Origin of the sequence: Pseudomonas sp. Eqa60, assembly GCF_018326405.1 — a bacterium.
Taxonomy (GTDB): Bacteria; Pseudomonadota; Gammaproteobacteria; order Pseudomonadales; family Pseudomonadaceae; genus Aquipseudomonas; species Aquipseudomonas protegens.
In genome coordinates this window covers 6,537,866-6,650,505 of sequence record NZ_AP024342.1, presented here as the reverse complement: position 1 = coordinate 6,650,505, position 112,640 = coordinate 6,537,866, and the positions used below count along the sequence as shown (strand labels likewise).

General features: G+C 63.4%; 103 protein-coding genes and 1 pseudogene (2 of these 104 running past the window's edge). 63 read left to right on the top strand and 41 right to left on the bottom strand.

Going from position 1 to position 112,640, the window contains the following annotated elements:
* From KI242_RS30230 to gcvH, 3 genes are all read left to right on the top strand, one after another.
* A protein-coding gene (locus KI242_RS30230; protein ID WP_019095408.1) for an iron ABC transporter permease crosses the window boundary here: on the top strand, positions 1–1,584 show its 3' portion. Its footprint begins 33 nt before the window's first position; only the last 1,584 of its 1,617 coding nucleotides appear in the window; its start codon lies off the left edge, out of view; its stop codon occupies positions 1,582–1,584.
* Between the two features lie 154 nt (positions 1,585–1,738).
* Positions 1,739–2,821, top strand: a complete 1,083-nt coding sequence (gene gcvT, locus KI242_RS30225) for a glycine cleavage system aminomethyltransferase GcvT (RefSeq protein ID WP_011064136.1) — start codon at positions 1,739–1,741, stop codon at positions 2,819–2,821.
* A 52-nt stretch (positions 2,822–2,873) separates the two neighbouring features.
* Positions 2,874–3,257 carry a glycine cleavage system protein GcvH gene (gcvH, locus tag KI242_RS30220; protein WP_011064135.1) on the top strand — a complete coding sequence of 128 codons (384 nt, stop codon included), beginning with the start codon at positions 2,874–2,876 and terminating at the stop codon, positions 3,255–3,257.
* 59 nt (positions 3,258–3,316) lie between these two features.
* Here the strand turns inward: gcvH and KI242_RS30215 are convergent, their stop codons facing one another.
* Positions 3,317–4,456 carry a DegT/DnrJ/EryC1/StrS aminotransferase family protein gene (locus KI242_RS30215; protein ID WP_212805781.1) on the bottom strand — a complete coding sequence of 380 codons (1,140 nt, stop codon included), beginning with the start codon at positions 4,454–4,456 and terminating at the stop codon, positions 3,317–3,319.
* A 191-nt stretch (positions 4,457–4,647) separates the two neighbouring features.
* Between KI242_RS30215 and gcvP the strand changes: the two genes are divergently transcribed.
* Positions 4,648–7,521 (top strand): aminomethyl-transferring glycine dehydrogenase, encoded by a 2,874-nt coding sequence (gcvP, locus tag KI242_RS30210; RefSeq protein ID WP_212805780.1) that lies wholly within the window; start codon positions 4,648–4,650, stop codon positions 7,519–7,521.
* A gap of 7 nt (positions 7,522–7,528) precedes the next feature.
* On the opposite strand, the gene KI242_RS30205 is transcribed toward gcvP, so the two are convergent.
* From KI242_RS30205 to KI242_RS30180, 6 genes are all read right to left on the bottom strand, one after another.
* The gene (locus KI242_RS30205; RefSeq protein ID WP_015637424.1) at positions 7,529–8,461 is read right to left on the bottom strand and encodes a PhlI; all 933 of its coding nucleotides are present in this window, start codon (positions 8,459–8,461) and stop codon (positions 7,529–7,531) included.
* 6 nt (positions 8,462–8,467) lie between these two features.
* Positions 8,468–9,733 carry an MFS transporter gene (locus KI242_RS30200; protein ID WP_053154437.1) on the bottom strand — a complete coding sequence of 422 codons (1,266 nt, stop codon included), beginning with the start codon at positions 9,731–9,733 and terminating at the stop codon, positions 8,468–8,470.
* Positions 9,734–9,842: 109 nt separating this feature from the next.
* Positions 9,843–10,892 (bottom strand): type III polyketide synthase, encoded by a 1,050-nt coding sequence (locus tag KI242_RS30195; RefSeq protein ID WP_011064130.1) that lies wholly within the window; start codon positions 10,890–10,892, stop codon positions 9,843–9,845.
* A 208-nt stretch (positions 10,893–11,100) separates the two neighbouring features.
* On the bottom strand, positions 11,101–11,541 hold the full coding sequence (locus KI242_RS30190) for an OB-fold domain-containing protein (RefSeq protein ID WP_011064129.1): 441 nt from the start codon (positions 11,539–11,541) through the stop codon (positions 11,101–11,103).
* A 12-nt stretch (positions 11,542–11,553) separates the two neighbouring features.
* Positions 11,554–12,750 (bottom strand): thiolase family protein, encoded by a 1,197-nt coding sequence (locus KI242_RS30185; RefSeq protein WP_047338090.1) that lies wholly within the window; start codon positions 12,748–12,750, stop codon positions 11,554–11,556.
* 29 nt (positions 12,751–12,779) lie between these two features.
* Positions 12,780–13,868: a hydroxymethylglutaryl-CoA synthase gene (locus KI242_RS30180; RefSeq protein WP_015637422.1), complete on the bottom strand. Its 1,089-nt coding sequence runs from the start codon at positions 13,866–13,868 to the stop codon at positions 12,780–12,782.
* Between the two features lie 461 nt (positions 13,869–14,329).
* Here KI242_RS30180 and KI242_RS30175 point away from each other — a divergent pair, with 461 nt between their 5' ends.
* Positions 14,330–14,932, top strand: coding sequence for a TetR/AcrR family transcriptional regulator (locus tag KI242_RS30175; protein WP_011064126.1), 603 nt, complete (start codon positions 14,330–14,332; stop codon positions 14,930–14,932).
* A gap of 51 nt (positions 14,933–14,983) precedes the next feature.
* Here KI242_RS30175 and KI242_RS30170 read toward each other — a convergent pair whose 3' ends face one another.
* On the bottom strand, positions 14,984–15,868 hold the full coding sequence (locus KI242_RS30170) for a hypothetical protein (RefSeq protein WP_019093573.1): 885 nt from the start codon (positions 15,866–15,868) through the stop codon (positions 14,984–14,986).
* A gap of 141 nt (positions 15,869–16,009) precedes the next feature.
* Here KI242_RS30170 and KI242_RS30165 point away from each other — a divergent pair, with 141 nt between their 5' ends.
* Positions 16,010–16,681, top strand: a complete 672-nt coding sequence (locus KI242_RS30165) for a TetR/AcrR family transcriptional regulator (RefSeq protein ID WP_011064124.1) — start codon at positions 16,010–16,012, stop codon at positions 16,679–16,681.
* Positions 16,682–16,753: 72 nt separating this feature from the next.
* On the opposite strand, the gene KI242_RS30160 is transcribed toward KI242_RS30165, so the two are convergent.
* The 6 genes from KI242_RS30160 to KI242_RS30135 all read right to left on the bottom strand — a co-directional run bounded on the left by KI242_RS30160 (position 16,754) and on the right by KI242_RS30135 (position 22,536).
* A complete protein-coding gene (locus KI242_RS30160; protein WP_212805779.1) occupies positions 16,754–17,071 on the bottom strand; it encodes a DUF2388 domain-containing protein in 318 nt (105 codons plus the stop codon).
* A 70-nt stretch (positions 17,072–17,141) separates the two neighbouring features.
* Positions 17,142–17,591, bottom strand: a complete 450-nt coding sequence (locus tag KI242_RS30155) for an NfeD family protein (RefSeq protein WP_015637420.1) — start codon at positions 17,589–17,591, stop codon at positions 17,142–17,144.
* 10 nt (positions 17,592–17,601) lie between these two features.
* Positions 17,602–18,522 (bottom strand): SPFH domain-containing protein, encoded by a 921-nt coding sequence (locus tag KI242_RS30150; protein ID WP_011064121.1) that lies wholly within the window; start codon positions 18,520–18,522, stop codon positions 17,602–17,604.
* Between the two features lie 126 nt (positions 18,523–18,648).
* On the bottom strand, positions 18,649–20,256 hold the full coding sequence (locus tag KI242_RS30145) for a methyl-accepting chemotaxis protein (protein WP_011064120.1): 1,608 nt from the start codon (positions 20,254–20,256) through the stop codon (positions 18,649–18,651).
* 70 nt (positions 20,257–20,326) lie between these two features.
* Positions 20,327–22,105: a GspE/PulE family protein gene (locus tag KI242_RS30140; protein WP_123431099.1), complete on the bottom strand. Its 1,779-nt coding sequence runs from the start codon at positions 22,103–22,105 to the stop codon at positions 20,327–20,329.
* A 113-nt stretch (positions 22,106–22,218) separates the two neighbouring features.
* Complete coding sequence (locus KI242_RS30135) at positions 22,219–22,536, bottom strand: hypothetical protein (RefSeq protein WP_041120325.1); 318 nt, start codon at positions 22,534–22,536, stop codon at positions 22,219–22,221.
* Between the two features lie 124 nt (positions 22,537–22,660).
* Here KI242_RS30135 and KI242_RS30130 point away from each other — a divergent pair, with 124 nt between their 5' ends.
* The gene (locus tag KI242_RS30130) at positions 22,661–23,131 is read left to right on the top strand and encodes an Lrp/AsnC family transcriptional regulator (RefSeq protein ID WP_011064117.1); all 471 of its coding nucleotides are present in this window, start codon (positions 22,661–22,663) and stop codon (positions 23,129–23,131) included.
* A 9-nt stretch (positions 23,132–23,140) separates the two neighbouring features.
* Here KI242_RS30130 and KI242_RS30125 read toward each other — a convergent pair whose 3' ends face one another.
* Positions 23,141–24,508, bottom strand: coding sequence for a CYTH domain-containing protein (locus tag KI242_RS30125; protein WP_212805778.1), 1,368 nt, complete (start codon positions 24,506–24,508; stop codon positions 23,141–23,143).
* A 158-nt stretch (positions 24,509–24,666) separates the two neighbouring features.
* Between KI242_RS30125 and argE the strand changes: the two genes are divergently transcribed.
* From argE to coaA, 11 genes are all read left to right on the top strand, one after another.
* Positions 24,667–25,824, top strand: coding sequence for an acetylornithine deacetylase (argE, locus tag KI242_RS30120; protein ID WP_011064115.1), 1,158 nt, complete (start codon positions 24,667–24,669; stop codon positions 25,822–25,824).
* Positions 25,825–25,960: 136 nt separating this feature from the next.
* The gene (gene argA / locus KI242_RS30115) at positions 25,961–27,259 is read left to right on the top strand and encodes an amino-acid N-acetyltransferase (protein ID WP_011064114.1); all 1,299 of its coding nucleotides are present in this window, start codon (positions 25,961–25,963) and stop codon (positions 27,257–27,259) included.
* 501 nt (positions 27,260–27,760) lie between these two features.
* A complete protein-coding gene (locus KI242_RS30110; protein WP_011064113.1) occupies positions 27,761–29,086 on the top strand; it encodes an OprD family porin in 1,326 nt (441 codons plus the stop codon).
* A 273-nt stretch (positions 29,087–29,359) separates the two neighbouring features.
* A complete protein-coding gene (locus KI242_RS30105) occupies positions 29,360–29,998 on the top strand; it encodes a peroxiredoxin (RefSeq protein ID WP_011064112.1) in 639 nt (212 codons plus the stop codon).
* Positions 29,999–30,308: 310 nt separating this feature from the next.
* On the top strand, positions 30,309–30,902 hold the full coding sequence (gene ssuE, locus KI242_RS30100; protein WP_011064111.1) for an NADPH-dependent FMN reductase: 594 nt from the start codon (positions 30,309–30,311) through the stop codon (positions 30,900–30,902).
* Positions 30,903–30,991: 89 nt separating this feature from the next.
* On the top strand, positions 30,992–31,957 hold the full coding sequence (locus KI242_RS30095; protein WP_011064110.1) for a sulfonate ABC transporter substrate-binding protein: 966 nt from the start codon (positions 30,992–30,994) through the stop codon (positions 31,955–31,957).
* 24 nt (positions 31,958–31,981) lie between these two features.
* Positions 31,982–33,130, top strand: coding sequence for an FMNH2-dependent alkanesulfonate monooxygenase (gene ssuD, locus KI242_RS30090; protein WP_015637415.1), 1,149 nt, complete (start codon positions 31,982–31,984; stop codon positions 33,128–33,130).
* 9 nt (positions 33,131–33,139) lie between these two features.
* Positions 33,140–33,928 carry an aliphatic sulfonate ABC transporter permease SsuC gene (ssuC, locus tag KI242_RS30085; protein WP_212805777.1) on the top strand — a complete coding sequence of 263 codons (789 nt, stop codon included), beginning with the start codon at positions 33,140–33,142 and terminating at the stop codon, positions 33,926–33,928.
* Positions 33,925–34,731, top strand: coding sequence for an aliphatic sulfonates ABC transporter ATP-binding protein (gene ssuB, locus KI242_RS30080; RefSeq protein WP_011064107.1), 807 nt, complete (start codon positions 33,925–33,927; stop codon positions 34,729–34,731). Before ssuC ends, ssuB begins: the two co-directional genes overlap by 4 nt.
* A gap of 34 nt (positions 34,732–34,765) precedes the next feature.
* Positions 34,766–34,981: a TOBE domain-containing protein gene (locus tag KI242_RS30075; RefSeq protein WP_011064106.1), complete on the top strand. Its 216-nt coding sequence runs from the start codon at positions 34,766–34,768 to the stop codon at positions 34,979–34,981.
* A gap of 117 nt (positions 34,982–35,098) precedes the next feature.
* Positions 35,099–36,016, top strand: coding sequence for a type I pantothenate kinase (coaA, locus tag KI242_RS30070; RefSeq protein ID WP_212805776.1), 918 nt, complete (start codon positions 35,099–35,101; stop codon positions 36,014–36,016).
* A gap of 8 nt (positions 36,017–36,024) precedes the next feature.
* Here the strand turns inward: coaA and KI242_RS30065 are convergent, their stop codons facing one another.
* Together KI242_RS30065 and KI242_RS30060 are read right to left on the bottom strand one after the other, a co-directional pair.
* Entirely contained in the window at positions 36,025–36,663 is a 639-nt protein-coding gene (locus tag KI242_RS30065; protein ID WP_011064104.1) for a TetR/AcrR family transcriptional regulator, read from the bottom strand.
* 140 nt (positions 36,664–36,803) lie between these two features.
* Positions 36,804–38,180 (bottom strand): glutamine synthetase family protein, encoded by a 1,377-nt coding sequence (locus tag KI242_RS30060; RefSeq protein ID WP_011064103.1) that lies wholly within the window; start codon positions 38,178–38,180, stop codon positions 36,804–36,806.
* A gap of 278 nt (positions 38,181–38,458) precedes the next feature.
* Here KI242_RS30060 and KI242_RS30055 point away from each other — a divergent pair, with 278 nt between their 5' ends.
* From KI242_RS30055 to KI242_RS30020, 8 genes are all read left to right on the top strand, one after another.
* Entirely contained in the window at positions 38,459–39,241 is a 783-nt protein-coding gene (locus tag KI242_RS30055) for a gamma-glutamyl-gamma-aminobutyrate hydrolase family protein (RefSeq protein ID WP_077934929.1), read from the top strand.
* Between the two features lie 38 nt (positions 39,242–39,279).
* Complete coding sequence (locus KI242_RS30050) at positions 39,280–40,638, top strand: glutamine synthetase family protein (protein WP_011064101.1); 1,359 nt, start codon at positions 39,280–39,282, stop codon at positions 40,636–40,638.
* A gap of 56 nt (positions 40,639–40,694) precedes the next feature.
* Positions 40,695–42,059, top strand: coding sequence for an aspartate aminotransferase family protein (locus KI242_RS30045; RefSeq protein WP_011064100.1), 1,365 nt, complete (start codon positions 40,695–40,697; stop codon positions 42,057–42,059).
* A 184-nt stretch (positions 42,060–42,243) separates the two neighbouring features.
* A complete protein-coding gene (locus KI242_RS30040) occupies positions 42,244–43,341 on the top strand; it encodes a polyamine ABC transporter substrate-binding protein (protein ID WP_026020018.1) in 1,098 nt (365 codons plus the stop codon).
* A gap of 189 nt (positions 43,342–43,530) precedes the next feature.
* Positions 43,531–44,625 (top strand): polyamine ABC transporter substrate-binding protein, encoded by a 1,095-nt coding sequence (locus KI242_RS30035; protein ID WP_015637412.1) that lies wholly within the window; start codon positions 43,531–43,533, stop codon positions 44,623–44,625.
* A 71-nt stretch (positions 44,626–44,696) separates the two neighbouring features.
* Complete coding sequence (potA, locus tag KI242_RS30030; RefSeq protein ID WP_041120308.1) at positions 44,697–45,839, top strand: polyamine ABC transporter ATP-binding protein; 1,143 nt, start codon at positions 44,697–44,699, stop codon at positions 45,837–45,839.
* Between the two features lie 35 nt (positions 45,840–45,874).
* A complete protein-coding gene (locus KI242_RS30025; RefSeq protein WP_169892555.1) occupies positions 45,875–46,756 on the top strand; it encodes an ABC transporter permease subunit in 882 nt (293 codons plus the stop codon).
* Positions 46,753–47,643 (top strand): ABC transporter permease subunit, encoded by an 891-nt coding sequence (locus tag KI242_RS30020; protein ID WP_011064095.1) that lies wholly within the window; start codon positions 46,753–46,755, stop codon positions 47,641–47,643. Before KI242_RS30025 ends, KI242_RS30020 begins: the two co-directional genes overlap by 4 nt.
* A 148-nt stretch (positions 47,644–47,791) precedes the next feature.
* Here the strand turns inward: KI242_RS30020 and KI242_RS30015 are convergent, their stop codons facing one another.
* Positions 47,792–48,433, bottom strand: a complete 642-nt coding sequence (locus KI242_RS30015) for an HD domain-containing protein (protein WP_011064094.1) — start codon at positions 48,431–48,433, stop codon at positions 47,792–47,794.
* 205 nt (positions 48,434–48,638) lie between these two features.
* Here KI242_RS30015 and KI242_RS30010 point away from each other — a divergent pair.
* Positions 48,639–49,606, top strand: a pseudogene (locus KI242_RS30010) (GlxA family transcriptional regulator).
* A gap of 90 nt (positions 49,607–49,696) precedes the next feature.
* On the opposite strand, the gene KI242_RS30005 reads toward KI242_RS30010, so the two are convergent.
* Complete coding sequence (locus KI242_RS30005; protein WP_072443521.1) at positions 49,697–52,117, bottom strand: penicillin acylase family protein; 2,421 nt, start codon at positions 52,115–52,117, stop codon at positions 49,697–49,699.
* Positions 52,118–52,212: 95 nt separating this feature from the next.
* Positions 52,213–52,800: a DUF6436 domain-containing protein gene (locus tag KI242_RS30000; protein WP_015637409.1), complete on the bottom strand. Its 588-nt coding sequence runs from the start codon at positions 52,798–52,800 to the stop codon at positions 52,213–52,215.
* A gap of 110 nt (positions 52,801–52,910) precedes the next feature.
* Between KI242_RS30000 and KI242_RS29995 the strand changes: the two genes are divergently transcribed.
* The gene (locus tag KI242_RS29995; protein ID WP_041120306.1) at positions 52,911–53,849 is read left to right on the top strand and encodes an alpha/beta hydrolase; all 939 of its coding nucleotides are present in this window, start codon (positions 52,911–52,913) and stop codon (positions 53,847–53,849) included.
* A 134-nt stretch (positions 53,850–53,983) separates the two neighbouring features.
* Here the strand turns inward: KI242_RS29995 and KI242_RS29990 are convergent, their stop codons facing one another.
* The gene (locus KI242_RS29990) at positions 53,984–54,736 is read right to left on the bottom strand and encodes a DUF2059 domain-containing protein (protein WP_015637407.1); all 753 of its coding nucleotides are present in this window, start codon (positions 54,734–54,736) and stop codon (positions 53,984–53,986) included.
* A 161-nt stretch (positions 54,737–54,897) separates the two neighbouring features.
* Between KI242_RS29990 and KI242_RS29985 the strand changes: the two genes are divergently transcribed.
* Together KI242_RS29985 and KI242_RS29980 are read left to right on the top strand one after the other, a co-directional pair.
* On the top strand, positions 54,898–55,530 hold the full coding sequence (locus tag KI242_RS29985) for a 2OG-Fe(II) oxygenase (RefSeq protein WP_011064088.1): 633 nt from the start codon (positions 54,898–54,900) through the stop codon (positions 55,528–55,530).
* A 2-nt stretch (positions 55,531–55,532) separates the two neighbouring features.
* Positions 55,533–56,021, top strand: a complete 489-nt coding sequence (locus KI242_RS29980) for a DUF523 domain-containing protein (protein WP_011064087.1) — start codon at positions 55,533–55,535, stop codon at positions 56,019–56,021.
* A 149-nt stretch (positions 56,022–56,170) separates the two neighbouring features.
* On the opposite strand, the gene KI242_RS29975 is transcribed toward KI242_RS29980, so the two are convergent.
* Positions 56,171–56,956, bottom strand: coding sequence for a transporter substrate-binding domain-containing protein (locus KI242_RS29975; RefSeq protein ID WP_212805775.1), 786 nt, complete (start codon positions 56,954–56,956; stop codon positions 56,171–56,173).
* Between the two features lie 132 nt (positions 56,957–57,088).
* On the opposite strand from KI242_RS29975, the gene KI242_RS29970 reads away from it, so the two are divergent.
* Complete coding sequence (locus KI242_RS29970; RefSeq protein WP_011064085.1) at positions 57,089–57,526, top strand: DUF4399 domain-containing protein; 438 nt, start codon at positions 57,089–57,091, stop codon at positions 57,524–57,526.
* Between the two features lie 60 nt (positions 57,527–57,586).
* On the opposite strand, the gene serA is transcribed toward KI242_RS29970, so the two are convergent.
* Positions 57,587–58,816: a phosphoglycerate dehydrogenase gene (serA, locus tag KI242_RS29965; RefSeq protein WP_011064084.1), complete on the bottom strand. Its 1,230-nt coding sequence runs from the start codon at positions 58,814–58,816 to the stop codon at positions 57,587–57,589.
* A 204-nt stretch (positions 58,817–59,020) separates the two neighbouring features.
* On the opposite strand from serA, the gene KI242_RS29960 reads away from it, so the two are divergent.
* From KI242_RS29960 to KI242_RS29945, 4 genes are all read left to right on the top strand, one after another.
* Positions 59,021–60,415 (top strand): FAD-binding oxidoreductase, encoded by a 1,395-nt coding sequence (locus tag KI242_RS29960; protein WP_065365070.1) that lies wholly within the window; start codon positions 59,021–59,023, stop codon positions 60,413–60,415.
* A 43-nt stretch (positions 60,416–60,458) separates the two neighbouring features.
* A complete protein-coding gene (locus KI242_RS29955; protein WP_011064082.1) occupies positions 60,459–61,124 on the top strand; it encodes a fumarylacetoacetate hydrolase family protein in 666 nt (221 codons plus the stop codon).
* A gap of 164 nt (positions 61,125–61,288) precedes the next feature.
* Complete coding sequence (locus KI242_RS29950; RefSeq protein ID WP_185070132.1) at positions 61,289–62,215, top strand: SdiA-regulated domain-containing protein; 927 nt, start codon at positions 61,289–61,291, stop codon at positions 62,213–62,215.
* 101 nt (positions 62,216–62,316) lie between these two features.
* Positions 62,317–63,222, top strand: a complete 906-nt coding sequence (locus KI242_RS29945; RefSeq protein WP_019093430.1) for an SdiA-regulated domain-containing protein — start codon at positions 62,317–62,319, stop codon at positions 63,220–63,222.
* 73 nt (positions 63,223–63,295) lie between these two features.
* Here the strand turns inward: KI242_RS29945 and rpiA are convergent, their stop codons facing one another.
* A complete protein-coding gene (gene rpiA, locus KI242_RS29940) occupies positions 63,296–63,967 on the bottom strand; it encodes a ribose-5-phosphate isomerase RpiA (RefSeq protein ID WP_016963479.1) in 672 nt (223 codons plus the stop codon).
* 202 nt (positions 63,968–64,169) lie between these two features.
* On the opposite strand from rpiA, the gene ilvA reads away from it, so the two are divergent.
* Genes ilvA through KI242_RS29920 form a run of 4 tightly spaced genes read left to right on the top strand, consistent with a single transcriptional unit; the run spans position 64,170 to position 67,889 of the window.
* Positions 64,170–65,684 (top strand): threonine ammonia-lyase, biosynthetic, encoded by a 1,515-nt coding sequence (ilvA, locus tag KI242_RS29935; RefSeq protein ID WP_011064078.1) that lies wholly within the window; start codon positions 64,170–64,172, stop codon positions 65,682–65,684.
* Positions 65,685–65,724: 40 nt separating this feature from the next.
* Positions 65,725–66,153: a DUF2269 family protein gene (locus KI242_RS29930; protein WP_011064077.1), complete on the top strand. Its 429-nt coding sequence runs from the start codon at positions 65,725–65,727 to the stop codon at positions 66,151–66,153.
* A gap of 15 nt (positions 66,154–66,168) precedes the next feature.
* Positions 66,169–67,425, top strand: coding sequence for an SDR family oxidoreductase (locus KI242_RS29925; protein WP_053154412.1), 1,257 nt, complete (start codon positions 66,169–66,171; stop codon positions 67,423–67,425).
* On the top strand, positions 67,422–67,889 hold the full coding sequence (locus tag KI242_RS29920; protein ID WP_041120295.1) for a DUF2269 domain-containing protein: 468 nt from the start codon (positions 67,422–67,424) through the stop codon (positions 67,887–67,889). The genes KI242_RS29925 and KI242_RS29920 overlap by 4 nt, the downstream gene beginning before the upstream one ends.
* A gap of 50 nt (positions 67,890–67,939) precedes the next feature.
* Here the strand turns inward: KI242_RS29920 and KI242_RS29915 are convergent, their stop codons facing one another.
* On the bottom strand, positions 67,940–68,596 hold the full coding sequence (locus tag KI242_RS29915) for an HAD family hydrolase (protein ID WP_041120293.1): 657 nt from the start codon (positions 68,594–68,596) through the stop codon (positions 67,940–67,942).
* Between the two features lie 144 nt (positions 68,597–68,740).
* On the opposite strand from KI242_RS29915, the gene KI242_RS29910 reads away from it, so the two are divergent.
* A complete protein-coding gene (locus KI242_RS29910) occupies positions 68,741–69,220 on the top strand; it encodes an RNA pyrophosphohydrolase (protein ID WP_011064073.1) in 480 nt (159 codons plus the stop codon).
* Between the two features lie 22 nt (positions 69,221–69,242).
* Positions 69,243–71,522, top strand: coding sequence for a phosphoenolpyruvate--protein phosphotransferase (ptsP, locus tag KI242_RS29905; protein WP_011064072.1), 2,280 nt, complete (start codon positions 69,243–69,245; stop codon positions 71,520–71,522).
* A 73-nt stretch (positions 71,523–71,595) separates the two neighbouring features.
* On the opposite strand, the gene KI242_RS29900 is transcribed toward ptsP, so the two are convergent.
* Entirely contained in the window at positions 71,596–72,342 is a 747-nt protein-coding gene (locus tag KI242_RS29900) for an NRDE family protein (RefSeq protein WP_015637399.1), read from the bottom strand.
* A 122-nt stretch (positions 72,343–72,464) separates the two neighbouring features.
* On the opposite strand from KI242_RS29900, the gene KI242_RS29895 reads away from it, so the two are divergent.
* The 4 genes from KI242_RS29895 to KI242_RS29880 all read left to right on the top strand — a co-directional run bounded on the left by KI242_RS29895 (position 72,465) and on the right by KI242_RS29880 (position 75,920).
* On the top strand, positions 72,465–73,247 hold the full coding sequence (locus tag KI242_RS29895) for a sulfite exporter TauE/SafE family protein (protein ID WP_026020005.1): 783 nt from the start codon (positions 72,465–72,467) through the stop codon (positions 73,245–73,247).
* 81 nt (positions 73,248–73,328) lie between these two features.
* On the top strand, positions 73,329–74,138 hold the full coding sequence (lgt, locus tag KI242_RS29890) for a prolipoprotein diacylglyceryl transferase (RefSeq protein WP_011064069.1): 810 nt from the start codon (positions 73,329–73,331) through the stop codon (positions 74,136–74,138).
* A 46-nt stretch (positions 74,139–74,184) separates the two neighbouring features.
* Entirely contained in the window at positions 74,185–75,156 is a 972-nt protein-coding gene (locus tag KI242_RS29885; RefSeq protein WP_015637397.1) for a thymidylate synthase, read from the top strand.
* Between the two features lie 176 nt (positions 75,157–75,332).
* Positions 75,333–75,920: an undecaprenyl-diphosphatase gene (locus tag KI242_RS29880; protein WP_015637396.1), complete on the top strand. Its 588-nt coding sequence runs from the start codon at positions 75,333–75,335 to the stop codon at positions 75,918–75,920.
* A gap of 15 nt (positions 75,921–75,935) precedes the next feature.
* Here the strand turns inward: KI242_RS29880 and cadR are convergent, their stop codons facing one another.
* The gene (gene cadR, locus KI242_RS29875) at positions 75,936–76,385 is read right to left on the bottom strand and encodes a Cd(II)/Pb(II)-responsive transcriptional regulator (protein ID WP_011064066.1); all 450 of its coding nucleotides are present in this window, start codon (positions 76,383–76,385) and stop codon (positions 75,936–75,938) included.
* Between the two features lie 88 nt (positions 76,386–76,473).
* On the opposite strand from cadR, the gene KI242_RS29870 reads away from it, so the two are divergent.
* The 7 genes from KI242_RS29870 to KI242_RS29840 all read left to right on the top strand — a co-directional run bounded on the left by KI242_RS29870 (position 76,474) and on the right by KI242_RS29840 (position 85,559).
* Entirely contained in the window at positions 76,474–78,819 is a 2,346-nt protein-coding gene (locus tag KI242_RS29870) for a heavy metal translocating P-type ATPase (RefSeq protein ID WP_212805774.1), read from the top strand.
* A gap of 16 nt (positions 78,820–78,835) precedes the next feature.
* On the top strand, positions 78,836–79,699 hold the full coding sequence (locus KI242_RS29865; protein WP_011064064.1) for a LysR family transcriptional regulator: 864 nt from the start codon (positions 78,836–78,838) through the stop codon (positions 79,697–79,699).
* A 231-nt stretch (positions 79,700–79,930) separates the two neighbouring features.
* Positions 79,931–81,007, top strand: coding sequence for a putative 2-aminoethylphosphonate ABC transporter ATP-binding protein (locus KI242_RS29860; protein WP_015637394.1), 1,077 nt, complete (start codon positions 79,931–79,933; stop codon positions 81,005–81,007).
* A gap of 1 nt (position 81,008) precedes the next feature.
* A complete protein-coding gene (locus KI242_RS29855; protein ID WP_212805773.1) occupies positions 81,009–82,733 on the top strand; it encodes a putative 2-aminoethylphosphonate ABC transporter permease subunit in 1,725 nt (574 codons plus the stop codon).
* Positions 82,734–82,789: 56 nt separating this feature from the next.
* The gene (locus tag KI242_RS29850) at positions 82,790–83,815 is read left to right on the top strand and encodes a putative 2-aminoethylphosphonate ABC transporter substrate-binding protein (protein WP_011064061.1); all 1,026 of its coding nucleotides are present in this window, start codon (positions 82,790–82,792) and stop codon (positions 83,813–83,815) included.
* Positions 83,816–83,874: 59 nt separating this feature from the next.
* Positions 83,875–85,008 (top strand): TIGR03364 family FAD-dependent oxidoreductase, encoded by a 1,134-nt coding sequence (locus KI242_RS29845; RefSeq protein WP_011064060.1) that lies wholly within the window; start codon positions 83,875–83,877, stop codon positions 85,006–85,008.
* Positions 85,008–85,559: a phosphonate degradation HD-domain oxygenase gene (locus tag KI242_RS29840; protein ID WP_212805772.1), complete on the top strand. Its 552-nt coding sequence runs from the start codon at positions 85,008–85,010 to the stop codon at positions 85,557–85,559. The genes KI242_RS29845 and KI242_RS29840 overlap by 1 nt, the downstream gene beginning before the upstream one ends.
* A 123-nt stretch (positions 85,560–85,682) precedes the next feature.
* Here KI242_RS29840 and KI242_RS29835 read toward each other — a convergent pair whose 3' ends face one another.
* A complete protein-coding gene (locus tag KI242_RS29835; RefSeq protein WP_212805771.1) occupies positions 85,683–87,062 on the bottom strand; it encodes a GTPase/DUF3482 domain-containing protein in 1,380 nt (459 codons plus the stop codon).
* Positions 87,055–88,434: a DUF2868 domain-containing protein gene (locus KI242_RS29830; RefSeq protein WP_212805770.1), complete on the bottom strand. Its 1,380-nt coding sequence runs from the start codon at positions 88,432–88,434 to the stop codon at positions 87,055–87,057. The genes KI242_RS29835 and KI242_RS29830 overlap by 8 nt, the downstream gene beginning before the upstream one ends.
* Positions 88,435–88,530: 96 nt before the next feature.
* Here KI242_RS29830 and KI242_RS29825 point away from each other — a divergent pair, with 96 nt between their 5' ends.
* On the top strand, positions 88,531–89,043 hold the full coding sequence (locus tag KI242_RS29825) for a dihydrofolate reductase (RefSeq protein ID WP_212805769.1): 513 nt from the start codon (positions 88,531–88,533) through the stop codon (positions 89,041–89,043).
* 57 nt (positions 89,044–89,100) lie between these two features.
* On the opposite strand, the gene KI242_RS29820 is transcribed toward KI242_RS29825, so the two are convergent.
* Positions 89,101–90,492, bottom strand: a complete 1,392-nt coding sequence (locus tag KI242_RS29820; RefSeq protein ID WP_011064055.1) for an L-cystine transporter — start codon at positions 90,490–90,492, stop codon at positions 89,101–89,103.
* A gap of 242 nt (positions 90,493–90,734) precedes the next feature.
* Between KI242_RS29820 and KI242_RS29815 the strand changes: the two genes are divergently transcribed.
* The 5 genes from KI242_RS29815 (at position 90,735) to KI242_RS29800 (ending at position 96,126) form a co-directional block, all read left to right on the top strand.
* Entirely contained in the window at positions 90,735–91,790 is a 1,056-nt protein-coding gene (locus KI242_RS29815) for a hypothetical protein (RefSeq protein ID WP_011064054.1), read from the top strand.
* 578 nt (positions 91,791–92,368) lie between these two features.
* Entirely contained in the window at positions 92,369–93,769 is a 1,401-nt protein-coding gene (locus KI242_RS29810; protein WP_026020235.1) for an MBOAT family O-acyltransferase, read from the top strand.
* On the top strand, positions 93,756–94,241 hold the full coding sequence (locus tag KI242_RS31945) for a hypothetical protein (protein WP_244868158.1): 486 nt from the start codon (positions 93,756–93,758) through the stop codon (positions 94,239–94,241). Before KI242_RS29810 ends, KI242_RS31945 begins: the two co-directional genes overlap by 14 nt.
* Positions 94,163–94,900: an SGNH family hydrolase gene (locus KI242_RS31940; RefSeq protein ID WP_244868157.1), complete on the top strand. Its 738-nt coding sequence runs from the start codon at positions 94,163–94,165 to the stop codon at positions 94,898–94,900. The genes KI242_RS31945 and KI242_RS31940 overlap by 79 nt, the downstream gene beginning before the upstream one ends.
* A 2-nt stretch (positions 94,901–94,902) precedes the next feature.
* The gene (locus KI242_RS29800) at positions 94,903–96,126 is read left to right on the top strand and encodes an SGNH/GDSL hydrolase family protein (RefSeq protein WP_011064051.1); all 1,224 of its coding nucleotides are present in this window, start codon (positions 94,903–94,905) and stop codon (positions 96,124–96,126) included.
* Positions 96,127–96,296: 170 nt separating this feature from the next.
* On the opposite strand, the gene ilvD is transcribed toward KI242_RS29800, so the two are convergent.
* A complete protein-coding gene (gene ilvD / locus KI242_RS29795; protein ID WP_019095304.1) occupies positions 96,297–98,138 on the bottom strand; it encodes a dihydroxy-acid dehydratase in 1,842 nt (613 codons plus the stop codon).
* 301 nt (positions 98,139–98,439) lie between these two features.
* On the opposite strand from ilvD, the gene KI242_RS29790 reads away from it, so the two are divergent.
* Positions 98,440–99,009, top strand: coding sequence for a hypothetical protein (locus KI242_RS29790; protein WP_053160337.1), 570 nt, complete (start codon positions 98,440–98,442; stop codon positions 99,007–99,009).
* A gap of 30 nt (positions 99,010–99,039) precedes the next feature.
* On the opposite strand, the gene KI242_RS29785 is transcribed toward KI242_RS29790, so the two are convergent.
* The 4 genes from KI242_RS29785 to KI242_RS29770 form a co-directional block, all read right to left on the bottom strand.
* On the bottom strand, positions 99,040–100,251 hold the full coding sequence (locus KI242_RS29785; protein WP_015637383.1) for a multidrug effflux MFS transporter: 1,212 nt from the start codon (positions 100,249–100,251) through the stop codon (positions 99,040–99,042).
* Positions 100,244–101,221 (bottom strand): diiron oxygenase, encoded by a 978-nt coding sequence (locus tag KI242_RS29780; RefSeq protein WP_123472649.1) that lies wholly within the window; start codon positions 101,219–101,221, stop codon positions 100,244–100,246. The genes KI242_RS29785 and KI242_RS29780 overlap by 8 nt, the downstream gene beginning before the upstream one ends.
* Complete coding sequence (locus tag KI242_RS29775; protein ID WP_015637381.1) at positions 101,221–102,300, bottom strand: SagB family peptide dehydrogenase; 1,080 nt, start codon at positions 102,298–102,300, stop codon at positions 101,221–101,223. Before KI242_RS29775 ends, KI242_RS29780 begins: the two co-directional genes overlap by 1 nt.
* Positions 102,301–102,731: 431 nt before the next feature.
* Positions 102,732–103,928: a class I SAM-dependent rRNA methyltransferase gene (locus KI242_RS29770; protein WP_015637380.1), complete on the bottom strand. Its 1,197-nt coding sequence runs from the start codon at positions 103,926–103,928 to the stop codon at positions 102,732–102,734.
* A gap of 227 nt (positions 103,929–104,155) precedes the next feature.
* Between KI242_RS29770 and KI242_RS29765 the strand changes: the two genes are divergently transcribed.
* Positions 104,156–104,968, top strand: coding sequence for an HDOD domain-containing protein (locus KI242_RS29765; protein WP_162865006.1), 813 nt, complete (start codon positions 104,156–104,158; stop codon positions 104,966–104,968).
* A 33-nt stretch (positions 104,969–105,001) separates the two neighbouring features.
* On the top strand, positions 105,002–105,814 hold the full coding sequence (gene mutM / locus KI242_RS29760; protein ID WP_011064043.1) for a bifunctional DNA-formamidopyrimidine glycosylase/DNA-(apurinic or apyrimidinic site) lyase: 813 nt from the start codon (positions 105,002–105,004) through the stop codon (positions 105,812–105,814).
* A gap of 63 nt (positions 105,815–105,877) precedes the next feature.
* On the opposite strand, the gene KI242_RS29755 is transcribed toward mutM, so the two are convergent.
* The 5 genes from KI242_RS29755 to KI242_RS29735 all read right to left on the bottom strand — a co-directional run bounded on the left by KI242_RS29755 (position 105,878) and on the right by KI242_RS29735 (position 110,677).
* Positions 105,878–106,129: a YfhL family 4Fe-4S dicluster ferredoxin gene (locus KI242_RS29755; RefSeq protein ID WP_011064042.1), complete on the bottom strand. Its 252-nt coding sequence runs from the start codon at positions 106,127–106,129 to the stop codon at positions 105,878–105,880.
* A gap of 134 nt (positions 106,130–106,263) precedes the next feature.
* Positions 106,264–106,743 (bottom strand): pantetheine-phosphate adenylyltransferase, encoded by a 480-nt coding sequence (coaD, locus tag KI242_RS29750; RefSeq protein ID WP_003176711.1) that lies wholly within the window; start codon positions 106,741–106,743, stop codon positions 106,264–106,266.
* Positions 106,744–106,858: 115 nt separating this feature from the next.
* Entirely contained in the window at positions 106,859–108,454 is a 1,596-nt protein-coding gene (locus KI242_RS29745) for a GMC family oxidoreductase (protein ID WP_077934913.1), read from the bottom strand.
* A gap of 174 nt (positions 108,455–108,628) precedes the next feature.
* Positions 108,629–109,174, bottom strand: a complete 546-nt coding sequence (locus KI242_RS29740) for a hypothetical protein (RefSeq protein WP_011064040.1) — start codon at positions 109,172–109,174, stop codon at positions 108,629–108,631.
* A gap of 27 nt (positions 109,175–109,201) precedes the next feature.
* Entirely contained in the window at positions 109,202–110,677 is a 1,476-nt protein-coding gene (locus tag KI242_RS29735; protein WP_280517153.1) for a coniferyl aldehyde dehydrogenase, read from the bottom strand.
* 98 nt (positions 110,678–110,775) lie between these two features.
* On the opposite strand from KI242_RS29735, the gene KI242_RS29730 reads away from it, so the two are divergent.
* Positions 110,776–111,447 (top strand): TetR/AcrR family transcriptional regulator, encoded by a 672-nt coding sequence (locus KI242_RS29730; protein ID WP_011064038.1) that lies wholly within the window; start codon positions 110,776–110,778, stop codon positions 111,445–111,447.
* Positions 111,448–111,480: 33 nt separating this feature from the next.
* On the top strand, positions 111,481–112,335 hold the full coding sequence (locus KI242_RS29725; protein WP_015637377.1) for a sulfurtransferase: 855 nt from the start codon (positions 111,481–111,483) through the stop codon (positions 112,333–112,335).
* A gap of 138 nt (positions 112,336–112,473) precedes the next feature.
* On the opposite strand, the gene KI242_RS29720 is transcribed toward KI242_RS29725, so the two are convergent.
* On the bottom strand, positions 112,474–112,640 hold the 3' portion of the coding sequence (locus KI242_RS29720; protein WP_041120263.1) for an AraC family transcriptional regulator. The gene runs 661 nt beyond the window's last position; the window shows 167 of its 828 coding nt (coding positions 662–828); the start codon falls outside the window, past its right edge; the stop codon is at positions 112,474–112,476.

Here is a 112,640-nt window from a genome sequence, read left to right as displayed (position 1 = left end):
CTGGTCTTTGCCGTAGCAGCCCTGGTCCTTTTGCCGCTGAGCGTGCTGCTGTTGTCCTGGCAGGCCGTCGACCAGCAGATCTGGTCCCACCTGTGGGACACGCAAATGCCGCGGCTGTTGGGCAACACCCTGACCCTGGTGCTTGGGGTGGGCGTTGGCGTCACGCTGCTGGGCGTGAGCCTGGCCTGGCTCACCAGTCTCTGCGAGTTTCCCGGACGGCGCTGGCTGGACTGGGCCTTGATGCTGCCCTTTGCGATCCCGGCCTATGTGCTGGCTTTCGTCTTTGTCGGCCTGCTGGATTTTTCCGGGCCGGTGCAAAGCCTGCTGCGGGAATGGTTCGGCAGCGGCCTGCGACTGCCGCGGGTACGTTCCACCGGTGGGGTGATCCTGGTGCTGGTGCTGGTGTTCTATCCCTATGTCTACCTGCTGGCGCGCAACGCCTTCCTGGCCCAGGGCAAGGGGTTGATGGAAGCTGCACGGGTCCTCGGGCAATCGCCCTGGCAGGCGTTCTGGCGGGTGGCGCTGCCCATGGCGCGGCCGGCCATCGGCGCCGGGGTGGCCCTGGCGCTGATGGAAACCCTGGCGGATTTCGGTGCGGTGTCGGTGTTCAACTTCGATACCTTCACCACCGCTATCTACAAGACCTGGTACGGCTTCTTCAGCCTTTCCAGCGCCGCCCAGCTGGCCAGCCTGCTGCTGCTGGCGGTGATGCTGGTGCTGTACGGCGAGCGCCGCGCCCGTGGCGCCAGCCGTACCGGTAACGAGCGGCCTCGGGGCAAGGCGCTGTACCACTTGCGCGGGCTCAAGGCGTTGGCGGCCACGGGCTGGTGCCTGCTGGTATTCGCCTGTGCCTTCGTGATTCCGCTGCTGCAGTTGCTGGCGTGGTTCTGGCAGCGCGGGCGCTTCGACCTGGATGAGCGGTATGCCGGCTTGATCATCCACACCCTGTACCTGGGCGGCATGGCGGCGCTGATCACTGTCAGTGTGGCTCTGCTCCTGGCCTTTGCCCGACGCCTGGCGCCGACCCGGGGCATCCGCGCCGGGGTCAGCCTGGCCAACCTGGGCTACGCCTTGCCCGGCTCGGTACTGGCGGTATCGATCATGCTGGCCTTCAGTTACCTGGATCGCGAGCTGGTGATCCCGCTGTCCGGCTGGTTGGGCGGGGCCGGCAAGCCGCTGCTGCTGGGCAGCCTGTCCGCCTTGTTGCTGGCCTATCTGGTGCGTTTTATCGCCGTGGCCTACGGGCCGCTGGAAAACAGCCTGGAGCGGATCCGCCCGTCGCTCCCCGAAGCGGCGCGCAGCCTGGGGGTCGCTGGCCCGCGACTGTTTTTCAAAGTGTATCTGCCGTTGTTGCTGCCCGGGACCTTGAGCGCCGCCTTGCTGGTGTTCGTCGATGTGCTCAAGGAAATGCCCGCCACCTTGCTGATGCGCCCGTTTGGCTGGGACACGCTGGCGGTGCGGATCTTCGAGATGACCAGTGAAGGGGAGTGGGCCCGGGCCTCGCTGCCGGCACTGACCCTGGTGCTGGTGGGCCTGCTGCCGGTGATTGGCCTGATCCGCCGCTCGGCCCATCGAATCGGTTAGGTGCCAGCCTTGCACCTTGCAGCTACAATGCGCGGCATTCGGTGCGGCCTGTTGTTTGGCCGGGACGCTGAAATCGGCTGAAAGCCATCTATTTCAAGGCTTTCACACCAACAGCGCCAGTCCGCACCCTCGCCACGCCCGGAAGGAGAAACCCATGGGACAGCGTACGCCTCTGTATGACCTGCATCTCGCCCTCGGCGCGAAAATGGTCGATTTTGGCGGTTGGGATATGCCCTTGCATTACGGCTCGCAGGTCGAGGAGCACCATCAGGTGCGACGTGATTGCGGTGTGTTCGATGTATCCCACATGACCGTGATCGATGTCAGCGGTACCCAGGCCAAGGCCTGGCTCCAGCGGTTGCTGGCCAATGATGTCGAACGCCTGCACAACCCCGGCCAGGCTCTGTACAGCACCATGCTCAATGAACGGGGCGGCATCGTTGACGACATGATCGTCTATCGCCTCGAAGACGCTTATCGCCTGGCGCTCAATGCCGCCACCCGTGATCAGGACCTGGCCTGGATGCAGGCGCAGCTGGGGGATTTCCAGGTGCAGCTGCACGAGCGCCCGGAGCTGGCGATGCTGGCGATCCAGGGTCCTCAGGCGCGGCACAAGATTGCCGAGCTGGTAACCCAGTCCCGCGGCACCCTGATCCAGCAGCTCAAGCCATTCGAAGCCGGCTTTGACGGCGACTGGTTCATTGCCCGGACCGGCTACACCGGCGAGGACGGTCTGGAGATCGTCCTCCCTGCCGACCAGGCCCCGGCCTTCTTCAACGACCTGGTGGGGGCGGGGATCTCGCCCATCGGTCTGGGCGCCCGGGACACCCTGCGCCTGGAGGCCGGCATGAACCTCTATGGCCAGGACATCCATCAGGATGTCTCGCCCCTGGCGGCGAACATGGCCTGGAGCATTGCCTGGGAACCGGCGTCACGCCAGTTCATCGGTCGCAGTGCCCTGGAAGCCGAACGGGCGGCCGGGGTGAAGCAGAAACTGGTGGGCCTGGTGCTCGAAGAACGCGGGGTTTTACGTGCGCATCAGGTGGTTCGCATCGCCGATGTTGGCGAAGGTGAGATCACCAGTGGTAGTTTCTCCCCTACGCTGAGCAAATCGATCGCACTGGCGCGGGTGCCGATGGCCACCGCCGACCGTGCCGAAGTGGAAATCCGCGGCAAGTGGTACCCGGTCCGGGTGGTCAAACCGACCTTCGTGCGTCACGGCAAAACCCTGATCTAACTATTTCCAGCAGGCATTGCGCCGCTGACACTTCTTCTTGAGGACACAGAACATGAGCGATATCCCTGCCCACCTGCGTTTTGCCGACAGTCACGAATGGGCCCGCCTGGAAGCCGACGGCAGCGTGACCGTAGGTATTAGCGACCACGCTCAGGAAGCCCTGGGCGATGTGGTTTTCGTCGAGCTGACTGAAGTCGGCAACGTGTTCGGCGCTGGGGACCAGGCCGGTGTGGTGGAGTCGGTGAAAGCCGCTTCCGACATCTATGCGCCGGTGGCCGGTGAAGTGATTGCGGTCAACGAAGAGCTGAGCGCCAGCCCCGAGTTGCTCAACAGCGATCCGTACGGTGCCTGGATCTTCAAGCTCAAGCCAAGCAACCCGGGCGATCTGGACAAGCTGCTGGACGCCGCCGGCTACAAGGCCGCCATCGGCGAGTAAGCCGTTCTCGCCGGCGCGTCCGCCCCGTTTGCGCAGGGCGGGCTTGCTGGCGAAGGCTCTTAAGCCTGCAACACCTCTTTCACCGCCGCCACCGCGCGTTCCACGTCGGCCTTGCTCATGGCGGTGAACATCGGCAACGAGACGATCAGCCGACCGACCCGTTCCGCCACCGGGAACATCCCCTCCTTGAAGCCGCGCTCGCGGTACAGGCTCAGCAAATGAATCGGTGGGTAGTGATAGCCGATGCCAATCCCGCGTTCCTGCATCTGCTCCATGAAGGTGGCGCGGGCCGGCTTGCCATCCTTGCGCTCCGGCAGTACCAGCTGGAACAGGTGCCAGTTGCTGTTGGTGAAGTCCGCCGGCGGTAGCTGGGCGCCATAGCGGGCCTCGAAATCGCTGCCAAAGCATTCGAAGTAGTGCCGGGCCAGCTCACGGCGATGGGCGGTGATCGCCTCGATATGGGCGAACTGCCCCAGGCCGATGGCGGCTGCCACGTCGGTCATGTTGAACTTGCCGCCGAGCACATCCACATCCAGGCCGTCGAAGCCGTTGCGGGTCACGCCCTGCAGGCGGTACTTCTCGGCCAGGCGCACTTCTTCTGGCGTGTTGAGCACCAGGCAGCCGCCCTCGGACGAGGTGACGTTCTTGTTGGCCTGGAAGCTGAAGGACACGAAGTCGCCACCGGCACCGATGCGCTGGCCGTTCCAGCTGGAGCCCAGGGCCTGGGCGGCATCTTCCACTACCCGCAGGCCGTGCTTCTTGGCCAGGGCGTAGAGGCGGCTCATGTCCACCGGCAGCCCGGCCAGGTACACCGGGATGATGGCCTTGGTGCGCGGGGTGATGGCGGCTTCGACCTGGGCCAGGTCGATATTGCGGGTGACCGGGTCGATATCGGCGAACACCGGCGTGGCCCCGACTTCGAGGATGACGTTGGCGGTGGCCACCCAGGAAATCGGCGTGGTGATGACTTCATCACCGGCACCGATGCCGGCAATGCGCAAGGCGATCTTCATGGTGCAGGTGCCGGAGTTGAAGGTGCGTACCGTGCGCCCGCCGAAAAACTCCGAGAGCTGGGCTTCGAAGGCCTGGACCTTGGGGCCGCTGGTGATCCAGCCCGAACGCAGGACTTCGCCGACAGCGGCGATGGTGGGTTCATCGATGGTGGGTTTGGAGAACGGCAGGAAAGGCAGTTGGCTCATGACGATGGGACACCCGATAAGCGGACGATAGGGGCACAGGTTGCGATGCGCCGGGGCTGGCGCGTTGACGTCGAGCATGATGGTACCGATTGCCCCGGGACGCCAGAGCATCGACGCGGGAAATCGACTGCTATGCTGCTTGGCACCCTGTTGCAGCGACGCTGAGCGCCGTTTATCGGAGAGAGCCGGTCATGTCCCAGTTGCTATCTTTGAGCCAGTTACGCGAGCCCAACGCTTTTCTCAACCGGCACCTGGGGCCCGACGCCGAGGAGCAGCAAGCGATGCTCGCCAGCCTCGGGCTGGGCAGCCGGGCCGAACTGATCGAGCAGACGGTGCCGCCGGGAATCCGCTTCAACCGTGCACTGGACCTGCCGTCGGCCCTGGACGAAGCGGCCGCCCTGGCCAGGCTCAAGGGTTATGCCGGGCAGAACCAGGTCTGGACCAGCCTGATCGGCATGGGTTACCACGCCACCCTGACGCCGACGGTGATCCTGCGCAACGTGCTGGAGAACCCCGGCTGGTACACCGCCTATACCCCCTACCAGCCGGAAATCGCCCAGGGCCGGCTCGAAGCCTTGTTGAATTTCCAGCAGATGACCATCGACCTCACCGGCCTGGACCTGGCCAACGCCTCGTTGCTGGATGAAGCCACCGCCGCCGCCGAAGCCATGGCCCTGGCCAAGCGTGTGAGCAAGTCTTCGAGCAACCTGTTCTTTGTCGATGAAGACTGCCACCCGCAAACCATTTCCGTGGTCCGCACCCGGGCCGAAGGCTTCGGTTTCGAGCTGGTGGTCGGCGGGGTCGACGAATTGTCCGGGCACCAGGTGTTCGGCGCGTTGCTGCAGTACCCGGACACCCATGGCGAGATCCGCGACCTGCGGCCGCTGATCGACCAGTTGCACGCCCAGCAGGCCCTGGCCTGTGTCGCGGCCGACCTGCTCAGCCTGTTGTTGCTGACCCCGCCGGGCGAACTGGGGGCCGACGTGGTGCTCGGTTCGTCCCAGCGCTTCGGCGTGCCCATGGGCTACGGCGGCCCCCATGCGGCGTTTTTCGCCTGCCGCGACGAGTACAAGCGCGCGATGCCCGGGCGCATCATCGGCGTGTCCAAGGATGCCCGCGGCCAGGTGGCCCTGCGCATGGCCTTGCAGACTCGCGAGCAGCATATCCGCCGCGAGAAGGCCAACTCGAACATCTGCACCGCCCAGGTGCTGCTGGCCAATATCGCTGGTTTCTACGCCGTCTATCACGGCCCGGCCGGGCTCAAGCGCATTGCCCAGCGGGTACACCGGCTGACCTGCATCCTCGCGGTCGGCCTGGAGCGCCACGGCATTGCCAGGGTCAATCGGCACTTCTTCGACACCCTGACCCTGGAGGTCGGCGGCAGCCAGACGGCGATCATCGAAAGCGCCAGGGCGCAGCAGATCAACCTGCGGATTCTCGGCCGTGGCCGGCTGGGGCTGAGCCTGGATGAAACCTGTGACGAAAGCACCGTGGCCCGTTTGTTCGACGTGTTCCTGGGTGCCGATCACGGGCTGAATGTCAGCAGCCTGGACGCCGAGGCGCTGGAGTCGGGGATTCCCGACCCGTTGCTGCGACGCACGCGCTACCTGACCCACCCGGTGTTCAGTGCCCATCACAGCGAAACCGAAATGTTGCGCTACCTCAAGCAGCTGGAGAACAAGGACCTGGCGCTCAACCAGTCGATGATTCCCCTGGGCTCCTGCACCATGAAGCTCAATGCCAGCAGCGAGATGATCCCCATCACCTGGCCGGAGTTCGCCAACCTGCATCCCTTCGCACCCCGGGAGCAGGCTGCCGGCTATGGCCTGCTGATCGCGGAGCTGGAGCGTTGGCTGTGCGCCATCACTGGTTTCGACGCCATCTGCATGCAGCCCAACTCCGGGGCCCAGGGCGAGTACGCCGGGCTGCTGGCGATTCGTCGCTACCACGAGAGCCGCCGGCAAGGCGGCCGGCATGTCTGCCTGATCCCGGCGTCGGCCCACGGCACCAACCCGGCCTCGGCGCAGATGGCCGGGATGCAGGTGGTGATCGTCGAGTGCGACGAGGACGGCAACGTCGACCTGGAAGACTTGAAGGCCAAGGCCCAGGCGGCCGGCGAGCGCCTGTCGTGCCTGATGGCTACCTACCCTTCCACCCACGGCGTGTACGAAGAGGGCATCAGCCAGATCTGCGAAGTTATCCACAGCCACGGCGGCCAGGTGTACATGGACGGCGCCAACCTCAACGCCCAGGTAGGCCTGGCCCGGCCGGCGGACATTGGCGCCGATGTCTCGCACATGAACCTGCACAAGACTTTCTGCATTCCCCATGGCGGCGGTGGCCCGGGCATGGGACCGATTGGCGTGCGCGCGCACCTGGCGCCGTTTGTCGCCAACCACCCGGTGGTGCCCATCGACGGGCCGTTACCGGAGAACGGCGCCGTCAGCGCAGCGCCCTGGGGCAGTGCGAGTATCCTGCCCATCAGCTGGATGTACATCGCCCTGATGGGGCCGCAGCTGGCGGATGCCAGCGAGGTGGCGATCCTTGCGGCCAACTATCTGGCCGAGCAATTGAGCGGTGCCTTCCCGGTGCTCTACAGCGGCCGCAACGGCCGGGTGGCCCACGAATGCATCCTAGATCTGCGCCCGCTCAAGGCCCAGACCGGGATCAGCGAGGAAGACGTGGCCAAGCGCTTGATGGACTACGGCTTCCATGCCCCGACCATGTCCTTCCCGGTGCCGGGCACCCTGATGGTGGAGCCCACGGAAAGCGAATCCAAGGCCGAGCTCGACCGTTTTATCGAAGCCATGCTGAGTATCCGCGCCGAGATCGCCCAGGTGCAGGAGGGCAACTGGCCGGCCGAGGACAACCCGCTCAAGGGCGCTCCCCATACCCTGGCGGATATCACCGGAGTCTGGGAGCGCTCCTACAGTATCGAACAGGCGGTGCTGCCCACCGCCCATACCCGAGCCCACAAGTACTGGCCGGCGGTGAACCGGGTGGACAACGTCTATGGCGACCGCAACCTGTTCTGCGCCTGCGTGCCGCTGGCGGACTATCGCTGAACGGGCCTCAGTAGTGGTGGCGCGTCCGCGCCGGCTGGCTGCCATGGCTACTGGCACGGGCAGGTTGGGTTTCCAGGGGATAGAGGTGCAGCAACTCTTCCTCGATCACCTGGTTGCTCAGGCCCAGTTCCAGCTCCGGGCAGTCCAGGTCCAGCCAGTCACCGTGCTGCAACTGCAGGTCGCTCTCGCGCCGGCTGGCGCTGTGGAACACATAGTGGACCATGCCCGGTTGCAGGAACTGTTCGTGCTGTTCGAGGAAGGCCTGGGAGTATTTGCGAATAGCCCACCAGTTCTGCTGGTCGAGGCGATAGCTGCGCTGCGGCAACGGCGTGCCCTGGCGTTCGACCCGGACATTGAGTGACAGGCTGTTCTGCAGTTCGCCGAGGATCAGCGCCGGGGCGATGGCGCACTGGCGCAAACGCGATTGCGCGCAGGAACTGGCGTCCTGATGGCTCAGCAACGGGTCGTGAATGTCGTGGCCGAGGCTGAAGCCGACAAAGCGCAACTGGCCGAAGGGGTCCACCAGGTACACGCACACCACCCCGGGCTGGCTGGAAATGCTCTGGGCGTGGTACGGAATCATCAGCGGCTCGCCGTCGGTCTTCAGCAGGCTGCCATTGCCCTTGTAGAACCAGCCCTGGCGGGTGTGCGGAGTGTTCAGGGTGACTTCGCTGACCTGCACCAGCAGGTTGTCCCGAGGCTTGAGCGGTGGGCGCAACGGGCCTTGCTGGGGGCCGTCCGCGGGCAGTTGCGGGTGGGGCGCGAGGCTGCGCAGGTGTTCGCTCCAGCCCAGATGGCGACGGCTGCAGAACAGCAGGGTCTCGTACAGCCCGCCGTGTTCGGAATAGGCCCGCACGCTGCGGCCATTGTGAAAGTCGAACAGCCCGATGGCGCGCTGGTCCTTGTGGCAGACATCCAGCAACAGCAGGTAATCGTCCATGATTCTCTAGTCCTTCAGGGGCAAGGGGGCGGGGAGGATGGGCAGCGCTTCGCGCACGCGCGAACGGCGCGGTTCGAGGGCCTGTTCCTTGAGCAGGAATGACAGCAGCAAGCCGGCCAGGCTGCCGCTCAGGGCCACGTACAGGATCGATGGCAGGCCGAAATGGCTGGCGGCGAACCCGGCCACGGCCGGTGACAACCCGCCACCCAGGATCTCGCCGAACCCCACCACGATTCCGGTCGCCGCCGGCAGCAGGGCCGGGGTGACCGATTCGCTGGTCAAAGGGCCGACTGTCATGCAGATCAGGCTGAAGTTGAAGAACGACAGCAGGAACAGCAGCAGGAACAGCAGCCAGGGAAGGGGCGGGCTGACGATCAGCAGGCCCACCAGGGTGCTGCTGGTCATGAAGCACACCGACACCACCGGCTTGCGCCCGAGACGGTCGGACATGCCGGGGATGATCAATTGGCCGATGAAGCCGCCCAGGCCGATGGCCGAGATGACGAAGGCCATGGACAGGGTTTCCAGGTGCATATGGTCGGTCAGGTAGCTGGGCAGCATGGCGCAGAGGACGAACTGGCAGGTGAGTATGCAGAACATGATCAGGATGTTCAGGCTCACGTTGCCGCTCTTGAAGGCCGCCAGCCAGGTGCCTGCGGTGCGGTCGGCCTGGGGCGCCGGCAGCGGTCGGTAGATTTTCCACAGGTAGCCGGCCAGCAGCAGGCCCGGCAGGGAAATGATGGCGAACACCGCACGCCACGAGCCAGTGATTTGCAGGAGGTATGCGGCGATCAGCGGCCCCAGGCACAGGCCGAGAATCGGGAACAGCGCCTGCTGGATACCCAGGTTCAGCCCGCGCCGGTCGGGGCGCGAGACTTCATTGGTGACAATGATGCTGGTGGGGGTGAAGGCACCCTCGCAGATGCCCATCAGCCCGCGCAGAATCACCAGCCCCAGCACGCCGGTGGCCAGCGCGGAAAAACCGGACAGTAGCGAAAGCACGGCAATCGAGGTCACCAGCACGCGGCGGGTGCCCAGGCGCTCGATCACGCTGCCCATGCCCAGGGCGGACAGCCCCCAGGTGAAGGCCAGCGCGGCGGACAGGTAGCCCAGGTCCTGATAGTCCAGTTGCAGGTCGTGCATGATCACCGGAAACAGCGGCAGGATGATGAAGCGATCCAGCCCCACCAGCCCGAAACTCAGTGACAGCAACAGCACCATGGATCTTTCGTAACGGCTGTTGGCAGCCGTGGTCGGCATTCCAGTGTTCATCGCTCAGCTTCCTTGTGAAACCATGAACCCGGCGCAAGCGCCGTGGGAGGCCACCCGACGTTGCCATGCAGCCCGGCAACGTCAGGTGGGACAGGCACAGGCAGTCACATCAGGCGGTCCACTCGCCCACCGCCATTTCCGCGGTGAACCCCGGGCCGAAGGCCGCCAGCAGGCCGATGTCGCCGCGATTGAGGTTGGAATCGAACTGCCGCTTGAGTACGTCGAACACCACCACGCTGGCAATGTTGCCGGCTTCCGACAGGCTGCTGCGCGATTGCGAGACCCGGTTGGATGCCAGGTCCAGGTGCATCACCAGCTCGTCGAGGATCTTGCGACCACCGGTGTGGAAGATGAAGAAGTCGTTGTGCGCACAGTTCTGTTCGAAGCTCTCGTAGTTGAGCCGCTCCATGACCGGTGCCACGTCCTTGATGGAGTTCATCACCGCCTTGTCGAGGGTGAAGTGAAAGCCGGTGTCCTTCACGTCGTACTTGATGTAGTGCTCGCTCTTGGGCAGGAAGTACGACTCGGTCTTCTTGATCTTGAAGCCGCCGGCCTGGTCATCGGCGCGCAGCACGCAGGCGGATACCGCATCGCCGAACAGCGCCGCGGAGATGAAGGCGTGCAGCTTGGTGTCGTCCGGCTGATAGCACAGCGAGGAGAACTCCAGGGACACGATCAGGACGTGGTTGCGGGCATCGAGCCGGGCGAAGTCGTTGGCGCGGTTGATGGCCGCGGCACCGGCCACGCAGCCCAGCTGGGCGATCGGCAACTGCACGGTGGAGGTCGGCAGGGCCAGGTCGTTGATCAGGTGCGCGGTCAGCGACGGCATCATGAAGCCGGTGCAGGAAGTGACGATCACCATGCGAATGTCGCTGATCTGCAGCCCGGCATTCTCGATGGCCTGGCGCGCCGCGGCCGACGACATCTGCCGGGCTTCACGCTCGTAGACGATGCTGCGGTGGGTGAAACCGGTGTGCACTGCCAGTTCGTCGATCGGCAACACCAGGTGGCGCTCGTTGACTTCGGTGTTGGCGATCATGCGCTTGGCCAGGGCCATGCGTGGATGGTCGGCGTGCAGGTTTTCCAGGTGATCGACCATCTGTTGCTGGGTGATCTTGTGTTGCGGAAACATGACGTGTGGAAGGCAAAGTGTAGACATGATGGGTCCTTGGCTTTAAGTAAGCCAACAAGTTAAGGGGTGGGGATAGTCCCCGTTTATAGGCACAGGAATCTGTAGGCCCTAAAGGAAATCAGGGCCTTAAGGCAACTTCGGGGCGTGAAGTTGCCGTTGATGTAACTTTTAAGTTGGATTTTATTTTAATGGCTAACTTCAAGGTGCCTTATATAAAGGCACCTTGAATAACAACTTATATATCCAGTACGAACTTATAAGCGTATTGCCAGGCCAGGTTGCTTTCGCGCACATGCTTGCGGATCACCATGCGCACCGGCGCACCGACTTTCAGCTGTTGCTGATCGCACACATCGACGATTTCCGAAGCGATCACCAGGCCGTCGTCCAGGCGCACCATGGCCATGATGCGCGGCACGGTTTCGCCATAGCCCATGGCGGCCAGGATCGGGTTCTCGGCCGGGGCCATGACCTCGATCTTGCCACTGCGCGCGCAGCGATACGGCTTCACACTCAGGGAGTTGCAAGCGCCGCAGACGGTGCGCCGGGGGAAGAAGATTTCGTTGCATTCTTCGCACTGGCTGCCTTCGAGGCGGTACTTGCCGCCATGCTCGCGCCATTCGCGAAGCATGCTGGCGGTGGTCATTCTGTGGATCTGTTCTGGGTACATGGACATGGTCCGGGCTCCTTAGTCGTTCGAGAGGACAATCACTGAGTTGTGCGCCGCGTAACCGCCAAGGTTCTGCGACACGCCGATGCGCGCGCCCTTGACCTGGTTGTCGGATTCACCCCTCAGCTGCCGGAACAGCTCGGTGATGTGCAGGATGCCGTCGCAGCCGGAGGCATGGCCGCGGCCGATGTTGCCGCCGTCGGTATTGAGCGGCAGCTGGCCATCCAGGGCGATGCCGCCTTCGAGCACGAAGTCGCCGGCCTGGCCCTTGCCACAGATGCCCATGGATTCCATCTGGATCAGCCCGGCGCCGAGCAGGTCGTAGACCTGGGCCACGTCGATGTCCTTGGCGGTGATCCCGGCTTTCTTGTAGGCGATCTCCGCACAGGCGATGGAGTTGGCCGAAACCGCCATGCCCACATCCTTGGGCAGGCCCGGATGATGCAGGGTCGGGTTGTGAAAGCGCGTACCGAAATAGTGGGAGACCCCGGTATAGGCGCAACCGCGTACGAACACCGGTTTATCGGTGTACTTGTGGGCCAGGTGTTCGGCCACCAGGATCGCGCAGCCACTGGCTTCGCCCCAGGCCAGCATCGAGCCGCAGGCCTCGCTGTTCTTCAACGCTTCCAGGGAAGGAATCGGCTGGCCATAACGGGTGGCGGTGGGGGTGTTCTGTGCGTAGATGCGCATCTGCCGGCCGAAGGTGGCCAGTACGTCGGCCTCGCGACCGGCATAGCCGAACTTCTGGAAGTATTCGGCGGTGGCCAGGGCGAAGGCATCGGTGTGGGAGATGCCGAGGAAATAATCGTATTCACATTCAGTGCTGGAGCCGATGTATTCGGCGTAGTTGAAGTGATCGGTCATCTTCTCGAAGCCGCCGCACAGGACGATGTCGTACTCCCCGGACGCCACCATCTGGTGGCCCATCTGGAACGACACCGAGCTGCTGGTGCAGTTGGCGGTGCTCATGAAGGTCGGCGCCGGGCTGATGCCCAGGGCGTCGGAAATGGTCGGGCCCAGGCCGCCATATTCGGAAATGCCTTCACCGTGATAACCATAGGCCACGGCCTGGATTTCCCGGGGGTGCATCTTGGCGTCCTTGAGAGCCTTGTAGGCGGACTCGACGATCATTTCCTTGAACGTCTGCCGAACTCGTGAACTTCCGGGTTTCGGCGTATAGGCGGCCGAAACGATTGCAACACGACGTGCGCACATGTGCATGCTCCTTGCGTAGACAGGCGTAATCAGAGATAGGCGGTCAGGGCGTAGTCAGCCCGCAGGTACTTGAACTCGTACTTGATGGACGTGCCGTAGTCGACGTAGATCTTGGATTCCAGCAGTTCGCGCAGAGGCTTGTTGTGCTTCTGGTACTGCTCGATGGCGTCGGTGACGGTCAGGGCGATGGCGTCGCTGCCGGCGCCGAAACCGTAGGACACCAGAAGAATTTTCTGCCCCGGGCGTGCCTGGTCCAGTACGTTGATCAGGCCGAGCAGCGGGCTGGCCGATCCGGCATCGCCAACGTTGCCGGCATAGATGCCCGGTTCCACCTGCTTGGGGTTGAAGCCCAGGTGCTTGGCCAGGGAGTAGGGCGTGGACACCAGGTTTTGCTGGAACACCACATAGTCATAGTCGGCGGGGCTGGTGTGCAGCTTGGCCATCAGGCCTTCGGCGGCGCGGCGGGTCTGGTCTTCCAGGCCGATGCTGTTCTTGTCCGAGCCCAGGCCCATGCCCGAACGAATGTAGCGATCACCCTGGGGGCGGATGTTGTCGGCGACATCGGCGGCGCAGGAGAAGCTGGCGTCGAATTCGGCGATGACATCCTGGCTGCCGATCAGCAGCGCAGCGGCTCCGGCCCCGGCATAGGATTCGGTCAGGTCGCCCGGCGCGGTGTTGCGGTTGATGGTGTCGGCGCCGATGGCCAGGGCGCTGCCCGTCATGCCGGAAGCCACCAGCGCCTGGCAGATCTGCAGGGCAGAAGTTCCGGATTTGCCGGCGAACTGCACGTCGGCGCAATAGGCGTCGTAGCCGCTGCCGAGCATTTCCAGGATGATCGAAGCCGAGGCCCGTGAGTCATAGGGGTTGGTGCAGGTGCCCAGGTACAGGGCTTCGATCTGGTGACCGGGGACTTTATCCAGGGCCCGTTGCGCCGCCAGCACCCCGAGGGTGATGACATCTTCATCCGGTTGCAGCACGGCTCTTTCCGTGACGCCGAGGTTTTCCTCCACCAGCTTGAGGTCGGTGTTTTTCCAGACGTTGATTACTTCCTGGACTTTCAGGCGGCATACCGGAATACCCGCGCCATAGCTGACAATACCTATCTTTTTCACGTTCATTTTCCTCTTGATTCCATTCTTTTCAGAAAACTGGGTCGTGCCTGCTCAGAAGCACCCTTGAAACATACGGAAAACAGTTTTGCTGCCTTTCTCCTGGCCACACCTGATGAAACCTGCAGGCCAGAGCGGTTTAACAGCAGACTCCAAATAGGGGAAAACCCACTCGAAAGCTGTTTTTATTCACCTCACTGTGCTATGATACGGAACGTTTCGTTTAGTAATAATTTCAGACGATCTAATCTCTTAAGGGAAAAGGGCCGAAGCCTCGAATTCGAGGAACTCCAAGTTACAAGGCCTGAGCTGCTCAACCCTTACGCGATATTTTAAAAACTAGATAGATCGGTGTAAGAAATTCATGATTCTTTCAAGAATGAAACGAAACGGACCGTTTCATTTCGATTCGAGGGAATCCTATACCCTGCGTTGCGTTTGTCAAGCGCCCTGCCTGGAGATTTTTTATTGTGGCTCGTACCCCCTCTCGCAGCTCCATCGGCTCTTTGCGAAGTCCCCATACTCATAAAGCCATTCTCACTTCCACCATCGAAATCCTTAAGGAATGCGGCTATTCCGGGCTCAGTATCGAGTCCGTCGCCCGTCGGGCGGGGGCCAGCAAGCCAACTATCTATCGCTGGTGGACGAACAAGGCGGCGTTGATCGCCGAGGTTTATGAAAACGAGAGCGAACAAGTCAGAAAGTTTCCTGATCTCGGCTCGTTCAAGGCAGATCTCGACTTTTTGCTGCGAAATCTCTGGAAAGTCTGGAGGGAGACTATTTGTGGCGAGGCCTTTCGCTGTGTGATCGCCGAAGCGCAACTGGATCCCGCAACCTTGACCCAGCTCAAGGATCAGTTCATGGAGCGCAGAAGGGAAATGCCGAAAAAACTGGTGGAAAATGCCATCAGCAACGGCGAGCTGCCCAAGGACACCAACCGTGAATTACTGCTGGATATGATCTTCGGCTTTTGCTGGTATCGGCTGTTGACTGAGCAACTGACGGTGGAACAGGACATCGAGGAGTTCACTTCTCTGCTGATCAACGGTGTTTGTCCTGGTACGCAACGTTGATCCTTTCGAGCCATTAAGCCCTGGAGTTTCTCGGGCTTAATGGCTGTTGTTTCAGGCTGCGGGGGTGCCAAACTCTCGATACAGGTCCGGCAGGAAGCTGGCCAGATGATTGAACTCGCACATGTCGTGCACCGCGAACTCGTAGGCCAGGGTCTCCAGTTCGGCCTCGCCAAAGCCATTTTCCTTCAGCAGCGATGCAGCCTTTTCTGCCCCAGGAAAGCGGGCCATCGACGGGTGCGCCCCGACCCAGTAACGGCTGGTCAGGTACATGCCGTCCGGTACTTCCTTGAACAGATGCACCATCAACGACACCGGCACCTCAGGATGATCCGCCAGGCTCATCAGGGCGCTGACACTGCCGTCGATCTTCGCTTCGCGATACAGATCGGTGTTCAGGCCCAGGCTGGCCGGCTGCTGGAAGTCGATATGCAGGTGCATCAGGCGATCGCCGACATATTCCGACGCGCAGAAGGTGTTGCCATACAGCCGTTCCTCAAAACTCAGGGACTCATCGCACAGGCGTTGGTGGTGCACGCATGGGTTGCTGACATGGGCATAGGGGAACCACAGGGTGTAGCGCTCCGATTCCGCGGGGTGCCAGATGAACCACCACTTGAACATCTGCGCGGTGCAGCCGGGGAAGAACTTGCGGCTTTGCACGTAGGCCATCGGGCCCGGTAGCAGGGCGTAACCGGATTCCTCGCTGACAAAGTCCGGTTCGAGCAGGCGATTGATGTCCTCGATGCTCGGGGTCAGGGTGTCTTCCAGGGCCATGGGGCCTTGCTGAATCTTACGGACGGCGGACAGCGGCACGCGCATTTCCGACCGGAAATACTTGGCGTAGGGCTTGTTCCTGACCGCCGCCTGATTGCGTAGGAACAGCTTCTGCATGGGCAGTGAGAAGTAGGTGAAGGGAGTCATGTTGCGCGCTTCCATGCTGATATCCTTTGGCGTGAATTGACAGATAGCCGCCATTTCGCTGCAACCCTTGACGGAATTGAACGAGAAACTGGCGCTTTGTAGCTAAGCAGTCCATAAACAAAAGTCAAATTTGAATTTAACTTAGTGAGAGCGCCTATGGCCGTTTCCGCTTCCCCGCAGCCAACTGCGGCCCGTACGCCGCGTCAGGATGGCCAGGCTACCCGCCAACAGATCCTGGAAACGGCCGGCCAGCTTTTTGCTGAGCTGGGGTACGCCAACACCACCAGCAAGCAGATCTGCGAGAACTCCAGGGCCAACAACGCCTCGGTCAACTACCACTTCGAGAACAAGGACGGCCTGTATCGGGCGGTGCTGCGCGAGGCCCACGACCGCCTGGTGCGGATCGAGACCATGATCAGCCTGAGTGAAAGCCAGGGCAGCCCCGAGGACAAGCTGCGGGCGATCATCACCGTGCTCATCGAGGGGCTGGGCAACCAGCGTGAGGGCTGGGCGCTGAAAGTCCTGACCCGCGAACTGTTGTCACCCTCCGCGGTGCTGCCGGCGATCCTGGAGGAGCAGGCGTTTCCCAAGGCGAAGATCGTGCGCACCATCCTCGGCCAGATCATGGATCTATCGCCTGAGGACCCGGTTACCCTGCGCAGCGCCGTCAGCGTTTTTGCGCCCTGCCTGTTCCTGCTGATCGCCCATCAGCCGCTGGCGCGCAATGTGTTGCCCGGCCTGGAGCTGGATCCACCGGCGTTGATCGAGCACATGATGAGTTATGCCCTGGCCGGCCTGGCTGCAGTGTCCCGCACACCTGGGGTCTAGCCGGCTGATCGGGCAAACAAAAACGCCGACCCTGGGGTCGGCGTTTGCTGTCGGCCATCCCTTGGGCGACGGTTACTCCTGAGCGACAGCGTTCTTCGCCAGGATGGCGTTGGCCAGTTCCATGTCGGTGGCCTTGAGGCCGGGGTTGTCGGCGCGGACTTTCTGCATGGCGGCTTCCAGGTACGGGCCGCGAATGTTGCCATCGCTGGCAACGAAGCTGCCGGCGTCATCCTGGGCGGCGACGATCAACTTGTGGTCCTTGAAGGTCAGGTAGGTGGAGCCGGTGGTGGCCCCGGAGGAAATGACGTTACGCCAGAAGGTGTCGGCCATTGCCGAACCAACGGGAAGAGACAGCAGGGCAAGGGTGGCGACAGCAATTTTCAGACGCATGATGGGTGACTCCGAAAGGGGGTATCTGCATCGTTTGATTCTAGATAACCCCGCGGAGTTCCGTGACTCATCAGTCAAGGTTTTCGACCAACAGGATTGCGCCTTCCTGGCCCACCACCCGCACCCGGGCGCCCGCGGGGGCGTCGGCCCCCTTGGCGATCCACACGCCGTCGGCCACCTTGATCCGCCCGCGGCCGTCGACAATCGCCTGGTGCACCACAAAGGTCTTGCCGATCAGCTCCTGGCCCCGCAGGTTGAGGTTCGGCTGATCGCTGGGGCGTACCACGCTGCGCTGGCGGCGCCACCAGTACAGTGCGGTGAGCACCGACAGCAGGCCGAACAGGAGGAACTGCACCTCCCATGACAGGCCGGGAATGAGAAAGGTCAGGACCCCGACTGTGGCGGCTGCGAGGCCGATCCACAGCAGGTAGCCGCCGGCCCCGAATACTTCGAAGATCAGCAGGATGGTGCCAAGGGCCAGCCAGTCCCAGAACGATAGAGCTTGCACAAATGCCAACATGAAGCCTGCCTCAGACCTTCTTGCTGTCGAACGTGGCCTTGACGATCTCGCCGATGCCGCCCACGGCGCCGATGACCTGGCTGGCCTCCAGGGGCATCAGGATCACCTTGCTGTTGTTGGCCGACGCCAGTTTGCCCAGGGCATCGATGTATTTCTGCGCGACGAAGTAGTTGATCGCCTGGACGTTGCCGGTAGCAATCGCCTCGGACACCACTTGGGTCGCCCGGGCCTCGGCTTCGGCCTGGCGCTCCCGGGCTTCGGATTCGAGGAATGCCGCCTGGCGTTCGCCCTCGGCTTCAAGAATCTGTGCCTGCTTCTTGCCTTCTGCGGTAAGGATGGCGGCGGCCCGCAGGCCTTCGGCTTCGAGGATCTGCGCACGCTTGACCCGCTCGGCCTTCATCTGCCCGGACATGGCCGCCATCAGGTCGGCGGGTGGGCTGATGTCCTTGATTTCGATCCGGGTGATCTTGATCCCCCAGGGGGCGGTGGCCTCATCGACGGTTCGCAGGAGTTTCTCGTTGATGCCGTCACGTTGGCTGAGCATGGCGTCCAGTTCCATGGAACCGAGCACCGTACGGATATTGGTTTGCAGCAGGTTGCGGATGGCGTGCTCGAGGTTGTTGACCTCATAGGCGGCCTGGGCGGTGTTGACCACCTGGAAGAAACACACGGCGTCGATCTGCACCGTGGCGTTGTCGGCGGTAATGACTTCCTGGGGTGGGATATCCAGCACGCTTTCCATCACGTTGATCTTGCGCCCGATGCGATCCATCACCGGAATGATGATGTTCAGCCCCGGCTTCAGGGTGTTGGTGTAGCGGCCGAAGCGTTCCACGGTCCATTGGTAGCCCTGGGGCACGACCTTGAAACCCATGAAGACGATGGCCACGGCGAGGCCGACGAAAAGTAACAACACGCTTCCGATCTGCATAACATTCTCCTGCTCAGATGTGATCAAGGGGCACAGGGGGGCGAGTGTACGGCGGCGCCCGGTCGCGCGCAGAGATACCGTGGCCCTTGCATCATCAGGACACACATCACCGGCGTGCCCGTGGCCTCACAGTTGGAAGCGAGTGACCGAGGTCTGCAAGGTGGCCACGGAGTTTTCCATCTGCTCCACGGTCTGGGTCAGCTCACGCATGGCCTGGCTGTTGCGCCGGGCTACCAGGCTGATCATCTCCACCCGTTGCGCCACTTCGCTACTGGCCTTGGACTGCTCGCCGATGGTGAGGGAAATCTCCTCCACCATCACCGCCGAGCGCTGGGCGCCCTGGCGGATCTCATTGATCGAGGTGCCCGCTTGCTGGGCCATCTGGACCCCGTCGTTGACCCGGCTGACCCCGGTTTGCATGCTGTTCACGGCTTGTTCGGTGGTTTCCCGGATGCGTTCGATCATGCCGGTGATTTCCCGGGTGGACTGTGCGGTGCGGGCTGCCAGATTGCGCACTTCGTCAGCCACCACGGCGAACCCCCGGCCGGCTTCCCCGGCCCGGGCGGCTTCGATGGCGGCGTTCAGGGCCAGCAGGTTGGTCTGCTCGGCGATGCCGTTGATCACCTGGATGATCGAGTGGATTTCTTCCGAGGACTGGCCCAGGGCGGTGATGCTGCGGGAAGACTGGTTTACCGCCTCGGCAATATGGCTCATGCCGTCCACGACCCCGAGGATTACCTGGCCGCCGCTACCGGCCAGGGATTCGGACTGGGCGGCAATGCCCTGGGCATTGCGCGCGTGTTCGGCCACCTGGGCGATATTGCTGATCATCTGCTCCATGGCGGCGGCCATGTTGGTGGCGCCGTCGGCCTGCTCGCTGGCGCCGTCGGCAATGCTCAGCGACGTGTCGCTGAGGCTGTGGGAGCGGCCGCGCAACTCTTCGCTTTCATGGCGGATGGTGGTGATCATCTGCCGCAGGTTGTCTTGCATTTCTCCAAGGGCCTGTTGCAGTTGGCCGGCCTCGTCATGCCTGTCGACGCTGATGGGCGTGGTCAGGTTGCCCTGGGCAATGGCCCGGGCGGTGGCCACGGATTTTTCCAGGGGTTTGAGCACCCGGGTGAGCAGCTGCCGGGTCAACAGGGCCAGTGCCAGGGCGGCCAGCAGGCTGCCGCCGATCAGCCACCAGGCGGCCTGGCGGACCGCACTTTCACTGAGTTCGCGGGTTTGGGCGGTGCTGGCTTCGATCTGGCTGCTGAGGGCGGCGTTGCGGCTCTCCACTTCGCTGAAGCGCTGGGAGAACTCCGGCATTTGCAGGCGCGCGGCCTGTGGGTCCTTGAGGGCCTGCCCGGCGATGTTCTCGGCGGCATGAATGTAGTTTTCCAGCACCGGCTGCAGCTCGGTGATGGCGTTGCGGATTTCCGGTGCCAGGGGCAACTTGGCGTTTTCCGCCAGGGCCTTGCGGAACCAGTCGCCGTGTTCGCGCAGGCTATTGCGGACCTCTTCGCCAGCGGCGGCATCGCCGGGCTGGCTGCTCAGGGCCTCCAGCACATCGGCCCGCAGGGCGTCGTGCATCATGTCGGCCTCCAGGTGGTTGCGCAGGGCGCTGGCGTTGAGCTCGTTGTCCACCAGTGCCCGCGCCAGGCGTGACTGGCCCCATAAACCCAGCCCGGCCACCAGGGCAATGGCCAGGAGGCTGACAACCCCGGTGGCGAGCATGTTTTGACGAATGTTCATACCGGGCTCCCTGCTTATCTCGGCGGTGACTCAAGCGTAGTCCAGCGCCTGGGGTTCGCCTCCTGTGCCGCTATGGGGGCTGGTTGCCGGGCGTGACCCGTAGCACTTCCTCAAGGCTGGTCAGGCCTTGGGCAACCTTGTGCGCGGCAGCCAGGCGTAGGCTGCGCATGCCGTCCGCACAGGCCTGGTGGTGCAGGCGGGCAAGATCCAGGTCGCGATGGATCAGGGCCTTGAGGGGGGAGCCCAAGGGCATGATTTCGTAGACCCCGGTGCGCCCGTGGTAACCGGTGCCCCGGCACTCGGCGCAGCCCACCGCGCGCTGGCCGCCGGCAGCGGGTGGCAGGTGCCGGGTTCCGGTCAGGCTTTCCCAGTCATCCGCCGTCAGCTCGGCGGGAACCTTGCAGTACGGGCAGAGGGTGCGCAGCAGGCGCTGGGCCATGACCCCGATCAGGGTGGCCTTGATCAGGTAATGGGGCACGCCCAGTTCCAGCAGTCGGCTGATGGCGCCGGGGGCGTCGTTGGTGTGCAGGGTAGACAGCACCAGGTGCCCGGTAAGTGCGGCCTGGATGGCCATTTCCGCAGTCTCAAGGTCACGGATCTCGCCGATCATGATGATGTCGGGGTCCTGGCGCATCAGTGCACGTACGCCGCTGGAAAAACTCAGGTCGATATTGTGCTGGACCTGCATCTGGTTGAACGCCGGTTCGATCATCTCGATCGGGTCCTCGATGGTGCACAGGTTGACCTCGGGGGTCGCGAGCTTCTTCAGGGTGGTGTAGAGGGTGCTGGTCTTGCCCGAGCCGGTGGGCCCGGTGACCAGGATGATGCCGTGGGCCTGGGCGGTCATGGCTTGCCAGCGGCTCAGGTCATCGCTACCAAAGCCCAACTGGTCGAAATCCTTGAGCAGGACCTGGGGATCGAAGATGCGCATCACCAGCTTTTCACCGAACGCCGTGGGCAGGGTCGAGAGCCGCAACTCGATTTCACTGCCGTCGGGGGTGCGCGTCTTGACCCTGCCATCCTGGGGCTTGCGCTTTTCCGCGACGTTCATGCGCCCCAGGCTCTTGAGGCGGCTGACGATGGCCAGGGTGACCTGGGGCGGGAACTGGTAGACGTTGTGTAATACGCCATCGATGCGAAAGCGCAGGGTGCCGTGCTCGCGGCGGGGTTCGATATGGATGTCGCTGGCCCTTTGCTGAAAGGCGTACTGGAACAGCCAGTCGACGATATTGACGATGTGCGCATCGTCGGCATCCGGCTCCTGGTCGCTGGCCCCCAGTTTCAGTAGTTGCTCGAAGTTGCCCAGGCCACTGGCTTTCTGTTCGCTGCTGGCGCCGCTGACCGACTTGGCCAGGCGATAGAACTCCAGTGTCAGGCGCTGGATGTCCAGCGGGCTGGCCACCACCCGTCGCACCGTGCGCTTGAGAACATGGGCCAGGTCTGTTTCCCAGGCCCTGACGTAAGGTTGGGCGCTGGCCACGGTAACGCTCTGCCCATCCACGGCCACGGCAAGGATCTTGTGCCGCTGGGCGAAGGCGAAGGACATCAGCGGCGTGATGCTGGCCACGTCGATGCGCAGGGGGTCGATACGCAGGTAAGGCTGGCCGGCTTGCCGGGCCAGCCAGGCCGTGAGGCTGTCCAGGTCCAGATGTGCGCCGGGATGCTGCAGGTCGGGCAATTGCTGGCCGGCGATCACTTCCAGGGGATGCAGCAGGTCACCGGCTGCCTGATGCCGGACGCTCATGGCCTGTTCGGCGGCATCCTGGCTGATGCGGCCCTGGGCCAGCAATTCACGCAGCAGTTCGCTGAGGTCTAGCCAGCGGTCCTGGGGAAGGTGCGCGGCGCTCATGGGCGATTCCTTGGGGCTGTTGTCCAGATGTGGGTCTCTGACCACGAACAGCCAAGAATAGTCCCCGGGGCCTCAAGGGAATGCTTGCCAAGGGTTGCAGGGTTTTGCCGGGATCAACCCGCGGCCTGCAGGCGCGAAGGTTCCGCCAGCTCCAGCTCCACGTCACAGACACTGATCAGGTTGCGCAGCTTTGCGCCGATCACCTGGGCCCGATGCCAGCTCAGGTCGTCGAGTTCCACCTCCATATACAGCGTGGCGTCCTGCTGCTGCATCGACACCCGCTGCGGCACCAGGAACTGCAGGGCGAAGTGGTTGAGGATGCGGCACAGCACATCGGCCTCGGCGTCGGCCACTATCCGGTAGTGCACGCGACAGTGAGCATTGTTGAGGTTCCAGGCATCGGTGCGGGGGGCTGGCTCGAAAGGGGGCATGGCGGTCTCCAGGTCAGTGGAGAAATTTTTACATTCGGTTTCGGGTATTTCTTATCTAAGATTGGGTTTTTTTGCTTGAATATGAATTGTTCAATTCAATTTTTAATGTTTATGGGTATTTATTATGCATAGCGACCTGGACGCCTATGACCGCCGCATCCTTGCGCTGCTGCAAGAGGACGCCTCGCTTTCCAGTGCGCAGATCGCCGAGCAGGTGGGGTTGTCCCAGTCGCCATGCTGGCGACGGATCCAGCGGATGAAGGAGGAGGGGGTGATCCGCGGCCAGGTGACCCTGCTGGACCGCAAGAAGATCGGCCTCAACACGCAGATCTTCGCCGAGATCAAGCTCAACGCTCACGGGCGCTCCAACTTCACCGAGTTCACCGAGGCGATCCGCGGTTTTCCGGAAGTGCTGGAGTGCTATGTGCTGATGGGCGCGGTGGACTTTCTGCTGCGGATCGTGACCGCGGATATCGAAGCCTATGAACGCTTCTTCTTCGAGAAGCTGTCCATGGTGCCGGGTATCCAGGAGGTGAACTCGATCGTTGCCCTGTCGGAGATCAAGTCCACCACCAGCCTGCCGGTCATGCGCTGAGGGGCGGGGTTACAGGCGCAGGAGGGTTTTCCAGGCACGGTTCTGGAACACCGCGATGGCCTGCTGCTTGCGGGCGTCGAGGGCTTCGTCGGTGATCGGCTCGTTGGCCAGTTGGGCCAGTTTGTTCAACTCGCCGTAGAGACGGTCCAGTTCCGGGATCTCCAGCGCGGAGCGGGCGTGGTGCAACCAGGCCTGGATGCGTTCAATGCGCGGCAACTGCTCGGCCAGGTCTTCCGGTTGCTGCTGATAGCGCGGCAGTTGCAGGGAGGTGGCTTCCTCGGCCAGCAGGCGTGGCAACCAGCTGCTCAGCTGTGCGGCGCCCTGGCGGTTGCCCCGGGTGTTGCGGTCAGCGGTCCAGGCCCGGGCCAGCAGCCAGCGCGAGGTATTCAGCGAGAACAGGCCCCAGCGCACGTCCTGCAACTCTTCGATGAACTGCTCCGGCGCGGCCTTGCGCACGTCTTCGTCATCAAGACCGGCCTGTACCAGCGGACGCCAGTCTTCCAGCAGGGCGTCCAGGGCACTGCGCAACTCAGCGGTGGACTGGCGCGGTGCGGCCTGGCCCAGGCTGCTGGCCAGGGCTCGCAGCTCGGCAAGGTTGTCCACCCAGTCCTGCAGCAGGCGCCAGTGGCCATTGAAGCGGTACTGCTCGGCCAGGCGCTGGCTGCTGCCCAGCAGGTGCCAGGCCAGAGCGGCGAAAGCTTCGTCCAGGGGCGTCTCGGCGCTCAATTGCGGCGCGGGCAGGCTCAGGGAGTAGCTGCCGGCGTCGAACAGGCGATAGCCGCGCTCGGCCTTGCTGATATCGCAGGGCATCAGCGGCAGGGTCAGGGCCAGCTCCGCTGCCAACTCCAGCAGGGCAGCCGGTTCGCCTTCACGCAGCTCCAGTTCCAGCTCGCAGATTTCTTCCTTTTGCTTGCCGGCGATGACTTGGCCCAAGTCCAGGGCGGCTTCGATCACCACCTTGGCCTTGCCGCGGCCCCAGGCGATTTCCGCGCGCTCGCGGACGAAATCCGTGGTGAACAACGGCTTGAGGGTCTTCTTGTCCAGTTCGGCCAGGGCTTCGGGCCAGCATTGGCCTTCGAGCTTTTTCACGTCCAGCTTGGCCTTGGCCAGTTGCCAGTCGTACTCGTTGCGTTCGGACAGGCCGGCGACGCTCTGGCCGCTGGTCTTCAGGGTCTGGATCACCGCATCACCGTCGCGACGCAGGCGCAGGGCGACTTTGGCCCGGGCCAGGTCGCGTTCTGGGGTGTCGAAGTACTGATTCATCAGTTCACGGCGTTCCCAGCCACTTTTGTTGCGTTTTTTCAGTAGCGGGTGCTCGCGCAGGGCGGCGAGGGTTTCGCGGCTGACGCGGAGTTTGATTTCGGTTTCTTTCTGCATGGCCGGAAAATCCAGGATCGGGAGCGCAGCCGGGGAAGAGTTGGCTGCCAAGGCCGTGCAGTGTACAGGACAAGGCGCCCGCAGGTGCCGCGGCGGTTCCTTCCGCTTGCGGGATGCCTCTATGATGGGCCTCACATTGGGATTCCCGGAGACAGCTCATGCCCCTGCCGTCCATGAAGGATCAGTTTGCCGCGCTGATCGCCGCGCCATCGGTGAGCTGCACTCAAGCAGCACTGGATCAATCCAACCGTGCGGTGATCGACCTGCTGGCCGGTTGGCTCGGCGACCTGGGTTTTGCCTGTGACATCCAGCAGGTCAGCCCCGGCAAGTTCAACCTGCTGGCCAGTTTCGGCAGTGGCCCTGGCGGCCTGGTACTGGCCGGGCACAGCGACACCGTGCCCTATGACAGCGCGCTGTGGCAGACCGACCCCTTGAAGCTGACCGAAGTCGACGGCCGCTGGGTCGGCCTGGGCAGTTGCGACATGAAGGGTTTCTTCGCCCTGATCATCGAGGCAGTGCGGCCCCTGCTGGATCAGCCTTTCAAGCAGCCGCTGCTGGTCCTCGCCACTTGCGACGAAGAAAGCTCCATGGCCGGGGCGCGGGCCTTGGCGCAAGCCGGCCGGCCCCTGGGGCGCGCGGCGGTGATCGGCGAGCCTACGGGGCTCAAGCCGATTCGCCTGCACAAGGGGGTGATGATGGAGCGCATCGAGATCCTCGGCCGCAGCGGCCATTCGTCGGACCCAAGCCTGGGTCGCAGTGCCCTGGAAGCCATGCACGATGCCATTGGCGAGCTGCGGGGCCTGCGGTTGCTGTGGCAGCGCGAGTACCGCAATGCGCAGTTCAGCGTCCCGCAACCGACCCTGAACTTCGGCTGCATCCATGGCGGCGACAACCCCAACCGCATCTGTGGCCAGTGTTCCCTGGAGTTCGACCTGCGGCCCCTGCCGGGCATGGATCCGGACGTGCTGCGCGAGGCCATCCGGCAGAAGCTCAAGCCGATTGCCGAACGCCATGAAGTGAAGATCGACTATGCGCCGTTGTTCCCCGCGGTCCCGCCTTTCGAGCAGCCCGAGGATGCCGAGTTGGTGCGAGTGGCAGAGCGGTTGACCGGGCATCGTGCCGAAGCAGTAGCGTTTGGCACCGAAGCACCTTATCTTCAGCGCCTTGGCTGCGAGACCCTGGTGCTCGGCCCGGGTGATATCGCCTGTGCCCACCAGCCGGGGGAGTACCTCGAAATGTCACGCTTGCAGCCTACCGTGCATCTATTACGTGAATTGATTGAACATTACTGCCTGACGCCGGCCCAATTTCAGTAAATTGCCGGTGGCCTTGTCCGTACCCATGAGGAGAGTAAGCGTGTTGCCAAGCCTGTTCCGACGATAACCATCAGCCCGCTGTGAGTTTTCCGTTTCGTCCTTTCATAGGCTGCTTTTTATTTACAGGCTCAGGTTCATGCCCGAATACGTCAATTGGCTTCGCCACGCGTCTCCCTATATCAATGCCCACCGCGACTGCACCTTCGTGGTCATGCTGCCCGGCGACGGCGTTGAACACCCCAACTTCGGCAATATCGTCCACGACCTGGTGCTGCTCCACAGCCTGGGGGTGCGCCTGGTGCTGGTGCACGGCTCGCGCCCACAGATCGAAGCCCGTCTGGCGGCCCGTGGCCTGACGCCCCATTACCATCACGGCCTCAGGATCACCGACGCGGCAACCCTGGAGTGCGTGATCGATGCCGTGGGCCAGTTGCGCATCGCTATCGAGGCGCGCCTGTCCATGGACATGGCCTCTTCACCGATGCAGGGCTCGCGGTTGCGGGTGGCCAGCGGCAACCTGGTGACTGCCCGTCCGATCGGCGTGCTGGAAGGCGTCGACTATCACCACACCGGCGAAGTGCGCCGGGTCGATCGCAAGGGCATCAATCGCCTGCTGGACGAGCGCTCCATCGTCCTGCTCTCGCCCCTGGGGTATTCCCCCACCGGGGAAACCTTCAACCTGGCCTGCGAAGACGTGGCCACGCGCGCCGCCATCGACCTTGGGGCCGACAAACTACTGCTGTTCGGCGCCGACCCGGGCCTGCTGGATGAAAACGGCAAGCTGGTGCGCGAATTGCGCCCGCAACAGGTGCCGGCGCATTTGCAGCGCCTGGGGGGCAACTATCAGGCCGAGCTGCTGGATGCCGCCGCCGAGGCGTGCCGCGGCGGAGTCGGACGCAGCCATATCGTCAGCTACGCCGAGGACGGCGCCTTGCTGACCGAACTCTTCACCCGCGACGGCGGCGGCACCCTGGTGGCCCAGGAACAGTTCGAGCGGGTGCGCGAGGCGGCGATCGAGGACGTGGGCGGCTTGCTGGAGCTGATCAGCCCGCTGGAAGAGCAGGGCATCCTCGTGCGGCGTTCCCGCGAGGTGCTGGAGCGCGAGATCGAGCAGTTCAGTGTGGTGGAGCGCGAGGGCATGATCATCGCCTGCGCGGCCCTGTACCAGATTGCCGATTCCGATGCCGGTGAGCTGGCGTGCCTGGCGGTGAACCCCGAGTACCGCCATGGCAAGCGTGGCGACGAGCTGCTGGAAAGGATCGAGACCCGCGCTCGGGCCCAGGGCTTGAAGACGCTGTTCGTCCTCACCACTCGTACCGCTCACTGGTTCCGCGAGCGGGGTTTCGTGCCCAGCAGTGTCGAGCGCCTGCCATCGGCCCGGGCCTCGCTGTACAACTACCAGCGCAATTCGAAGATCTTCGAAAAAGCCCTCTGAACCCGCCTCTTTGCGCAACTGGCCGCCACGGCCCGATCAATTGATCGAACCGTGGCGGCCAGTTGCACATGTCAGAAAAATTTCATTTCGATACAAAAACTGTAACAAATTGACGGGAGGATAGGCTCTTAGCCATGATTGCGTCGCTTTTTTGATCCTGAATGACGTTTTGCGCTTGTACACGCAGGGGATCTTGGGGGCTGAGTCAGGGGAATATTTTTCAGAAATAAGCTTGCGAGCGTCTACGCTGCGATTCGCCGTTTGATAATGGCGAGCTTTATTCCTGAAAGGTATGAAAAAGAATTAAACAATTCTTTTTGGGTTTATGAGTAATTCATTACCCTGCATGGACCAAATCACTGCGATTAGACCATGGTCGTAGACACAGGTCGTTACGATTGACTTATCAGTCACGGTCTGGCGCTAATCGCGCATCTGTGGCACCCGGGCGTTCGATCCGGGGCCAGGAACCACAAGAATTAGAAACGAGAGGAGCGATACATGAACAAGTCCACCTTGGCCCTGGCTGTGGCCGTAGGGGTTTTGGCGCAGCAGGCAGGCGCCGCCGGTTTCATCGAAGACAGCAAGGCCACCCTGGGCTTGCGCAACTTCTATATCAATACTGATAACCGTGACGGTCCTGGCGCGAACAAGAACGAAGAATGGGGCCAAGGCTTCGATCTGCGTTTCATCTCGGGTTACACCCAAGGTACCGTTCAGTTCGGTGTTGACGCTATTGGCCTGTACGGCGTTCGTCTGGATTCCAGCCCTGCCAAGAGTGGTAACTCCAGCGGGAGTGCTTCCGGTGGCACCATCTTTCCAAGCGACGGCAACCGTGCAGTTCCTGACTTCGCCAGCCTGGGCCTGACCGGCAAGGTCAAGATCTCCCAGACCGAACTGAAGATCGGTACCCTCCAGCCGAACAACCCGGTTATCAAGACTAACGATGGTCGTCTGCTGCCACAAACCTTCCAGGGTGGCCAGATCACTTCGAACGAGATCAAGGACCTGACCCTGACCGCAGGTCAGATCGAGCACGCCAAAGGCCGTAACTCGAGCAACAACGAAGGTCTGTCGATCGCTAACGCCAACGCTGGTTCCAACTACAGCAAAGGTGAGTTCACCAACAAGTTCTACTTCGCCGGTGCGGACTACAAGATCACCAAGGATCTGACCGCTTCCTACTACTACGGCGAGCTGAAAGACTTCTACACCCAGAACTTCCTGGGTCTGGTGCACAACTGGGCTATCGGCCCGGGCGTCCTGAAAAGTGACCTGCGTTACTACCGCAGCCGTGACAACGGTGCCAACGGTGATACCGCCACTTACTTCTCCCCAGGCTACTACGGCGGCAACATCACCAAGGGCAAGGTCGACAACAACCTGTACAGCTACCTGGCCCTTTACTCGGTTGAGGGGCACACCTTCGGCGGTGGCTATCAGTACACAAATGGCGACAGCGACTTCCCTTGGCTGAACCAGGGTGATGGCTCCTCCAACAGCACCATCACCGACATGCAAATCCAGAAGTTCGCCCGTGCTGGCGAGCGTACCTGGCAGGCGCGTTACGGCTATGATTTCGCCAAGGTTGGCGTACCAGGCCTGACCGCTAACGTGATCTACCTGCGCGGCAACAACATCGAGACCACCGTCGGCGACAAGACTGAGTGGGAACGTGACCTGACTGTTGCTTACGTTATTCCGGAAGGCCCGCTGAAAAACCTCGGCTTTGCCTGGAAAAACGCTATGTGGCGTACCGACCTGGCTTCGACTCGTTCCCAGGACGAAAACCGCCTGATCGTCAGCTATTCGATCCCGCTGCTGTAATAGCGTGATAAAGCCTCGCCCGGCGCAATGCCGGGCGAGGTGTTGTTTCAAGTCAGGCCCACCCCCGTGAGCCCTTCCTGAATCCCCCTCTTTTTACAGCTACTCAAGGCCTTCTCGAACCTTGTTGAGAAGGGTGGTCTTCGCTCGTCCGCGAGTCCAGTGAAGAGATTTTTAATATTCAATTCAGTTATTAATAAATCGATATATATTCTTTTTAAATAGTCTCCCGTGCAGGCAGAGTAGCTTCATCACGCACTCACAGGAGCAGCACCCATGAGCCTCAGACTGGGCGACATCGCCCCCGACTTCGAACAGGATTCCAGTGCCGGCAAGATTCGTTTCCACGAGTGGCTGGGCGATAGCTGGGGCGTGCTGTTTTCTCATCCGGCGGATTTCACTCCGGTATGCACCACCGAGTTGGGCTTTACCGCCAAGCTCAAGGACGAATTCGCACAACGCGGGGTGAAGGCCATTGCCCTCTCGGTGGACCCGGTGGACTCCCATCACAAGTGGATCGAAGACATCAACGAGACCCAGAACACCCGGGTCAACTTCCCGATCCTGGCGGATGCCGATCGCAAGGTCTCGGACCTCTATGACCTGATCCACCCCAATGCCAACGACACCCTGACCGTACGCTCGCTGTTCGTCATCGACCCGAACAAGAAGATTCGCCTGACCATCACCTACCCGGCCAGCACCGGGCGCAACTTCCACGAAATCCTGCGGGTAATCGATTCGCTGCAACTCACCGACAACTACAAGGTGGCCACCCCGGCCAACTGGCAGGACGGAGACGAAGTGGTGATCGTGCCTTCGCTCAAGGACGAGGAAGAGATCAAGCGTCGCTTTCCCAAGGGCTATCGCGCAGTGAAGCCCTATCTGCGCCTGACGCCGCAACCCAACCGCTGATACACCAACCGCCGTAGGAGCTCGCTTGCCGACAAAGGCGGTCGTGAGGCCGGCGCAAGTTTCGCGGACCCTTTCGCGGGCAAGCCCGCTCCTACGAAGCACGCAGGAGCAACAGATCCATAAAGCAGGGGTTTAAGGCCGTTCCGACGGCCTATTTTTTTGCCTGCGGAAAATACTTCCTTATATATTTTTAAGGAATAAACAAATGAATAAATAAGATTTATGGATATAAAAATAGGCTGTTAAGGTCTCTCCAATCCGGCGAGATCGCATCCCGCGAATCGCTTTCTTCGTTCAAGGAATTCTCTGCATGCTGGTGGTCTCTCTCGGTGGCAGTCCCAGCCAACGCTCCCGTTCCGGGGTGCTGCTGGAGTTGGCCAAGCGCTGGTTACAGCAGCAAGGCGTGGAAGTGGTCAGCTACCAGGTACGGGACTTCCCGGCCGAGGATCTGCTCCACGCGCGCTTCGACAGCCCCAAGGTCATCGACCTGCTGCAACAGATCGAACAGGCCGATGGCCTGCTGATTGCGACGCCGGTGTACAAAGCGTCGTTTTCCGGGGCCCTGAAAACCCTGCTCGACCTGCTGCCCGAGCGGGCCCTGAGCCACAAGGTGGTGCTGCCCATGGCTACCGGCGGCAGTATTGCCCACATGCTGGCGGTGGATTACGCATTGAAGCCGGTGCTTTCGGCCCTCAAGGCCCAGGAGATGCTCCAGGGCATCTTTGCCGAGGACAGCCAGATCGCCTACGGCGAGGGCAGCGCCCAGCCGCAATTGGCCGAGGCCCTGGAGCAACGCTTGAAAGAAGCGCTCGAGCAGTTCCACAGCGCCATGGCCCGTCGCCCCAAACCGCTGGATCCGCATCTGCTCAATGAACGCCTGTTGAGTGCTCGCTGGAGCATTTGAGCCTCACCCCCGATTGAAATACTCGCCTTACTCGCCCGCCAACGGGCAAGCAGGTGCAGCCACAACCCCATAGCAAAAAGGAGAGCGCCATGCGCCCTGTCATTTTGCGTCGCGGTCTGGTCGCTCTGTTTGCTGCGGCTGTGTCCTTCGGCGCCATTGTTCAAGCTCAGGCCGAGACCTTGCGGATCGGTTATCAGAAGTACGGCACCCTGGTGCTGCTCAAGGCCAAGGGTTCCCTGGAGAAGCGCCTGGCGCAGCAGGGCGTCGAGGTGCAATGGACTGAATTTCCCGGAGGCCCACAGTTGCTGGAGGGCCTCAATGTCGGGTCCATCGACTTCGGCGTCACCGGCGAGACCCCGCCAGTCTTTGCCCAGGCCGCCGGTGCCGACCTGCTGTATGTGGCCTACGAGCCGCCGGCCCCCCATAGCGAAGCGATCCTGGTGCCCAAGGGTTCGCCGATCCAGTCGGTGCAGGACCTCAAGGGCAAGAAGGTGGTGCTGAACAAGGGCTCCAACGTCCATTACCTGCTGGTCCGCGCTCTGGAAGACGCCGGCCTGAAATACAGTGATATCCAGACCGTGTTCCTGCCGCCGGCTGATGCCCGCGCCGCATTCGAGCGGGGCAGCGTCGATGCCTGGGCCATCTGGGACCCCTACCAGGCAGCCGCCGAGCAGCAGCTACAGGCTCGCACCCTGCGTGACGGCTCGGGCATCGTCGACAACCACCAGTTCTACCTGGCCACCAAACCCTACGCGCAACAGCATCCCGAGGTGATTACCGCCCTGGTGGAAGAAGTGCGGGCGGTGGGCGAGTGGTCCAAGGGCAATCCGCAGGAAGTCACCCAGCAGGTGGCACCGCTTTTGGGCCTGCCGGCCGACATCACCCTCACTTCGGTTAAGCGCCAGGGCTATGGCGCGGGCTTCCTGACCCCGGAAGTGATCGCCGCGCAGCAGAAAATCGCCGACAGCTTCTACCAGCTCAAGCTGATTCCCAAGCCGCTGAGCATCAAAGACGTGATCTGGACGCCCACCGCCGCCGTGGCCAAAGCACCGTAATTCGACCCCTTAGGAGACAACTCCATGAGCCTCAATATCTTCTGGTTCCTGCCTACCCACGGCGACGGCCATTACCTTGGCACCGCCGAAGGCGCTCGCGCCGTCGATCATGCTTACCTGCAGCAGATCGCCCAGGCTGCCGATCGCCTGGGGTTCGGCGGCGTGCTGATCCCCACCGGACGCTCCTGCGAGGACTCCTGGCTGGTGGCGGCGTCGCTGATCCCGGTGACCCAGCGTCTGAAGTTCCTCGTGGCCCTGCGCCCGGGGATCATCTCCCCGACGGTAGCGGCGCGCCAGGCAGCGACCCTGGACCGGTTGTCCGGCGGCCGGGCGCTGTTCAACCTGGTAACCGGGGGGGATCCGGACGAACTGGCCGGCGACGGCCTGTTCCTCGACCATGAGGAGCGCTACCAGGCTTCGGTGGAGTTCACCCGTATCTGGCGCCGGGTGCTGGAAGGTGAAACCGTGGACTACGACGGCCAGCACATCAGCGTGAAGGGCGCCAAGCTGCTCTATCCGCCGCTGCAGCAACCCCGTCCGCCGCTGTATTTTGGTGGCTCCTCGGAAGCGGCCCAGGACCTGGCTGCCGAGCAGGTGGAGATGGTCCTGACCTGGGGCGAGCCGCCGGCCGCGGTGGCCGAGAAGATCCAGCAGGTGCGGGACAAGGCCGCCAAACTCGGGCGCACCGTACGCTTCGGCATCCGCCTGCATGTGATTGTGCGGGAAACCAACGCCGAGGCCTGGCAGGCTGCCGAGCGGCTGATTTCCCATCTGGACGACGACACCATCGCCCGGGCCCAGGCGTCCCTGGCGCGCTTCGATTCCGTAGGCCAGCAGCGCATGGCCGCCTTGCATGGCGGCCGCCGCGACCAGTTGGAAGTCAGCCCCAACCTCTGGGCCGGGGTCGGCCTGGTGCGCGGCGGTGCCGGTACGGCCCTGGTGGGCGACGGCCCGACCGTGGCGGCCCGCATGCAGGAGTATGCGGACCTGGGCATCGACACCTTCATCTTCTCCGGCTATCCGCACCTGGAAGAGGCCTACCGGGTGGCCGAACTGCTGTTCCCGCACCTGGACATCGAACGTCCCAAACTGCCTGAGGCGGCGGGTTACGTCAGCCCGTTCGGGGAGATGGTCGCCAACGACATCATTCCCAAAGCCGTGTCCCAGAGCTGAGGTGCGGCCATGAACGGACAACGCATAGTGCAGCGTCTGGCGCCCTGGAGCTTGCCGCTGCTGTTGTTGGCGGTGTGGCAACTGTCGGTGTCGGCGGGCTGGCTGTCGACCCGCATCCTGCCGGCCCCCAGCGCGGTGATCGAGGCTGGGGTCAGCCTGGTACGCAGTGGCGATATCTGGACCCACCTGGCCATCAGCGGCTGGCGCGCCGGCCTGGGTTTTGTCATTGGTGGCGGCATCGGCCTGGCGCTGGGCTTTATCACCGGCCTGTCGAAATGGGGTGAGCGGCTGCTGGACAGCTCGGTACAGATGATCCGCAACGTGCCGCACCTGGCGCTGATTCCCCTGGTGATCCTGTGGTTCGGCATCGATGAGTCGGCGAAGATTTTCCTGGTGGCCCTGGGCACGCTGTTCCCGATCTACCTCAACACCTACCACGGCATCCGCAACGTCGACCCGGCATTGGTGGAGATGGCGCGCAGCTACGGCCTGTCCGGCTTCGCCCTGTTCCGCCAGGTGATCCTGCCCGGCGCCCTGCCTTCGATCCTGGTGGGGGTGCGCTTTGCCCTGGGCTTCATGTGGCTGACCCTGATCGTCGCTGAAACCATTTCCGCCAGCTCCGGCATCGGCTACCTGGCAATGAACGCCCGGGAGTTCCTGCAGACCGACGTGGTGGTGCTGGCGATCGTTCTGTACGCGGTGCTCGGCAAGCTGGCGGACCTGGCCGCGCGTGGCCTGGAGCGGGTCTGGCTGCGCTGGCATCCGGCCTATCAGGTCGCCAAAGGCGGTGCCCAATGACGGCTCAACAACCTCCGCGGCTGCTGCAGGGCATTCCCCTGGCGGTGCGCAAACTGCAAAAGACCTTCGGCTCGCGGCAGGTGCTGCGGGAAATCGACCTGCACATTCCCGCCGGCCAGTTCGTGGCGGTGGTGGGGCGCAGCGGCTGCGGCAAAAGTACCTTGCTGCGCCTGCTGGCCGGTCTCGACCAGCCCAGTGCTGGCGAACTGTTGGCCGGTTCCGCGCCCTTGAGCGCTGCTATTGAAGACACCCGGCTGATGTTCCAGGAGGCGCGCCTGCTGCCCTGGAAAAAGGTCATCGATAACGTCGGGCTCGGGCTCAAGGGCAACTGGCGCCCCCAAGCCCTGCAGGCTTTGGAAGCCGTGGGCCTGGCGGACCGCGCCCAGGAATGGCCGGCGGCCCTGTCCGGTGGGCAGAAGCAGCGCGTGGCCCTGGCCCGCGCCCTGATCCACCAGCCGCGGCTGTTGCTGCTGGACGAGCCGCTGGGGGCGCTGGATGCCCTGACGCGGATCGAGATGCAGCAGTTGATCGAACGCCTGTGGCAGCAGCATGGCTTCACCGTGCTGCTGGTCACCCACGATGTCAGCGAAGCGGTGGCGATCGCCGATCGGGTGATCCTGATCGAAGACGGCGAGGTCGGTCTCGACCTGCACGTCGAGCTGCCACGCCCGCGGGTACGGGGTTCCCATCGCCTGGCGGCGCTGGAAACCGAAGTCCTCAACCGCGTGCTGTCATTGCCCGGCTCGCCGCCGGAACCGGAACCCGTTTCACCCTTGCCCACGCAACTGCGCTGGGCACTTTAAAACAGCCGCTCATTTCGACCCCAGGAGAAACACCATGACCATCAAGGCCATCAACGTACGCAACCAGTTCAAGGGCACCATCAAGGAAATCGTCGAAGGCGACGTGCTGTCGGAAATCGACGTGCAGACCGCTTCCGGCATTGTCACTTCGGTGATCACCACCCGCTCGGTGAAAGAGCTGGAGCTGTCGATTGGCAGCGAAGTGATCGCCTTTGTGAAGTCCACCGAGGTATCGATCGCCAAGTTGTGAACGGCGCCCGATCACGGCCCCGAACGGTGCGAGCCCTTCGGGGCTTTTTCATGGGCGCTGTAAATACCGGTCAGATTTGATACTTTCCCTGCTTTCGGCAAGACCTGAACAGTAAACATGACAACAGAGCAGGGTCCAAATGTGGGGTATCTGGAGTTCGATCGCGACCATTGGGCCGCTCTGCGGGCCGGTGAGCCGATGAGTCTTGCGCCATCCGAGATGGAGACGCTGACCAGTCCGACCCAGCCCATGGCGTCCGAAGAAGTGCGGCAGATCCTCCTGCCGCTGTCGCGCCTGCTGCATTTGCATGCGGCGCAGGTGCAATCGCTGAAGGTGCCGCAGAAAGGTTTCAAGGCCCCCTACGTGATCGGTGTTTCCGGCAGCGTGGCGGTGGGCAAGAGCAGTTTTGCCCGGGTCCTGGCGGCGCTGCTGGCCTATTGGCCGGGCAAGCCCAATGTGCACCTGGTGACCACGGATTCGTTCCTGTTCCCGCTGGCCACCCTGCAGGAAAAAAACATCCTGCACCGCAAGGGCTTTCCAGAGTCCTATGACAAGCCGCTGTTCTTGGATTTTCTCCAGGCGGTGTGCCGCCGGGGCGAAGCGGCGCGGATTCCCATCTATTCCCATGTGCGCTACGACATCCTGGCCGATGAGGCGCAGTCGGTGGAGGCGCCGGACATCATCATCCTGGAAGGCTTGAATGTGTTGCAGGGTGAGCAGGGCGAGGGCCTGAACGCCCTGGATTTCATTGACTTCTCGATCTATGTCGACGCTCCCGAAGCGACCATCAAGACCTGGTACCTGGAGCGGTTCGTCTACCTGAAGAACACTGCCTTCCAGTCGGGGGATTCCTACTTCAACAAGTACAAGGGCCTGTCCGATTCCGAGGCGCTGTCAGTGGCCTCCGATACCTGGGACCGGGTCAACCTGAAGAACCTGGTTGAAAATATCCTGCCGACTCGGGAGCGAGCCAACCTGATCATCCACAAGTCGGCGGACCACAGCATCGACCGGTTGCTGCTGCGTCAGGCCTGAACCGGCGTTCAGGGCGGGGTGGGGCGCTTGGCCAGGTAGGGCGGCAGGTACAGGCCCAGGTAGGCATCGAAGACGCGCATGCCTTCCTCGGCCATGCGCGGGGTGATCTGCCCGTGCTGCTGCACGGAGCGGGCATACACCCGATCTCCCAGCTCCATGGCCAGGGCGAACACGTCGACATCGACGGGTAGCGTCGGCAACTCGAAATGATGATCGAACAGCTTGTGCATCAGGTCCCCCAGCTCGATGTCGTGCTGGCGGTCGGCCTGGGTGACTTCGGTCAGGCCGTGCTGGGCGAGGATCAGTTGGCGGGCCGCCGCGTCCTCGCCGTAGATGTCGAGCATGCGTTGCTCCACCAGGCGTGACAGGTCGCGCCAGCTGCTGAGCCGCTCATGGTCGATAGGTTCCAGCAGGCAGGCGCGGAACGCCGCGTGGACATCGGCGGTAAGGGCTTCCAGCAGGGCCGGGACGCTGGCGAAGAAGTGATAGACCGAGGATGGCGGGATCTGCGCCTTGTCGGCCACGCTGTAGATCGACAGGCTGGCCACGCCCTCGGCCGCCAGCAGGGTCCGTGCGGCGTCGAGTATGGAGTCGATCCGGGCCTGGCTGCGTGCACGGGGTTTGCGAAGCGGGGCGGTGCGCGTCATCAGTCTCTCCTACAGGGCAGCGGGCATTGTACGCGAGTGGGCCGTTGTCCCTGTAGCCGCAGCCTGGGCGCATCCGAATCACGGGCATAAAAAAACGCCGCCGGGATAAACCCTGCGGCGTTCTTCAATGCAGCTGGCGCTTACACGGTGTGCAGGTACCAGTTGTACTCGAGGTCGGAGATGGAGTGTTCGAACTCCTCCAGCTCACTTTCCTTGCAGGCGACGAAGATATCGATGTATTTCGGATCGATGTACTTGGCCATGACTTCGCTGTCGTCCAACTCGCGCAGGGCATCACGCAGGTTGTTCGGCAGGCTCTGCTCGTTCTGCTCGTAGGAGTTGCCTTCGGTAGGCGCCCCCGGCTCGATCTTGTTGGTCAGGCCGTGGTGCACGCCCGCCAGGACCGAAGCCATCAGCAGATAGGGGTTGGCGTCGGCGCCGGCGACCCGGTGTTCGATGCGCACTGCATCGGCCGAGCCGGTGGGGACGCGAATGGCCACGGTACGGTTGTCCAGGCCCCAGCTCGGCGAGTTCGGCACATAGAACTGCGCGCCGAAACGGCGATAGGAGTTGACGTTCGGGCAGAGGAAGGCCATCTGCGCCGGTAGGGTCTCGAGCACACCGCCGATCGCGTGACGCAGTGCGGCGTTCTGCTCGGGATCCTCGCTGGCGAAGATGTTCTTGCCATCTTTGTCCAGAACCGAAATGTGAACGTGCAGACCGTTGCCCGCCTGGCCCGGGTAAGGCTTGGCCATGAAGGTGGTGTCCATCTCATGGTCGTAGGCGATGTTCTTGATCAGGCGCTTGAGCAGGACCGCGTAGTCGCAGGCCTTGATCGGGTCGGCCACGTGGTGCAGGTTGACTTCGAATTGTGCCGGGGCACTTTCCTTGACGATGGCGTCGGCCGGGATGCCTTGTTCCTTGGCACCTTCCAGGATGTCCTGGAGGCAGTCGACGTATTCGTCGAGGTCGTCGATCAGGTAGACCTGGGTGGAGTGCGGGCGCTTGCCGGAAATCGGCGAGCGTGGTGGCTGTGGCCGGCCGTTCACGTTCTCCTGGTCGATCAGGTAGAACTCCAGCTCGAAAGCGGCGCAGATGGTCAGGCCCAGTTCGTCGAACTTGGTCACCACCTGGCGCAGGACTTCCCGTGGATCGGCAAAGAAGGGGTCGCCTTCGAGTTCGTGCATGGTCATCAGCAATTGCGCGGTAGGGCGCTTCTGCCAGGGCTCGTTGCACAGGGTATCGGGGATTGGATAGCAGATCCGGTCGGCGTCGCCGATGTCCAGACCCAGGCCGGTGCTTTCCACCGTAGAGCCATTGATATCCAGGGCAAACAGGGAGGCCGGCAGGTTGATGCCTTTCTCGTAAACCTTGTGGAGGCTGGTGCGTTCGATGCGCTTGCCGCGCACCACACCATTCATATCCGCAATCAGAAGGTCAACGTACAGAACCTCAGGATGTTCCTTAAGGAACGCGTTCGCTTCGTTGAGCTGAACGGCACGCGGGGGTACCGACATGATGCAACACCTTTGTTGTTAAAAATATCAATCATTGATCTTTTCTGGTTTCAGTCAACCCGAACGGCATGCCGAAGTCAAGTAAGGCCTTTTATGCCCTAATAAAGGGCTGGCAAGGCTCTTTTGGGGCAAAACAGGGCGTTTTTTGGGGCTCGGCCGCCTTGGGTACCGCAGGCTTGAGCGGGCCGTGTTGTATTTTTTACGGGGGTGTTGTGTAAAAAAATGAACAAGGCTAAGCTCGAATCAAACCCATAACAGCAATAATACCGGGGTGTTTCATGTCTCGCCTGCCGTTAATCGGCGTCACCGCCTGCTCCAGGCAGATCGGTCTGCATGCTTATCACATCAGTGGCGACGAGTATGTCCACGCAGTAGCCAGCGCAGCCCAGGGCGTGCCGGTGATTATCCCGTCCATGGCGGAACTGCTTTCCCCGTCCGATATTCTGGACGGTCTGGACGGCATTCTCTTTACCGGCTCTCCCTCCAATATCGAACCTTTCCATTACCAGGGTCCTGCCAGCGCGCCGGGCACTGCTCATGATTCTGCACGGGATGCTGCCACCCTGCCGCTGCTGAACGCCGCCGTCGCAAGTGGCGTTCCGGTGCTGGGCATCTGCCGCGGCTTCCAGGAAATGAACGTGGCCCTGGGCGGCAGCCTGCATCAGAACGTGCAGCAGGTGCAGCCTTTCATGGACCACCGGCACGCCGAACAGCCCGACCAGCCCCTGGACGCCTGGTACGCGCCCGCCCATGACCTGCATATCAAGGCAGGTGGTGTTCTGGCGGGGCTGGGCCTGCCGGAGCGGATTCAAGTCAACTCGATCCATGCCCAGGGCGTCGAGCGTCTGGCCCCGGGGCTGCGGGTCGAGGCGCTGGCTCCCGACGGGTTGGTAGAGGCGGTTTCGGTAGAAGCCAGCAAGGCTTTTGCACTGGGGGTGCAATGGCACCCCGAATGGCAGGTAAGCTGCAACCCTCACTACCTGGCAATCTTCCAGGCTTTTGGTGATGCCTGCCGCAAGCGGGCAAGACAACGCGACGCCGAAGCGTCACACAAGGCCTGACTTAATAGAGAGTCAGGAAACTCAGCCTAGAGGCATTTATGAGTAACAACCTCGACCAGCTCACCGATTGGTTGAAAGACCACAAGATCACAGAAGTCGAATGCATGATCGGCGATTTGACCGGGATCACCCGGGGCAAGATCTCGCCGACCAACAAGTTCATTGCCGAAAAAGGCATGCGCCTGCCCGAGAGCGTGCTGCTGCAGACCGTGACCGGCGACTATGTCGAAGACGACATCTATTACGAACTGCTGGACCCGGCCGACATCGACATGGTCTGCCGCCCGGACCAGAACGCGGTGTACCTTGTGCCCTGGGCCATCGAGCCTACTGCCCAGGTGATCCATGACACCTACGACAAGCAGGGCAACCCCATCGAGCTGTCGCCGCGCAACGTCCTGAAGAAGGTCCTAAAACTCTACGCCGACCACGGCTGGCAGCCCATCGTGGCGCCGGAGATGGAGTTCTACCTGACCAAGCGCAGCGACGATCCGGACTACCCGTTGCAGCCGCCGATCGGCCGCTCCGGCCGCCCGGAGACCGGGCGCCAGTCGTTCTCCATTGAGGCTGCGAACGAATTCGACCCGCTGTTCGAAGACGTCTATGACTGGTGCGAACTGCAGGAGCTGGACCTGGACACGCTGATCCACGAGGACGGCACGGCGCAGATGGAGATCAACTTCCGTCACGGCGATGCCCTGTCCCTGGCCGACCAGATCCTGGTGTTCAAGCGCACCATGCGCGAAGCCGCGCTCAAGCACGACGTGGCCGCCACCTTCATGGCCAAGCCCATGACCGGCGAGCCCGGCAGCGCCATGCACCTGCACCAGAGCATCATCGATATCAACACCGGCAAGAACGTCTTCTCCAATGAAGACGGGACCATGAGCCAGCTGTTCCTCAACCACATCGGTGGTTTGCAGAAGTTCATTCCCGAGCTGCTGCCGCTGTTCGCCCCCAACGTCAACTCGTTCCGTCGTTTCCTGCCCGATACCTCGGCGCCGGTGAACGTCGAGTGGGGCGAAGAGAACCGCACCGTGGGCCTGCGGGTGCCGGATGCCGGGCCACAGAACCGTCGCGTGGAAAACCGCCTGCCGGGCGCCGACGCCAACCCATACCTGGCCATCGCCGCCAGCCTGCTGTGTGGCTACATCGGCATGGTCGAAGGCCACAACCCGAGCGCGCCCGTGGTGGGCCGTGGCTACGAGCGCCGCAACCTGCGCCTGCCACTGACCATCGAAGACGCGCTGGAGCGTATGGAAAACAGCAAGACCATCGAGAAGTACCTGGGCCAGAAATTCATCACCGGCTATGTCGCGGTGAAGCGGGCCGAGCACGAAAACTTCAAGCGCGTGATCAGTTCGTGGGAGCGGGAGTTCCTGTTGTTCGCCGTCTGATCCGCCGGGCGCCACTGCCCGCCAGTGGCGCCTTCACTGACACTAAGGAGAGATTGATGACTCATAAAAACCCGCAAACCCGCGAGTGGCAAACCCTCAGCAGTGATCACCACCTGGCACCGTTCAGTGACTTCAAGCAACTGAAGGAAAAGGGCCCGCGGATCATCACCCATGCCAAGGGTGTGTACCTCTGGGACAGTGAAGGCAATCAGATTCTCGACGGCATGGCCGGCCTGTGGTGCGTAGCCATCGGCTATGGCCGTGACGAACTGGCGGAAGCCGCCAGCAAGCAAATGCGCGAACTGCCCTATTACAACCTGTTCTTCCAGACTGCCCACCCACCGGTGCTGGAGCTGTCCAAGGCGATCGCCGATATCGCGCCAGAAGGCATGAACCACGTGTTCTTCACCGGTTCCGGCTCCGAAGGCAACGACACCATGCTGCGCATGGTCCGCCACTACTGGGCGATCAAGGGCCAGCCGAACAAGAAAACCATCATCAGCCGGGTCAATGGCTACCACGGTTCCACTGTGGCCGGTGCCAGCCTCGGCGGCATGACCTACATGCACGAGCAGGGCGACTTGCCGATCCCGGGTATCGTCCACATCCCGCAGCCTTACTGGTTCGCCGAAGGCGGCGACATGAGCCCCGAAGAGTTCGGTATCTGGGCCGCCAACCAGCTCGAAGAGAAGATCCTCGAACTGGGCGTGGACAATGTCGGGGCCTTTATCGCCGAACCGATCCAGGGCGCCGGTGGCGTGATCGTGCCGCCGGACAGCTACTGGCCGCGGATCAAGGAAATCCTTGCCAAGTACGACATCCTGTTCGTTGCCGATGAAGTGATCTGTGGCTTCGGGCGCACCGGTGAGTGGTTCGGTAGCGATTTCTACGACCTCAAGCCGGACATGATGACCATCGCCAAGGGCCTGACCTCCGGCTACATCCCCATGGGTGGGCTGATCGTGCGCGACGAAGTGGTGGCGGTGCTCAACGAGGGCGGCGACTTCAACCACGGTTTCACCTATTCCGGGCACCCGGTGGCCGCTGCCGTGGCCCTGGAAAACATCCGCATCATGCGCGAAGAGAAAATTATCCAGCGCGCCCATGAAAAAGCGGCACCGTATTTGCAGAAACGTCTGCGCGAGTTGAGCGACCACCCGCTGGTGGGCGAGGTTCGCGGGGTAGGGCTGCTGGGGGCCATCGAACTGGTCAAGGACAAGGCCACCCGGGCGCGTTACGAAGGCCGAGGCGTGGGCATGATCTGCCGGCAGTTCTGCTTCGACAACGGCCTGATCATGCGCGCGGTGGGTGACACCATGATCATTGCGCCGCCCCTGGTGATCAGCGAGGCGGAGATCGACGAGCTGGTGGCCAAGGCGCGCAAGTGTCTGGACCTGACCTTGAGTGTGCTCGAGGGCTGAGTGCTAGGCTTTGAGCGCGGTGCTTGCGGGCACTGCGTTCAAAGCAGATGTAAAAGCCTGGTCTTTTCTTGAAAGCCGGCCTTGGATCTTGCCAGACTACCCGCCGTTTTGGTTGCCCGGATATTGGCCGCTGAGCGAGTGGTTAAAAAGAATAATTGGAGCATTACGCATGAAGGCATTAGGTATGAAGTTAGCTGGCAAGACCCTCCTCGCCATGTCCCTGATGGGCGTGATGGCGGCGGCGGCACAAGCGGACGATAAAGTGCTGCACGTTTACAACTGGTCCGATTACATCGCGCCGGACACTATCAAGAAGTTTGAAGCCGAGTCGGGCATCAAGGTTGTCTACGACGTGTTCGACAGCAATGAAACCCTGGAAGCCAAGTTGCTCGCCGGCAAGTCCGGTTATGACGTTGTGGTGCCTTCCAACAACTTCCTGGCCAAGCAGATCAAGGCCGGTGTCTACCAGGAACTGGACCGCTCCAAGTTGCCGAACTGGAAGAACCTCAACGAATCGCTGCTCAAGGCGGTTTCGGTGAGCGACCCGGGCAACAAGCATGCCTTCCCTTACATGTGGGGCTCGATCGGTATCGGCTTCAACGCCGAGAAGGTCAAGGCCGCGCTGGGTGCCGATGCACCGACCAACTCCTGGGACCTGCTGTTCAAGCCTGAGAACGCTGAGAAGCTGAAGGCCTGCGGCGTCAGCTTCCTCGATTCGCCAACCGAGATGATTCCGGTGGCGCTGCACTACCTGGGCTACCCGACCGACAGCCAGGACAAGAAGCAACTGGCTGAAGCCGAAGCGCTGTTCCTCAAGATCCGTCCTTCGATCGCCTACTTCCACTCCTCCAAGTACATCTCCGACCTGGCCAACGGCAACATCTGCGTCGCCGTGGGTTACTCGGGCGACATCTACCAGGCCAAGGCCCGTGCCGCCGAAGCCGGTGACAAGGTCAAGGTCAGCTACAACATCCCCAAAGAAGGTGCTGGCAGCTTCTATGACATGGTGGCCATCCCCAAAGACGCGGAAAACGTCGAAGGCGCCTACAAGTTCATGACCTTCCTGCAAAAGCCTGAAGTCATGGCCGAAATCACCAACGCCGTGCGTTTCCCCAACGGTAACGCGGCTGCAACCCCATTGGTCGATAAAGACATCACCAGCGACCCGGGCGTCTACCCGCCAGCTGAGGTGCAGGCCAAGCTGTACGCGATCGCCGACCTGCCGGCCGCGACCCAGCGCATCCTGACCCGCAGCTGGACCAAGATCAAATCTGGTAAATAAGCCGATTTGCAGCACTCCCTGTTGCCGTCGTCGTGGCGAGGGCGGCAACAGGAAACAATTAAATGACAGAAAGTTTTGCTGGATTGGTTTATCGAGGGTAAGTTGCGCGCCGGTTTTGTTGCTGGGCAGCTTGGAGGCTGTCAGGTAGCGCGGGGCAACTTGGGCCCAACTATTTAAGAGGACCTCCACTTGCCTATTTCTTTATTTCGCAAAGCCATGCTGGCCGCCGCCGGCCTGACGCTGATGGCTGGCGTCCAGGCTGCACCGACCGTGCATATTTATAACTGGTCCGATTACATCGGTCAGAACACTCTGGCCGAGTTTGAAAAGGCCACCGGTATCAAGCCGGTGTATGACGTATTCGATTCCAATGAAACCCTGGAAGGCAAGTTGCTGGCCGGCCGTACCGGTTATGACGTGGTCGTGCCGTCCAACCACTTCCTGGGCAAGCAGATCAAGGCCGGGGCTTTCCAGAAGCTCGACAAGAGCCTGCTGACCCACTATTCGAACCTTGACCCGGTACTGCTCAAGCGTCTGGAAATGAACGATCCGGGCAACCAGTACGCGGTGCCGTACCTGTGGGGTACCAACGGCATCGGCTACAACGTCGACAAGGTCAAGGCCGCCCTGGGCGTGGACAAGATCGACTCCTGGAGCGTGCTGTTCGAGCCGGAGAACATCAAGAAGCTCAACAGCTGCGGCGTGGCCTTCCTCGACTCCGCCGACGAGATGATGCCCACGGTCCTCAACTACCTGGGCCTGAACGCCAACAGCACCAACCCCCAGGACTACAAGAAGGCCGAGGCCACGTTACTGGCAGTGCGTCCTTACGTGACCTACTTCCATTCGTCCAAGTACATCTCGGACCTGGCCAACGGCAATATCTGCGTGGCCATCGGGTTTTCCGGCGATGTGTTCCAGGCCAAGGCCCGGGCCGCCGATGCCGGCAAGGGTGTGAACATCGCCTATGCGATTCCGAAGGAGGGCGGTGCCCTGTGGTTCGACATGCTGGCGATCCCCAAGGATTCGACCAACGTCAAGCAGGCCCACGCCTTCATCAACTATTTGCTGCAACCTGAAGTGATCGCTCAGGTCAGTGACTATGTCGGTTATGCCAACCCCAACCCCGGGTCGGACAAGCTGATGGAGCAGTCCATCCGCACCGACGAAGCGGTCTACCCACCGCAGGAAGTGCTCGACAAGACCTACGTGTCCACCGAGTTGCCACCCAATATCCAACGCTTGATGACCCGCAGCTGGACCAAGGTCAAGACGGGTAAATAGTTCCACAGGCTCAAACTATCCAAGGTCCGCCCGCATGGGGCGGGCTGCAAATTTTGTTGGGAGTTTCGCAAATGGCAGTTGCCTCCGGCGCCTATAAGAAAGCCCTCGAGGGCGACCAGACACCTAAGCAGGTGCTGGTCAAAATCGACCGGGTCACGAAGAAGTTCGACGAGACGGTTGCCGTGGACGATGTGTCCCTGGAAATCAAGAAGGGCGAGATCTTCGCCCTGCTCGGCGGTTCGGGTTCAGGCAAGTCCACCTTGCTGCGGATGCTGGCCGGCTTCGAACGGCCAACGGAGGGGCGAATCTTCCTCGATGGTGTAGACATCACTGACATGCCGCCCTACGAACGGCCGATCAACATGATGTTCCAGTCCTACGCCTTGTTCCCCCACATGACCGTGGCCCAGAACATCGCCTTCGGCCTCAAGCAGGACAAGATTCCTGCCGCCGAGATCGACGCCCGGGTGGCAGAGATGCTCAAGCTGGTGCAGATGAGCCAGTACGCCAAGCGCAAGCCGCACCAGCTCTCCGGCGGCCAGCGCCAGCGCGTGGCCCTGGCCCGTTCCCTGGCCAAGCGTCCCAAGCTGCTCTTGCTGGACGAGCCCATGGGCGCCCTGGACAAGAAGCTGCGCTCGCAGATGCAGTTGGAGCTGGTGGAGATCATCGAGCGCGTGGGCGTGACCTGCGTAATGGTGACCCACGACCAGGAAGAGGCCATGACCATGGCCGAACGCATCGCCATCATGCACCTGGGCTGGATCGCCCAGATCGGCAGCCCGATCGACATCTACGAGACCCCGGTCAGCCGCCTGGTCTGCGAATTCATCGGCAACGTCAACATCTTCGAGGGTGAAGTGGTGGACGATGCCGAGGGCCACGCCCTGATCACCTGCAAGGACCTGGACCGCAGCATCTATGTCGGCCACGGCATCAGCACTTCGGTGCAGGACAAATCGGTGACCTACGCGATCCGCCCGGAAAAGCTCCTGGTGACTGCCGAGATGCCGACCTGCGAGTACAACTGGTCCAGCGGCAAGGTCCACGACATTGCCTACCTGGGCGGCCACTCGGTGTTCTACGTCGAGCTGCCGAGCGGCAAACTGGTGCAATCCTTCGTCGCCAACGCCGAGCGCCGTGGTGCGCGGCCGACCTGGGGTGACCAGGTCTACGTCTGGTGGGAAGACGACAGCGGCGTGGTACTGCGCTCATGAACATGCGAAAGCTCAAGCGCCGACTCAATCGAATAATTCCCGGTGGCCGTCAGCTGGTCATCGGGGTTCCGTTCATCTGGCTGTTCCTGTTCTTCATGCTGCCGTTCTTCATCGTCCTGAAGATCAGCTTCGCCGAAGCGGACGTGGCCATTCCGCCGTACACCGAGATCTACAGCTACGTCGACCAGAAGCTGCAGTTGCTGCTGAACCTGGGCAACTACGCGATGCTCGGCGACGACGAACTCTATATCGCCGCCTACCTCGGTTCGCTGAAGATGGCGTTCTTCAGCACCATCCTCTGCCTGCTGATCGGCTACCCGATGGCCTACGCCATCGCCAGTGCCCGCAAGGAATTGCAGACGGTGCTGGTGCTGCTGATCATGATGCCGACCTGGACCGCGATCCTGATCCGCGTCTATGCCTGGATGGGCATTCTCAGCAACAACGGCCTGCTCAATGGCTTCCTGATGTCCATGGGCTGGATCAACGAGCCGCTGCAGATCCTCAACACCAACATCGCGGTGTATATCGGTGTGGTCTATTCCTACCTGCCGTTCATGATCCTGCCGCTGTACGCGAACCTGGTGAAACACGACACCAGCCTGCTGGAGGCCGCGGCCGACCTGGGTTCGAGTACCTTCAACAGCTTCTGGAAAATCACCGTGCCGCTGTCCAAGAACGGCATCATCGCCGGCTGCATGCTGGTGTTCATCCCGGTGGTGGGTGAGTTCGTGATTCCGGAACTGCTGGGCGGTCCGGAAACCCTGATGATCGGCAAGGTGCTGTGGCAAGAGTTCTTCAACAACCGTGACTGGCCGGTGGCATCCGCCCTGGCGGTGGTGATGCTGGCGATCCTGATTGTGCCGATCATCCTGTTCAACCGCAGTCAGGCCAAGGAAATGGAGGGCAAGGAATGAAGCGCTTCAGTTTCTCCAGCCTGATGCTGGTGCTCGGCCTTTTGTTCATCTACCTGCCGATGCTGATCCTGGTGATCTACTCGTTCAACGCCTCCAAGCTGGTGACGGTGTGGGGCGGCTGGTCAATCAAGTGGTACATCGGCCTGCTGGATAACCAGCAACTGATGGGCTCGGTGATGCGCTCCCTGGAAATCGCCTGCTACACCGCTGTAGCGGCGGTGGCACTGGGCACCCTGGCGGCGTTCGTGCTGACCCGGATCACCCGCTTCAAGGGCCGTACCCTGTTCGGTGGCCTGGTCACCGCGCCGCTGGTGATGCCGGAAGTGATCACCGGTCTTTCCTTGCTGCTGCTGTTCGTGGCCATGGCCCAGGCGGTCGGCTGGCCTCAGGAGCGCGGCATCGTCACCATCTGGATCGCCCACACCACGTTCTGCGCCGCCTATGTGGCTGTGGTGGTGTCGGCCCGCCTGCGTGAGCTGGACCTGTCCATCGAAGAGGCGGCCATGGACCTGGGCGCGCGGCCGTGGAAGGTGTTCTTCCTGATCACCATCCCGATGATCGCGCCTTCGCTGGCGGCGGGCGGCATGATGTCCTTCGCCCTGTCCCTGGATGACCTGGTACTGGCCAGCTTCGTCTCCGGCCCGGGTTCCACCACCTTGCCGATGGAAGTGTTCTCGGCGGTGCGCCTGGGGGTGAAGCCGGAGATCAATGCCGTGGCCAGCCTGATCCTGCTGGCGGTGTCCCTGGTGACCTTCCTGGTCTGGTTCTTCAGCCGGCGCGCCGAAGAAGCCCGCAAGCGGGCGATCCAGCAGGCCATCGAGGAAAGCGCCGCCGATTCCTGGAAACAGCCGGACGTGCGTCGGGCCCAGGCGCCGGAAACCGCCTGACTTGCGGTTGTGTCATCAAAAAACCTCGCCCCGGTTTCCGGGAGCGAGGTTTTTTATTGGCCCTTGCCGGGGCAAGCGTCCTTCAGAAGGGGATTGGGCTTGCGGGTCTCTTCGCTGGCCAGCCAGCTCCTGCAGCGCTGGTGATGGGTCAGGATTGCCAGGGTGAACGGCGAATCACCTCGACGAAATTCAACGCCTTGAACCCTGGCTGCTGGTCGGCCAGGACGTCGGTCTTGACGTTGCCGAAGGTGGTTTGCGGGCGATGGCGCAGGCCGTCGGCGAAGGCGCAGATGATGCATTCCTTGAAGCCTTCACCGCGCGGGTGGGCGTGGACCACGGCTTCACGCTGGGCCGCGGGGAACGCGGCGTAGTCGATGCCCAGCACATCCATCTCGACCCCGGCGGTGACCAGGGCCACGGTAGGGCGCAGGTGCTGGGGGATGCCTGGGGTGGTGTGCAAGGCGATGGACAGCCAGACCTGCTCGATATCGTCGGCGCTGAGGCCGTAGGGCTGGAGAAAGTCGCGTGCGGCGTTGGCGCCGTCGACTTCGAAGCGCTGGTCGGCGCTGCGCAGGCCCTCCACCAACCCCAGGTCGTGGAACATGGCGCCGACGTAGAGCAACTGCGGGTCGTAAGCCAGCTGCCGGCGTTCGCCGCTCAGGGCGCCGAACAGGAACACCCGGCGCGAGTGGTGATAAAGCAGGTCGGATTCGACATCGCGGATGTACTCGGTGGTGGCCCGGGCCAGGGCGCTGTCGGGTATCCGGATCCCGGCGATGGTGGAGCTCATGGGGCGTTCCTCGTGGCGGGCGCCGTGCTGGCGCTGGAGCCTTCAGTCTGTTACCGGCCCTTTCGGCCCACAATCGCACCGGGGCTGCGATCCCGGCCAACCTGCGTGCATTTCCTGCCAGTGCTATGTTCCCCCGAGCTTTGCTTGCGACAATTGCCCGCCGCTCGGGGTTGCCGGGCGCGGGTCATAGAGGGCTGTTTGCGCCATGGGTAGAAGCGTTGCCGTGCTGGTTTTTCCGGGTGTCCAGGCCCTCGATGTCACCGGGCCCATGGATGTGTTTTGCGAAGCCAACCGGTTTCTGCCGGCCGAGGATCATTACCGCTTGCGGGTGATTGGCGTCGAGGCTGGGGCGCAGGCCTGTTCCAATGGCCTGCTGTTGCAGGCCCATTGTTCCTTCACCCAGGCCCTGGAGCCCTTTGACCTGTTGCTGGTGGCGGGCGGCCCACAGGTGCCTGGCAGCCAGTTCAGCCCGGCCTTCTACGCCTGGCTGCGCGAGGCCTGCGCCCGGGCCAAGGGCTTCGGCTCGATCTGCAACGGCGCGTTCATCCTGGCCCGGGCCGGGTTGCTGGAAGGGCGCACGGTGACCACCCACTGGAGCGATGCGCTGGCGCTGGCTGCGCTGTGCCCGGGCACCCGGGTCGAGGCTGATCGCCTGTACGTCCAGGACGGCAGGCTGTTCACTTCGGCGGGGGTCACCGCCGGCATCGACCTGTCGCTGTACCTGCTGGCCCAGGATCATGGTGCGAGGGTGGCCCTGAGCGTGGCCAAGCGTCTGGTGGTGTTCACCCAGCGCACGGGGGGCAGTCGCAGTTCAGCCCGTTTCTGTTGCCCCAGGCCGAGACCACCTCCACCGTGGCTCGGGTCCAGCAGCATGTGCAGGACCGGTTGCAGGCGGACCTGAGCATTGCCGAGCTGGCCCGGGCGGTGAACATGAGCCCGCGCAATTTTGCCCGAGTGTTCGTTCGAGAAGCGGGGGTGACTCCGGCGGAATTTGTCGAAGGCGCGCGGATGGATGCGGCGCGGGGGATGCTCGAACGCAGCGCGGCGCCGCTCAAGACCGTGGCCTACGCCTGCGGTTTTCGCGATGCCCAGCACATGCGCAGCGTGTTCAACCGGCGCCTGGGGCTGACCCCGCAACAGTTCCGCCTGAACTTCAGCACCGTGCCCTTGTAGGAGCCGGCTTGCCGGCGAAGGCGTCCTTCAGCGGAGTGCAGGGCTTGCTGGCCTCTTCGCTGGCCAGCTCGCTTCTACACCCGCCGCTGGTCAAGGCGCCGGGACCCGGGGGCGTGCCGGCAGCAGCTTCAGGGTGCTGCGGGTGTTGGCGGTGACTTCCTCGTCGCTGAAGTGCGCCTGCTGGTAGACCCCTTCGATATAGGCTTCGGCCTGATCGTCGTAGTGCTTGTCGAACAGCACGCCACTCTGGCCCACCGGGTTGATGGTCAGGCTGTGGGCCGGGTCGGCGAAGTCGATGATGCGCCGGGTCGAGGGCCCGTAGACCACTGACCAGGGCGCCGGGCCGATCTTGGCGGTGAGGTTGTTCGGCACTTCGTGGCTGCCGGGGGCGTCCAGGGGGCCGACGTTGAACAGCCGGTCCAGGGGCTTCTGCATGCCCAGCGGGTGGCCGTGGGTCAGCGTGTGGGCCTGGCCCCAGCGCCATTGCGCCGGGTTGGCGCCCAGGGTCAGGCGCAGGTGGTCGATACTGGCGCGCCAGGCCAGCTTGACCGTGTCGGCGCGGCTTTCGCGCTGGGGCGTGGTGCGGTTGTCCCACCAGGGCGAGTCGGGGTCCGCCGCCAGCCGGGGCAGGGCGGCGTCCACCACCCGGGCCTGGATCAGGGCGTCGAAATAGGCGTCGCCGAGTTTTTCATGGAAAGTGGCATCGGCCAGGTTGAACAGGAACTGGTTGAACAGCGTCGCGCTGGTGGATTCCAGCGGATAGTCGCCCTGCCATTTCGCCAGTTGCTCCACCAGCTTCAGTTCCTCGGGGTCGCTGACTACTTCACGCAACACCGGCAACAGCGGCGCCAGCAGGCGCGGCCCGTAGGCGGTGGTGGTGCCCAACTGCAGTTTCTGGGTGTTCTCCAGGTCCCATTTCTGGCTCTTGTCGCTGAGCTGCCGATCCAGTTGCTGACCACGGTCGGCCAGGTTGTAGTAGCCGGGGATCTCCATGCCGGTGGGGGATACCGGCTGGAAGTTGGCCGAGACGATATAGCCCCGGGCCGGGTTCTCTTCCTGGGGGTTGGCGCTGAAGGGGTAGAAGCCTTCCTTGTCCGCCAGGCTGGTGCTGCCATCGAGGATGAAGGCCGGCTTGGCCCCCGCCGGGCGCTTGGGCAGGAGCGCCGCCGCCCACCAGCCGATGTCGCCCTTGGCGTTGGCCCAGACGATGTTCAGGCCCGGTGCATGGACCTTGGCGGCCGCAGCGCGGACCTTGGCCAGGGTGTCTGCGCGGTTGAGCTGGTAGAAGCCGTCGAGGATCGGGTTCGGGGTTTCCAGGAAACCCCACCACATGGCGATCGGCGCCTTGCCCACGGTGGTGCCGAGCATGTCGTTGATGATCGGGCCGTGGGGCGACTGGCGCAGGGTCAGGGTCACCGGGGCCTGGCCCTTGACGGCGATCTGCTGCTCGCTGGTGATCAGGTCCACCCACTTGTCGTGGAACCAGACCTGATTGGGGTTCTCCGGGTTGACCTTTTCGGCGATCAGGTCGAGGTCATCGTTCTGGAACATGGTCAGGCTCCAGCCGAAGTCCAGGTTGTGGCCGAGGAAGGCGAAGGGCACCAGGGCCTGGTGATGACCGTAGAGTTCAAAGCCAGGGGCCGAGAGCTGGGCCTCGTACCACACCGACGGCAGCGAGTAGCGGATATGCGGGTCGCCGGCCAGCAGCGCGCGGCCGCTCTTGGTCCGCGAGCCGGAAACCACCCAGGCATTGCTGCCCTCGAATTGCGGCAGCCCGGCTTCTTCCAGGGCTTGCTGGCTCAGGCGGGCGATTCGGCCCAGGCCCTGCCAGTCGACGGCGGCCAGTGGCGCTGAAGGTGGGGTCTTGCCCTTGGCCAGCACGCCCTTGGGCTGCCAGTCGAGGTCGAACACCTTCAGGTAGTCATTGCCCAGCTCGTCGCGGATGTAGGTCAGCAGCGGCTCGGTGCGAAAGGCCATGGCAAAGCTGTAGGCCATGAAACCGGCGACGCTGACGGTGTCTTCTGCGGTGAAAGGCCGCTTGCGGATACCCAGGACGTCGAACTCGATGGGGCTGGCGTGGCTGTCCTGATACTGGTTGATGCCGTCCAGATAGGCTTCCAGGGCCTTCCAGGCGGGTGACTGATGGTCGAGCCCGGCGATATAGCTGTCGGCCCGTTCGCGAATCCGCAGGCTGCGGAACAGTTTGTCGGTGTCCACCAGCTTGGGCCCCAGCACCTCTGCCAGCTCGCCCCGGGACAGGCGCCGCAGCACTTCCATCTGGAACAGCCGGTCCTGGGCGTGCACGTAGCCCAGGGCGCGGTACAGGTCGGCTTCGTTTTCGGCGCGAATGTGCGGCACCCCGCGTTCGTCGTAACGCACGGTGACCGAGCCTTGCAGGCCATTGAGCTCGACCTGGCCCTGACGCGTCGGCTGCTTGCTGTACAGGTAGCCGGCAAGCCCTGCCAGCAGGGCGAGGATCAGTACGGCGACGACGGTCAGGCTGCGTTTCATGCGGGCTCCTTGCTGTTGTTGTATTCAATGCCGCCTTGGGAGAGCTGCAGAGATTTAGCACAAGTCAGGGGCCCCGCGCAGGAGGCAGTCCTTGATTAGTCGCGAATGCCTTGTTCGGCCGGCCAGGGGCAGTAGCAGCCGATGGCCAGGGTGTGGGTGGCGCTGACCGGGCGATTGTCCTCAAGGGCCTGGAGGATGGGCTCGATGAAGCTGTTGCTGGAATTGCAGGTCAGGCCTTCGCTGTAGGGGCCGAAGTAGGCCAGCTTGCCGTTGCGGTCCCAGATCGCCACTGCCGGGCTGGCGGGGATCTGTTCCGCTCCGGGCACGCTGTCGAGGTGCTTCAGGCGGCTCAGGGTGGCGGGTAGCTGGCCATGGCTGCCGGGCTTCTGTACGGCATAGAACTCCACGCCCCGCGGGCCATAGGTTTCGATCAGCTCGGCCAGGTGCTGCTGGTTACCGACATTGCAGGGGCAGGCCGGGTCCCAGAAATGTACCAGGCGGATCGCCCCGGGGCCGGCCAGTTCGGCGGGCAGTTGCAACGGGTCGCCGGAGAACATCGCGGTGTGCTCGCTGAACGCCCGCAGATAGCGGCCCTGGAACCATTCGTAGGCGTTCCACAGCACCACGGCGCAGATCAGGACGAGCAGGCTGGCAAGCAGGGGCGTGCGGTAAGACTGGCGCATTAAGATCGGTCCTCGAAGGTCGCGTAGCTTGCCATGCTTGCCGCGACAGATGAATATCGCAGGCCCAGAAAGCCCGTTTTGTCGCCGGTACCCCCGCTTTGGAATTCTCTATGCCCGCCACTTTCGACCCCGACCACCTGCGTGCCAGCCTGCAACCTCTGGTCGCCGGGCAGCCTTTGTCGGTGGAGGGGCAGGCTTACCAGCGCTTCTATGGGCTGGATTTCGCCGGACGGGCGCTGGTGCCGCGCAGCCGCCTGGGGCGTTTCCAGGTGGACGGCTACGAAGTGGTGAGCCAGGTCTGGTGGCCGGAGCAGCCACGGGCCACGCTGTTTCTGTTCCACGGCTTCTACGACCACATGGGCTTGTACCGGCATGTGATCGAGTGGGCGCTGCAACGGCGTTTCGTGGTGATTTCCTGCGACCTGCCCGGGCACGGCCTTTCCAGTGGCGAGCGGGCCAGTATCGATGATTTCGCGGTGTACCAGCGGGTGCTGCAAGGCCTGTTCGCCGAGGCCCGGTCCCTGGAACTCCCCGAGCCCTGGCACCTGTTCGGGCAAAGCACCGGCGGCGCGATCATCATGGACCACCTGCTCAACCAGGGCGTCGAGAGCCCGGCCCAGGGGCAGGTGATGCTGCTCTCGCCGCTGGTGCGGCCGCGGGCCTGGGGCTGGTCGATGCTCAGTTATTACGCGCTGCGGCCCTTCGTCACCGGCATTGCCCGGCGCTTCAGCGAAAACTCCAACGACCCGGATTTCCTCGCGTTCCTGCAGGTCGACCCGTTGCAGCCGCAACGCTTGCCGACGGCCTGGGTGGGAGCGCTGTCGCGCTGGATCAAGCGCCTGGAGGCGGCGCCCCGCAGCTCCAGGCAGCCGTTGATCGTTCAGGGGGATGCGGACATGACCGTGGACTGGCAGCACAATCTGCAGGTGATTCGCGGCAAGTTCGCCGCGCCCGAGCTATTGATGCTGCCCGATGCGCGGCACCACCTGGCCAATGAAATCCCGTTGTATCGCGATCAGTACTTCGCCTTTCTGACCCAGCACCTCTAGAGATTGGTGCAGCCGCTGCCGCAGGCTGCGAACGGCCCTAAGGGACGCAAGAGCCCCAGGCTACTGCAGGCTCGTCAGGCGAGTGCCAGGCAAGGACCTGCGGGCTCGGCAGCGGTCACAGGCGAGTTGCCGGGTCAGGGGACGAGGCTGGAAGTGCTCTGGCCGACCGCCAGGCCGGCGCGAATCGCTGCCAGGGCGGCCTGGTAGTAGGCCTTGCCTTCGCTGGATTCGGCGAAGGTGGCGAACTCTTCCAGCTCCGTGTCGGACAGATCCCGATAGACGTACAGCAAGGTGTTGTTCAGGTCATTGCCGATCTGCTGCATCAGCCGCTGGCGCTGGCCGTTGAGCATGCCCTGGGCCTGGCCGCCCCCCAGCAGGCCGGGAATCATCTGGCTCAGGCTATCGGCAGCGACACCGGCAATCGCCAGGCTCACCTCTGCACCCGCTTCCCGGGCCGGCAGGGCCTGGGCCAGGTGGCCGATGATCAACTGGCGGTTGTCGCTGGCCTGCATCTTCGGCAGGCCCTGGGCGTTCTTGGCCAGCTGGTCGCGGCGGGTCGCCAGCAGTTCGGCGGCGACGATCTTGCGGCCCAGGGGCGACTGGAAGAAGGCCAGGGCCGGTGCGGGGTCCGCCAGGTTCTGCCGCAGTTGGGCCTCGGCGCGACGGTCCACGGCCTGGGGTGCGAAGCGCTGGTTGCTGTTGTCCACCAGGGCTTGATAGACCGCCGGCGGCAGGCTGCTCTGGTAGCGCTGCTGGGCGGCGCTGAGGGCATCGTTGAAATGCGCGCGCTGTTGCGCCCAACCGGCGACCTGGTACAACTGGTCGTGGCTGTCTGCCCAGGCAGGCAAGGCGCAGAAGATCAACAGTGAGAAAAGCAAACGGCGCATAAGGACTCCTGTCAGCAGGCGACTATTCTCCGGGGCAAGAGGGTGGTTGTCGAGAATTCGTATCAGCATCCCTCGGCAAACCGATGATGTGTAAGCCCATTGAAAAAAATGCTTCATCCTCCGCTCTGCGGCTCTGTCAGATTTTTCTGAGGCTGGATACTATGCGCGCCATGCAAATACCCTCTGATCATCCGCTGTTGTTGAACATTGTCGACGACCTGGCCGCCTGTGGCTGGTCGCAGCAAAATGTCTTCCTGTCCGAGGCTCTGACCCTCGAACTGGCGGCTGAGTGCCGTAAACGTGCGGCTGAAGGTGAACTGGCGCCGGCGGCGGTAGGACGCGGGCCGGCCCAGGAGATCCGCGAGGGTATTCGCGGCGACCATATCCAGTGGCTCGAGCCCGGTCAGGCCCAGGCCTGCGATAGCTACCTGGAACTGATGGACAGCCTGCGCGAGGCTCTGAACCGAGGCCTGTTCCTGGGGCTTGAAGATTTCGAATGCCATTTCGCGATGTACCCGCCGGGAGCCTTCTACAAGCGCCACGTGGATCGCTTTCGCGATGACGACCGGCGCATGGTCTCGGCGGTGGTCTACCTCAATGAGGAGTGGCTGCCCGAGCAGGGCGGGCAATTGCGCATGTACCTCAATGACCGGGGGCAATACGATGTAGTCCCTGTCGGGGGGCGGCTGGTGGTGTTTCTTTCCGGCGAAGTCCCCCATGAAGTCATGCCCGCGACCCGGGAACGCCTGTCCCTGACCGGCTGGTTCCGGCGCCGTGGTAACGAGCCGTTCTGAATATGCACAAGATCCTGGTCAGCCGCTGCCTGTTGGGCCACCGCGTACGCTACGACGGCGGTGCCAGCGGCCCGTTCGATCAACTGGCCGCCTGGCAGCAAGAGGGACGAGTGGTTGCCTTGTGTCCGGAGGTTGCTGGGGGTTTGCCCACGCCACGGGCGCCGGCGGAGATCCCCGGCGGGCAGGGTGTCGATGTGCTCGAGGGGCGGGCACCGGTGATGACCTGCGAAGGTGAAGATGTCAGCGCCCAGTTCCTGGCTGGCGCCCGCCAGGCCCTGGAACTGGTGGAAAAGCACCGGATCCGCGTTGCCGTGCTCAAGGCCCACAGCCCATCCTGCGGCAACCTGCTGACCTATGACGGCAGCTTCAGCGGGGTCAAGGTTTCGGGGGAGGGCGTCACCGCCGCGTTGCTCAAGCAGCACGGGGTGCAAGTCTTCAGCGAGCTGCAACTGCCCGAGGCCGCCAGCGCCCTGGCCGCATTGTCCTCGTAGCCGCTGCCGAGTTTTAGCGAGGCTGCGAAAAGGCCCTAAGGGCCTTGCTTGACGATTTCCCGCCGACCTCTAGCAGCCATGAAGCCCCTGCGTCCCTTCGGGCCGTTCGCAGGCTGCGGCTACAGGTCAATCCAGGCAGCTTGTGTCGTTTACTGCCCGGCTTCGGCCTTCGGCGGTTTGCTCGCGTCCATGCCGAACCATTTCTCCGACAGGGCCATCAGGCGCCCGTCGGCCTTGATCCGCTGCAAGGCGCTGTCCAGGCTCGCGCGAAACGCCGGGTTACCTTTCTGGAAGGGGATCGCCAGGCTCAGGGTCGGTCCGACCTTGGCGCCTTCTTTCACCGGCAGGCGGCTGTCGCGAATGGCGTAGGGAATCAGCAGGCGATCGCTGATGGCAGCGTCGATCTGCTTGTCCGCCACGTCCTTGATCGGCTGCTGGGCATCGGCGTAGCTGCGCAGGTTGATCCCTTCCACAGTCCGCGCCTGATCGACGAACTGGCTGCCCTGGACCACCCCCAGCGCCTGGCCGCGCAGGGCCTGCAGGGAAAACAGCGGACGCTGCTCTTCCTTGCGCACAATCAACTGCGCACTGGAATAGCTGTAGGGTTCGCTGAAATCGAAACGATCCTTGAGTTCCGGGGTCATTGCTATGTGGTTGATCGCCACGTCGAACTTGCCGCTTTCCACTCCCGGGAGCAGTTCGGCGGCCTCGGTCACCACGAAGTCCGCGCGTACGTCCAGTTCACTGGCCAGCAGTTGCCCCAACTCCACCTCGAAACCGGTGAGTTTGCCGTCGTCCTTGAAATTGAAGGGTGGCGTATCGGCTTCCAGGGCGATGCGCAGCTCGCCGCGGTCATTGATATCGTCCATCAGTTCGGCTTGAGCGCAAGTGCTCGCAAGGGGCAGCAAAAGTAACAGGCCAGGCAGGAAACGCATGGTCACTCCTTGAATTTATATGAGCGATGCGCCGTTCAGGCTCGCTTTGCTAAGGTGTTGAGTGCCTTCGACAACGAATTGCCACGAAGTTGTCATAACCGTAAAAGATTTGCGGAAAAACTGGAGAAGATAATGAAAATTTTTATGTCGCGTGCTGCTTTGGCCGGTCTGTTGCTGGGAACCTCGATGCTGGCCGGTGCAGCGGAAATTCCGCGTACCGAGGCACCTGCCGGCGCCAAGGTGACTATCGTTTCCCCGGCCGACGGGGCCACCGTGGACAAGACCTTCAAGGTCAAGTTCGGCGTTGAAGGCATCGCCCTGGCTCCGGCGGGCGATCAGACCGCCAACACCGGCCACCATCACCTGCTGATCGATGTCGATCAGTTGCCTGCCGAGAACCTGCCGATCCCGATGGACGCCAACCACCTGCACTTCGGCAAGGCCCAGACCGAAACCGAAGTGACCCTGACCCCCGGCAAGCACACCCTGCAACTGGAACTGGGGGACAAGAACCACGTGCCTTTCAACCCGGTGATCGTTTCCAAGAAAATCACAGTAACAGTGAAATAATCGTAAACACGATAAAAAAGGGAGCCCAGAGGGCTCCCTTTTTTGTGCCGCGGTCGAGGCTTAGAACAGCACGCGGCAACGGATGGTGCCGTTGATGTGCTGCAGCTTCTCTTGCGCCAGGTCCGAGTACTCGGCGTCGACGTCGATCACCACGTAGCCGACCTTCTCGTTGGTCTGCAGGAACTGACCGGAGATGTTGATGCCGTTTTCGGCGAAGACCTTGTTGATCTCGCTCATCACGCCCGGAATGTTCTCGTGGATGTGCAGCAGACGGTGCTTGCCCGGGTGGGCCGGCAGCGCCACTTCAGGGAAGTTGACCGAGGACACCGAGGTACCGTTGTCGCTGTACTTGACCAGTTTTTCTGCCACTTCCAGGCCGATGTTGGCCTGGGCTTCAGCGGTGGAACCGCCGATGTGCGGGGTCAGGATCACGTTGTCCAGGCCGCGCAGCGGGCTTTCGAACTCTTCGTCGTTGGAGCGCGGCTCCACCGGGAATACGTCGATGGCCGCGCCGATCAGGTGCTTGTCCTTGATCGCGTCCGCCAGGGCGTCCAGCTCGACCACGGTGCCGCGGGCGGCGTTGATCAGGATGCCGCCCTTCTTGATGGCGCGGATTTCCTTCTCGCCGATCATCCACTGGGTGGCCGCGGTTTCCGGCACGTGCAGGGTGACGATGTCGGACATGCCCAGCAGTTCGTGCAGGTTGCCCACCTGGGTGGCGTTGCCCAGTGGCAGCTTGGTCACGGTGTCGTAGAAGAACACCTGCATCCCTAAGCCTTCGGCCAGGACCGACAGCTGAGTACCAATGGAGCCGTAACCGACGATACCCAGCTTCTTGCCACGGATTTCGAAGGAGTTGGCCGCGCTCTTGATCCAGCCGCCACGGTGGCAGGAAGCGTTTTTCTCGGGGATGCCGCGCAGCAGCAGGATGGCCTCGGCCAGCACCAGCTCGGCAACCGAACGGGTGTTGGAGTACGGCGCGTTGAACACCGCGATGCCGCGCTCGCGAGCGGCGGACAGGTCAACCTGGTTGGTGCCGATGCAGAAGCAGCCCACTGCGACCAGTTTCTTCGCGTGGTCGAAGATCTCTTCGGTCAGTTGAGTGCGGGAGCGAATGCCGATGAAGTGTGCATCGGCGATCTTTTCCTTGAGCTGGGCTTCCGGCAGAGAACCGGTGAGGTACTCGATGCTGGTGTAGCCGGCGGCCTTGAGGACGTCGACAGCGGATTGGTGGACGCCTTCGAGGAGAAGGAACTTGATCTTGCTCTTATCGAGAGAAGTCTTGCTCATCTGCGTAAACCTGTGTCCCGGAGAAAAATGGCAGGGAAGTGGACAGCTTGAGCTGACCTGGGCGGCACTGGGCCGACACCGCAGAAAGGCCCTTGGGCACTCTCCTGCGGGGGCGGTATGCTAGCATACGCGCCCCGCTAAACACTCATTCCTGCGACGTGAAGCGTTCTCAGGATGACCATGAATTGTTCGAGAGTTCTGTCGATGACCAATCCTGCCCTGATTGATGAGCTGAAGACCCTGGTTGAGCCTGGCAAGGTGCTGACCGACGCTGACTCCCTGAATGCTTACGGCAAGGATTGGACCAAGCATTTCGCCCCGGCCCCGACAGCCATTGTGTTTCCGAAAACCATCGAGCAGGTCCAGGCCATTGTGCGCTGGGCCAATCAGCACAAGGTTGCGCTGGTGCCTTCGGGCGGTCGCACCGGGCTTTCGGCGGCAGCGGTGGCAGCCAACGGCGAGGTGGTGGTGTCCTTCGACTATATGAACCAGATCCTCGACCTGAACCTGACCGACCGCACCGCAGTGTGCCAGCCGGGCGTGGTCACCGAGCAGTTGCAGAACCTGGCGCAAGAAAACGGCCTGTACTACCCGGTGGATTTCGCTTCTGCAGGTTCCAGCCAGATTGGCGGCAATATCGGTACCAATGCCGGCGGGATCAAGGTGATTCGCTACGGCATGACCCGCAATTGGGTGGCCGGCATGAAGGTGGTCACCGGCAAGGGCGACCTGCTGGAGCTGAACAAGGACCTGATCAAGAACGCCACCGGCTATGACTTGCGCCAGCTGTTCATCGGCGCCGAGGGCACCCTGGGCTTCGTGGTCGAGGCCACCATGCGCCTGGACCGGGCCCCGAAGAACCTCACGGCGATGGTCCTGGGCACCCCTGATTTCGACTCGATCATGCCCGTGTTGCACGCCTTCCAGGGCAAGCTGGATCTGACGGCCTTCGAGTTCTTCTCCGACAAGGCCCTGGCCAAGGTCCTGGCCCGTGGCGACGTACCGGCACCGTTCGAGTCCGACTGCCCGTTCTATGCGCTGCTGGAGTTCGAAGCCACCACCGAGGAAGTGGCCAACCACGCCCTGGAAACCTTCGAGCACTGTGTCGAGCAGGGCTGGGTGCTGGACGGCGTGATGAGCCAGAGCGAAACCCAGTTGCACAACCTGTGGAAGCTGCGCGAATACATTTCCGAGACCATTTCCCACTGGACGCCGTACAAGAACGACATTTCGGTCACTGTGTCGAAAGTCCCGGCCTTCCTTCAGGAAATCGACGCCATCGTCGGCAAGCACTACCCGGACTTCGAAATCGTCTGGTTCGGCCACATCGGCGACGGCAACCTGCACCTGAACATCCTCAAGCCGGACAACCTGAGCAAGGACGAGTTCTTTGCCAAGTGCGCGACGGTCAACAAGTGGGTGTTCGAGACGGTCGAGAAGTACAACGGCTCGATTTCCGCGGAACACGGCGTGGGCATGACCAAGCGTGATTACCTGACCTACAGCCGCTCGCCGGTGGAGATCGAGTACATGAAGGCGGTCAAGGCAGTGTTCGATCCGAACGGCATCATGAATCCGGGCAAGATCTTCGCGATCTGAAGCCGGGTAGTGTCCAGATAAAGCACACAAGCAGGAGTCGGTAATGAGCTATCAGCACCAGTATGTCGACGGTACCCGGATCCATTTTCCGGTGGGCAAGGTGGTGTGCATCGGTCGCAACTACGCCGAGCACGCCAAGGAGCTGGACAACCCGGTACCTACCGAACCCCTGTTGTTTATCAAGCCGGGCAGTTGTGTGGTGCCCCTGGAAGGTGGGTTCGCCATTCCCACCGAGCGTGGTTCGGTGCACTACGAAGCGGAAATCGCGGTGTTGATCGGCAAGCCGCTCTCCACCAAACCCAGCCGCGAAGAAGTGCTGGATGCCATTTCCGGCTTTGCCCCGGCACTGGACCTGACCCTGCGGGACAAGCAGGCCGAACTCAAAGCCAAGGGCCTGCCCTGGGAAATCGCCAAGTCGTTCGACGGCGCGGCGGTGATCGCTCCTTTTGTGGTGGGCAGTACCTTCGCCGATCTGACCGACATCGGCATCCGCCTGACCATCAACGGTGAAGTGCGCCAGGACGGCAACAGTGCCATCATGCTCAACCCCATAGTGCCGATGATCCAGTACATGGCCGGTTGTTTCTCCCTGCAGGCCGGCGATGTGATCCTCACGGGCACGCCGGTCGGGGTTGGGCCGCTGAATGTCGGCGATGAGCTGGTGCTGGAGCTTCCCGGTGCCAGCCGTTTCACCAGCAGCGTCCGTTGATCCGAATCTTTCTGCGCTGGGCCCGGTAATCCTGGGCCCGGCGCAGAGAGATCACCGGCTTTAACCGTTTTTTCACATTTTTCCCGGATAATTCCGAAGTTTATGGTTCGCGGATCTAAAATCCCTGTGCTATTAACTTTGGCCGCGTTTCTGGAATCTGTGTGATGGACGCCCACCCTCTACCTAAACCTCGCCTCATCCGCCGCTTGCGATTGCGCATGCGCTGGTATTCCTGGCTGCTGTTGGCGGGCGTGATCTGCTATGGCGTAGCCAGCCTCATGCATTGGGATGACCGTGGGGCTCTCTGGGTCCAGGAAGGTTTTGTCAGTACCGCCGAACGCAGCTCCAGTATCTGGCTGCCCAGCTACCGGGCGGTGATCGATGCCAAGGTCCTGCCAGGCATGGAGCGGGACGAGGCCTCCGATCTTTCCTATAACCCCCAGACCAAGACCCTGTTTTCGGTTATGGGCAAGCACCCATTCCTGGTGGAGCTGTCGCTGCAAGGCGACGTCCTGCGCAAGATGCCTCTGGTGGGCTGGAGCAACCCGGAAGGGGTCGCGGTCCTGGAGAATGGCCTGCTGGCGGTTGTCGATGAGCGCGAGCATTCGCTGGTGATCGTCAAGGTCGATGCCAATACCCGGTCGCTGAATGTCGCGGACTTCCCCAAATACGACCTGGGCCCTTCGGCAGACCAGAACAAGGCGTTCGAAGCCATTGCCTGGAACCCGCGCAAGCAACAGTTGCTGCTGGGGGAGGAGCGCCCGCCGGCGTTGTTTACCTGGAGCAGCGACGGTAGCCAGGTACTCAAGGGCAACAAGCAGAAGCTGGCCAGCGACGAACTCGACTTGCGCAACCTTTCGGCCCTGGGTATCGACCCGCGCACCGGCCATACCCTGGTGCTGTCGGCTGATTCCCATCTGCTGCTGGAACTGGACGAGCAGGGCGAGCAGGTCAGCTTCATGGCCCTGCTCGGCGGCTTCAATGGCCTGGAAAAAACCATTCCCCGGGCCGAAGGGGTGGCCATGGATGAGGCCGGCAACCTGTACATGGTCAGCGAGCCCAACCTGTTCTATCGCTTCGAGAAACAGTGAGCCCGGGCCTGGCACCCGAGCCGGGCCATTCAGGGCATTAAGCTTGAATTCAGGCGGCTGTGATATTTCATCAGCCTGTCCTGATTTCGAGCCTGCCCGCCATGTATCGCCTCACCCGCCTGCAACCCCTTTACCTGATCCTCTGCCTGATGGCCGTGCTGCTGGCAGTGTTTGTCCATAACCACAGGTTGTGGCAGCGCGCCTGGTTCGACTGGCAATCCTACTGGCAGGTGGCGGCCCCCCAATCCTTGGGGTTGGGCGATTACCGTGTCGTGCTGGAGGCGCAGCCCATCGAGGGTCTGGATGAGGTCTCGGCGCTGACCTACGATCCGCTGCGCAACAGCCTGTTCACCGTGACCAACAAGAATTCCGAACTGATCGAGCTATCCCTGGACGGGCAGATCCTGCGCCGCATCGCTCTGGTGGGCTTTGGCGATCCGGAAGCGGTGGAGTTCATCAGTGCCAATACCTATGTGATCAGCGACGAGCGCCAGCACCGGCTGATCAAGATCCAGCTGGACGATGAAACCACGGCGGTGGATGCGGCAGAAGCCGAGCAGATCACCCTGGGCGTGCACCTTGCCGGCAACAAAGGCTTCGAGGGGCTGGCCTACGACTCCCAGGGCAAGCGCCTGTTCGTCGCCAAGGAGCGCGACCCGATGCTGATCTATGAAGTGCAGGGCTTCCCCCATCAAGATCCGGAGCAGTCCTACGGGATGCATGTGGTGAACAACCCCAAGCGCGATGCCGGCCTGTTCGTGCGCGACCTCTCCAGCCTGCAATACGACGAGCGCAGTGGCCACCTGCTGGCACTGTCGGACGAGTCGCGGCTGGTGGTGGAGCTGGATGTCGAGGGGCGCCCGCTGAGTACCCTGGCCCTGGGCAAGTGGCGCCAGGGCCTGAGCAAGGCAGTGCCTCAGGCGGAAGGGATGGCCATGGATGACGCCGGCACCCTGTACCTGGTGAGCGAACCGAACCTGTTCTACGTCTTCAAGAAACCGATCTAGGAGCCGGCTTGCCAGCGAAGAGGCCTTCAAAACCGCCTTCGCCCGCCCGCCGGCTCCTATCCGCAGGGCAGGCTCAGGCCTTGAGGGTCTTCACCCCTTCGGCGGTACCCAGCAGCAGCACATCAGCGGGGCGTGCAGCGAACAGGCCATTGGTGACCACGCCGACAATGGCATTGATCTGGCTTTCCAGTTCCACCGGATTGGTGATCTGCATGTTGTGCACATCGAGGATGATGTTGCCGTTGTCGGTGATCACGCCTTCGCGGTACACCGGGTCGCCGCCCAGTTTCACCAGTTCACGGGCCACGTGGCTGCGGGCCATGGGGATCACTTCCACGGGCAGCGGGAAGTTGCCCAGCACCGGCACCAGCTTGCTGGCGTCGGCGATGCAGATGAACGTCTTGGCCACGGCGGCGACGATCTTTTCCCGAGTCAGGGCGGCGCCGCCGCCCTTGATCAGGTTCAGGTGCTCGTCGCTTTCGTCGGCGCCGTCGATGTAGAACTCCAGGTCGCTCACGGTGTTGAGCTCGTAGACCGGAATCCCGTGGCCCTTGAGGCGCGCGGCGGTGGCTTCGGAGCTGGCCACGGCGCCGTCGAAGGCGCCCTTGTGCAGGGCCAGGGCGTCGATGAAGCAGTTGGCGGTGGAGCCGGTGCCGACCCCGACGATGCTCTTGTCATCGAGTTTCGGGAGGATAAGGTCGACGGCGGCCTGGGCAACGGCCTGTTTGAGTTGATCCTGGGTCATGCGGGCTCCGAAGCGGGCAAGGGGGGCACAAAGGCCGGCATTATAGGCGCCGCGGCAGATCAGGTCATTGCCCGTTTGGCTAATCGGCCGGGCTTCAGAGAAGGCGAGGGGGCGGCTAAAACCTCTGTATTCGTGTGGTCGCCCGGGCAAACGCTGGGTTAGACTCCCTGGCCCTGCCCAACCCGCTCAGTGATGCTTTCCGATGCTCGAACAGTACGTCAAGAAGATCCTCACCTCGCGCGTTTATGACGTTGCCGTAGAAACCCCATTGCAGACTGCCCGCCAGCTTTCCGAGCGGCTGGGCAATCAGATCTGGCTCAAGCGTGAAGACTTGCAGCCGGTGTTCTCGTTCAAGATCCGTGGCGCCTACAACAAGCTGACCCAGCTCAGCGATGCCGAGCGCGCCCGCGGCGTGGTCACTGCGTCGGCGGGTAACCACGCCCAGGGCCTGGCCCTGGCGGCCAAGGTGCTGGGGGTCAAGGCTACTATCGTGATGCCCAAGACCACCCCCGAGATCAAGGTCGAGGGCGTGCGCTCCCGTGGCGGCAAGGTGGTGCTGCACGGCGATACCTTCCCTGAAGCGCTGGCCTACTCCCTGAAGCTGGTGGACGAGAAGGGCTACGTCTACATCCATCCCTACGATGATCCGCACACCATTGCCGGGCAGGGCACGGTGGCCATGGAGATTCTGCGCCAGCACCCCGGCCCGCTGGATGCGATCTTCGTTCCGGTCGGCGGCGGCGGTCTGATCGCCGGCATCGCGGCCTATGTGAAATACCTGCGCCCGGAGATCAAGGTCATCGGCGTCGAGCCGGACGACTCCAACTGCCTGCAGGCGGCCATGGCTGCCGGTGAGCGCGTGGTGCTGCCGACCGTGGGGATCTTCGCCGACGGCGTGGCGGTGGCGCAGATTGGCCAGCACACCTTCGACATCTGCAAGGATTATGTGGATGAAGTGATTACCGTCAGTACCGACGAGATCTGTGCGGCAATCAAGGATATCTACGACGATACCCGCTCGATCACCGAACCTGCCGGCGCCCTGGGCGTTGCCGGGATCAAGAAGTACGTCGAGCAGCGCGGTATCAGCGGGCAGACCCTGGTGGCCATCGACTCCGGAGCCAACGTCAACTTCGACCGCCTGCGCCACGTGGCCGAGCGCGCCGAACTGGGCGAAGGCCGCGAAGCCATCATCGCCGTGACCATCCCCGAGAAGCCCGGCAGCTTCAAGGCCTTCTGCGAGGCGGTGGGCAAGCGCCAGATCACCGAATTCAACTACCGCTACAACACCGGCAGCGAGGCGCACATCTTCGTTGGCGTGCAGACCCACCCGGAAAACGATCCGCGCAGCGCCCTGATCGCCAGCCTGACCGAGCAGGGCTTTCCGGTGATCGACCTGACCGATAACGAACTGGCCAAGCTGCACATCCGCTACATGGTCGGCGGCCATGCCGAGAAGGTCAGCGACGAAGTGGTGCTGCGTTTCGAATTTCCGGAGCGTCCGGGGGCGCTGTTCAACTTCCTCAACAAGCTGGGCGGGCGCTGGAATATCTCGATGTTCCACTACCGCAACCATGGTGCGGCGGATGGCCGGGTAGTCGCCGGCCTGCAAGTGCCGGCCGATGAACGTCACCTGGTGCCCGCGGCGCTGGAGCAGATCGGCTATCCGTACTGGGATGAAAGCGACAACCCGGCCTACCAGCTGTTCCTCGGCTGAACGACTACGCTGAGGATCGGAGCCTTAAGGAAGCGAAAACATGGAAACACTGACCACGCTGAAGACGCTTCATGTACTGGCCACCGTGCTGCTATTGGGCAGTGCGCTGGGGCTGGCGATCTGGGTCTGGCGCCTGCGCCGCCAGGGGGATGCCACGGTTTATAGCCGGGTGCTGCACCGTCCGGGCCTGTTCGGCTGGCTGTTGCTGGCGCTGGGCATGCTGACATTGCCGTTCAGCGGTTGGTGGCTGGTGCATCTGGTGGGGTGGCCGCTGGGGCAGACCTGGGTCCTGGGTTCCAGTGTGCTCTACACCCTGGGGGCCTTGGCCTGGCTGTGGCTGATGGTGCGCCTCAACCGCCTGCGGGTGGCCAAGGTTGCCAGCGGCCTGGCGTTCACCCTGGTGCTGGCGGTGTTCAGCGCCGCATGTTTCGTGACCATTGCCGGTCTTATGGGCGCCAAGCCGGTCTAACTCTCAAGGATTGCCATGAAGGTCGTTCTGGTGGGGGCCACAGGGTTTGTCGGCCGTCATCTGCTGGCGGCATTGCACGCTGCCGGCCATCAGCTGATTGCCACCAGCCGTCGCCCGCAGCCCCAGGGGTTGCCCGGGGTGGAGTGGCGCCAGCTGGATCTCGATTGCCTGGGCCGCGAGCCCCAGCCCTTTGCCCTGCCTGCCGACACCGACCTGCTGATCAACGCCGCGGGGCTGTTGAGCACTGATGCGCGGGCGTTGAGCCTGACCCAGGACCTGGGTACCCGCGCGCTGTTCGATCTGGCGGCGGCCCGGGGCGTGCGGGTACTGCAGATTTCCGCATTGGGGGCCGGGATCCTGCCCCAGGTGCCGTTCCTTGCCAGCAAGGCGGCGGCGGATGATTACCTGCTGCAGTTGGGGGTACCGGCGGTGGTGCTGCGGCCCTCGCTGGTGCTCGGCGCTGGCGGTGCCAGCAGCGGCTGGCTGACGAGGCTGTCGCCCTGGCCGCTGATTCCTTTGCTGTCCGCCAAGGCGCAGATGCAGCCCTTGCATATAGAGGACTTGAGTGCCGCGGTGCTGGCGCTGCTCAGGCAGTGGCCGCAGGAATCCATGGTTCTGCCCCTGGTCGGCCCGGAACGCATGACCATGGCGCAACTGCTCGATCACTTGCGGTCGGCCCAGGGCTGGGGCCCGGCGCGCTACTTCAAGCTGCCAGCGGTCTTGCTGCGGCTGGTGGCTGCTGCTGGCGATCGCCTGGGCTGGCGAGCCTTGAACCGGCAGAGCCTGGCCATGGCCCGCCACGACAACCTGGCGGATCCGCAGGTGCTGGCCTCGGTCTGCGGGTATCACGCGGCGCCGCTGGCGGCCCGCTTGCAGGACTGGCCGCAGGCGGCGCAAAGCACCCAACTGGCCCTGCGCCCGCTGTTGCTGGCAGTGATGGTGCTGATCTGGCTGGGTACCGCGCTGGTGTGCATTGGCCCGGGTTACGACTGGGGCCTGCGGATCATGGCCGAGGCTGGCGTGCAGGGCGTCTGGGCGGCCCTGGCGGTGATCGGCGGTTCACTCTGTGATGCGCTGCTGGGTGTCGGCCTGCTGCTGCGGCGCTGGCGCCGGCGGGCCTTGCAGGCGCAGTTGGGGCTGATGCTCGGCTACACCCTGATCATCAGCCTGATCCTGCCGCACTTCTGGTTTGACCCTTATGCCGCCGTCGCCAAGAACCTGGTGCTGATGGTGGCGACCCTATGGCTGCTGTGGACCGAACCCCGCCAATGAGCGCTTACCTGCTGTTGAAAACCCTGCATATCCTGTCCTCCACCGTGCTGTTCGGCCTCGGCGCGGGGTCGGCCTATTACGCCCTGCGGGCCTGGCGCAGTGGCCGGGTGGAAGTGATCGCCGTGACCTTCAAGCACCTGGTGTTCGCCGACTGGGCCTTTACCGCCACCACGGCGGTATTCCAGCCGTTGAGCGGGCTGGGGCTGGTGCATCTGGCAGGCTGGTCGCTGCAGCAGGCGTGGCTGATGTGGAGCCTGGGGCTGTATGTGGTGGCGGGGCTGTGCTGGCTGCCGGTGGTCTGGTTGCAGATCCGAGTGCACAAGATGGCCGAGCAGGCCCTGCAGGTCGGGACGCCGATGCCGCTGCGGGCAACCCTTTATATGCGCTGGTGGTTCGCCCTGGGCTGGCCGGCGTTCCTGGCCTTCATGGCGATTTTCTATCTGATGGTGGCCAAGCCGGCGTAGGTTTTTTCGCTGGCAAGCCAGCGCCTACAGCCGGCCCGCCGGCGAGCTGTCTAGTCGCGCAGGCTGATGATCTGCCAGCCACGTTTCTCGGCCTCGGCCCGCAGGTTCGGGTCCGGGTCAACGGCCACGGCGGTGGTCACTTGCTCCAACAGGGGCAGGTCGTTCATCGAATCGCTGTAGAAGTAGCTGTCTTCCAGGCTGTGGCCGGTCTCTTCCAGCCAGCGGTTGAGGCGGGTGACCTTGCCTTCACGGAAGCACGGCACATCGGTACTGCGCCCGGTGTAGCGGCCATCCTGCATTTCGCATTCGGTGGCGATCAGGGTTTCCACGCCCAGGCGTTCGGCGATCGGCGCGGTCACGAAACGGTTGGTCGCGGTGATGATCACCAGCTTGTCGCCGGCAGCGCGATGCTTGTCCAGCAGGGCCTGGGCCTTGGGCAGGAGGATCGGCTCGATGCAGTCGCGCATGAAGTCGCGGTGCCACTCTTCGAGCACGGCCATGTCGGTGCGGCCGAGGATTTCCAGGCAGAAGTTCAGGTAGGCGGCATTGTCGAGCTTGCCGGCCAGGTAATCCTGATAGAACTCGTCGTTGCGGGTCTTGTAGGCGACGGCGTCGAGGAAGCCCCGCTCGCACAGATAGTCGCCCCAGGCGTGGTCGCTGTCGCCGCCCAAAAGCGTGTTGTCCAAGTCGAATAAAGCCAGGCGCATTGCAGTTACTCGCTGAAAAGTCGCGGAAAAAGGTGCCCAGAATACGGTCTTTTCACAAGAGTGCACATAAGGTAAGCAGCCTCGTTGCTGCATTCCCAAGCTTTGTGGAACAATGCGGCGACATGCGTTTGCGAGGTTGTAGCCGTGATCGACCCCGATGGTTTCCGCCCCAATGTCGGGATCATTCTGACCAATGATGCCGGACAGGTGCTATGGGCTCGCCGTATCAATCAAGATGCCTGGCAGTTTCCTCAAGGGGGAATCAACCCCGATGAGACGCCGGAAGACGCCTTGTATCGCGAGCTGAACGAAGAAGTGGGGCTGGAGCGCGAAGATGTGCAAATTCTCGCCTGCACCCGGGGCTGGTTGCGCTATCGTTTGCCGCAGCGTCTGGTCCGGACCCACAGCCAACCGCTGTGCATCGGCCAGAAGCAGAAATGGTTTCTCCTGCGCCTGATCTCCAACGAGCAGCGGGTGCGGATGGATTTGACCGGTAAACCGGAATTCGATGGCTGGCGCTGGGTCAGTTATTGGTATCCGTTGGGCCAGGTGGTGACATTCAAGCGCGAAGTGTATCGCCGCGCTCTCAAAGAGCTTGCCCCGCGCCTGCTAGTGCGCGACTGACGACGGAGTTCGACCCCGAGCCATGCTCAATACGCTGCGCAAGATCGTCCAGGAAGTTAACTCCGCCAAGGATCTCAAGGCGGCGTTGGGGATTATTGTATTGCGCGTCAAAGAGGCCATGGGCAGCCAGGTCTGCTCGGTCTATCTGCTGGACCCGGAAACCAACCGTTTCGTCCTGATGGCCACCGAGGGCTTGAACAAGCGCTCCATCGGCAAGGTCAGCATGGCGCCCAACGAAGGCCTGGTAGGCCTGGTGGGCACTCGCGAAGAACCCCTCAACCTGGAAAACGCCGCCGACCACCCGCGCTATCGCTACTTTGCCGAAACCGGTGAGGAGCGTTACGCCTCGTTCCTCGGCGCGCCGATCATTCACCACCGCCGGGTGGTGGGCGTGCTGGTTATCCAGCAAAAGGAGCGCCGCCAGTTCGACGAAGGCGAAGAAGCCTTTCTGGTGACCATGAGCGCCCAACTGGCCGGGGTTATCGCCCATGCCGAGGCCACCGGGTCGATCCGTGGCCTGGGTCGCCAGGGCAAGGGCATTCAGGAAGCCAAGTTCGTCGGCGTACCGGGCTCGCCCGGCGCGGCGGTGGGCAGCGCGGTGGTGATGCTGCCGCCAGCCGACCTGGATGTGGTGCCGGACAAGCACGTCACCGACATCGATGCCGAACTGGCCCTGTTCAAGAGCGCCCTGGAAGGGGTGCGGGCCGATATGCGCGCGCTGTCGGAAAAGCTCGCCACCCAATTGCGCCCTGAAGAGCGCGCGCTGTTCGACGTCTACCTGATGATGCTTGACGACGCCTCCCTGGGCAGTGAAGTGAAGGCCGTGATCAAGACCGGGCAATGGGCCCAGGGCGCGTTGCGCCAGGTGGTCACCGATCACGTCAACCGTTTCGAACTGATGGACGATGCCTACCTGCGCGAGCGGGCCTCGGACGTCAAGGATCTGGGCCGCCGGCTCCTGGCCTACCTGCAGGAAGAGCGCCAGCAGACCCTGGTCTATCCCGACAACACCATCCTGGTCAGTGAAGAACTGACCCCGGCCATGCTCGGCGAAGTGCCGGAAGGCAAGCTGGTGGGCCTGGTCTCGGTGCTGGGTTCGGGCAACTCCCACGTGGCGATCCTGGCCCGGGCCATGGGCATCCCGACGGTGATGGGCCTGGTGGACCTGCCGTACTCCAAGGTCGACGGCATCCAGATGATCGTCGACGGCTACCACGGCGAGGTCTACACCAATCCCAGCGACGTGCTGCGCAAGCAGTTCGCCGATGTGGTGGAAGAAGAACGGCAACTGGCCCAGGGCCTGGATGCCCTGCGCGACCTGCCTTGCATTACCCCCGATGGCCATCGCATGCCGCTGTGGGTCAACACCGGCCTGCTGGCCGATGTAGCCCGGGCGCAGAAGCGCGGGGCCGAAGGCGTGGGCCTGTATCGCACCGAAGTGCCGTTCATGATCAACCAGCGTTTCCCCAGCGAGAAGGAACAGCTGGCGATCTATCGCGAACAACTGGCGGCCTTCCACCCGCAACCGGTGACCATGCGCAGCCTGGACATCGGCGGCGACAAGTCGCTGTCGTACTTCCCGATCAAGGAAGACAACCCCTTCCTTGGCTGGCGCGGGATCCGCGTGACCCTCGACCACCCGGAGATCTTCCTGGTACAGGCCCGGGCGATGCTCAAGGCCAGCGAAGGCCTGAACAATTTGCGCATCCTGCTGCCGATGATTTCCGGCATCCACGAGCTGGAAGAAGCCTTGCACCTGATCCACCGGGCCTGGGGCGAAGTGCGCGATGAAGGCACTGACGTACCGATGCCGCCAGTGGGGGTGATGATCGAAATCCCTGCCGCGGTGTACCAGACCAAGGAACTGGCGCGCCAGGTGGACTTCCTCTCGGTGGGCTCCAACGACCTGACCCAGTACCTGCTGGCGGTGGACCGCAACAACCCACGGGTGGCCGATCTCTACGACTACCTGCACCCGGCAGTGCTGCAAGCGCTGCAGAACGTGGTGCGTGATGCCCATGCCGAAGGCAAGCCAGTGAGCATCTGCGGCGAGATGGCCGGTGATCCGGCGGCGGCGGTGCTGTTGATGGCGATGGGCTTCGACAGCCTGTCGATGAACGCCACCAACCTGCCGAAGGTGAAGTGGATGCTGCGTCAGGTCAGCATGACCAAGGCCAAGGAACTGCTGGCGGAAATGATGACCATCGACAACCCGCAAGTTATCCACAGTTCGCTGCAACTGGCGCTGAAGAAACTCGGGCTGGCGCGGATGATCAATCCGGCTTCGAGCAAGACCCTATAACCGGGTTGTTTTCTTCGCCGGCAAGCCGGCTCCCACAGAAGCGTTCGTGGGAGTCGGCGTGCCGGGGAACGCTTCAGACCTTCAGTTCGACCTCTCCCAGATGCCCGCCATAGGGGCCAAAGCTGCGCTCCAGCAGATGCCGCGAGCCATCGGCGTGGACGATCAGGGCCGTGCTGGCTCGTGTGCCGTAGCTGGGGCTGGCGATGAACACGCTGGACAGCAGGCTTTCGGTGGCCAAGCCCACGCCGGTGTCCGGCAGGTCGGCGAAGGGTGCTGTCTGCGGGTCGCTCAATAGCGCCAGCAGTGCCTGGGGCTGTGGATCATGCAACACCTCCTGCAATGCCGCCCTGGCCTTGAGCAGCTTGGGCCAGGGCGTATCCAGCCCGGCATTGGAAAGGCCGTAGACCCCAGGCTCCAGCTGTTGCGGCTGCGGGTCCCGAGCGTTGTAGTGCCACAGTTGCTCGGCATTGCCCAGCAGCAGGTTGAACCCGGCGTACTCCACCGAGCGCCCGACTACATCGCGCAAATAATCATCCAGGGGCACGTCGCCGGCGAGAAAGCGCGCCACCAGTTCACCCCGCGAGCGCCGCGCCGGAGGCTGGTGCGGGTTGCGGATATTGGTCAGGGCGGCAAAGCGGCCCTCGGCGCCGACCCCGAGCCAGGTGCCGCCGGCTTCCAGGTCGCGACCGGCGTGGATCTGCGGCAGTTCCGGCCACTGCCCCAGGGGCAGGCTCGGCCGCGCGTAGAATTCATCACGGTTGGCCGCGACGATCAGTGGCTGAGCATGACCCGGCCGCCAGGCGAAAACGATCAAGCACATTAAGGTGGCCCCCTGTGTGTTTTGCCCACTTTACGCACAGATCCGGCGGGTATCCATCGCCATCCAGTGGAGTCCGGGGCGGCGCTTCCGTTACCATGCCGATCTATTTTTCGGATGCTCCCATGGAATTTCTGCTCTATCTGCTGCTGGGCGCCTGTGCGGGCGTGCTGGCCGGGCTGTTCGGCGTGGGCGGCGGGATCATCATAGTCCCGGTGCTGGTGTTCAGCTTCACCCTGCAAGGCTTCGATGTCTCGGTGCTGACCCACCTGGCGGTCGGCACCTCCCTGGCCAGCATCATCTTTACCTCGGTCAATGCGGTGCGCGAGCACCATCGGCGTGGCGCTGTGCGCTGGCCGATCTTCGCCTGGATGACCGTGGGTATCCTCCTGGGTGCCGGTTTCGGCGCACTGACCGCCGAGGCGATCTCCGGCCCGCACCTGCAGAAAATCATCGGTGTGTTTGCCCTCGTGGTGGCCTTGCAGATGACCCTGGAGCTCAAGCCCAAGGCCAGCCGCCAGGTGCCCGGCAAGCTGGGCCTGACGGCCGCCGGCGGTGTGATTGGCTGGGCCTCGGCGATCTTCGGCATCGGCGGTGGCTCCCTCACCGTGCCTTTTCTCACCTGGCGCAGCGTGCCCATGCAGCAGGCGGTGGCCACCTCATCGGCCTGCGGTTTGCCCATTGCCCTGGCCAGTGCCTTAAGTTTCATGATTCTGGGCTGGCATGATCCGCTGCTCCCGGCCCATAGTCTCGGTTTCGTTTATTTGCCGGCCCTGTTGGGTATTGCCCTGACCAGCATGGTGTTCGCCCGCATCGGCGCGCGCCTGGCCCACAAACTGTCGCCACGCCTGTTGAAACGCATGTTCGCCGCGCTACTGTTCTGCGTGGGGCTCAGCTTCCTGTTCTGAGTGGTGACGCAATCCTGGCTTAATCCTGGGCTGGCAGTTTGCCCCGGGAATCTGAAGTTCTAACCCTTACGAGGAGTCGCAATGCTGCCTTACCCGCAGATTGATCCGGTGGCGCTGGCCATCGGCCCGCTGAAAATCCACTGGTACGGCCTGATGTACCTGATCGGCATTGGCGGTGCCTGGTTGCTGGCGTCGCGCCGCCTGAACCGTTTCGATCCGACCTGGAGCAAGGAGAAGCTCTCGGACATGGTGTTCTGGATGTCCATGGGGGTGATAGTCGGTGGTCGCCTGGGTTATGTGCTGTTCTACGACCTGAGCGCCTATTTGGCCAACCCGACGCTGATCTTCGAGGTGTGGAAGGGCGGCATGTCGTTCCACGGTGGTTTCATCGGGGTGATGCTGGCGGCCTGGTGGTTCGGCAAGCGCAACAACAAGACCTTCTTCGAGCTGATGGATTTCGTCGCGCCGATGGTGCCGATCGGCCTGGGCGCCGGGCGCATCGGCAACTTCATCAACGCTGAATTGTGGGGCAAGCCCACCGATCTGCCCTGGGCCATGGTGTTCCCGCCGTTCAGCGATCCGGCGCAATTGCCGCGCCATCCCTCGCAGCTGTATCAGTTCGCCCTGGAAGGCGTGGCGCTGTTCCTGATCCTCTGGCTGTTCTCGCGCAAACCCCGGCCGACCATGGCGGTTTCCGGTATGTTCGCCCTGTTCTACGGGATCTTCCGTTTCATCGTCGAGTTCGTCCGGGTGCCGGACGCCCAGCTGGGCTACCTGGCCTGGAACTGGCTGACCATGGGTCAGGTTCTGTGCGTGCCGATGATTCTCGGTGGCCTGGGGTTGATCTGGCTGGCTTATCATCGCGCTCCGGCCAAGAGCGCGGCGCAATAAATTCGAACCCCGGGGCGTGCCCCGGGTTCAAGGATGCAGGTAATTCATGAAGCAATATCTTGATCTGGTGGCCCACGTCATCAACAACGGCACCAAGCAGGCCAACCGCACCGGTGTGAACACCATCAGCTTCCCCGGGGCCATGCTGCGCTACGACCTCAAGGAAGGTTTCCCGGCCATCACCACCCGCAAGATGGCCTTCAAGTCGGCCATCGGCGAGATGGTCGGCTTCCTGCGCGGGGTGAACAACGCCGCCGAGTTTCGTGCGCTGGGCTGCAAGGTCTGGGACCAGAACGCCAACGAAAACGCCCAGTGGCTGGCCAACCCGTTCCGCCAGGGCGACGACGACCTGGGCGAGATCTACGGCGTGCAGTGGCGCAAGTGGCCGGCCTACAAACAGATCAAGACCAGCAACCAGGCGGCCATCGACCTGGCGCTGAGCCAGGGCTACCGGCAGATCGCCGCAGGCGAGGAAGACGGCCAGGGCTACGTGGTGCTGTACAAGGCCATCGACCAGGTGCGCCAGTGCGTCGACACCATCATCAACGACCCGGGTAGCCGGCGGATCCTGTTCCACGGTTGGAACTGCGCCCAGCTGGATGAAATGGCCTTGCCGCCGTGCCACCTGCTGTACCAGTTCCACCCCAATGTCGAGACCCGGGAAATCTCCCTGACCCTCTACATCCGCTCCAACGACCTGGGCCTGGGCACGCCGTTCAACCTCACCGAGGGTGCTGCGCTGCTGAGCCTGATCGGCCGCCTGACCGGCTACACGCCGCGCTGGTTCACCTATTTCATCGGTGATGCCCACGTCTATGAAAACCATCTGGACATGCTCAACGAACAGCTCAAGCGCGAGCCGTTCCCGATGCCCAAGCTGGTGATTTCCGAGCGTGTGCCGGAGTTCGCCAAGACCGGCGTCTACCAGCCGGAGTGGCTGGAGCTGATCGAACCGAGCGACTTCTCCCTGGAAGGCTATGAGCACCACGCGCCCATGACGGCGCCGATGGCGGTCTGAGCATCCAGCTACTGCAGCAAGGGCCGCGCGGCCCTTGCCGATTGATCCTGTTGCCCTTATCGACCTGTGCCCGGAGCCGTTCCGGGCATGGCTGTGCCCGGCGGCCAGCTACGCTCTGAGTAGCGGCCCTGCCAGGTGCGGGGTGTGGTCCTTGTGACATTCAACGTGAGCCCCGAATGGAAGAACTCAATCACAGCCTGTTCCTGGCCATCAACGCCAGTGCCGGGGCGTCCATGCCGATGCGTGCACTGGCGGTTTTCCTCGCGCAATGGGTGGTACTCAGCGTGCCGCTGCTGCTGGTGGTGTTCTGGGTTTTCGGCGAGCGCCGCCAGCGCATGATCGTGTTGCTCGCCGGCCTGAGCATTGTCCTGGCCCTGGTCTGCAACCTGCTGATCCGTGAGCTGTGGTTCCATCCGCGGCCGTTCATGATCGGCCTGGGGCAGAACTTCCTCGCCCACGCGCCCGGGGCGTCTTTCCCCAGCGACCACGCCAGTGGCATGTTCGCCATGGCTTTCGCGCTGATCCTGGCCAGCCTGCGCAAGACCGGGCTGGTGATGCTGGGCCTGGCGCTCCTGGTGAGTTGGGCACGGGTCTACCTGGGTGTGCATTTCCCTTTCGACATTCTGGGTGGCTGCCTGGTGGGGGGGCTCAGCGCCTGGCTGGTGCGCCAGGCGCTGGCCTGGCAGCAACTGGACCAGCGGCTGCTGGCAATCCTCGAAGGGGCTTATCTGCGGCTGACGGCCAGCGTTCGGCGCGGCGCCTGAAACCGCGCCAGGGGTTCAGTGCCCGTGGCTGCGCCCGACATGGGAGGGCTCGCTCTCATTGGGGGCCACCGAGCCGCTGACTTCCAGGCGCTGGAGAATTCCGCAGTGCTCAAGGTCCGGGCCCTCGCTGCAGCGCTGGCGCAGGTCCAGCAGTTGTTCCTGCAGGGCCAGCAGGCCGTCGATGCGCGCCTTGACGTGATGGATATGCTCGTCGATGAGGGCGTTGACGCTGGCGCACTGGTCCTGGGGGCTGTCGCGCAGGTTGAGCAGGCTGCGGATCTCCTCGAGGGTCATGTCCAGGCTGCGGCAATTGCGGATAAAGGTCAGGCGCTCGGTGTGGGCCTGGGTGTAGAGGCGATAGTTGCCTTCACTGCGGGCCGGTTCCGGCAGCAGCCCTTCGCGCTCGTAGTAACGGATGGTCTCGACCTGACAGTCGGTGAGTTTCGCCAGTTCGCCAATCTTCATTGTCGTCGTCTCCGAATGGGTGCTTGACCCTATAGTGGCTACAGGGTGTTCACTTGGCAACAAGCACCTTAATTCGGAAGGGACCCTAATGAGCGATTCTCTCCACAGCCCGCGCAAAACCGCGGATCAGCAGCCCCAGGCTGATCACGATCACGATCACGATCACGATCACGATCACGATCACAGCCATGGCCACAGCCATTCCCATGCGCCCGCGGGCAAGTTGCAGCCGGTCAAGGCACACGATCATGCCGCCCGCGGCGCATCCTGCTGCGGTTCCGCCGACCTGGCGCCGTCCAGGGTCACCCTGAGCGAGACCCCGACCGCCGGCGCGCGCTTGAGCAGCTTTCGCATCGAAGCCATGGACTGCCCCACCGAACAGACCCTGATCCAGAACAAGCTGGGCAAGCTGGCCGGGGTCCAGGCGCTGGAGTTCAACCTGATGAACCGCGTGCTGGGGGTGACCCACGACCTGCCGAGCACCGCGCCTATCATCGAGGCGGTCAAGTCACTGGGCATGCACGCCGAACCGCTGGAACAGGAGGGTGACCAAGCCGCGCCTGCCGCAGCGCCCGTGAAGAAGCCCTGGTGGCCGCTGGCCCTGTCCGGTATCGGCGCGCTGGCTGCCGAGGTCATCCATTTCACCAATGCCGCGCCCGACTGGGTGATTGCCCTGGTGGCCCTGGTGTCGATCCTCAGTGGTGGCCTGACCACCTACAAGAAGGGCTGGATCGCCCTGAAGAACCGCAACCTCAACATCAATGCCCTGATGAGCATCGCCGTGACCGGCGCCGTGCTGATCGGCCAATGGCCGGAAGCGGCGATGGTGATGTTCCTGTTCACCGTGGCGGAATTGATCGAGGCCCGTTCCCTGGATCGGGCGCGCAACGCCATCAGCGGCCTGATGCAGATGACCCCGGAACGGGTCACGGTGCAGCAGGCAGACGGCAACTGGAGCGAACAGGAAGCGAAAAACGTCGAACTTGGCGCACTGGTGCGGGTGCGTCCCGGCGAGCGCATCGGCCTCGACGGCGAGGTCGTGTCCGGCAACTCCACCATCGACCAGGCGCCGATCACCGGTGAAAGCCTGCCGGTGGAAAAGACTGTGGGCGACAAGGTTTTCGCCGGCACCATCAACCAGGCCGGCTCCCTGGAATACCGAGTGACTGCCGCCGCCAACAACTCGACCCTGGCGCGGATCATCCACGCTGTGGAACAGGCCCAGGGCGCCCGGGCTCCGACCCAGCGCTTCGTTGACAGCTTCTCGAAAATCTACACCCCGGCGGTATTCGCCTTCGCCCTGGCGGTGGCGCTGATTCCGCCGCTGTTCATGGGCGGCGTCTGGTTCGACTGGATCTACCGCGCCCTGGTGCTGCTGGTAGTGGCTTGCCCCTGCGCCCTGGTGATCTCCACCCCGGTGAGCATTGTCAGCGGCCTGGCGGCTGCCGCGCGCAAGGGCATCCTGGTCAAGGGCGGGGTCTACCTGGAAGGCGGCTACAAGCTCGACTACCTGGCCCTGGACAAGACCGGCACCATCACCCACGGCAAACCGGTGCAGACCGACTTCCTGTCCCTGGACCCGCTGGCCCAGGACACCGCCCCGGCCCTGGCCGCAAGCCTGGCAGGGCGTTCCGACCACCCGGTGTCCCTGGCCATTGCCCAGGCGGCTGTGGATAAGCAGTTGGCCATGCACCCTGTGGATAACTTCGAGGCCCTGACCGGCCGAGGCGTACGCGGCGAGATCAACGGCGAGCTGTACCACCTGGGCAACCATCGTCTGGTGGAAGAGCTGGGCCTGTGCTCCCCGGCTTTGGAAGAAAAACTCTTCGCCCTGGAGAAACAGGGCAAGACCGTGGTCCTGCTGCTGGACCGCAATGGCCCGCTGGCGCTGTTCGCCGTGGCCGATACGGTGAAGGAATCCAGCCGCGAAGCCATCCAGCAATTGCATGAGCTGGGGATCAAGACCCTGATGCTCACCGGCGACAACCCCCATACCGCCCAGGCCATCGCGGCCCAGGTGGGTATCGACCAGGCCCGGGGCGACCTGCTGCCCACCGACAAGCTGCAGGCCATCGAAGACCTGTACGCCCAGGGCCATCGGGTGGGCATGGTGGGCGACGGCATCAACGACGCCCCGGCCCTGGCCCGTGCCGAAATCGGTTTCGCCATGGCTGCGGCGGGCACCGACACCGCCATCGAGACCGCGGATGTGGCCCTGATGGACGATGATCTGCGCAAGATCCCGGCGTTTATCCGCCTGTCGCGCCAGACCTCGGTGGTGCTCAAGCAAAATATCGTCCTGGCCCTGGTCATCAAGGCGATCTTTCTTGGGGTAACCTTTGCCGGGCTGGCCACCATGTGGATGGCAGTGTTCGCCGACATGGGCGTGAGCCTGTTGGTGGTGTTCAACGGTCTGCGCCTGCTGCGCAAATAAGCAACGAGAGAACCCTGTGCTGAGTGCCGAGCTGAAGGCTTTTTACATGGTCGCCCGCCTGGGCAGCATTACCCAGGCGGCGAAGAAGCTCGGCCTCAGCCAGCCCACGGTGACTACCCAGGTCCGCAACCTGGAGAGCCAGTACGCGGTGGAGCTGTTCTACCGAGGCGGTCGCCGCCTGAGCCTGAGCGATGAGGGCGCGCGCTTGCTGCCGATGGTCAAGGAGCTGCTGCAGAAAGAGTCGGACATCGAATTCTTCCTGCGCAACTGCGGGCAGGTGCAGGGCACGCTGCGCATCGCCGCCACCGCGCCGTACTACATCCTCGATCTGGTGAAGACTTTCCGCCAGCGCCTGCCCCAGGTGGAGGTCTCGGTGGAAATCGGCAACTCCCAGCAGGTCCTGGAGGCGCTGGAAGACTACCGGGTGGATGTGGCCGCTTCCTCGCAACTGCTGGAGGATTCGCGGTTGGTCCGCCGGGTGCTGGGCAGCGATCCGCTGGTGCTGGCGGTGCATCGCAATCACCCCCTGGCGGCGCTGGATCACGTGCCCCTCAACGCCCTGGCCGGGCATACGCTGCTGATGCGCGAACCCGGCTCCACCACCCGCAGCCTCACCGAAGGTCTGCTGAAGAACGCCAACGTCAGCTTTGGCCCGCTGCTGGAGATCGGCAGCCGTGAATCGATCCGCGAGGCGGTGCTGCGCAATATCGGCATCAGCATCATTGCCCGCCAGGAAGTGCCCCACGACCCGCAACTGCGGGTACTGACCATCGAAAACGCGCCGCAGATCGCCGAGTACCTGTATTGCCTCAAGGAGCGCAAGAACGCGCGCCTGCCCGCCGCCTTTCTCGGCCTGGCCCAGGAAATGGCTCCCGCCTGAAAGACCTGCATCGGCCATGCCGATGCCTTCGCGAGCGAGCTCGCTCCTGCGTTGAAATGCATTGCCCCTGGGGGAGCGAGCTTGCTCGCGAAGGCGCCAGATCAGCCAGCACATGATTTACACGTGAACCCAAATCCCTGAATACCACTATCGGTCGTTTTTGCCTTACTGCCATATGACCGACGCATTGCAACTCTAGGATTTGCCTCATCTGCTAGATGAGGTCCGTCCATGAACCACTCCACTGCAACTGCCCTGAGCAACCCCGGTGCACCGATGAAGGTGCGCGGTATCCACAAGCGCTTCGGTGCCTTCACCGCGCTGGATAACGTGTCCCTGGACGTCGCCGCCGGGGAGCTGGTGTGCCTGCTGGGGCCGTCCGGCTGCGGCAAGACCACCTTGCTGCGCTGCATCGCCGGCCTGGAACGCCAGGACCAGGGCGAGTTGTACCTCGGGGATCGGGACGTGTCGCTGCTGGCGCCCCAGGCCCGGGACTACGGGATCCTGTTCCAGTCCTACGCGCTGTTCCCCAACCTCACGGTAGAAGCCAACATCGCCTACGGCCTGTCCGGAAGTGGCCGCGAAGAAGCGCGCAAGCGCGTGGCGCAGATGCTGGAACTGGTGGGGCTGACCGGCAGCGAGAAGAAGTACCCCGGCCAGCTGTCCGGCGGCCAGCAGCAGCGCGTGGCCCTGGCCCGTGCCCTGGCACCGGCGCCGTCGTTGCTGCTGCTGGACGAGCCGATGTCGGCGCTGGACGCCCGGGTCCGCGAGCACCTGTGCACCGAGCTGCGCCAGCTGCAGCGGCGTCTGGGGATCACCACCCTGATGGTTACCCACAACCAGGACGAAGCCATGCTGATGGCCGACCGCATTGCCGTGATGAATAACGGCAAGGTCGAGCAGTACGCCACGCCCCAGGAAATCTACGACCGTCCGGCCACGCCGTTCGTCGCCGAATTCGTCGGCCAGGGCAACTGGCTACCCTTCAGCCGCAACAGCGACAGCCATGCCCAGGTTGGCGGCATGAATGTGCGCCTGGCCGACGGCTCGGCCAAGACCGCCTCGGGCCGGCTGTTCTGCCGTCCGGAAGCCATCAGCGTGAATCCGCTGGTGCACGAGGAAAACCTGTTCCCGGCCAAGGTCCGCGAGATCACTTTCCTCGGCAATCGCTGCCGCATGAGCTTCGAACTCAACGAGCTGCCGGGGCATGCGCTGCTGGCCGAGCTGGCCCCGGAAGCCATGCCGCGTCTGGGCGCCCAGGACATCTGGGTCGCCTTGCCGCCGCGCAGCCTTCAGGTGTTTGCCTAAGATGAGCGTGCCAATGTCCCTGCCGCTACCTGCCAAGCGGGCGCGCCAGGCTTCTCGTGCCGAGATCGGCGACCGTATTTTTGTCGTCGGCGGCAAGGTTCTGCTCCTGGTCCTGCTGGGTGTAGCGGTGCTGTTGCCCCTGTTGGCGATCTTCTGGCGCGGCTTCAGCGCCGAGGCCGGGCAGGGCGGAGGCTGGCTGGCGGCTCGCGAGCTAGTGGCCAGCGAAAACTTCCACTGGTTGCTGGGCAACAGCCTGAAAGTCTCCCTTAGCGTGGCCGCTATCGTCGTGCCCCTGGCCTACCTGTTCGCCTACGCCCTGCAACGCACGCTGATTCCCGGCAAGGGCATCTGGCGCGGCCTGTCGCTGTTGCCGCTGATGGCGCCGTCGATGCTCCCGGGCATTGCCCTGGTCTATCTGTTTGGCAATCAGGGGATGCTGCGTGGCCTGTTCGCCGAGAACATCTACGGCTTCTGGGGCATCGTCCTCGGCGAGGTCATCTACACCTTTCCCCATGCCCTGATGATCCTGCTCTCGGCCCTGTCCCTGGCGGACGCGCGGCTGTTCGACGCTGCGTCGAGCATGGGCGCCAGCCCCGCCAAGGCCTTTCGCAGCATCACCTGGCCGGCCACTCGGCAGGCGGTGTTCGCCGCCTTCTGCCTGGTGTTCACCCTGACCATCACCGACTTCGGCGTGCCGGTGGTAGTGGGTGGCGACTATCAGGTGCTGGCCCTGGAAGCCTACAAGGCGGTGGTGGGGCAGCAGCAGTTCGGCCGTGGCGCGTTGATCGGCATGGTCCTGCTGTTGCCGGCCCTGTTCAGCTTCGGTGTCGACGCCTGGCTGCGCCGGCGCCATGGCGACTCCATGAGCGGCCGTGCCCAGGTATTCAAGCCAGCGCCGTCGCGGCTGCGCGATGGCTGCTACCTGGCCATTGTGTTGCTGATCTGCGCGGCCCTGCTGCTGGTGTTCGGCATGGCGGTGTTTTCGTCGCTGGTGAAATTCTGGCCCTACAACCTGTCGCTGTCGCTGAACCACTACCAGTTCAACGACACCGCCGGCGGTGGCTGGCTGGCCTACCGCAACAGCTTGACCATGGCCCTGTGCACGGCGCTGATCGGCAGCGTGGTGATCTTTACCGGCGCCTACCTGATGGAGAAGACCAACGGCCAGCGCGGCTTGAACCTGGCGCTGCGCATACTCAGTTTCGTGCCCATGGCGGTGCCCGGGCTGGTGCTGGGCCTGGGCTACGTCTTCTTCTTCAACCTCAATGGCAATCCGTTGCATGTGTTCTACGGCACCATGACCCTGCTGGTGGTGTGCACCATCGCCCACTACCTGACCACCGCGCAGATGACCGCCACCACCGCCCTGCGCCAGCTGGATGCCGAGTTCGAGGCGGCCGCGCTGTCGCTCAAGGCGCCGCTGTACCGGCATTACCTGCGGGTTACCGTGCCGATCTGCCTGCCGGCGCTGCTGGACATCGTGCGCTACCTGTTCGTCTCGGCCATGACCACGGTGTCGGCGGCCATCTTCCTCTACAGCCCGGACACCATCCTCGCCGCCGTCGCCGTGCTGAACATGGACGACGCCGGCAACGTCGGCGGCGCCGCGGCGATGTCGACTCTGATCCTGTTCACCTCCGCCGGCGTCTCGCTGCTCCTGGCCTGGGCTTCGCGCGGCCTGCTGCGCCGTTCCCAGGCCTGGCGCCAGGGCACGCCGGGCCACTGATGCGCTTCACCCACCCCCACCCCCACTCTGATCTGCACTCACTAAGGAACCGCACCATGTTCAAGCCCCTGGCTCTTGCCGCTGCCGTCCTCTCTGCTGTCAGCCTGAACGCCTTTGCTGCGAAAACCGAGCTGACGGTCTACACGGCCCTTGAAGCCGAGCAATTGAAGTCCTACAAGCAAGCCTTCGAAAAGGCCAATCCGGACGTGGAGATCAAGTGGGTACGTGATTCCACCGGGATCATCACCGCCAAACTGCTGGCGGAAAAAGCCCGCCCGCAGGCCGATGCGGTCTGGGGCCTGGCCGCGTCCAGCCTGGCGATCCTCGACCAGCAGGGCATGCTGCAAAGCTACGCGCCCAAGGATCTGGGCAAGATCGGCCCGAACTACCGCGACGCCGCCAACCCACCGGCCTGGGTCGGCATGGACGTCTGGGCCGCCACCATCTGCTTCAACACCGTGGAGGCCGAAAAGCAGGGCCTGACCAAGCCGGTGAGCTGGCAGGACCTGACCAAGCCCGAGTACAAAGGCAAGATCGTCATGCCCAACCCGGCCTCCTCGGGCACCGGCTTCCTCGACGTCAGCGCCTGGCTGCAGACCTTCGGCGAGAAGCAGGGCTGGCAGTACATGGATGAGCTGCACCAGAACATCGGCCAGTACGTCCACTCCGGTTCCAAACCCTGCAAGCTGGCCGCCGCCGGTGAATTCCCGATTGGCATCTCCTTCGAGTACCCGGCCGTGCAGCTCAAGCGCCAGGGCGCGCCGCTGGACATTGTCCTGCCGAAGGAAGGCCTGGGCTGGGAAATCGAAGCCACCGCGGTGATCAAGGGCACGCCTCATGAAGAGGCGGCGAAGAAACTCGCCGACTTCTCCGCCAGCCCCGAGGCCATGGAGCTGTACAAGGAAAACTTCGCCGTGCTGGCCCAGCCGGGCATCGCCAAGCCGCAGACCGAACTGCCGGCCGACTACGAGCAGCGCCTGATCAAGAACGACTTTGCCTGGGCCTCGAAGAACCGCGACGAGATCCTCGCCGAATGGCGCAAGCGCTATGACGGCAAGTCGGAAAAGGTTGCCAAGCAGTAGCCGATCAATCGCCTTCGCCGGCTTGCCGGCGAAGGCGCTCCCCATCCAGGAAACAACTCATGACCAATCACAGCGATCTGCTGATCGTCGGCGCCGGCATCCTGGGCCTGTCCCATGCCTATGCCGCCGCCAAACGCGGTCTGCGGGTGCACGTTTTCGAGCGCAGCGCCACGCCCCTGGGCGCTTCGGTGCGCAACTTCGGCCAGGCCCTGGTCACCGGCCAGCCGCCGGGCACCATGCTGGAGCTGGCCAGGGCCAGCCGCGAGATCTGGGCCGACTGGCAACAGTTGGCGGGCCTGCAACTCAAGCGCAACGGCTCTTTCCTGTTCGCCCGCAGTGAAGCCGAGGAGCAGTTGCTCGAAGCCTTCTGCGCCGGGCGTGCGCTGGAGCACGGCTACCGCGTCGAGCTGCTCCAGGGCGCGGCGCTGAATGATCTGTACGGCGGCCAGTTCCGCCATCACCGGGCGGCCTTGCACGGCCTGGACGACCAGCAGCTGTATTCCCGTGAAGCGATCCCGCAGTTGATCGACTACCTGCGCCGGGACCTGGGGGTGCAGTTTCACTTCTCGACCCTGGTGCGGGATATCCAGCCGGGCCAGTTGCGCAGCACCGCCGGCAACTTCCACGCGCCGCGAATCGTGCTGTGTTCGGGGCACGATTATCAGACCCTGCTGGCGGATCAGATCGCTGCCTTGCAGCCGCAGATCTGCCGCTTGCAGATGCTCCGGGCGCGGCCCGAGGCCAATCTCAACCTGCAACATGCCCTGCTGACCGGTCTGAGTTGCGTGCACTACGGGGCCTTCGCCGACCTGCCGGAAGCCGCCGCGGTGCAAGCGCAGATTCTGCGCGAGGCACCCCATCTGCACGAGCATGGTATCCACCTGTTGATCAGCCCGACTCCCTACGGTGAACTGATCATCGGTGATTCCCACGATTACGGTAGCGATCCTTCACCGTTCAATGCTGAACAGGTGGACAACTGGCTGCTCGAACTGGCCGAGCAGACCCTGGGTTGCAGGGTCCGGGTGGTGGAGCGCTGGCAGGGTGTCTACGGCGCGCGCGGCCCGGCGCCGTTCTCCTTCCTGGAGGCGGCCCCCGGGGTCCATGTGGCCCTGATGCACACCGGGGTCGGCATGAGCGTTGGCCCGGCCATGGCCGAGGGCAATATCGCCCGACTGCTGGAGGAAGCGTGATGGAGCGGCGACAGCAGGTGGTCGACGAGGTCTTCGGTCTGTACGAGCGTTTCGGCGACTGCGACTACATCGGCGAGCCGGTGTCGCAGATCGAGCACATGTCCCAGGCCGCGCAGTTGGCCCTGGCGGAAGGTTATGACGACGAGGTGGTGCTGGCGGCGTTCTTCCACGACATCGGGCATATCTGCCAGCAGGATGCCGAGAAAATGGGCGGCTTCGGCGTGGTCAGCCATGAGCGCCTGGGGGCGGACTACCTGCGCCGGGTGGGTTTCAGCGAACGCCTGGCGCGGCTGGTGGAATACCACGTCCAGGCCAAGCGCTACCTGACCTTCAAGGACCCCGGTTATTACCAGCGGCTGAGCGAAGCCAGCCGGCGCACCCTGGAATACCAGGGGGGGGTGATGAGCGCGGCAGAGGCGGCAGCCTTCGAACTCGACCCGTTGTGGGCGGTGAGTTTGCGCATGCGCCACTGGGGCGAGCAGGCCAAGGAAATGTGGGTGCCGGTGATGGATTTGCAGGTGCTCAAGGACAAGGCGCTGGCATTGCTTTAGCGGGTACAGGCTTGGTTTTTGTAGCCGCTGCCGTAGGCTGCGAACGGCTCCGCAGCAGGTGCCGCTTTTGGGGTTGTTGAAGGTCCTGCGGCCCTTTGCGCAGCCTCGCGGGCTCGACAGCGGCTACAGCAGATGTTGAGCCAGCGCCTCGATCTGCTCCTGGCGCTCGGCCTGGCTCAGGCGCTTCTGCGGGTTGAGCGATGACCACTGCGGGTGCGCCCGGGCCTTGTTCAGGGCCTCTGGCAACTTGCCTTCGCGCCAGCTCTTGTCCTCCGGCGTGGCCAGGCGAATGCTGTCCATGGCCGCATGCCCGCGCAGGTTCAGGGCCTGTACCAGCTGGCGCTGACGCAGGGCCAGCAGGCGCAGCACGCTGTCGTCCACGGTCAGCTCGCGCTGGCCCTTGAGTTTGCCCAGCAGGCGGCTGCCGTAGCTGCGGGCGGTCTGCAGGGCGCCGCCGGCAATAGCCCCGGCCAGCGCCGCGGCCCCCAGGGTTAAACCACCCACCAGCAAATCCACCCCAGCGCCGGCCGCGGCTCCGGCGGCGATGCCGCTGCCCACCCGCACCCCCAGTTGCTTGAGGGTTTCCGGGTTGAACAGGTCGTCGCCCCAGCGCCCGTCCAGTAGTGGCAGGTCGCTGGCCGACGCATCCTCGGGGCGGAAGGCGTAGAGCTTGAGCAAGGCCTCGACGCAGCGCTGCTCGCGCTGGCGGATGGCCTGGCGCAGTTCGCCTATGGCCTGTTGTTCCTGTTGGGCGTCGCTGGCTACGCTGCGGCGGCAGGCGGCGCAGTCCACCAGCAGCTCGGCAATCAGCCGCGCTGCGCTGTGCTGGCGGGCCAGGCGCTGGGCCTCTTGGTCGTCGATCAAGCGTTGCAGGGCCGGGCGCGCGTGCTCCAGCAGCAGCGCCAGGCTTTCATACAGGCGCCGTTCGCCGTCCTCCGGTGGCGCCACGCTGTCGAAGCGCACCAGGGCGTGCAGCCCCAGGCGGGCCAGGGCATCGCGCCAGTCGCCTTCGCGCTGCTCGGCGCTGCTGACGAAGTTCAGCACTGGCAGCAGCGGCTTGCCGCAACCGGTGAGCACTTCAAGCTCATCGCGGTACTTGGCCAGCACCGGCTCGCGGGCGTCGATCACATACAGGCCGGCGTCCGAGGCCAGCAGCTGGCGCAGGACCTTGGCTTCCTGTTCGAAGCGCTGGCGAGCCTCGCTACCGTCGAGAAACCGCGCCATCCGCGCCGGGCCGTCCAGGCGTTCGCCCGGGCGCTCCAGGCGCTCCAGGTAATCCAGCAGGGCGATGGCATCTTCCAGGCCAGGGGTGTCGTAGAGCTCCAGCAGGGCTTGGCCATCCACCGAAAGGCGGGCGCCTTCCACGTGCCGGGTGGTGCTGGGGCGATGGGAGACCTCGCCAAAACCCACGTCCCGGGTCAGGGTGCGCAGCAGCGAGGTCTTGCCGACGTTGGTGTGGCCGACCACGGCGAGTTTCAGTGGCTTGTGGCGGGTATCAGTCATGACCGTTCTCCAGCCAGTCGAGGGGGGCGCAATCGGCGAAGGGCAGCTGCAGCTGGTGCAGGGCGCTGTGCCAGTCGCCCAGGCGATCGGCGTCCAGGGCCTGGCCGGGCGGGGCTTGCAGCAGCCAGACCCGGGTGGCGCTGGCGTTGCGCGCCAGTTCGGCGATCAGCCCCAGGCTGCCGCGGTCCGGCGAGCGCCGCGGGTCGCAGGCGATCACCAGGCGCGACGGGGGGAAACGACTCATCTGCTCCAGCAGGCGGCTGCGCGACTCGCGACTGTCGAGGATACCGGCGTCCTTGACGCTCTCGGGCAGTTGCGGCGGCCAGGGGCGCTGGTTGTCCAGTTCGATGGCCACCAGCAGGGCGCCGCTGGCGTCCTGGGCACTGACGCCGCCTTCGACCCGGTGCAACTGCTCGGGGGCCGCATCGTTGACCCCCAGGCGCTCGCTGCTGGGCATCAGGCGCTCACGCAATTGAGCGTAGCCTGGCAGGTTGAGGTCCAGTTGCAGGCGCGCCTGCCCGTGTTTCCAGCGCCAGCGGCAGAACAGCATCAGCAGCAGGCGCGGCAGCACGCCGTAGATCGTCACCAGCACCACCAGCCAGATGGCCCAGGACTGGCGGATCAGTTCGGTGTTGTAGACATCCCGGGTGCTGGCCTGGATGCTCGCCACGCTCGGCGCGCCAAAGCCCAGGCCACGGGGCAGGGCACTCAAGGTGTTGGTAATGGCCACGAAGGCATCGCTGCCCAGCAGGGTGCTTTCCCAGACAAAGCTGTAGCGGTGGGTGGTCAGCAGCACCAGCAGCATGACCACGGCGCTGAACAGGGCCAGGCACCACAGGCCGTTGATCAGGCTGCCCAGGGCCCAGCGGTTGAGCTTGCGCCGTTGCAGCAACAGCACCAGGGCCGGTGGCAACTGCGCGGCCTTGGCATCGCGGGAGAATTTCTCGCTGAGCCACAGCCACAGGCGGCCCAGGCTGGCGCCGTGCTCGCCGGCGAACAGCAGGCCTGCCAGCCAGCTCAGCAGCAGGATCAGGTTGATTCCCAGCAGGCTGCCCAGGGCCCAGAACACGTTCACCGGTTGCTGGGTGCTGCCCAGGGCGCTGAAGGCCAGGCCGGCACCGCTGATCACCGCCAGAACCGAGAGCGCCAGCAGGGCCAGGCGTGCGCCCTGCTGCCAGTGCAGCAGGGCGCTGTGCAGGCCGTCACGCTGGGCCAGCCACAGGGCGCGGTTCTGGATCCGGGTCGCCAGGTCGCCGCCCTGGTTGCGGGCCAGGCGATTGGCTTCCTGATCTTCCAGCGGGCCGGCGTGTTCCTCGCGCAGGCGCACGGTTTCGGTCAGCCACAGGCGTTGCAGGGGAGTCAGTGCAGTCACGCGTCATTCCATCGCTCAAAAGTGCGCTGAGCATAACTGCTGCAGCGCGGATCGGGGTACGTTGCCAGGTCCTGGTCCTCTGGTATCCTCGCCGGCATGAAAAAAACTCTCCCTCTCAGCCTGATCGCGGCCCTCGCACAAAACCGCGTGATCGGCGTCGACAACAGCATGCCCTGGCATTTGCCGGGGGATTTCAAATTCTTCAAGGCCACTACCCTGGGCAAGCCCATCATCATGGGGCGCAAGACCTGGGACTCTCTCGGCCGGCCGTTGCCGGGGCGGTTGAATATCGTGGTCAGTCGTCAGACCGGCCTGGTGCTCGAAGGTGCCGAGGTCTACCCCTCCCTGGAGGCGGCAGTGGCCCGGGCCGAGGAGTGGGCACTGGAGCAGGGCGCCAGCGAGCTGATGCTGATCGGTGGCGCACAGCTTTACAGCCAGGGGCTGGAGCAGGCAGATCGCCTGTACCTGACGCGGGTAGCCTTGAGCCCGGAAGGCGATGCCTGGTTTCCGGAATTCGATGAGCAACAGTGGAAGCGGGTGTCAGAGGTGCCGAACCCGGCGGAAGGGGACAAGCCGGCGTACAGCTTCGAGGTGTGGGAGAAGCGCTGAGCGCTCCGCCAGCCAGCCGGGCTCCCGAAGGAACCGGCGGGCCGGCGAAGAGATCAATCAGGCCTGAGCCAGTTCTTCGTGCTCATCGGCGTCCAGCAGCGCCTTGTCGGTCTGCTGCATCACCTGGCTGGTGATCGCGCCTGCGGTCATCGAACCGCTGACGTTGAGCGCGGTGCGGCCCATGTCGATCAGCGGCTCCACGGAAATCAGCAGCGCCACCAGAGACACCGGCAGGCCCATGGCCGGCAGCACGATCAGCGCGGCGAAGGTTGCGCCGCCGCCCACGCCTGCAACGCCGGCGGAACTCAGGGTGACGATGGCCACCAGGGTGGCGATCCACAGCGGGTCCAGCGGGTTGATGCCCACGGTCGGGGCAACCATCACCGCCAGCATGGCCGGGTACAGGCCGGCGCAGCCGTTCTGGCCGATGGTGGCGCCGAACGAGGCGGCAAAGCTTGCGATGGACTGGGGAATGCCCAGGCGCCGGGTCTGGGCCTCGATGCTCAGGGGAATGCTGGCGGCGCTGGAGCGGCTGGTGAAGGCGAAGGTCAGCACTGGCCAAACCTTGCGGAAGAAGCGCAGCGGGTTGATCCCGGCCAGTGCCACCAGCAGGCCGTGGACCACGAACATCAGCCCCAGGCCGATATAGGACACCACCACGAAACTGCCCAGCTTGATGATGTCCTGCAGGTTGGAACCGGCCACCACCTTGGTCATCAGCGCCAGCACACCGTAGGGCGTGAGCTTCATCACCAGGCGCACCAGGCGCATCACCCAGGCTTGCAGGGTGTCGATGGCGTTGAGCACTTTCTGGCCCTTGTCGGCATCGTCCTTGAGCAGCTGCAGCGCCGCGACGCCGAGGAAGGCGGCGAAGATCACCACGCTGATGATCGAGGTCGGCTTGGCCCGGGCCAGGTCGGCGAAGGGGTTCTGCGGGATGAACGACAGCAGCAGCTGCGGCACGTTGAGGTCGGCCACCTTGCCTGCGTAATCGCTCTGGATCACTTGCAGGCGGGCCATTTCCTGGGTGCCGGCCACTAGCCCTTCGGCGGTCAGGCCGAACAGGTTGGTCAGGCCGATGCCCACCAGCGCGGCGATGGCGGTGGTGAACAGCAGGGTGCCGATGGTCAGGAAGCTGATCTTGCCCAGGGACGAAGCATTGTGCAGGCGGGCCACGGCGCTGAGGATCGAGGCGAACACCAGGGGGATGACGATCATCTGCAGCAATTGCACGTAGCCGTTGCCCACCAGGTCGAACCAGGCGATGGAGGCCTTGAGCACCGGGTTGCCGGCGCCGTAGAGGCTGTGCAGGGCGATGCCGAAGACCACGCCCAGCACCAGGGCCAGCAGGACTTTCTTGGCCAGGCTCCAGGTGGTATGGCGGGTTTGTGCCAGGCCCAGCAGCAAGGCCAGGAACACCAGCAGGTTGAGGAACAGCGGCAGATTCATTGGGGCTCCGATAAGGCTTGTGCCAATCGCGGCTCAGGGCGATTGCGAACCGGCAAGCCTAACAGCTTGAAATCTATTGAATTAATAACGATATCGCATGGCAACTGTCGTTTTTGGAATAAGCGATTGACGTTCAGGCGCATGTCGCTGGCGCTTACGGGACGCAAGCGGTCGCGTGGAGACGAGAACTGTCACAGGGATTTGTTAGCGTCGAAGGCTTTCACTCAGGGAGAAAACCGCCGATGAAACTCGCTCCGAAATTGCTCGCAGTCGCACTCTGCCTGGGCCTCGCCGGCCAGGCCCTGGCCACCGAGTTGAAGCACTGGCCCGCGGAACAGGCCAAGCAGCTGGACGCGATGATCGCGGCCAATGCCAACAAGGGTAACTACGCGGTGTTCGACATGGACAACACCAGTTACCGCTACGACCTGGAAGAATCCCTGCTGCCCTTCATGGAAAACAAGGGCCTGATTACCCGCGACACGCTTGACCCGTCGCTCAAGCTGATCCCGTTCAAGGACACCGCCGAGCACAAGGAAAGCCTGTTCAGCTACTACTACCGCCTCTGTGAAATCGACGACATGGTCTGCTACCCCTGGGTCGCCCAGGTGTTCTCCGGCTTTACCCTCAAGGAGCTCAAGGGCTATGTCGATGAGCTGATGGCTTCCGGCAAGCCGGTGCCGAGCACCTATTACGACGGTGATGTGGTCAAGACCATCGAGGTCAACCCGCCCAAGGTCTTCACCGGCCAGGCCGAGCTGTACAACAAGCTGATGGAGAACGGTATCGAGGTCTATGTGATGACCGCCGCCTCAGAAGAGCTGGTGCGCATGGTCGCCGCCGATCCCAAGTACGGCTACAACGTCAAGCCGCAGAACGTCATCGGCGTGACCACCCTGCTCAAGGATCGCAAGACTGGCGCCCTGACCACGGCGCGCAAGCAGATCAGCGAAGGCAAATATGACGAGAAGGCCAACCTCGGCCTTGAACTGACCCCCTACCTGTGGACCCCGGCCACCTGGATGGCGGGCAAGCATGCGGCGATCCTGACCTACATCGACGAGTGGAAGAAACCGGTGCTGGTGGGCGGCGACACCCCCACCAGCGACGGCTACATGCTGTTCCACGATGTTGACGTGGCCAAGGGCGGCATCCACCTGTGGATCAACCGCAAGGACAAGTACATGACCCAGCTCAACGGCATGATCGCCAAGCACGCCGCGGCCCAGGCCAAGGAAGGGTTGCCGGTGACCGCCGACAAGAACTGGGTGATCGTCAAGCCCGAAGACATCCAGTAAGCCTGCCCGCTACACCGCCCCTCTGTAGGAGCCGGCTTGCCGGCGAAGAGGCCTTTGGGCCGGGCGTCGCCCTCGTGGACGCTTTCGCTGGCAAGCCAGCTCCTACGGTAGGCCGGCGATCTATTTGTAGGAGCCGGCTTGCCGGCGAAGAGGCCATTGGGCCGGGCGTCGCCCTCGCGGACGCCTTCGCTGGCAAGCCAGCTCCTACGGTAAACCGGCGATCTTTTTGTAGGAGCCGGCTTGCCGGCGAAGAGGCCATTGGGTTTGGCGTCGCCCTCGCGGACGCCTTCGCTGGCAAGCCAGCTCCTACGGTAGGCCGGCGATCTTTTTGTAGGAGCCGGCTTGCCGGCGAAGAGGCCATTGGGCCGGGCGTCGCTCTCGCGGACGCCTTCGCTGGCAAGCCAGCTCCCGCAAGGGGTGTCTGTCGTTCGGTGCGGAGCCGGCGTCCGCTATAGGCGGAGAATGTTTCAACTTGTGACTGCCAAACCCCCTCTGCCATAATCGCGTCCGTTTCCCATCCCCCCGCCTGCTCTCCCTTGTGCCGGGTTTGTCCCCGACTGCACGTAATGGACTACGTTGTGAGCTATCTCTCGATCGAATTCGGCCTCTGCTTCATCCTGTTCTTCGTTCTGTACTGGGGCCTGGGCTTCAGCCTGCGCTTGCAGAACGTCCTGCTGCTGGTCGCCAGTTACGCGATCCTTGCCAGCTTCAGCCTGAACTTCCTCTACATCCTGCTGGGCTACACGGCCCTGGTGTACCTGCTCGGCCTGTTGAGCCAGCGTTACCCCGGGCGCGGCTGGGTCAACGGACTGATGCTGCTGCTGGTGCTCGGGGCGTTCTACCTGTTCAAGTACCAGGATTTCTTCACCAGTACGGTGCAGAACGCCTTCGCCCAGTTCGGTGTCGAGGTGTCGCTGCCGCTGCTGGAGGTGCTGCTGCCGGTGGGGCTGTCGTTCTATGCCTTCCACTCGGTCAGTTACCTGGTGTCGATCAACCGCCGTGAGCTGACCCCGGGCTCGCCCTTCGACCTGGCGCTTTACCTGGCCTTCTTCCCCAGCCTGATCGCCGGTCCGGTGAACCGGGCGATTCCCATGCTGGCGCAGATCAACCCGCCGCAGTTGCGCCAGGTGCTGGAGCCGCAGCGCGCCCTGGGCCTGATCGCGGTGGCGGTGGTCAAGCTGTTCTTCCTCAGTTCCTGGCTGGCCAACGAATGGGTCGACCCGGTATTCGACAGCCCGGTGGCCTATTCTGCCGAGCAGATCCTGCGTGCGGTCTACGGTTATTCGTTCCTGATCTACTTCAACTTCAGCGGCTACACCGACCTGGTGACGGGCATCGCCCTGCTGCTGGGCTTCCGCCTGCCACAGAACTTCAACTACCCCTACGCGGCGCGCAACCTCAAGGAATTCTGGGGCCGCTGGCACATCAGCCTGTCGACCTTCATCCGTGACTATGTGTACATCCCCCTGGGGGGCAACCGTGGCCCGGTGTGGCGCGGCAACCTGAACATGCTGCTGGCGATGCTGATTTCCGGCCTGTGGCACGGCGCCAGCGCCAACTTCATCATCTGGGGCGCGCTGCACGGTATCGGCCTGGCCCTGTACAAGCTGTGCAGCCCGCTTCTGGCCCGGGGGCCGAGCTGGATCGGCGCCGACCTCATGGCGCGGCTGCTGACCTTCCACTATGTGGCGTTCGCCTGGATCTTCTTCCGCTGCGCGACCCTGTCCGATGCCATGGACATGCTCAAGGGCCTGGGCGAGCTGTCCTTGGGCGGCCTGCTTGGCGGCGGCGCCAGCCTGCTGGGCTGCCTGCTGTTTGTGGCCTTCTACCCACGGATCGTGGCGCTGCTGCGCCGCCTGTTCGATGCCGCCACCGGTTTGCCGTGGCTGTTCTATCCAGTGCCGCTGGGGCTGTTTATCTGCGTGGTCATCTTCGCCTCTCCGTCGGGCGTGCCGGGGTTCATCTATGCCAGTTTCTAACCGTTCGCCCTTGTCGATCAGCCTCGGTAGCGCGGCCAAGGTCTTCTACGCTCTGGTGGTCACCAGCCTGCTGCTGGTGTGGTTCAACCAGCAGTCGATCCGCCTCTACTGCCAGCAGAAGTACCACGACGACTGCGAGGTCCCCGGGTTGTCGCAGAACCCGCAGTGGCGCTTTGGCGCGCAACTCAACCAGGCCCTGGAAAATGCCCGGGTGGCCTTTGTCGGCAGCTTTACCGGCCAGGTGATGGTGGCCGAGGCCGCCGCGGAGCAAGAGCTGCCTCCTTTGCCGACGCTGGCCGAGGAGCCTGCGCCCGTACCTGCGCCGGTTGCGACCGCCCATGCTGCGCCGGTGCATCCGGCCCCGTGCATCCCGCTCCGCAGGCGCCGGCTGCAGTGCACCCGCAGCCGGTGGCCGTGGCCCCGGTGGTCAGCCACCCGCCCAAGGTCGAGCCGGGGGCAACCACGCCGCTGATGGCCAGCCTAGCCACCGGGGATGAAGTGTTCTTCGTCGGTGATTCCCTGATGCAGGGCGTGGCGCCCCACATGGCCAACACCTTGCGCAAACGCTACAACGTCAAGAGCCTGAACCTCAGCAAGCAGAGCACCGGCCTTGCCTACCCGAGCTTCTTCAACTGGCCCAAGACGGTTGAAAGCACCCTGGCCAGCAACCCCAACATTCGCCTGATGGTGATTTTCCTCGGCCCCAACGACCCCTGGGACATGCCGGTGGTCAAGGGCAAGCCGTTCCTGCGCTTCAAGACCCCGGACTGGGAAGAAGCCTATCGCCAGCGCATCGATTCGATCCTCGACACCGCCCAGGCGCATAATGTGCAGGTGATCTGGGTCGGGCCGCCGAACATGGAGAAGCCCAAGCTGTCTACAGCCATGGCCTACCTGAGCCAGCTGTACAAGGGCCAGATCGAGCAGTACCACCAGCACTACGTCTCGGCCAACGAGATTCTCGGTTACCAGAGCGACGAATTCTCCTATTACCGCACCACCGGCGATGGCAAGAAGGTCAAGACCCGGGTCGACGACGGTATCCATTTCACCACCACTGGGCAGAAGCTGATCGCTGAGCGTGTGATCTCGCTGATCAACTTTCCCAGCCAACAATTGACGGAGCACTGACTATGGGGCGACTGCAAGGCATTGCGCTGTTGCTGGGCATCACCTTGCTGAGCAGTTGCAGCCCGACCACCGAGGTCCAGGCCACTCCCGCTTCGGCGCTGGCCAAGTCCGGGATGACGGCGAAAAAAGTCCTGACCACCGGGACCGACCCGAACCTGGCGCTGCTGGCACGCAAATTCAGCACTTCCAACCGCACCCCCATCACCATTGTGCAACTGGGCGACTCCCACACCGCCGCCGACCTGTTCAGCGGTGAGGTGCGGCGCCTGCTGCAGGCGCAATACGGCGATGGCGGCATCGGTTTCGTGGCAGCCACGCCGGTGCCCGGCACCCGCTATGAGCGGGTGATTCTCGGTGCCGCCAAGCGCCAGTGGTCCCTGGTATCGGCACGCAACCAGCAGAGCAACCAGTTTCCCCTGGGCGGCTACCTGTCGCTGCCCCTGACCCCAGGCGCGCGGGTGCATATCGCCGAACGCCAGCCGAGCAACCAGCAGTACCGGATTTCCGCGCTGTACCAGGCGTCCAGCAACAGCACCCTGACCGCCCGGGACAACCTCAACAAAAGCAGCCGCATGCTGGCTGCTACGGGGGGGCAATGGCGCTTCAGCCCGCCGTTCAACAACCTGACCCTGCCCCTGGACCTGAACGTGGCCAATAACCAGGGCCTGGCCCTGGGCGGCTGGAACATCCTCGGGCAGAAGAGCGCCGGGGTGATCTATTCCGCCCTGGGGATCAACGGTGCACGCCTGGACGTGCTGGACAAGTGGCAGCCCGGCTGGCTGGAAGCCCTCAAGGCCCTGCGCCCGGACATGGTGGTGCTGGCCTACGGCACCAACGAAGCCTTCGACGACGACCTGGATCTGCAGTTGTACCGCAGCCAGCTGCAGGAGAAGGTCGCGCTGTTGCGCAAGAACCTGCCTAAGACCGTGATTTTGCTGGTGGGGCCGCCGGATTCCATCAAGCGTCGCAATGCTGGCAGTTGCGCGGCCTCCCAGCCCCAGCCGTTGCGGCAGATCATCCAGATCCAGAAGGATGTGGCGAAGAACAGTCGCACCCTGTTCTGGGACTGGCAGGCGTTCATGGGGGGGGACTGCTCCATCAGCAAATGGCAGGGCAGCGACCTGGCCCGCAACGACCTGATCCACCTGACCGCCGATGGTTATCGCAAGAGCGCCGATGGCTTGTATCGCTTCCTGCGCGGGCAGTTGGGCGAACGCATGCCTTGAGCTCCCGGCACCGCTTCAGCGGCGGCGCCACCACCTTGAATGCTGCTGTAGGAGCTGGCTTGCCAGCGAAGGCGCGGTCGAGGGCGATGCAAGGTTCAACGCTGCCTTCGCCGGCAAGGTCAAAAAAAATGCCCCGCACTTGGCGGGGCATTTTCATTGGCGGGCTACGATCACAGGCCGTCGAGCATGGCCTTGTTGCGCACCGCACCCTTGTCGGCGCTGGTGGCCAGCAGGGCGTAGGCCTTCAGCGCGGTGGTCACCTTGCGCGGGCGTGCTTCCACCGGTTTCCAGCCTTTCTTGTCCTGCTCGACACGGCGGGCCGCCAGTTCCTCGTCGCTGACCAACAGGTTGATCGAGCGGTTGGGAATGTCGATCAGTACCTTGTCGCCGTCCTGCACCAGGCCGATGGCGCCACCGGCTGCCGCTTCAGGCGAGGCGTGGCCGATGGACAGGCCCGAGGTGCCGCCGGAGAAGCGGCCGTCGGTGAGCAGGGCGCAGGCTTTGCCCAGGCCCTTGGACTTCAGGTAGGAGGTCGGATAGAGCATTTCCTGCATGCCCGGGCCGCCTTTCGGGCCTTCGTAACGGATGATCACGATGTCGCCTTCCTTCACCTCGTCGGCGAGGATGCCGCGCACCGCGCTGTCCTGGCTCTCGAAGATCTTGGCGTTGCCTTCGAAGACATGGATCGACTCGTCGACACCGGCGGTCTTCACCACGCAGCCGTCCAGGGCGATGTTGCCGTAGAGCACGGCCAGGCCGCCTTCTTTCGAGTAGGCATGCTCGACACTGCGGATGCAGCCGTTTTCACGGTCATCGTCGAGGCTGTCCCAACGGGTCGACTGGCTGAACGCCGTCTGGGTCGGGATGCCTGCCGGGCCGGCCTTGAAGAAGTGATGCACGGCTTCGTCGCTGGTCTGGGTGATGTCCCACTGGGCGATGCCTTCGGCCATGCTCTTGCTGTGCACGGTGGGCAGGTCGGTGTGCAGCAGGCCGCCACGGGCCAGTTCGCCGAGGATGCTGAAGATGCCGCCGGCGCGGTGCACGTCTTCCATGTGGTACTTCTGGATGTTCGGCGCCACTTTGCACAGCTGCGGCACGTGGCGCGACAGGCGATCGATGTCCCGCAGGTCGAAGTCGATCTCGGCTTCCTGGGCGGCGGCCAGCAGGTGCAGGATGGTGTTGGTGGAACCGCCCATGGCGATATCCAGGGTCATGGCGTTCTCGAACGCCTTGAAGTTGGCGATGTTGCGCGGCAGGACCGACTCGTCGTTGTCGCCGTAGTAGCGCTGGCACAGCTCGACGATGGTGCGCCCGGCCCGCAGGAACAGCTCTTCGCGATCGCTGTGGGTGGCCAGGGTCGAACCGTTGCCCGGCAGGGCGAGCCCCAGGGCTTCGGTCAGGCAGTTCATGGAGTTGGCGGTGAACATGCCGGAGCACGAACCGCAGGTCGGGCAGGCGCTGCGCTCGTACTCGGCAACCTTCTCGTCAGAAGCGCTGGAGTCGGCGGCGATGACCATGGCGTCCACCAGGTCCAGGCCATGGCTGGCGAGCTTGGTCTTGCCGGCTTCCATCGGGCCGCCGGAAACGAAGATCACCGGGATGTTCAGGCGCAGGGCGGCCATCAGCATGCCGGGGGTGATCTTGTCGCAGTTGGAAATGCACACGATGGCGTCGGCACAGTGGGCGTTGACCATGTATTCCACGGAGTCGGCGATGATCTCGCGGCTCGGCAGGGAATACAGCATGCCGTCGTGGCCCATGGCGATACCGTCGTCCACGGCGATGGTGTTGAATTCCTTGGCCACGCCACCGGCGCGTTCGATCTCGCGAGCCACCAGTTGGCCCAGGTCCTTCAGGTGCACGTGCCCCGGGACGAACTGGGTGAAGGAGTTGGCAATGGCGATGATCGGCTTCTTGAAGTCGTCATCTTTCATCCCCGTGGCGCGCCACAGGGCGCGGGCGCCGGCCATGTTGCGGCCATGGGTGGATGTTTTCGAGCGGTAATCAGGCATGGAGCACTCCGGGCGGCTAATCAGGTAACAAATGGGGAGTGAGCTTCTATTGACCTCGGGAACACTCAGAAATGGCCGTGTGTCCGAAAGCTGCCGATGACGCCGCGGGATCGCCGCGCGCCTCAGCCTGAGCTCATAAACCCGCCGGGGGATGACTGGCGATGAATTCGCCGATTCTACACCGCTGGCGTCAGGAAGGAATGCCGGGGCCGCTCTGTGGCATTGATTGCCTGGATATCACCGGACGCTGCCATCCTGGTTTAGACTCGCCGCCCTTCGATTACCTTCCAATGGAGCTGGAATGTCCGCGACTCTGCAATCCTTCAAGTTCTGCCTGGGCGTCGGCCTGCTGCAGGGGCTGTTGCTGATGTGGCTGGTGTTGTACAGCGATTGGTCCGGCCTGGGCATTGTCGCAACGGGCGCTGCGCTACTGGTGGGCGGCGGGGGGTTGCAAATGTTGGCCGGGCAGCAGCACCAGTGGCGCACCTGGGGGCTCATGTTGCTGCTGGGCCTGGGGGCGGCGGGGCTGGTACGGCTGTATGACGAGCTACCCTCCAGCCCGCGGATGGAGTACTGCGTGGCGGCCGGGCTGCTGGTCGCCGTGGCCGTGGTGAGCCGGGTGCAAGGGCGGGCACGATTGGGCCGGCGCCTGCTGGGCAATGTCCTCTGGCTGGTGCTGGCCTTGCCATGGCCCTGGCTGGTGCTGAAGCTGTTCAAGCTGTGGCTTGCTTACCGTTATCTCGACCCTTTCAAGAGCGGGTGGATGTCCCTGCTGTTCTTTGCCGGCCCGACCCTGGCCTTCTCCCTTGGCCTGTGCCTGACTGGCCGCGGGCTGGCCCGTTTCAGCGAGGGAGCTGCCACAACCGCCTGATGGCCACCAGGACCCGGGCCAATCCGGGCTTCAGGCCAGGCGCAGGTTCCGGGCGCGGCGGCTGATGCGCTGGTTGACCAGCAGGCCGACGCTGCTCAGGGCGATGAAACTCAGGGCCAGGGTGGTCTGCAGGTCGCTGGCGCTGAGGTTGATCACGGCGCTGATCAGCCCGCCCATGACGAAAATCAGCGTGTTGCCGGCCGAGGCCGAGGCGCCGGCATTGTCCGGGAACAGTTCCATGGCCCTGGACGTGGCGGCGGGCCGGGTGATGGTGGTGCCGGCGGTGCAGATGATCATCGGCACCAGCACCGTGCTGATGGACAGGCCGAACTGGCTGGCCAACAGCAGCATGACCAGCCCGGCGAGGAAGATCAGGCACAACCCGGTAATGATCTGGGTGCCGGGCTCCAGGTATTTGTTGAGCACCCCGGCTACCACCCCGCCAATCACGTAGGCCGCGCCGTAGAGCAGCAGGGTCAGGGAAAACTCGTAGCTGCTGAGCTGCAGTTGCTCCAGGAAGATCAGCGGCGAGACCACGATGAACGAGAAGTGGCAAGCGAAGACGATGGCCGAGATCAGCCAGTAGGCGACGAAACTGAAGTTGCTGCAGACCCGTCGGTAGGCCTGGAGGATGCCGGTGCGCGGGCCGCTCCTGACGATCGGCGGGTTTTCCAGGGTGGCCAGCGCCTTGAGAAACACCAGGACGGCAATCGCGCTGAACACATAGAAGCTGCCTGGCCAGCCCATCAGGCTTTGCAGCAGGGTCCCGGCCAGGGGCGAGAGGGAAATGCACAGGCCGCTGGCGGTGACCATGAGGATCCGCAGGCGGTCGCGCTCCTGGCCGACGAACAGGTCCTGGACCAGCGCCTGGGACAGCACGAAGCAGCCACAGCCCAGTGCCTGGACCACGCGAAACACCAGAAACCAGTTGTAGTCCCTGGCCCAGACGCAGCCCAGAGCGCCGCCGACCGATACGGCCATGCCGGCCAGCAGCAGGGTCTTGCGGCCCAGGGCATCCGACAGCGGGCCGATCAGCAATTGGGAGATCGAGATGCCGATGGCGAACAGGCTGACGGACAGGGCGATGTCGGCGGCGCTGGTAGCAAAGTGTTGGGACAGTGCAGGAAAAGAAGGCAAGAGCACGTCGATCGGGAACACCCCGAGCATGACCATGGCCATGAGCAAGACGATGGCGCCGACCTTCCTGGTCGTGGAGGCAGAGTCATCCCTGATTTCAGGCATCGATCAGTCCTGTCTGGGTGAAGAGTCGGCGGTTGTCGTCGTGCTCGAAGAAACCTGCGCGCTTCATGGCTTGCAGGGTGGCGCCGGCGATCGAGCGGGCGCGCAGCACTTCTGCACTCGGCTGAATCAGGCTGTGGATGGCGGCATGTGCCGCGGCGAGGGGAATGCCGGCCTCGTTCAGGCTTGCGCTCAGCCACTCCTGGTCCACGGCAGCGAAGATGAAAATGATATCGATCAGTTGGCTGGCGGAAAAAACCTGCTGCTGCGGCGACAGTCGTGCCCAGACATAGTCGAACACTTCGCTGAAATAACGACTGTGCCGGGCCTCGTCTTCCAGGTGCTCCCTGAACATCTGGTAGACCGTGGACACCAGCCCGTCATCGGTGATGCTCAGCAACTCCTTGGCAATGATGGTTTCGGAGACGAAACCCAGCAGGAACCAGACCAGGGACCGTTGAGAATCGGCGCAGCGGGCCAGCAGGTCGTGCATCAGGCGGATGCGCCTGGGCAGTGGCTGCCAGGCTGGCATGGCGTAACCATTCGCCACCTGCTCCGCCAGCTTGAAGGAGAACAGGGCGTGATAGCCCTCGTCGGTATACAACTGCAGGGCCGCGATTTTCATCGTCTCCGGCAGCTCGATCGCCAGTTCCCCGTGGATCAGGGTTTCCACCGAGCGGTTGACGATCTTGTGCTCCAGGATCGTCGTGTAGTGCAGGAAGTACACCAGGTGGTTGGCCGCCAGGCGCTGCTGTACCGTCCTCCCGGCGTGCTGGATGGCCGGGTCGGCAAAGTAGGGGATGAAGGCCGGCGGAAACCAGTCACGGGTCTGCAGTTCCTGTTCGAGCTCGCTGTGGGGCGGTAGCTGGTAGCTGCTCTTGCGCGAGCGCACCGCGGAGCGGTTGTCCCAGTCGCCGAGGGAGTAGGGGCGCCGGCCTGCCGGGGCCTCTTTGGACGATGCAGCGGGGTGCATTACTGTTCGCGCTCCCGCTGTTCGATCAGGGCCTTGAGTTCCTTGCATTGCACCTGGCCATCACCTTGGCCGCAGCCGACAAAGAACAGCGGCTGCTCCGCGGCGTCCTGCAGCCCCAGCAATTGCTCCACGCGCTCGTCGCTCAGGGCTCCCGTCAGCCAGGTGTCCAGGCCCAGGGCAGTGGCCGCGAGCTGGAAGGTTTGCGAGATATGCCCGGCCTCGACATAGGCCATGCGGTAGGCCCGGGAGTGTTCGTATTTCCACCACAGTTTGTCGAAGCGGCAGGTCAGGAACAGGCCCAGGGGCAGTTCGTTGACGAAGTGCTGGCCAGCCAGCAGCAGGCCCAGGGGTTCTTCTGGAAGCGGGTGCACGGGCCGCAAGGCGTGCAGCTCCGGGTGGTAGTAATAGAGGCCCGGCTCCAGGCCGCGGACCCTGGCGGCATAGACATAGCCCTCGCAGGCGTTCAGGCCACCGCCGGAAGGGCTGCTGCGCCTTGGCCGCAGGGCTTCGGGGACGGTCTCGTCCGTGTCGGCTTCCCGTTCCTTGAGGTAGCCCAGGGACAGGTAGAGCAGGGTGCTGAGCTCTTCCAGGGCCACGGCCTGCTGGGAAAAGGAGCGTGAAGTCTTGCGCTGCAGCAGCACCTGGTTCAGGGAGCTGGCGGTTTCCAATACCGGCGCGGGCAGGCGGATCAGACCATTGTGGGAGGTTTCGGCAAAGCGGGCTGAGGGGGCCGGGGTGTCCAGTACCTGATCGCAATGCTCGAGGTATTGGGCGGACCACTCATGAATATCCTGGGGCACTTGCTCGAAGGGCAGGTTCTTGGTGCCGATGTGGAAGATCCGCGACAGTTCATCCCAGCCCCATTCAAGTGGCTCGAAAGTCTCGTTGGACAGGAGCCCGGCGGCGGCGAATGCACTATCTATTTCATTCTTGTCGTCATACTGCGAAGGGTCTTCGACAAGTTGTATGAGGCGTGTGGAATAGATCGAGTCCAGTTCGAACTGAGTGTGATCTTTATAGTTCCAGATAACAGTGAAGGGCGGGCGGGCAAGTATGAAAAAGTTCGGGTTTATTTGCATGTTCTTTTAAAACTCTGAACTTGACCAAAGATGAAGCTGGGTAGCCGGCACTCCCCAGTTCATCAATTACTTAGCGGGATTTAGCCGCTGCGAGGCAAGCCAGGTTGGCGATCTTTTTCGATTCGAGGGAGATAGCTTTCATTGTTATTGCTCCTAAACGATTTGAATGAATGTCGCTTCCTAAGCGACTTCCGAAGAGTAGACAGCAATAGAGAGGAATCAAGTAGTTATTAGGTAAGTGATTGCCTAGAGCACTGTAGGATATTGGCTAGTTACTTTGATGGATCATAGGTATATAAGCGCGGGTTTCCCTGGGTTATCCAATGGCCCGGGCGGCGAGAGGGGAGAGGCGAGAGGGGAGAGGCGAGAGGGGAGCGAGGCGCTCGAGCGGTTGCCCAGGGATGCTGTGGCGTCCCTGGGCAGGCAGTGGCTCAGCTGTTGGGCAGCAGGCGGCAGGTGATGCTCTTGATGTAGCGGGTTTCCGGAATGGCCGGGTGTACCGGGTGGTCCGGGCCCTGGCCGCCGCGCTCCAGCAGCTGGATGTTGCGGTCCAGGTGGCGGGCGCTGGTCAGGAGGATGTTCTGCAGGTCGTCCTCGGGCAGGTGCATCGAGCACGAAGCGCTGACCAGGATGCCGTCCTTGTTGAGCAGGCGCATGGCTTGCTCGTTAAGGCGGCGGTAGGCGCCTTCGCCGTTCTTCAGGTCTTTCTTGCGCTTGATGAAGGCGGGCGGGTCGGCAACGATCACGTCGAAGCGCTCTTCACTGGCCTTGAGTTCCTTCAGGGCTTCGAAGACGTCGCCTTCGATGCAGGTCATTTTCTCGGAAAAGCCGTTCAGCGCGGCGTTGCGCTCCACGCCGTCGAGGGCGAAGGCCGAGGCGTCGACGCAGAACACTTCGCTGGCGCCGAAAGCCGCGGCCTGCACGCCCCAGCCGCCGATGTAGCTGTACAGGTCCAGCACGCGCTTGCCCTTGGCATAAGGCGCCAGGCGGGCACGGTTCATGCGGTGGTCGTAGAACCAGCCGGTTTTCTGGCCCTGGATCACCGGGGCTTCGAACTTCACGCCGTTCTCTTCCAGGGCGACCCACTCCGGCACCAGGCCGAACACGGTTTCGACGTAGCGTCCCAGGCCTTCGGCGTCACGGGCGGCGGAGTCGTTCTTGAACAGGATGCCGCTGGGCTTGAGCACCTGGGTCAGGGCGGCAATGATGTCGTCCTTGTGGGTTTCCATGGTCGCGGAGGCGATCTGTACCACCAGGATGTCGCCGAAACGATCGACCACCAGGCCCGGCAGCAGGTCGGAGTCGCCGTACACCAGGCGGTAGAACGGTTTGTCGAACAGGCGCTCGCGCAGGGACAGGGCCACGTTCAGGCGGTGCACCAGCAGCGACTTGTCCAGGGCCAGCTTGGCATCGCGCGACAGCAGGCGGGCGCAGATCAGGTTGTTCGGGCTCATGGCGACCACGCCCAGGGGCTTGCCGCCGGCGGCTTCCAGCACTGCCTGGTCGCCTGCCTTGAAGCCGTGCAGAGGGGTGGCGGCTACATCGATTTCGTTGCTGTAGACCCACAGGTGGCCGGCGCGCAGGCGGCGATCGGCGTTGGCTTTGAGGCGCAGGCTTGGCAGGGACATGACGTCGCTCCGGAAAAAAGGGCGCGATTATACCCCGTCGCGGGGCGCAAGCGATGGCCAATGGACCTGCGGCGGGAGCCCTTTGCCGCAACCATTGGGTAAAGTTCCTGTCCGGTCGCCCAACATTCCCGTGTTAGAGGTTAGAATCCCCGGCTCACCCAGAGCGTGTACTTATGTCCCAAGAGCTATCAGCCGAACAGATTCAACAGGCCCTGCAAGGCATCAGCGTGCCGCCCCAACCGCAAATCATGGTGGATTTGCAGATGGAGCAGTACATGCCCGATCCCGATCTGGAGGTGATCGCCAAGCTGATCTCCCAGGACCCGGGCCTGTCCGGCGCGTTGCTGAAGATCGTCAATTCACCGTATTACGGGCTGAGCAACAAGATTGCTTCGATCCAGCGGGCGGTGAATCTCCTGGGCAGCCGTTCGATCATCAACCTGATCAATGCGCAGTCGATCAAGGGCGAGATGAGCGATGAAACCATCGTCACCCTCAACCGCTTCTGGGACACCGCCCAGGACGTGGCCATGACCTGCCTGACCCTGGCCAAGCGTACCGGCTCCCAGGCCGTGGACGAGGCCTATGCCCTGGGCCTGTTCCATGACTGCGGCGTGCCGCTGATGCTCAAGCGCTTCCCCGACTACATGACTGTGCTGGAAGAGGCCTACGGCAGCGCCGGCCCGGAGCAGCGGGTGGTGGACACGGAAAACCGTGCCTTCAATACCAACCACGCGGTGGTCGGCTACTACACGGCCAAGTCCTGGCGCCTGCCGGAGCACGTGACCAACGCCATTGCCAACCACCACAACGCCCTGGCGATCTTCAGCGACGAATCCTCGCGCAACAGCCAACTGAAGAACCTGCTGGCGATCCTCAAGATGGCCGAGCACATCTGCGCGTCCTACCGGGTGCTGGGCAACCAGGTGGAAGACCACGAGTGGAACAGCATCGGCCACCTGATTCTCGATTACGTCGGCCTGTCGGACTACGACTTCGAGAACCTCAAGGAAACCGTGCGCGAGCTGGGCGCACACTGATCGTTCATTTCGCGATGAGTACCAGGGGCGCATATGCCTGAATTACCGGAAGTCGAAACCACCCGGCGCGGAATCGCGCCGCATCTGGAAGGCCAGAAGGTCAGCCGGGTCATCGTCCGTGACCGGCGCTTGCGCTGGCCGATCCCCGAAGATCTGGACGTGCGCTTGTCCGGGCAGCGCATTGTGCTGGTGGAGCGGCGGGCCAAATACCTTTTGATCAATGCCGAAGTCGGCACCCTGATCAGCCACCTGGGAATGTCCGGCAACCTGCGTCTGGTGGAGGTTGGGCTGCCGGCGGCCAAGCACGAACATGTGGATATCGAGCTGGAGTCCGGCCTGGCCCTGCGCTACACCGATCCGCGGCGCTTTGGCGCCATGCTCTGGAGCCACGACCCGCTGAATCACGAATTGCTGGTGCGCCTGGGGCCCGAGCCGCTGACCGACCTGTTCGACGGCGAGCGCCTGTATCAGCTGTCCCGCGGACGTTCCATGGCGGTCAAGCCGTTCATCATGGACAACGCGGTGGTGGTGGGGGTGGGCAATATCTATGCGACCGAGGCGCTGTTCGCCGCGGGCATCGACCCGCGCCGCGAAGCCAAGGGGATTTCCCGGGCGCGCTACCTGAAGCTGGCGATCGAGATCAAACGCATCCTGGCGGCCGCCATCGAGCGCGGCGGCACCACCTTGCGCGACTTTATCGGTGGCGATGGCCAGCCGGGCTACTTCCAGCAGGAACTGTTCGTCTACGGGCGTGGCGGGGAGAACTGCAAGGTCTGCGGCACCGGGCTGCGGGAAATCAAGCTGGGCCAGCGGGCCAGTGTCTATTGCCCGCGTTGCCAGAGCTGAGAAGCTTCGCCGGCAAGCCGGCTCCTACAGGTGTTTGTGGGAGCCGAAAGGGCGCCATATCACTCAAGCCTTGCCGGTGATCTTCCGGTACTTGGCCATCAACTCTTCTTCGGTTTCCGGGCGGGCTTCGTCCAGCGGAATGCAATCCACCGGGCACACCTGCTGGCACTGCGGCTCGTCGTAGTGGCCGACGCACTGGGTGCACAGGTTCGGATCGATGACGTAGATCTCTTCGCCTTGGGAAATCGCCGCGTTAGGGCACTCGGGTTCGCAGACGTCGCAGTTGATGCAATCGTCGGTGATGATCAGGGACATGGGGTACTCCGGCCTGGGCGGCAGGCCCGGGCATGTAAAAACGAATGCGCGCAATTGTGCCGTATTGACGCCCACAGTGCACGCGGGCGCGATGGCTGACGTCAGGCGAGGGCCCCGGTGCGGGGCCGCGCGGCTTATTTCTTGAAGCGCAGGGTCAGCGCGTCGGCGACCGCCGGGTGCACGAACTTGGTGATATCACCGCCCAGGGCAGCGATTTCACGGACCAGGGTCGAGGAAATGAACGAGTAGCGCTCCGACGGAGTGAGAAACAGGCTTTCCACGTCCGGGGCCAACTGGCGGTTCATGTTGGCCAGCTGGAATTCGTATTCGAAGTCCGAAACCGCCCGCAGGCCGCGCAGGAAGACATTGGCGTTCTGCTCCTTGGCAAAATGCGCCAGCAGGGTGGAGAAGCCGACGACTTCAACGTTGGGCAGATGCTTGGTCACCTCGCGCGCCAGTTCCACGCGCTGCTCCAGGGGGAACAGCGGGTTTTTCTTGGGGCTGGCGGCAACGGCGATGATCACATGGTCGAACAGGCGCGAGGCGCGTTCGACCAGATCGCCATGGCCCTTGGTAATAGGGTCGAAGGTACCTGGGTACAACACTCGGTTCATCGCGTCGTCCTGGCGGGAATCCGTTGGGGAGTCGGATGGTATCGCAGCCTTCCCGGTCGGCCAAGTCGCCTTTTAGGGAAGAAAGCACTATAGACGACGAGAATATCCCGCTTTTTCACACTGATTTCAGGCGCTCCGCCAAGGCGCTGGCCAATTGCGCCGTGAGCCCATAGACCGACAGCTGCGGGTTGGCGCCGATGCTGGTGGGAAACAGCGAGCCGTCGTGGACCGACAGGTTGTGCAGTTGATGGTGGCGCCCGAGGCTGTCGGTGACCGCGGTTTTCGGATCTTCGCCCATGGCGCAACCGCCCATCACGTGGGCACTGCCCAGGCGGGTGCGGTACAGGGCCAGGTCCAGGCCGTCGATCTGCGCCCGCACTTCGTCGAGGTTCTTGGCGAAGCGTGCATCGCTGTGCAGCGGCTTGACCGCCTTGGCGCCGCCGGCGAACTGGATCTCCGCCATGCTGTGGAAGGCCCGGCGCAGTCCGTCCCAGGCGTAGGGTGAAACCTGATAGTCGAGGACCGGGGTGCCGTCACCCCGCAGTTCGACGTTGCCGCCGGTGCTGTCGGGGTGAAAGCCGTCCCGCAGCAGGGCAAGCATGGCGTGGGTGTGGGGCAGTTGCTCCATGGACAGCCCGCTCTGCGGCCCGAACCCGCCCAGCAGGGTGCTGGCCAGGGCCGGCTGCAGGGGCGGCACTTCAAGTTTGTAGGACATCTTGCCGGTGGTGCCGTCCTGCCACTGGAAGTGGTCGGAATAAATCGACTGCGGCGCGCCGTAGAACGGATTGATCACCTCGTCGAACTGCCCGGCGGAGAAGTTGACCAGGTGCAGGAAGGTGCGTTTGCCCAGCCGCGAATGCGGGTCCGGCGCATCGGAACGCAACAGCAGGGCCGGGCTGTTGATGCCGCCACCGGCCAGCACGTAATGCTTGGCCTTGACCGTGATGGTGCGCCCGGTGGGGGCCACGCAGCGGGCGTCCATGGCCTGGCATTGCAGGCTGGTGACCTTGTCGTCCTTGATCTGCAGGCGCTCCGCCCGGGCCAGGTACAGCAGCTCGCCACCTTTCTCCAGGGTCGCCGGAATGGTGGTCACCAGCATCGACTGCTTGGCGTTGGTCGGGCAGCCCAGGCCGCAGTAGCCCAGGTTCCAGCAGCCGCGCACGTTGCGCGGAATTACGTGCCAGCTGTAGCCCAGGGCTTCGCAGCCCTTGCGGATCACGTCGTTGTTGGCGTTGGGCGGCATGACCCAGGGCGCGACGCCCAGGCGCTGTTCCATTTTCTCGAACCAGGGCGCCATTTCGGCCGAGCTGTGGCCCACCACCCCGTGCTCACGGGCCCAGTGCTCCAGGGTCGGGTCAGGCGTGCGGAAGCTCGACGTCCAGTTGATCAAGGTAGTGCCGCCCACGGCGCGGCCCTGGAGGATGGTGATGGCGCCATCCTTGCTCATGCGCCCGATGCCCTCCTGATAGAGGCTGGTGTAGGCCTGGTCTTCGAGCATCTTGAAGTCGTCGCTGGTCTTGAGCGGGCCTTCTTCGATCAGCAGCACCTTGTAGCCGGCGGCGCTGAGGATCTCGGCAGTGGTGCCGCCCCCGGCGCCGCTGCCGATGATGGCGACATCGGCTTCCAGGGTCAGGTCCTGCTCCAGCTGCGAGCCGTTGTAGGTTTTCCAGCCACGATTCAGGCCTTCGCGGAACAGATCAGGTACAGGCATATCGGGTGCTCTCTTATTATTGATGGCTCGGCGCGCATCCACTGTAGACGCTGCTGAGCCTGCGAAGCTGCGAAAAGGCCCCCAGGGCCTTGCTTGACGATCTGCAGCCGAACCCCCAGTGCCCCGCGAGCGCCTCGCTCGTTCGCAGCCTGTGGCAGCGGCTACAAAGGCCGGTCAGACCTTCGGTGGCCCGGGATAACCGCAATGGGCCCAGGACTCGGGCCGGGTGTACCAAGCCATCATCACCAATTGCAGCAACGAGGCATGGCCCATGCGCAGCAAGGCCAGGAAGCTGTTTTCCCAGCGGCTGAGGAAATTGCGGATGTCATCCGCGCTGGCGTTTTCCCAACTGCCCCAGATCCCCGTCAGCGGGCCGCGGGTGACCGCCATGCCCAGTACATCGAACAGCTGCTGGGTGAGCTTGAACATCTCGGTCGACAGGTGATTGAGGGCGTTGTCCAGGTTGGCCAGGGTGCCTTCGATGGCGGCGGGCATCTTGTCCGCCGGTACGGCGCCTTCGAGCATCACCGGGATCAGCGCCCGCAGGAACGGCAGGTCATTGCTGCGCAGCATGGTGAAACCGCTGGCGGGCGTGCTGGCGGAGCAACCGCTGAGGCTGGCGCCGAGCCCGGCAGTGGCCAGGAAAGCGCTGGCGCAGAGGCCGATTTTCAGCAGGCCGCGCCGTGACAGCGCGGGTGTTTCAGACAGGCTAGGGGTCATTGTTGTTATTACCCGGCGTTGTACTGGTTAACGAATGAACAGCTTCTGGATGAGCTTCTGGATCGATTTGCCATACGGCGGGTAGATCAGGCGGGCGGCGTTGAACCGCTGCTTGATGAACACCCCCTTGGCCTTGCTGAAGGTCAGGAAGCCTTCATGCCCGTGGTAGTGGCCCATGCCGGAAGGGCCGATGCCGCCGAACGGCAGGTCGTCCTGGGCCACATGCAGCAGGGTGTCGTTGAGGCACACGCCGCCGGAGTGGGTTTCGTTGAGCACCCGTTGCTGCTCGGCCTTGTCGTAGCCGAAGTAGTACAGCGCCAGCGGGCGCGGACGCTGGGTGATATAGGCGAAGGCCTGGTCCAGGGTCCGGTAGGGCACGATGGGCAGGATCGGGCCGAAGATCTCGTCCTGCATCACGGTCATGTCATCGCTGACATTGAGCAGCAGGCTGTGGCCCAGGCGTCGTTCCTGGCTCTGCTCGAACAGTGGCACCAACTGCGCGCCCTTGCTGGTGGCGTCGCTCAGGTAACCGTTGAGCCGCGCCAGCTGGCGCTGGTTGATGATGGCGGTGTAGTCGGGGTTGTCCGCCAGGGTCGGGAAGAAACCGCGTACCACCTGGCGATAGGCTTCGACAAAGGCGCCGACGCGCTCTTCCGGCACCAGTACGTAGTCCGGGGCGACGCAGGTCTGCCCGGCGTTGAGGGTCTTGCCGAAGGCGATGCGTTCGGCCGCGTCCTTGAGGGGCACGGTGCTGGAGACGATGGCCGGGGATTTGCCGCCCAGTTCCAGGGTCACCGGGGTCAGGTTTTCCGCGGCGGCGCGCATCACGTGCTTGCCGATGCTGGTGGCGCCGGTGAACAGCAGGTGGTCGAAGCGCAGCTTGGAAAACGCCATGCCCACCTCGGCCTCGCCCAGCACCACGCACACCAGGTCCTCGGGGAAGACCCGGGCCAGCAGTTGCTTGAGCAGTTGCCCGGTGGCGGGGGTGGACTCACTGAGCTTGAGCATCACTCGGTTGCCGGCGGCCAGCGCCCCCACCAGCGGGCCCATGCACAGGTACAGCGGGTAGTTCCACGGCACTATGATCCCGACCACCCCCAGGGGCTGGTAGACCACCTTGGCCGAGGCCGGCTGGAAGGCCAGGCCCACGGCGCGGCGGGACGGCTTCATCCATTTCTTCAGGTGTTTGCTGGCGTAGTGGATGCCGTGCAGGCTGGGCATCAGCTCGGCCAGCAGGGTTTCGTCGGCGCTGCGGTTGCTGAAGTCCTGGCTGATGGCATCGATCAGGGCCTGGCGCTCGTTGCTAAGCAGCTCCTGCAGTGCCTTCAGCCATTGCTGGCGTTGCGCTGCGGGGGGCATCGGGTTGGCGGCAAAGGCCCGGCGCTGGGCTTCGAACAGCTCAAGCAGCTCGTCCTGTTGCTGAAGGGAATCCTGCAGGTAAGCGATTTCGGCAGACATGGACGGGCTCCGTCTTTGTAAGGTGGCTAGTTTTTTAGAGCTTATGCTCTAAAATGTCAATTGCCCTCCTGCGCCGGTGGCGATTTATCCCCGGGGGATAGAACGTAAGATGCACGCCAGCCTTCTGATTAAAGCCCACGCCCATGGCCCCACGCATAAAAACCCGCGAACGCATCGTCCAGTTCAGCCTCGAACTCTTCAACCAGCAGGGCGAGCGTAACGTCAGCACCAACCATATTGCGGCGCACATGGAGATTTCCCCGGGCAACCTGTACTACCACTTCCCCAACAAGCAGGCGATCATCGCCGTGCTGTTTGCCGAGTACGAAAGCCTGGTGGACAGCTTCCTTCGACCGCCCCCCGGGCGCGCGGTCACCGTGCAAGACAAGCGCTACTACCTGCAGGCTCTGCTGGCGGCCATGTGGCGCTATCGCTTCCTGCACCGCGACCTGGAGCACCTGCTGGACAGCGACCCCGAGCTGGCTGCGCGCTACCGACGTTTTTCCCAGCGCTGCCTGATCCAGGGCATGGCCATCTACGGGCGTTTCGTCGACGCCGGGATCGTCGCCATGGACAAGGTGCAGATCGAATCCCTGACCCTCAATGCCTGGATCATCCTCACCTCCTGGGTGCGTTTTCTGTGCACGACCCGGGAAAACTCCACGCACCTGAGCGAAGAAGCCATCAAGCGTGGGGTGTACCAGGTGCTGGTGCTGGAGGCCGGTTTCGTCACCGACCAGGCCCGGGAAGCGGTCAACGGCCTGTTCGAAGAGTTTTATGTGCCCTTGGCCCAAGCCCTGGAAGAAGTGCAGTAGGATCAACCTCCAACTTATTCACAGGAGCCCGCCATGCCCCTCGCGCAGTTGATCAGCCCGCTTGCCCTGGACCAGAAGAAACAGCAGCCCGGCCTGGTGATTCTGGATTGTCGCTTTGCTCTGGAAGACCCGGATTACGGCCAGCGCAGTTACGCCGACGGGCATATCGCCGGGGCGCATTTCGCGGACCTGAACCGGGATCTGAGCGCGCCGGTGATCAAGGGCGTGACCGGTCGGCATCCGTTGCCGGAGCCCGCGCAGTTGGTGGCGCGCCTGCAGGCCTGGGGCATCGATAACGACAGCGAGATCGTGCTCTACGACGACGGCCCCGGTTCCTACGCCGCTCGTGCCTGGTGGTTGCTGGCCTGGCTGGGCAAGCGTGATGGCGTTTTCATTCTCGATGGCGGCCTGAAAGCCTGGCACGCCGCTGGCTTGCCGCTGAGCCTGGATGCCCCGGAAAACGCGCCGGGGCAGTTCGTCGGGCACCCTGATCACAGCCTGCTGCTGGATGCCGAGCACCTGGGCAAGCGCCTGGGCCAGACGGACCTGACCCTGCTGGATGCCCGTGGCCTGCCGCGCTTTCGTGGCGAAGTGGAACCCATCGACCCGGTGGCCGGGCATATTCCCGGGGCGCAATGCGCGGCGTTCACCGACAACCTGGGGGAGGATGGGCGCTTTCTACCGGCCGATCAGCTCAAGCAGCGTTTCGCGCAGAAACTGGCCGGGCGTGACCCGCAGCAACTGGTGGCCTATTGCGGTTCTGGCGTCACCGCCTGCCACAACCTGTTCGCCCTGAGCCTGGCCGGCTACCCCCTGGGGCGGCTGTATGCCGGTTCGTGGAGCGAGTGGATCACCGATGCGCAGCGGCCTGTCGCCACCGGTGACTGACGGCCTTTACCCGCGGCCCCTTCGCTGGCAAGCCAGCTCCTACGGGCGGCAGGGCCGCGCGGACCTGTAGGAGCGAGCTTGCTCGCGATAGCGTTGGCAGGGACGCAGGTGAGTCTGTAGGAGCGATAGCCGCGCCGCCTACACCACGGCACTGCGATAAGCCGCCGGCGCTACCCCATACACCTGCTTGAACTGCCGACTGAGGTGACTCTGGTCGGCAAACCCCAATTGTGTCGCCACTTCCAGGGGCAGGCAGCCGTCACGCAGCAAGGCCCGGGCCTTGGCGATGCGCTGTTGCATCAACC

Excerpts from the sequence above, each read along its gene's own strand:
- gcvT (WP_011064136.1), top strand. The coding sequence starts at position 1,739 with ATGGGACAGCGTACGCCTCTGTATGACCTGCATCTCGCCCTCGGCGCG.
- gcvH (WP_011064135.1), top strand. The coding sequence starts at position 2,874 with ATGAGCGATATCCCTGCCCACCTGCGTTTTGCCGACAGTCACGAATGG.
- KI242_RS30215 (WP_212805781.1), bottom strand. The coding sequence starts at position 4,456 with ATGAGCCAACTGCCTTTCCTGCCGTTCTCCAAACCCACCATCGATGAA.
- gcvP (WP_212805780.1), top strand. The coding sequence starts at position 4,648 with ATGTCCCAGTTGCTATCTTTGAGCCAGTTACGCGAGCCCAACGCTTTT.
- KI242_RS30205 (WP_015637424.1), bottom strand. The coding sequence starts at position 8,461 with ATGGACGATTACCTGCTGTTGCTGGATGTCTGCCACAAGGACCAGCGC.
- KI242_RS30200 (WP_053154437.1), bottom strand. The coding sequence starts at position 9,733 with ATGAACACTGGAATGCCGACCACGGCTGCCAACAGCCGTTACGAAAGA.
- KI242_RS30195 (WP_011064130.1), bottom strand. The coding sequence starts at position 10,892 with ATGTCTACACTTTGCCTTCCACACGTCATGTTTCCGCAACACAAGATC.
- KI242_RS30190 (WP_011064129.1), bottom strand. The coding sequence starts at position 11,541 with ATGTCCATGTACCCAGAACAGATCCACAGAATGACCACCGCCAGCATG.
- KI242_RS30185 (WP_047338090.1), bottom strand. The coding sequence starts at position 12,750 with ATGTGCGCACGTCGTGTTGCAATCGTTTCGGCCGCCTATACGCCGAAA.
- KI242_RS30180 (WP_015637422.1), bottom strand. The coding sequence starts at position 13,868 with ATGAACGTGAAAAAGATAGGTATTGTCAGCTATGGCGCGGGTATTCCG.
- KI242_RS30170 (WP_019093573.1), bottom strand. The coding sequence starts at position 15,868 with ATGGAAGCGCGCAACATGACTCCCTTCACCTACTTCTCACTGCCCATG.
- KI242_RS30165 (WP_011064124.1), top strand. The coding sequence starts at position 16,010 with ATGGCCGTTTCCGCTTCCCCGCAGCCAACTGCGGCCCGTACGCCGCGT.
- KI242_RS30160 (WP_212805779.1), bottom strand. The coding sequence starts at position 17,071 with ATGCGTCTGAAAATTGCTGTCGCCACCCTTGCCCTGCTGTCTCTTCCC.
- KI242_RS30155 (WP_015637420.1), bottom strand. The coding sequence starts at position 17,591 with ATGTTGGCATTTGTGCAAGCTCTATCGTTCTGGGACTGGCTGGCCCTT.
- KI242_RS30150 (WP_011064121.1), bottom strand. The coding sequence starts at position 18,522 with ATGCAGATCGGAAGCGTGTTGTTACTTTTCGTCGGCCTCGCCGTGGCC.
- KI242_RS30145 (WP_011064120.1), bottom strand. The coding sequence starts at position 20,256 with ATGAACATTCGTCAAAACATGCTCGCCACCGGGGTTGTCAGCCTCCTG.
- KI242_RS30140 (WP_123431099.1), bottom strand. The coding sequence starts at position 22,105 with ATGAGCGCCGCGCACCTTCCCCAGGACCGCTGGCTAGACCTCAGCGAA.
- KI242_RS30135 (WP_041120325.1), bottom strand. The coding sequence starts at position 22,536 with ATGCCCCCTTTCGAGCCAGCCCCCCGCACCGATGCCTGGAACCTCAAC.
- KI242_RS30130 (WP_011064117.1), top strand. The coding sequence starts at position 22,661 with ATGCATAGCGACCTGGACGCCTATGACCGCCGCATCCTTGCGCTGCTG.
- KI242_RS30125 (WP_212805778.1), bottom strand. The coding sequence starts at position 24,508 with ATGCAGAAAGAAACCGAAATCAAACTCCGCGTCAGCCGCGAAACCCTC.
- argE (WP_011064115.1), top strand. The coding sequence starts at position 24,667 with ATGCCCCTGCCGTCCATGAAGGATCAGTTTGCCGCGCTGATCGCCGCG.
- argA (WP_011064114.1), top strand. The coding sequence starts at position 25,961 with ATGCCCGAATACGTCAATTGGCTTCGCCACGCGTCTCCCTATATCAAT.
- KI242_RS30110 (WP_011064113.1), top strand. The coding sequence starts at position 27,761 with ATGAACAAGTCCACCTTGGCCCTGGCTGTGGCCGTAGGGGTTTTGGCG.
- KI242_RS30105 (WP_011064112.1), top strand. The coding sequence starts at position 29,360 with ATGAGCCTCAGACTGGGCGACATCGCCCCCGACTTCGAACAGGATTCC.
- ssuE (WP_011064111.1), top strand. The coding sequence starts at position 30,309 with ATGCTGGTGGTCTCTCTCGGTGGCAGTCCCAGCCAACGCTCCCGTTCC.
- KI242_RS30095 (WP_011064110.1), top strand. The coding sequence starts at position 30,992 with ATGCGCCCTGTCATTTTGCGTCGCGGTCTGGTCGCTCTGTTTGCTGCG.
- ssuD (WP_015637415.1), top strand. The coding sequence starts at position 31,982 with ATGAGCCTCAATATCTTCTGGTTCCTGCCTACCCACGGCGACGGCCAT.
- ssuC (WP_212805777.1), top strand. The coding sequence starts at position 33,140 with ATGAACGGACAACGCATAGTGCAGCGTCTGGCGCCCTGGAGCTTGCCG.
- ssuB (WP_011064107.1), top strand. The coding sequence starts at position 33,925 with ATGACGGCTCAACAACCTCCGCGGCTGCTGCAGGGCATTCCCCTGGCG.
- KI242_RS30075 (WP_011064106.1), top strand. The coding sequence starts at position 34,766 with ATGACCATCAAGGCCATCAACGTACGCAACCAGTTCAAGGGCACCATC.
- coaA (WP_212805776.1), top strand. The coding sequence starts at position 35,099 with ATGACAACAGAGCAGGGTCCAAATGTGGGGTATCTGGAGTTCGATCGC.
- KI242_RS30065 (WP_011064104.1), bottom strand. The coding sequence starts at position 36,663 with ATGACGCGCACCGCCCCGCTTCGCAAACCCCGTGCACGCAGCCAGGCC.
- KI242_RS30060 (WP_011064103.1), bottom strand. The coding sequence starts at position 38,180 with ATGTCGGTACCCCCGCGTGCCGTTCAGCTCAACGAAGCGAACGCGTTC.
- KI242_RS30055 (WP_077934929.1), top strand. The coding sequence starts at position 38,459 with ATGTCTCGCCTGCCGTTAATCGGCGTCACCGCCTGCTCCAGGCAGATC.
- KI242_RS30050 (WP_011064101.1), top strand. The coding sequence starts at position 39,280 with ATGAGTAACAACCTCGACCAGCTCACCGATTGGTTGAAAGACCACAAG.
- KI242_RS30045 (WP_011064100.1), top strand. The coding sequence starts at position 40,695 with ATGACTCATAAAAACCCGCAAACCCGCGAGTGGCAAACCCTCAGCAGT.
- KI242_RS30040 (WP_026020018.1), top strand. The coding sequence starts at position 42,244 with ATGAAGTTAGCTGGCAAGACCCTCCTCGCCATGTCCCTGATGGGCGTG.
- potA (WP_041120308.1), top strand. The coding sequence starts at position 44,697 with ATGGCAGTTGCCTCCGGCGCCTATAAGAAAGCCCTCGAGGGCGACCAG.
- KI242_RS30020 (WP_011064095.1), top strand. The coding sequence starts at position 46,753 with ATGAAGCGCTTCAGTTTCTCCAGCCTGATGCTGGTGCTCGGCCTTTTG.
- KI242_RS30015 (WP_011064094.1), bottom strand. The coding sequence starts at position 48,433 with ATGAGCTCCACCATCGCCGGGATCCGGATACCCGACAGCGCCCTGGCC.
- KI242_RS30005 (WP_072443521.1), bottom strand. The coding sequence starts at position 52,117 with ATGAAACGCAGCCTGACCGTCGTCGCCGTACTGATCCTCGCCCTGCTG.
- KI242_RS30000 (WP_015637409.1), bottom strand. The coding sequence starts at position 52,800 with ATGCGCCAGTCTTACCGCACGCCCCTGCTTGCCAGCCTGCTCGTCCTG.
- KI242_RS29995 (WP_041120306.1), top strand. The coding sequence starts at position 52,911 with ATGCCCGCCACTTTCGACCCCGACCACCTGCGTGCCAGCCTGCAACCT.
- KI242_RS29990 (WP_015637407.1), bottom strand. The coding sequence starts at position 54,736 with ATGCGCCGTTTGCTTTTCTCACTGTTGATCTTCTGCGCCTTGCCTGCC.
- KI242_RS29985 (WP_011064088.1), top strand. The coding sequence starts at position 54,898 with ATGCGCGCCATGCAAATACCCTCTGATCATCCGCTGTTGTTGAACATT.
- KI242_RS29980 (WP_011064087.1), top strand. The coding sequence starts at position 55,533 with ATGCACAAGATCCTGGTCAGCCGCTGCCTGTTGGGCCACCGCGTACGC.
- KI242_RS29975 (WP_212805775.1), bottom strand. The coding sequence starts at position 56,956 with ATGCGTTTCCTGCCTGGCCTGTTACTTTTGCTGCCCCTTGCGAGCACT.
- KI242_RS29970 (WP_011064085.1), top strand. The coding sequence starts at position 57,089 with ATGAAAATTTTTATGTCGCGTGCTGCTTTGGCCGGTCTGTTGCTGGGA.
- serA (WP_011064084.1), bottom strand. The coding sequence starts at position 58,816 with ATGAGCAAGACTTCTCTCGATAAGAGCAAGATCAAGTTCCTTCTCCTC.
- KI242_RS29960 (WP_065365070.1), top strand. The coding sequence starts at position 59,021 with ATGACCAATCCTGCCCTGATTGATGAGCTGAAGACCCTGGTTGAGCCT.
- KI242_RS29955 (WP_011064082.1), top strand. The coding sequence starts at position 60,459 with ATGAGCTATCAGCACCAGTATGTCGACGGTACCCGGATCCATTTTCCG.
- KI242_RS29950 (WP_185070132.1), top strand. The coding sequence starts at position 61,289 with ATGGACGCCCACCCTCTACCTAAACCTCGCCTCATCCGCCGCTTGCGA.
- KI242_RS29945 (WP_019093430.1), top strand. The coding sequence starts at position 62,317 with ATGTATCGCCTCACCCGCCTGCAACCCCTTTACCTGATCCTCTGCCTG.
- rpiA (WP_016963479.1), bottom strand. The coding sequence starts at position 63,967 with ATGACCCAGGATCAACTCAAACAGGCCGTTGCCCAGGCCGCCGTCGAC.
- ilvA (WP_011064078.1), top strand. The coding sequence starts at position 64,170 with ATGCTCGAACAGTACGTCAAGAAGATCCTCACCTCGCGCGTTTATGAC.
- KI242_RS29930 (WP_011064077.1), top strand. The coding sequence starts at position 65,725 with ATGGAAACACTGACCACGCTGAAGACGCTTCATGTACTGGCCACCGTG.
- KI242_RS29925 (WP_053154412.1), top strand. The coding sequence starts at position 66,169 with ATGAAGGTCGTTCTGGTGGGGGCCACAGGGTTTGTCGGCCGTCATCTG.
- KI242_RS29920 (WP_041120295.1), top strand. The coding sequence starts at position 67,422 with ATGAGCGCTTACCTGCTGTTGAAAACCCTGCATATCCTGTCCTCCACC.
- KI242_RS29915 (WP_041120293.1), bottom strand. The coding sequence starts at position 68,596 with ATGCGCCTGGCTTTATTCGACTTGGACAACACGCTTTTGGGCGGCGAC.
- ptsP (WP_011064072.1), top strand. The coding sequence starts at position 69,243 with ATGCTCAATACGCTGCGCAAGATCGTCCAGGAAGTTAACTCCGCCAAG.
- KI242_RS29900 (WP_015637399.1), bottom strand. The coding sequence starts at position 72,342 with ATGTGCTTGATCGTTTTCGCCTGGCGGCCGGGTCATGCTCAGCCACTG.
- KI242_RS29895 (WP_026020005.1), top strand. The coding sequence starts at position 72,465 with ATGGAATTTCTGCTCTATCTGCTGCTGGGCGCCTGTGCGGGCGTGCTG.
- lgt (WP_011064069.1), top strand. The coding sequence starts at position 73,329 with ATGCTGCCTTACCCGCAGATTGATCCGGTGGCGCTGGCCATCGGCCCG.
- KI242_RS29885 (WP_015637397.1), top strand. The coding sequence starts at position 74,185 with ATGAAGCAATATCTTGATCTGGTGGCCCACGTCATCAACAACGGCACC.
- KI242_RS29880 (WP_015637396.1), top strand. The coding sequence starts at position 75,333 with ATGGAAGAACTCAATCACAGCCTGTTCCTGGCCATCAACGCCAGTGCC.
- cadR (WP_011064066.1), bottom strand. The coding sequence starts at position 76,385 with ATGAAGATTGGCGAACTGGCGAAACTCACCGACTGTCAGGTCGAGACC.
- KI242_RS29870 (WP_212805774.1), top strand. The coding sequence starts at position 76,474 with ATGAGCGATTCTCTCCACAGCCCGCGCAAAACCGCGGATCAGCAGCCC.
- KI242_RS29860 (WP_015637394.1), top strand. The coding sequence starts at position 79,931 with ATGAACCACTCCACTGCAACTGCCCTGAGCAACCCCGGTGCACCGATG.
- KI242_RS29855 (WP_212805773.1), top strand. The coding sequence starts at position 81,009 with ATGAGCGTGCCAATGTCCCTGCCGCTACCTGCCAAGCGGGCGCGCCAG.
- KI242_RS29850 (WP_011064061.1), top strand. The coding sequence starts at position 82,790 with ATGTTCAAGCCCCTGGCTCTTGCCGCTGCCGTCCTCTCTGCTGTCAGC.
- KI242_RS29845 (WP_011064060.1), top strand. The coding sequence starts at position 83,875 with ATGACCAATCACAGCGATCTGCTGATCGTCGGCGCCGGCATCCTGGGC.
- KI242_RS29840 (WP_212805772.1), top strand. The coding sequence starts at position 85,008 with ATGGAGCGGCGACAGCAGGTGGTCGACGAGGTCTTCGGTCTGTACGAG.
- KI242_RS29835 (WP_212805771.1), bottom strand. The coding sequence starts at position 87,062 with ATGACTGATACCCGCCACAAGCCACTGAAACTCGCCGTGGTCGGCCAC.
- KI242_RS29825 (WP_212805769.1), top strand. The coding sequence starts at position 88,531 with ATGAAAAAAACTCTCCCTCTCAGCCTGATCGCGGCCCTCGCACAAAAC.
- KI242_RS29820 (WP_011064055.1), bottom strand. The coding sequence starts at position 90,492 with ATGAATCTGCCGCTGTTCCTCAACCTGCTGGTGTTCCTGGCCTTGCTG.
- KI242_RS29815 (WP_011064054.1), top strand. The coding sequence starts at position 90,735 with ATGAAACTCGCTCCGAAATTGCTCGCAGTCGCACTCTGCCTGGGCCTC.
- KI242_RS31945 (WP_244868158.1), top strand. The coding sequence starts at position 93,756 with ATGCCAGTTTCTAACCGTTCGCCCTTGTCGATCAGCCTCGGTAGCGCG.
- KI242_RS29800 (WP_011064051.1), top strand. The coding sequence starts at position 94,903 with ATGGGGCGACTGCAAGGCATTGCGCTGTTGCTGGGCATCACCTTGCTG.
- ilvD (WP_019095304.1), bottom strand. The coding sequence starts at position 98,138 with ATGCCTGATTACCGCTCGAAAACATCCACCCATGGCCGCAACATGGCC.
- KI242_RS29790 (WP_053160337.1), top strand. The coding sequence starts at position 98,440 with ATGTCCGCGACTCTGCAATCCTTCAAGTTCTGCCTGGGCGTCGGCCTG.
- KI242_RS29785 (WP_015637383.1), bottom strand. The coding sequence starts at position 100,251 with ATGCCTGAAATCAGGGATGACTCTGCCTCCACGACCAGGAAGGTCGGC.
- KI242_RS29780 (WP_123472649.1), bottom strand. The coding sequence starts at position 101,221 with ATGCACCCCGCTGCATCGTCCAAAGAGGCCCCGGCAGGCCGGCGCCCC.
- KI242_RS29775 (WP_015637381.1), bottom strand. The coding sequence starts at position 102,300 with ATGCAAATAAACCCGAACTTTTTCATACTTGCCCGCCCGCCCTTCACT.
- KI242_RS29770 (WP_015637380.1), bottom strand. The coding sequence starts at position 103,928 with ATGTCCCTGCCAAGCCTGCGCCTCAAAGCCAACGCCGATCGCCGCCTG.
- mutM (WP_011064043.1), top strand. The coding sequence starts at position 105,002 with ATGCCTGAATTACCGGAAGTCGAAACCACCCGGCGCGGAATCGCGCCG.
- KI242_RS29755 (WP_011064042.1), bottom strand. The coding sequence starts at position 106,129 with ATGTCCCTGATCATCACCGACGATTGCATCAACTGCGACGTCTGCGAA.
- coaD (WP_003176711.1), bottom strand. The coding sequence starts at position 106,743 with ATGAACCGAGTGTTGTACCCAGGTACCTTCGACCCTATTACCAAGGGC.
- KI242_RS29745 (WP_077934913.1), bottom strand. The coding sequence starts at position 108,454 with ATGCCTGTACCTGATCTGTTCCGCGAAGGCCTGAATCGTGGCTGGAAA.
- KI242_RS29740 (WP_011064040.1), bottom strand. The coding sequence starts at position 109,174 with ATGACCCCTAGCCTGTCTGAAACACCCGCGCTGTCACGGCGCGGCCTG.
- KI242_RS29730 (WP_011064038.1), top strand. The coding sequence starts at position 110,776 with ATGGCCCCACGCATAAAAACCCGCGAACGCATCGTCCAGTTCAGCCTC.
- KI242_RS29725 (WP_015637377.1), top strand. The coding sequence starts at position 111,481 with ATGCCCCTCGCGCAGTTGATCAGCCCGCTTGCCCTGGACCAGAAGAAA.